The following is a 115343-nucleotide window of genomic DNA, read 5'->3' on the forward strand; positions in this document are numbered from 1 at the left end:
ATCGCGTTGAACAGATGCGTGAAGCCACGCAGACCCTGGGTCAGGGCAGCGCGGATTTCGGTGTAGCTGGCATTGCTGTGGCCGGCAGAGACGATCACGCCGGCATCCGACAGTCGGCGAATCATCTGCGGCGTGGTCATTTCAGGGGCCAGCGTGATCACCGTCTTGCCGCCGTGCAGTGACGTGAGCAGCTGCAAGCCCGTTTCGTCCAGTTCGCGCAACTTGGCCGCGTCGTGCACGCCCCTGCGTTCGGCGTTGAGGAAGGGCCCTTCGATATGAATGCCCAGTACGCCCGGCGTGCCCGCGTCGATGGCGGCCTGGACGGCTGCGATCGCGTTTTCGACCACGTGCAGATCGTCGCTGATCAACGTGGGCAGAAATCCGGTGGTGCCGAAGCGCCGGTGTGCGCGACCGATGGCGTGAATCGATTCGACGCCGGGGTTGTCGTTGAACAGCACACCGCCGCCGCCGTTTACCTGCGTATCGAGAAAGCCGGGGAGCAGCAGCTGGCCACGCAGATCGTGCTGCATCAGGCCTCGAACCCGCGGATCGTCCTGTGCGAGGACGTCGACGATGCGCGAGCCCTCGACTATGACTGCGAGTCCTGCGGTGAACCCGGCAGGTTGCAGTACGCGGCCATTGACGAATGCGAGGAGCATCAGAAGGTCTCGGTCACTTTGCGCAGGTGCGGCGGCACGTCCGGATCGAGGCCGCGCGCCAGCGCCAGCGACGCTGCCAGCCGGTAGAAACTCTGAATCATGAGCATCGGTTCGATTACCGGATGGGCGGCCACGACGGGAAGTGCGATGGCGCCGTCGGCGCGTCCGCCAGCCAGCAACAGCGTAGCGCCGCGTTCCAGGAAATTTCGCGACAGCGTTTCGATGCCGCCACGCGTTTCATCGCTCTGCGAGAAGGCGAGTACCGGGAACCCCGGACGCACGAGCGCCATCGGGCCGTGCTGCACTTCCGCCGCGCTGAAGCCTTCGGCATGCAGTCCGCAGGTTTCCTTGAGTTTCAGCGCCGCCTCCTGCGCGATGGCGAGGCCATAGCCACGGCCGACGACGAACAGATTGATCGCAGAGCGCAGATGCGCGATCGCGGCGCTCCAGTCGAGCGACCATGCCTCGCGCAGGTGTTGTGGCGCGAGGAGCAGCGCATCGAGCAGCCCGGCATTGCGCGTCCAGTTCGCGACGATGTGCACGATCGCGCTCAGCGAGGCAATGTAGGACTTGGTCGCTGCCACGCTGGTTTCCGCGCCGGCATGCAGATCCATCGAGTAATGAGCCAGTCGCGCCAGTGGCGAATCCGGCGTGTTGCTCAGGGCGATGACGAATGCGCCGGATTGCCTGGCGCGCTCCGCCGCGGCGAGCAGGTCAGGGCTTTTGCCGGACTGCGAGATGGCAATGAAGGCTGCGTCGCGCAGATCGGTGCTGGTGGCGTAGACCGAGCTCAACGAGGGCGATGCCGATGACGTCAGCACGCCGACGTGCGTTTCGATGAGATAGCGGGCGAATGTCGCTGCATGGTCGGAGCTGCCGCGCGCGCAGGTGACGACAGCGCGCGGCGCGCGGCGTTGCAGGATATCGCCCAGTTCCTGCGCGCGAATCTCGTTCGCCTGGATCTGTTTGCGTACCACCTCGGGAGCCTCGGCCGCTTCCCGGAACATGCGCGTATCGTTGTTCACGTGGTGGCGCTGAGTTCGGCGACGAAATCGTAGATATCGCCGCGGTAGTACGACTGTGAGAATTCCACGGCGCGCCCGTCCTTGAGGAAGCCAAGGCGCTCGACCAGCAGACCGGCATCGCGCTCCTGCGCCTTGAGCAGCTTGGCCTGTTCGGCCGTGAACAGCACCGCGCGCAGCCGTTGCAATGCGCGCACTGGGCGTGAGCCATTCTTCTCGAGCGCTTCGTACAAGGAGGTCTCGACGGTTTCGATCGACGGCAGGCAGGACGCCAGCACGGTCGCGTACTCGAGCGCCATCGGTGCGTCATCGGCATAGCGAATGCGGTTGAAGCGATACACCGGTGTGCCCGGGCTCGATCGCAAGGTCAGCGCTTCTTCCGGAGTGACAGTGCCGGCGGCACGATTCAGCCAGACGCTGCGCGGCTTGCGGCCGCGGGCGCGCATGTCTTCCGAGAACGAAGTGAGTTTCGCGAAATTTTTCTCGACGCGTGCGCAGACGAAGGTGCCCGCGCCCTGGCGGCGCACCAGCAATCCCTCATCGACGAGTCCATCGATCGCCTTGCGCACCGTGATGCGCGAGACCGACAGCTCATCCGCCAGGTCGCGTTCGGGAGGCAATGCATCGTCGGGCCCGACGATGCGCTTCTCGATCGCGTCGCGCAGCGAGCGCTGCAACTGCTGATAGAGGGGCAGGTCGTGCGCCTCATCGAGCTTCGGAAGGAATTGCGACAGCGTGGCCAAGAGGGGTCTCCGGTCTCTTGTTGTGTTTTCTACGGTGGAGAAGATGCCACTCAAATATTACCAATGCAATACCAATATAGACTTCGGCTACGCCGTGTTTTTATTTAACTTATTGAAAAACAATAAAAACGTACTGCAGAAAATTATTGGTATCAAACCGGCTTGGCAATTCCATTGTATTGGTACTATATTGGCCCGCAATTGGTCCGCTGACAAAACAACAGGGGTAGGGGTCGCACATGAACACCACACGTTCGACGTTGCTAGGTACGGCGATTGCGTTCGCCTTGTTCCACCACGCTGCACCGTCGCTGGCACAGACGGCCACGGCTGCTGCACCACGTGCCAACGAGTCGCTCGAGGAAATCGTCGTCACGGGCATCCGCGCAAGTATCGAACAGTCGCTCGAGGTCAAACGCGATGCCGACTCGCGTCTGGAGGTCGTGACTGCCGAGGAAGTCGGCAAGCTGCCGGCACACAACGTGGCCGACGCCTTGCGGGGCTTGCCCGGCGTGAACATCAGCTCATCCAGCGCCGATGAAGGCGGCTTTGACGAAGCCGACCGCGTCAGCCTGCGTGGCACCAGCCCGAGTCTGACCCAGACCCTCATCAACGGCCACAGCGTCGGCTCGGCTGACTGGTTCGTGCTGAGCCAGGGCAATAATGTCGGCCGCAGCGTCAGCTACACCCTGTTGCCGTCCGAACTGGTCAGCTCGGTGGAAGTCAACAAGTCCTCGCACGCGAAGTTGCAGGAAGGCGGCACCACCGGCACCGTCAACATCATCACGCGCAAGCCATTGCAATTTTCCGAGTCGCTCACCGTCGAGGCTTCCGTCGGCAGCGTGTATTCCGACCAGGCCGACTCCTACGATCCGCAGCTGTCGGGTCTCTTCAACTACAAGAACGAAGACGGCACCTTCGGCGTGCTGCTGCAGGTCTTCAAGCAGGAGCGCTCGCTGCGCCGTGATGCGCAGGAAATCCCGGGCGGGTTCTTCAAGATCACCGGCCAGAATCCCGACGGGAGCCTCACCCAAGTCGGCATCAACAATCCCGATCTGGTGGGTGTATATGCCCCCGGCCTCGTCGGCTCGACACTGTTCGAACAGGTTCGTGATCGCACGGGTGGCTTGCTGGAATTACAGTTCAGGCCTTCAGACAACCTGACCCTCGGCCTGAGCGGCTTCCTCTCCGACATGGACGCCAACAACTACAACCGCAACTTCATGCTGTGGGGCGGCAGCTTTGCCAATATCCAGTCGCCGCTGCCGGGTTACACGGTCGAGAACGGCGTACTGACCAATGCGACGTATGCGGGCGTAGCCGATAGAAACTACGCGGTGTACGACATGATCTATCGTGAAGCCACGGCCAAGAGCAACTACATCACCTTCGATGCCGACTGGCAGATCAATGACGCCCTGCGTTCCAAGGTCCAGGTGGGCACGACCGAGGGTGAAGGCTCGACGGATCGTCAGTTCATTGCCGAAGTGACCACGGGCAGCGGCGGCGGCGCCAGCTGGACCAGCCATGGCATCGGCTCGCCGCTGGACTGGAGTGTGGGTGGCAACAACACTCCGGCCGGCGTGACGAGTTTCGGTACCTGGGGTAATCAGCAGGTCACCGCCACGGACAAGGAAAACTGGATCAATCTGGACTTCAGCCAGGACGTGGACATGGGAGCTCTGACCTCGTTCGACTTCGGTGCCCGCTACGCCGACCACGAGCGTGAAACCCGTTCGCCCGAGGGCGCGAGCCCCGGTGACATCTGGTCCGACCTACAGAACGGTGAGACCGGTGCCTACCCGGGCGACTTCGGCAGCGGCATCGGCGGCTCCTTCCCGCGTGACCTGTGGTACTTCACGCCGAGCGCACTGAAGGACGCGATCATCAACAACTCCACCTGGCTGTCGGACAACGACGGTCCGACTGGCCGTCACAACTACGGTGGCGAATGGAAGGTGGCTGAGAAGAATCTCGCCGCCTACGTGCAGGCGAACTTCGCCGGCAGCGCCTGGAGCGGCAACTTCGGCTTGCGCTATGTCAACGTCGACCAGGACATCAACTCTTACCAGGCGGTCGCCAGTGCAGCGAATGCCGACGTAAGCAGTCTGTTTGGTAACTGGATCTATCAGAACACCAGCAACAAGCACAACAAGGTGCTGCCGAGCGCGAACCTGAAGTTCGACATGGGCAACGACGTGGTCTTCCGTTTCGCCGCTTCCCAGACCATGACCTTGCCGGACTATTCAGCACTGGGCGCTTCCAGCTGGGGCTCGGATCTGAACAAGACCGGCGGCGGCGGCAACCCGCACCTGAAGCCGGTGTTGTCCACGAACTTCGATGGCAACCTCGAGTGGTATTTCATGCCACGCGGCCTGCTATCCGTCGGGGCCTTTGCGATGGACCTCAAGGACTACATTGCCTTCGGTACCGAAACACGGATGCTGTACAGCGAGCTGACCAATCAGCTCGAGGCGTACAACGTCGCGGTTCCGGTCAACTCCAACGGCCAGGTGACGGGCCTGGAACTGGTCTACGAGCAGCCCATCGGCGACTGGTTCGGCTTCAATGCCAACTACACCTACGCGGATGGCAAGACCGCCCACACCTGGGCCGACGGCAGCAACAACCTGGTAGGCACTTCGAAGGACACCTACAACGCGGGTGCCTATTTCGAGAACGACAGGTTCGGTGCACGCGTGAACTACACCTATCGCACCGCGTTCCTGATCGGCCTGTCGGGCGCCAATCCGTACTACCAGGATGATTTCGGCACCCTGTCGGTGACACTGAGTTACAAGCCCACCGAGTGGCTGAACATCAGTGTGGATGCGTTGAATCTCAACGATCCAACGCTCACTTACTACCAGAGCGCATTCATACCGAGCGCGTTCTACAACAACGGGCGCCAGTACTATCTCAACGTCCGGGCCAAGTTCTGACCAGGCGGCCCCCGACCCGATCGGGCCGGGGGCCTTTTCCGGAATGATTGAGTGCGTCACGATGCGATCGCGCACGGATTTCGCGGTCGCTGCTCCCGGCTGGTTTTCGTCCATGCATCAGCAATACAGAATTCCCGCTCTTGCCTGCTGCGCACTCCTCGCACTGGCGGGCGGCTGTTCCAGGTCAGAGCCGGCAGCGGTGCAGGCCGCGCCGCAACCGGTGTCGATCATTCCGATGCCGCGGGAGATGGCTACGACGTCCGGGCAGTTCAACGTCACGCCATCGACGCGAATCCTTGTCCCGGCGGGCTCGGCCGCAGAGCCGGTAGCCCGCTACTTCGTAGAACTGCTGCAGCGAACGCGCAGCCTGTCATTACCAGTGGACGCTTCCGCTTCCGCAGATACGCAGGGAGCGATCGAATTTCAGCTCATGGCCGGCGAGAGCGTCGGGCAGGAAGACTATTCGCTCACCATCTCCCCCGAGCGGATCGTGGTTTCTGCCGGCGACTCTCGCGGCCTTTTCTATGGCGCCGTCACGTTGTGGCAGCTCATGACGCCCGGCGCTGCAGGCGACGCAATCTCGATTCCTGCGGTGACGATCAGGGACTCACCGCGGTTTCGCTGGCGCGGCCTGATGCTCGACTCGGCGCGCCACTTTCAATCACCATCGTTCGTCAAACAGTTCATCGACTGGATGGCGCTGCACAAGCTCAACGTGCTGCATTGGCATCTCGTCGACGACCAGGGCTGGCGACTGGAGATCAGGAAGTATCCGAAGCTCACGAGTGTCGGCGCATGGCGTGTGCCTGCTGGCGCTGCGGTCAACGATATCGATCCAGCCACCGGCAAACCCCGGCTCTACGGCGGGTTCTACACCCAGGATGAAGTGCGCGACATCGTGGCGTACGCAGCGGCGCGCAACATCACCATCGTTCCTGAAATAGAAATGCCCGGACATGCGAGCGCGCCAGTGGCGGCCTATCCGCAGCTGGGTGTGACGGGTACGCACCCGCCCGTGGTGCCTGCCGACTGGGGCGTCTATTCGACGCTGTTCAATGTGGACGATGCGACGTTCAGTTTCCTGGAAGACGTGCTGACCGAAGTCATGGCGCTGTTTCCGGGCGAATACATCCACGTTGGCGGCGACGAAGCCGTGAAGGACGAATGGAAAGCGTCGCCGAAAATTCAGGCGCAGATGCGCAGGCTCGGCATCAAGGACGAACACGCCCTGCAGAGCTACTTCATCCAGCGCATCGGGAAATTCCTGAATGCCCACGATCGCAAACTGATCGGCTGGGACGAAATTCTCGAAGGAGGACTCGCACCCGACGCCACCGTGATGTCATGGCGTGGGATCGATGGCGCGGTCGCTGCTGCGACGGCGGAGCATGACGCCGTGCTGGCGCCGCAGCCGGCGTTGTACTTCGACAATCGACAGAACGGCCCCAACGATCCATCCCCCGGTCGCGGTTGGGTCATCAGCCTGGAGGATGTGTACCGCTTCGATCCAGCGCCGGCGGCGCTGCAGCCGGATCAGCTGAAGCATATCCTCGGTGTGCAGGCTCCCATCTTCACCGAGCACATGCGAACCGAACAGCGGGTCGAATACATGACCTTCCCGCGCGCCGCTGCGTTGGCGGAGGTCGCCTGGTCGCCGGCCGAGCGGCGCGACTGGGCAGATTTCCAGGCCCGGTTGCCCGCGCAGTTGCGTCGCTACGATGCGCTGGGAATCCACTACGCGCCCACCGACGCGACGCTGAACGCGATCGATGCCGGCACGCAGCGTCGCAACAGTCACCAGCTCAGCATGTGCAGCGACAAGCTCGTGCTGTCGCTGACAGATGATGCGCCGGTGCACGGCGATCGAGCCGTGTTCCTGGTCGACATCCTGAATCCGTGCTGGATTTTCAAGGATGCGGACCTCTCGAGGCCCACATCCATCAGTGTGGCGGTGGGGCAGGTGCCCTTCAACTTCCAGATCGGCAACGACGTGAAGGCCATCCCGTTGCCGACGCCGCAAACACCGGAGGGAGAACTCGAAGTGCGGCTGGATAGCTGTGAAGGCGAGAAGCTGGCTACGCTGCCGCTCGCGCCTGCGGCATCGAGTCCTGCCGTGACGTCACTGCCGCCGGCGAGAATCGCACCGCGCGCCGGCGAGCACGATCTGTGTTTTATCTTCACGCGCAACACCGTCGATCCCATCTGGGTGATCGACAGCATCGAGCTGGCCGCAACCGGGGAGTGACGATGTCACGACTGACACTGCTGGCCCCGCTCGCTGGCTGGAGCGCACCGCTCGACGAAATACCCGACGCCGTGTTAGCGCAGAAGATGCTGGGCGACGGCACTGTCATCGATCCGACGGGTCACGTGCTGTTCGCGCCCTGTGACGGCGAAGTGATCTCCATTGCTCCGACCCGTCATGCGATCGCATTGCGTGCGACGAACGGAGCGGAAATCCTCATGCACGTCGGCATCGACACCGTGGGGCTCGGCGGCAAGGGGTTCGAGCTGCACGTGGTTCCCAATGCAAAAGTGCGCGCGGGAGACAAGCTGCTCAGCTTCGATCTGGAGTTCCTGGCGCGCGAGGCGAAGAGCCTGATGACGCCGCTGATCGTTACGAACGGCGAGCAGTTCGAGATCGTCGCGCGCCACGTGGATCGGGAAGTCGCGGTGGGCGACGCATTGCTGGAGATTGCTCCTGTCGCGTCAGCGGGTGCCAAGGCAATTCCCGATTCCGGCGGCAGCGAGACCGCCAGGATTCGCGTCGTCCATGAGCATGGCATCCACGCGCGGCCCGCGGCGCTCGTCGCGAGCTACGCCCGCGGGGTCAATACCGAACTGGAGATACAGGCGCACGGCCGCAACGCTAATCCGCGCAGCGCGGTCGCCCTCATGTCGCTCGGCATTCGCGGCGGCGATGAGTTCACTGTCGTTGCCACGGGAGCGGATGCTGTCAAGGCGATTGCCGGGTTGCGACAGCTGATCAATGGCCTCGAGCATCCGGCACCGGCGCAATCCGCATCTCAGCCGCCGAGACATGCCGTCGCGAACGGCCCGATCGACAGGTCGCGGCTGCGCGGTGTGATTGCCAGCCGCGGGCTCGCCATCGGCAGAGCGTTCTTCCTCCGCGAAGCGGAGATTGTCGTCGCCGAAGCTGGGTCCGGCCTCGCGCACGAGAGCGGCGAACTGGATCGCGCACGATCCGAAGTCCGCGATCGATTGCAGCAGCTGGCGAGCACATCGACCGCAACAGCGCGCGAGATCATCACGGCGCATCTTGAATTCGTGGATGACTGGGAACTGGTCGCGGCCGCGCGGCGTGCCATCGCCCGCGGCAAGAGCGCGGCCTTTGCCTGGCGTCGTGCCGTACGTGACAGTGCAGAGGTGCTGAAGGGACTCGGCGATCCCCGCATCGCCGAACGGGTCGACGATCTTCTGGACCTGGAGCGTCAGGTGCTGATCGCACTGCTCGGCCAGACACCGGCGGCGCAGGTCGAGATTCCCGATCGCGCGATCGTTCTCGCAGAGGATCTCAAGCCCTCACAGTTCGTTTCGCTGGATATTCACAAGCTCGCCGGTATCTGTCTCGCCACCGGCGGCCCGACGTCGCACGTTGCGATTCTTGCTGCCGCAGTAGGTGTGCCGACCCTCGTTGCTGCAGGTGCCGCGATTCTCGACATCGCCGATGACACGCAGCTGATTCTCGACGCGGAGCAGGGAGTCCTGCGCGTAACGCCTGAACCTGTGGAGCTGGCGACTGCCGAGCGCGCCATTGCCGCTCGCAGGCAACGACTCGCCGCCGAGCGCTCGGTGGCGCAGAGCCCGTGCAGAACCGCCGATGGTCAACGTGTCGAGGTCTTCGCGAACCTCGGCTCGCTGGCCGAAGCCCAAGCCGCTGTGGCGCAAGGCGCCGAGGGGTGCGGTCTGCTCCGCACCGAGTTTCTGTTTCTGGACAGAGAACAGGCGCCGGACGAACGCGAACAGTTGCGCCGTTATCAGGAAATCGCCGAGGCCCTGGGCGGGCGACCGCTGATCATCCGTACGCTGGACATCGGCGGCGACAAGCCGATTGCGTACTTGCCGTTGCCAGCCGAGGACAATCCCGCGCTGGGATTGCGCGGTGTGCGGACCAGCTTGTGGCAGCCGCAGTTGCTGCGGGTGCAGTTGCGAGCGCTGCTGCAGGTGCAGCCGTCAGGGCAGTGTCGTGTGCTGCTGCCCATGATCACCGACGTCGCCGAGATTCGCACGGTCAGATCTGTGATCGCGGAGGTCGCCCGCGAGCTGGGCATCGCAACGTTGCCGCAGCTCGGCGCGATGATCGAAACGCCGGCGTCGGCTGTGATCGCCGATCAGATCGCGCGGGAGGTCGACTTTCTGTCGATCGGCACCAACGATCTCACGCAATACACATTGGCCATGGACCGCGGCCACGCAGAACTTGCTGCACGCATCGATGGACTGCATCCCGCAGTGCTGCGCCTCATTGCGATGGCGGCGGAGGCGGGTTCGCGGCATGGGAAGGTCGTGGCGGTTTGCGGCGGTCTGGCATCCGATCCGGTTGCCGTGCCCGTGCTCCTGGGGCTGGGCGTGAGCGAACTGTCGGTCGTGCCTTCCATCGTTCCGAGTCTCAAACATCTCATCGGTCAGCTGACGCTGGACTCCTGCCGCGCACTCGCCCAGCGCGCGATGGCACAGGACTCCTCGGAGGCGGTGCGCTCGCTGCTGACGGAGTCGTCGCACGAACTCAAGGTGGCGCTATGAAACAGGTCGTCTCCGGATTACAGAAGATCGGTCGCGCACTGATGCTGCCGATTGCGGTTCTGCCGGTCGCGGCGCTGCTGCTGCGTCTCGGTCAGCCTGATCTGCTCGATGTGACGGCGATTGCGGCAGCGGGCGACGCGATTTTCTCGAACCTCGGGCTTCTGTTCGCGATCGGCGTCGCCGTGGGCCTCGCTCGCGAGAATCACGGCGCGGCCGGCCTCGCCAGTGTCGTGGGCTATCTGGTTGCGACCAAGGGTGCGGAAGTGTTGATTCCCGTCCCTGCGGACGTGAGCGCTCAATTGACCGGTCAGGCGGTAGCGCTCGCGGAGGCGGCGTTTCGGGCCAAGGAACTGGCCAAGCTGAGTGTGCCGGTCGGCATCATCTCGGGATTGATCGCCGGTGCGCTCTACAACCGTTACAGCGATATTCGTCTGCCGGCGTATCTCGCCTTCTTCGGCGGACGACGCTTCGTGCCCATCGCGAGCGGTTTTGCCGGGCTCGTCGTGGCGCTGTGCTTCGGTTTCGGCTGGCCGATCCTCGAGCGCGGCATGGACGCGTTGAGTCAGGCAGTGCTCGGGTCAGAGTCCATCGGTCTGTTTGCTTACGGTGTTCTCAATCGCGTCCTGATCGTCACCGGCCTGCACCACATCCTCAACAACATCGCCTGGTTCCTGCTCGGCGACTACCACGGCGTGACCGGCGATCTGAAGCGCTTCTTCGCCGGCGATCCGACCGCGGGCGCGTTCATGAGCGGCTTCTTTCCCGTGATGATGTTCGGCCTGCCGGCGGCGTGCCTGGCGATGTACCAGTCGGCACGCCCCGAACGACGCAAGGCCGTCGGCGGCCTGTTGCTGTCCATGGCGCTGACGTCGTTCCTGACCGGCGTCACCGAGCCGATCGAGTTCTCCTTCATGTTCCTGGCGCCGGCGCTGTATGCGATCCATGCGTTGCTGACGGGACTTGCGATGGTCGTGATGGATCTGTTCTCGGTGCGCCTGGGCTTCGGCTTTTCTGCGGGACTGTTCGACTACGTGCTCAACTTCTCGCGCTCGACGCGACCCTGGTGGCTGCTGCCGATCGGTGTTGCTTACTTCGCGCTGTATTACGGCCTGTTCCGGTTCGTGATCGTGCGCTTCGATCTGAAGACGCCGGGTCGCGATACGGAGGAGGCCGCCGCACCGGTCGCTGTCGCCACCGGCGCGAGCCCCGCGCACGCCTGGATCAGCGCTCTCGGCGGTGCGGCCAACCTCGTGTCGATCGATGCATGCACGACACGTCTGCGCCTGGTGATTGCAGACCAGACGGCAGTCAACGAAGCGCAGTTGAAACAACTCGGTTCACGCGGCGAGGTGCGTCCGTCTACCAATACGCTGCAAGTCGTCGTCGGCCCGATTGCCGACCAGCTGGCGGGCGACATTCGAGCCGCGCTGAACACGAAACCGCTTCCGGCCGCGCGACAGTCATTGGATGTCGCCGCTCTGGCCGCTGCGCTCGGGGGGCGCGACAACATCGACGATATCCGGGTGAGTTCGACGCGCCTCAGTCTCAAACTGAAGCAGACGTCTGCGGTGACCGCCGAGGCCATCAAGTGCGCCGGCGCCCGAGCCGCGGTTGCGGTCAACGAGCTGACGTGGCACGTCATCGTCGGGCCTCAGGCCGAGCAGACGGCGCTCGCGTTGCGTACCTCCTGATTTCATGCCCGCCTCGTATCGTGTCGCTTCCCTGGATATTCTCCGGGGACTCACCGTCATCGGCATGATCGTGGTGAATGCCGCCGCGGGTCTGCAGCGTTTTCCCATTCCAGCATCGTTGCTGCATTCGCACTGGATCGGGCTCACGTTTGCTGACCTGGTCTTTCCCGCCTTCATTTTCATGGTCGGCGTTTCCGTGGCCCTCTCGATGCCAACCGGTGCGCTGGATCGTGCAACGATGCAACGCATGGCAGTTCGTTCGCTGCGACTGATCCTGCTCGGCCTGTTCCTCACGAACATCTACTGGCTGGCGGACCCGGAGGCCAATACGTTTCGCTGGGGCGGAGTGCTGCAGCGAATCGGCATCGTGTTCCTGGTCATTGCGCCGTCGCAGCTCGTGCTCTCGACGCGCGCGCTCGTTACGGTCGCTGTCGCTTTGTTGGTCGGGTATTCGGCGCTGTGTCATCTGCCGGTTCCCGACGGCACGCCGGTCGATCTGCACGTTGCCGGCGCCAACTTCATCGCCTGGGTGGACCGCGTTGTGCTCGGCACGCATATCTATGTGCGAGGGCCGCTCGGTTACGATCCGGAAGGCTTGTTGAGTACGCTGCCCGCCATCGCGCAGGGATGTCTCGGGATCATCGCGGGGCGTCAGATTTCTGCATCGGGTACCCCGCTTCGCTTCGCGATCGGAGGCGTGTTGCTGCTCGTTGCGGGCGGGTTCGCGGCGCTCGTGATTCCCGTGAGCAAGGATCTCTGGTCAGCGAGCTTCGTACTGGTGACCAGCGGCATCACGCTCGCGGTGCTGGGTGCGTTGCACGAGTTCATCGATGTGCGTCGGTGGCGATTGCCGTTGACGCCTCTCGCTGCCGCGTTTGGCGTGAACGCCATCGCAGCGTACGTGCTCCACTACGTGACCGCAGGTGTACTGAACTGGAAGATCATGGACGTCCTGTACACGGCGGCTGCGGGAATCATCGGTTCACAGACCGCATTCATCCTGCCCATCATCGTGTTCGTCGGCAGCATCGGCTGGGCAATGCGTGCTCTGCAGCGGCGCGGGTGGATCATCAAGCTCTGATCGCAATTGCGGTCGGAGGCCCTGATGCAGCGCGCATCGATGCGGGCAACGAGCAGATCCGGCGGGGCAGCGGCTACGACCCCAACTATGCGATCAACCGCTCCTGAAGGGCGATGAAGAATCCGTCGGCTGCAAGTGAACGCCGCAGGAACATGCGGAAAACAAATCAGGATGCCGGGAACCCTGTCGACGTGTCGGGCATTGGCCGTTGACGTCGCCGCACACGTCGGCCGGGGAGAGAACCTAATGCCAGGATCCAATCATGATCATTCGAGATCGCCGGGGGGATTGCCGTCACTAGCCGTGGCAATGGTTGCGATGATGCTATCTGCGGCGTCCTTCAGCGCCGAGGCGCCACCGTCGAGCTATGCGCCCGTCGTACCGAAGGAAGACTTCGCGGCGACGATGCAGCGCATGTCCGCCACCAAGGCCGGCACGGTGGAATTCTTCAATCTGATCCTGGAAACCAGATTGACCGCCCGCGAGAAGGCCGATCTGGTGGTTTTCCTGCGGACGCTTTAGCCGCTTGGCCAACTGTCCGGTTTCAATACGGAAGAAGCCGGCCAGCCAGGGCATCATCGATCGCCTTTACTGGTGGCGAGCTTGGTGTCGACGCCATCTGGATCGCGCCATTCTTCGAGTCGCCCATGGCGGATTTCGGTTATGACGTGTCGGACTATCGCCCCGTCTGCGGGTGACGAATCCCGAGGCTCGGCCGCGAAGGTGCATCAGGCGTGAAACTCATTGGTATCGATGTGGACGGAACGTTGGTGGGCGCCTCGGGCCTGGTGCCGGAGGCGGTGTGGCAGGCTGCCGATCGCGCACGGGCGGCCGGGATTCATCTCGTCCTGTGTTCCGGCCGAGCCGCGTTCGGCGCGGCCCTGGACTATGCACGCCGACTCGATCCCGCGGGCTGGCACGCCTTCCAGAACGGCGCCAGCGTGCTCGATCTGGCATCGGGACACAGCCGCTCGGTCCACTTGCCGGACGCGTCGTTGCGCAGACTGATAACGCAGGCGCGCCGTACCGGCGAGATCCTCGAGCTCTACGGCGATCGTGAGTACGCCATCGAAAGTACGGCGCAGCGTGCGCGTGAGCACGCGGCGCTCCTGGGAGTGCCATTCAATGCGAGGCCCTTCGAGTCGTTGGGCGGCGAAATCGTGCGTGGTCAGTGGCTGGTCGAACTCAGTGGCGCCGAAAAATTTCTGCAGGATACCGATCCGGAACTCGAAGTCGCGGTGTCGTCATCGCCACTCATGCCGGACACGGCGTTCGTCGGCATGACCCGCGCCGGCGTGAGCAAGGGCAGTGCCATGCGCGCTATCGCCGCGGAGTACGGCGTCGATCTGCGCGACACCATGTATGTGGGCGATGCCGACAACGATTTGCCCGCTCTGAAAGTCGTCGGGCATCCGCTAGCGATGGGCAATGCTTCGCCAGCGGTACTGGCCGTCGCCACGACGGTGGTGGGTCATGTCGATGCAGGCGGGCTCGCGGAGGCGCTGCAGTGGGCGATCGATCGCGCGATCCCGGACTGAAGCAGCCTCAGGCATCGCGGCCTGATGCCTTTGCCATTGAGCCGGCACGTGGTCAGGATGATGCGAGCGTTCTTCGCGGGTTCGGCTAACTGGCTAACGGGCGTACTGGCTAACGGGCTAACGGCCAACCGGCCAGAGATTGAAGTACGCATTATTTTCCGGCTGGCCACATCGGGTTTGCGTGATCGACTCGAGTCTGTTGCAGTAAGTCGCCACCGGAGGAAGACGCATGCATTTCTGGCAAGGTTTCGCCGTCATTACTGTCGTTCACCTGCTTGCAGCGGCGTCGCCGGGTCCGGACTTCGCGTTCGTGACGCGTCAGTCACTGGTATACGGCAGAAGGGCGGGACTATTCGCCAGCATTGGTATTGCGCTGGGCCTCGCCATTCACATCGTCTACTCCGCGGCGGGACTGGCGGCGGTCATCGCGCACTCGGTGCAGTTGATGATGATCCTCAAGGTCGGCGGCGGCTGCTATCTCATCTATCTCGGCGTTCGCAGCTTGCTCAGCAAGGCGGGACCCGTGACCGCGCCCGAGGCAGAATCCGTGTCTGATCGCCCCTGGCGCCTGATCGCCGGAGGCTTTCTCTGCAATGCCTTCAATCCGAAAGCGCCGATCTATTTCCTGGCGCTGTTCACGATCGTGCTGTCGCCGGATCTGCCGACCGGTTGGCTCATGATCTACGGCGTGTGGCTGATGATCCTGCAGTGGTTGTGGTTCACGCTGGTGGCGACGGTGTTTACCCATCGTCTCGTGCGGGACAGGCTCATGTCCCTGCGTCACTGGATCGACCGGACGTTTGGCCTGGCGATGGTGCTGCTTGGTCTGCGAGTGCTGACTGCCGATCACGATTGACGGCGGCGATAGCGTCGTCAGTCGACCGGCTGGACGATGGGTATACCGTTGCGCGCAACAGCCATGCGGCGCCGGTGAGCGTCACTGCGATCCCAAGCATGGTCCATTCGACACGCAGCTCGGGATGCGCGAGCACACGCGGCAGATGCAGCAGCAGTACGAAGCAGGCGAACATCGCGGCGAGCAACGTCGATGCGAGTCGGGTCGCGACTCCGGCAAGGAAGGCCAGCCCAGCCGCTGCATGGCCGGCACCCGTCAAGTAGACCCAGAACAACGGTGCCGGCAGCCAGCCTGGGATCAGTCCGGCGCTGAAATCGTCGTAGACGAAGTGGCTCGTGCCGAAGACCAGCAGGCAGGTACCAAAGATCAGTCGGGCGATGTGCGCAACGCGGTTGCTTTGCGTGGTGGCTGCGTCGGCCAGTGCCCAACCCGCAGCACCGCCCGCGGTGATCGCCAGAATTTCCGCCAGCCCATTCCATTCGTACAGCTGCGAGGCATTGGCAATTGCGGCCGGCAGATGCAGCAGCACGACCCACAGTCCGTAGAAAATAGTCGCGGCCAGCAGTGTCGCCCTGGGTCGTATACCGGTGAGCATTGCCGTTCCCAGCGCGATGAGGATAAGAGCACTCAGATACGCCAGCACAGTTCGCCCCGGAATGCCGGCAGGCACGGGCTGCCATTGCATGGCGAAGTCGCCGACGCGTGCGCCGACGATCCCGAGGATCAGTGAGCCGAGTCCGTACCAGAGTTCGTTTCGACGTAACACCATATCGTCCTCCTGCTGTTGTCAGGCCGTGGAGTCGTACGCGGGCGTCCGTTGTCGTAGTTTGTCATTGCGCTCATCCGGACGAAAATGAGCCGCGGCGCTGCTGCAGGCAATGACGTCCGGCCGAACGTGCTTTTCGAATCGCCGATTCGGCGCTGCCGCGCCCGTTGACGGTGCCACAGTGAGTGGCTACGGTCGAAACATCATGCGCGTGGCGGGGGATATGCCAATGGCAATCCAGTTCAATCACACCATCGTGCCGGCGCGCGATGCGTTGAGCGCGGCGACGTTCCTGGCGGAAATTCTCGGTCGGGATCCTCCCCGGCGCTTCGGTCCTTTCTGGATGGTGTCGCTGGACAATGGCGTGACACTGGACTTCCAGGATTCGGACGAAGCCATGCCGATCGAGCACTATGCGTTCCTGGTCAGCGAGGCGGAATTCGATGCGATCTTTGCGCGAATCCAGGCGCGCAGTCTGCCGTACTGGGCGGATCCCATGCATACCCGCGAGCGGCAGATCAATCGCAACGACGGCGGGCGCGGGCTCTACTGGAACGATCCGAACGGCCACTATCTCGAGATCATCACGCGGCCTTATGGCAGCGGCTGACCGCAATGGCACTTACTAAGGATGCTTCTCCGGTTCCTCTGTGGGTCCGGCTTTCCCGCGGGGTTTCCCTTCGGCCGCAGCCGGACGTCCCGAAAAATGCAGATGTTCGACTAAAGGAAGGTCTGATTTATTCCGTTCGTGCTGGGATTGTCGAAGCACACCCAAAAATTAGTGCCCTGGTTTCAACACCGTAGCGTTCACCCTTCGATGGGTAAACCATTCCCTGCGGTCACGGTGCTCAGGGCGAACGGGGAATAAATCAGAGGTTCCTAAAGCCGAACCCACGAGATGAGCCGCGAATCGCTCAGCCGAGCCATCGACCCCTGACCGTGGTTTCGGCCCCTCGACTGGGACTAAGCTTGCAGGCCATGGATTCACACCCGCTCGATAATCCGCTGTGGCAGTCGTTGACGACAAAACACGCCGGTCTCGCGATTGCCAACGATGTCGCGGCGCGCTATCCCGCAGCGGTCGCGCCCTTTGCGGCCGTCGCGAACGCCAGCAGGGAAGCCGGCGATCGACTGCGGCAGATCATCGAGCCGGGTGAATCCGTCTACCTGGTCGGCGTCGCACCGCCGCTGGATGCAGGCTGGCAGGTGCTGTTGCAAACCTCGATTGCGCAGATGGTTTGCCACGCACGCATCGAGCCGAAGCCAGGGCCGCAGTTCCGTGCGCTCACCGATGCCGATCGCGCTGACATGATCGAGCTGACCACACGGGTTTTCCCCGGTTACTTCCGCGCCCGCACCAACGAAATGGGTCGATACATCGGCATCTACGCGGGCAACACGCTGGCAGCGATGGCCGGCGAACGCATGTGCCTCGACGGCTACGTCGAGATCAGTGCTGTATGCACCCATCCGGATTTCACCAGTCGCGGCTTCGCGGCACACCTGGTGGGGGAGCTGTGCCATGAAATTCTTTCGCGCCGACTCACGCCATTCCTGCACGTGAGCTGGGAGAACGCGCGTGCCCGCGCGCTGTACGCGAAGCTGGGTTTCGTCGATCGCGCCAGCGTTGCGTTGTGGTCGGTGCTAAGAGAAGACTGAGCCGGTACACAAAGGAGCACAAACGCTGAGGTAGTGCACCCCAGCTCCTTGGGTTCTACTTCGTGTTTGCCCCTCGTGTATCCAGTTCGCCTCTTCCGATAGGACTTTGTAGTTGGCCGTTGGATCGCGCACGTACTGATCCTGGTTTGCTGGCTGCGCGCCTTGGGCAGGCCCTTCCATCGGCTCTTCACACCTTGCGTCGTCAGCGGGCGAAGCTGACGATAGCCGCCTGCCGACGTACTGCGGAGGATGTCCATGCATGCCGCTGTATTCTTCCGACGTTTCTGCTGGGGGATGCTCATGAGCCTCGTCACTGCAACAGCGTTTGCTGCCGGTTCCTACAACGATCTGCTGTCGTTGTTCACCGAATGGCGCGGGTTCGAGCGGCCCGCTCTGCGCGAAGGTGCCCCCGACTACACGGAAACGACATTGCAGCGCAAGCAGCAGGGGCTGCGCGACATGCAGGAGCGCCTGCGCGCAATCGATCCATCGTCGTGGCCGGTGCCGCAGCAGGTCGACTACCACGTCGTGCGTGCGGAAATGAACGGGCTCGATTTCGACTTGCGAGTGCTGCGTCCCTGGCAGCGCGATCCTGCCTTCTATGTCTCTGTGTGGACGGCGCAGAGCGATACGCCGGCACACGAGGGACCGACGAATCACGCCCTGATTGAGCTGTGGATGTACCGATCCCCCTTGTCTGTCGCGGACCAGACGCGATTGGCAGCACAGCTGCGGGGCATTCCGCCCTTGCTCAAACAGGCGACAGCGAATCTCACCGGCAATGCGCGCGATCTGTGGATCGCGGGGATCGGAACGGTCCGTCAGCAGGCAAAGGATCTGGCGAATCTCGAGAAGGAGAATCCGGGCGTCAGCGCCGAACTGCGGCAGGCGATCAGTGTTGCCGAGGTCGCGACCAGCGAATTCGTGGCATGGCTCGAAGCGCAGGCGCCTTCGAAGAATGGGCCATCGGGCATCGGACGGGACAACTACACCTGGGGTCTGCGCAACGTTCACCTAGTGCCGCTGTCGTGGGAAGAGGAAGTGACGTTGCTGAAGCGCGAACTCGCACGCGCGCACACGGGTCTGCGCCTCGAAGAGCAGCGCAATCGCAATCTTCCGCCCATGCCGGTGATCTCGAGCCCGGAAGAATTCCAGCGACGCGGCAACGAGGCGGTGGCGCGCTACATGAAGTTTCTCGCGGATCGAAAGATCATGCCGATCCACGACTATATGGATCCCGCCATGCGCGCACAGATCGGTGAATTCGTGCCCGAGGCGACGCGCAACTTCTTCGCCATGGCGACGCATCGCGAACCGCTTACGCTCTACACGCATTTCTATCACTGGTGGGATCTCGCGCAGATGCGTGACGAACCGCACGCGAGTCCGATTCGGCGCGGACCGCTGTTGTTCAATATCTGGGACAGTCGCGCCGAGGGCATGGCCACCGGCATGGAAGAAATGATGCTGCACGCCGGCCTGTTCGACGATCAGCCGCGGGCACGCGAGATCGTCTGGATCATGCTGGCGCAGCGAGCCGCTCGCGGGCTGGGCTCGCTCTATGCCCACGCCAATGAATTCACCATGAAGGAAGCGGCGGACTTCCACGTGCAATGGACGCCGCGCGGCTGGATGCGCCCGGATCTCGATCTGCTCGGTTTCGAGCAGCAGTTGTACTTGCGGCAGCCCGGCTATGGCACCAGCTACATCACGGGCAAGTACCTGCTCGAGGAGCTGTTGCTGCAGCGCTCGCAACAACTCGGTGATGCGTTCTCGTTGTACGACTACTTCGCCGACATCAATGCCGCAGGCCTGATCCCGGTATCGCTGATCCGCTGGCAGGTGACCGGCAAGGACGATCAGATCCGCTCGCTGACGGCGAAGTAGGGAGGGCAGCAGAGAAGCGAGGCCGCGAAAGACCGCGACTGGAAGGGAATCCCACGGGCATAAAAGAAGGACAGATCAAGGGTCCGGAAGCCACGCTCGGTACCCTCTCTGATCAGTCAGTTTTTTTATGTGGTCTTTCGCGGCGTTCTCCCTGCTGCTTCCTCGGCTCGTAGCGTATGGGACAACGATTCACAGCCCGCGTGCCATTCGCGGATCCACTCCGGCAGCGGCGGTGAGGTCATGGACACGCCGAGTCCGGCCATCAGTTCTCCGGGTGTGAGGGAGCCCTCCGGTCCGCGAAAGACGCCGCGGATGGCGACGACGCCGATGACTCTTCCCTCGCGGATGAAACGATGTTCGAGGAAGGCCCAGCGTTCGTCCCAGCCGACCAGGCGCGTGTGAATCTCGAATGCCTGCCATGCCTTGATCTCGCGGCGGAATTTGGCGATCGCATCGCCGATGACCGGCACGGCATCGTGCCGTCGCGCGAGCTGGAAGACACCGGTACGTATGAACCAGTCGAACCGGCCAAGATCGGCGAGCGCCAGGTAACGCCCGTTGTTGACGTGCAGGTTGATGTCGAGGTCGTTCGGCCAGGCTCGCAGGCGCACGCGACTCGTTTCCAGCAATGCCATGCGCGCAGTGCCGGCGAGCCGCGCACTCACCTTGATCAGTCTCAACCAGGGGAACATTCATCGCTCCGTCGAGTGAAGGTACACAAAGGAGCACAAAAAATTCATGTCCCGGACACGCAGTTCTCTGGCGGTCATTCTCGTTGTGTTCCTTTGTGTTTTTTTCTTTGTGCTCCTTTGTGCAATTGACTTGGTTCCGTCGCGTCCTAAACCGGGGCGGCAGCGACTTCGCCAATCAGCTCCCGCAACCAGATGATCGCCGGATCCTTGTCCTGGACGCGGTGCCACTGCAGCACTTCGGTCAGCGGTGGGATGTCGATGGGCGGCGGCAACAGCTTCAAGGGCAGGAGTGCGGCGTAGTGACGCGCCAGGCGCTCGGGCATCATCGCGATACGCTGCGTGCCGACGAGGAACGGCGGTACGGCCGAGAAGCTGGTCGTCACTACTTCGATGCGTCGGGCAAATCCAAAGCGTGACAGGAACCATTCGTCGAAGGCCGGGATGCGTGTCCTGCCGGCGCGGACGATGACGTGTCCCATGCGCAGATAGTCGTCGAACGACAGGCTTTCACCGAGGTCGTGGTGGTCGCTCGACACCACACAGGCATAGCGCTCATTCAGCAGCTCCAGCGAAGGATGATCGGCGAGCGCGTGATCCCGGGGCAGCACGACGAAGTCGATGTCACCGCGATCAAGAGATTCAACGGCCGAGTCGTCCTGGGTCAGTAATTCGAAGGTGACGCCGGGGGCGAGCTGACTGGTGCGGCGCACGACGTCGGTCATGATCGTCGCAGTCACATAGTCGGAGCTCATGAGCGAGAAGCGGCGTTCGGATGTGTCGGGATCGAACGCGGATCGCTGTTCGATGGTCGACTGGATCTGCAGCAGGACGTTGCGGACCGAGGTGCGCAGCGATTCGCCCAGGGCCGTCGGTACCATTTTGCGGCCGACCTGAGCGAGCAGCTCATCGTGAAAATGCTCGCGCAGTCGCGCCAATGCGCCGCTCATCGCCGACTGGCTCAGGTGCAAGCGCTCGGCCGCACGCGTAATGCTCTGGTCCGTCAGGAGGGCATCCAGCGCGACCAGCAGATTCAAATCGAGGTGATGAAAGCGCATTGGATTCCGCGACCTTGCGGCGTGTCTTCCGACACCGTCTTGCAGCTCTGTCTTTCGCTACTTGGGCGGATCATAGCAAAGGACTATCCTCCCCCCATGTCTGACAGCGTAGTCCTCGGCCCGGCGAAAATCGGCGATGCCCCCGGCATTGCGAATATGTCGCGGCTGCTGATCGAGCCCGGCCTGCCATGGCGCTGGACGCCGCGACGCGTGGCCGCCCATATGAGGGAGCGTGAGAATCTGGTCGTCGTCGCCCGCGACGATCGCACGCTGGTCGGTTTCGCGATGGCGCAGTTCAACGCTGAGTCCGTGCACCTGACCCTCATCGGCGTCGCCGCGGATCGTAAACGCGGCGGCATTGGCCGACGCCTGATCGCATGGGTGGAAGAGAGCGCCGTGATCGCCGGCGTCTTCCGCATCAATCTCGAAGTGCGCGCCGGCAATCAGGAAGCCCGTAGTTTCTACGCACGCCTCGGCTACAAGGAAACCGGCCGCGCACCCGGGTACTACAGCGGCGTGGAAGATGCGATCAAGGTCACTCGCGACCTGCGGGTTACATCCCAGGCATGAAGCGAAGGCGGAAGAAGATCTCCACGGGGATCACGGGGATCACGGGGTTCAGAATAGACAGCCCAGACAGAATTTCTTCGCGACATGTAGAGGGTCGTGAGGCCCGAATGCGCCCGGAGAGGATGAAGTTGCGCGTCGCCTGTCTTCTTCAACCCCGTGTTTCCCCGTGCCCCCCGTGGAGATCTTTTTCCGATTCTTCTTCTTTATCAAAGCTGCACTGGCTCCATTACCGCCGCGTACACGAGATTCAGCAGCTTCTCGCGAAAGTCCGTCTGATTCGGCATCAGCTGGATCATGAGCACGATGGTCAGGTGCGCCTGGGGATCGATGCGGTACAGCGAGCCGTAGGCGCCGCCCCAGCCGAAATTTCCGGGAGCTGCCAGGCCGGAAGCGCCGAAGGTATCCACGGTGTCGAAGGCCAGGCCGAAGCCCTGCCCGGGTGTGCGATACAGCGTATCGCTCTGGTTGGTTCGCATCAGCGCGACGCTGCGCGGTGAGAGAACGCGTGTGCCGTCGAGTGCGCCGTCGTTGCGGATCATTTCCAGGAAGCGGCCGTAATCGTTCGCGGTGGAAATCAGTCCCGCACCACCCGAGAAGCTGCGACGTGGGCCGTCGATGTAATGTCCCTGGCCTGTCGGTCCTTCCGGTGCGCGTGCGGCGAGACCGTCGGCATCCGAGGCATACAGCGTTGCCAACCGGTTTGCCTGATCGCGCGGTACAAAAAATGACGTGTCCTTCATGGCCAGGGGAGCGGTGATGCGCGTGCGAATCACTTCATCGAGCGGCACGCCGGCGGCGCGTTCGACGGCACACCCGAGTACGTCGGTGCTGTAGCCATAGACCCAGGCTTCGCCGGGCTGCGAAACGAAGGGCAGGGTGGCGAGGCGCGCCATCGTGTCGCAGATCGGTTCGTCCTTGTCGGCGGTGTACCAGCCCTGCCCGGCAGCCGGGCCCAGCCCCTTCGCTTCGTACTGCGCAGCGATGATGGGCTCGCGGCCGTACGAGATGCCGGACGTATGCGTCATCAGATCGCGGATCGTGATCGGGCGCTTGGCGGGGACCGTTGCGACTGCGCCGTGGTCATCCCGCGTCGCCACCGTGGTCTGGTTGAATTCGGGGATGTAGATCCCGACGGGATCGTTCAGAGTGAGCCGGCCTTCTTCCATGAGCACGAGCGCAGCGGCACTCGTGATCGCCTTCGATTGCGAGGCGATGCGAAACAAGGTGTCGTTCGCCATGGGCCGACGCGACTCGCGATCGCTCCAGCCCGCGACCCGTTCGTAGACCGGTTGTCCATCGTGCAGAACCCTCACGACGGCACCCGCGATTTTATTGGCCGCGACGTATTGATCCAGCAATCCGTCGATGCGCCGCAGTCGTTCCTGTGAAATGGACTCCGATCCTGGCTGAGGCGTCGGCGCTGCGGCTCGAGGGGCGGAGGTCGCGCAAGCCGACAGGAATACGGTATGGCAGGTGATGGCTGCAAGAACGACGAATCGATGCATCAATCTCTCCCCTTTAGAACGCTGCCGATGGACGTGCATGATGCAGTCTGGCATGTGACGATGCCAAGCCGTAGCGCGGGACCTCGGTTTTGTACAATCAACGGCGTCCTGGTACGTCTGTCGTGCAGTGGACTGCGGTGTCCGTCGCTGTGTAGGACCAAGAATGAAAAAGATCCTGTGGGGCCTGGCAATCCTGGCGGTCGTGGCTGCGATCGGCGCGTACCAGTATCGCGATGTATTCGTGATGATTCGACGCTTCCAGGCATTGCAGCCGGCTCAGTCGTTCGCCCAGGAGTCGTTACCCCCTGCGCCCGACTATTCACTGGCCAGCAACTGGGCTGCACTGCCGGATCGTGCCGACGATGCCGACATCGTGCCGGATGCGACGGTCGTCGACCGGCAGTCGACCGCGGCGGTCGACGTATTCTTCGTTCATCCGACGACGTACTACAGCCCGGCGCACTGGAATCAGCCGCCCGGCGATACGACGACAGATCGATTCACCGATGTCTTCGCCCTGCGCAATCAGGCGTCGGCCTTCAATGGATGCTGCCGGCTCTACGTGCCGCGCTACCGGCAGGCGACCGTCTATTCGTTCGCGGATCGAGGCACGGACGGTCGCGCAGCGCTGGCGCTGGCTTACGCAGACGTCGAGCACGCCTTCGACTATTTCATCCAGCACTACAACCAGGGTCGACCCTTCATCCTTGCAGGCCACAGTCAGGGAGCGACGCACCTGCGCCGGCTGCTGGAACGCCGCATCACCGGCACTCCGCTCGTAGCAAGATTGGTTGCCGCGTATCCGATCGGATTTCCGATCAACGCAAACGAATACATGCAGGCGGTGCCCGATATCCCGATCTGTTCGACGTCGCAGCAGACAGGCTGCCTGGCCACCTGGAATGCCGTGGGTCCGAAGGTGCGGTCGTTTCAGGATACGAGTCACGATATCTGCGTGAATCCATTGTCCTGGTCCACGGATGGCGAACGTGCGGACTTCGCACTGAATCTCGGCGGCGTGACGTTCAGTCGCCAGTTCGGTATGACCGCGGAAGCGCTGCAGGAAGGGCGGGCATTCAAGCCGCAGATCGAGCCTGGTATCGCCGATGCGCAGTGCCGCGACGGCCAGCTGTGGGTCAGCGAGATCCGCTCCGGGAATTTTCCGTCACGGCCGATGGGGCGCGACAACTACCACATTTACGATCTCAGTCTGTTCCACATGAATGTGCGTCGTAACGCCGAAGAACGTGCACAGCACTTCATCGCAACGCATTCGCTGACGCCAGGGGGCGCCCAGTGAGCCGCCGATCACACGACTGTGTTGATCCAGCGCTCCAGGTTGCCCAGGTCCATCGCGCCCGACTGGCGCGCGATTTCCTTGCCGCCGCGAAAGGCGATCAGCGTGGGGATGCTGCGAATGCCGAAACGCGACGACAGCGTGGGTTCCTCATCGGAATTCACTTTGGCGAATCGCGCCTGCGCCGCATGACGCAGCGTTGCCTGCTCATAATGCGGGGCCATCATCCGGCAGGGTCCGCACCAGGGCGCCCAGAAATCGACGATCACCGGCAGGTCGTTGCGAGTCAGATGCTTGTCGAAATTCTGGGTACGCAGTTCCAGCGGATGACCGCCAAACAAGGCTTCGTGACACTTGGGACAGCGCGGCGACTCGCCGGAGCGCTCGCCCGGCACGCGTACGACGGAGTCGCATTTCCTGCAGACGACATGGATGGAGTCGCTCATAGACGCTCGAAGCATGGCCATTCCGGATTCGAGACATGGGCTCGAAGTGGCGCAAAGCAAGGGGTGTCCGAGGCATGACGACGTTCGCCGGACGCAAACCACTGGCGTTCATTTTCGTGACGCGGCTGATCGATGCCATGGGTTTCGGCATCGTCATGCCCGTGCTGCCGCAGCTGCTCCTGAGCATGGGTGCACCGGACATTGCGGCGGCCACGCGCATCGGTGGCTGGCTGCTCGTGACGTATGCGGTACTGCAGTTCTTCTGCGGACCGATCATGGGCAATCTCAGCGACCGCTTCGGGCGCCGGCCGGTGATCCTGATTTCGTTGTTTGCCTATGGCGTCGACTATGCGCTGATGGGCTTCGCGCCCTCGATCCTCTGGCTGTTCGTGGGTCGTGCGATTGCTGGCATTGCCGGTGCGGTGTACGTGCCTGCCAATGCCTTCGTCGCCGACGTGACGGAGCCTGCGCAGCGTGCGCAAGCGTTCGGGGTCGTGAGTTCGGCGTTCGGCCTGGGCTTCATCCTGGGGCCCGGCATTGGCGGATTGCTGGGGGAGATGGGACCGCGGGCGCCGTTCTTCGTGGCGGGCGCGCTGGCCGGTGCGAATTTCCTGTTCGGTTGGTTCGTGCTGCCGGAATCGCTGCCGCCGGAACGCCGCCGGGCCTTTTCCTGGAAACGCGCCAATCCCCTTGGCGTGGCAGCCCTGCTGAAGCATCACCCGGTCGTGCTGGTCTACGCGTTGGCGATGTGCGCCTTCTTCCTGGGCAACAATGTGTACCCGAGCACGTGGGCGTTCTTCATGACGGCCCGGTTCGATTGGTCGCCGGGCATGATCGGGCTGTCGCTGGTGGCGACGGGACTGTCGATGGCGATCGTGCAGGCGACGCTCACCGGTCGCCTTACGCAGGCAATGGGCGGCGAGCGAGCGGCTCTGCTGGGACTCTCGATCGCGGCCGCTTCGGCGTTCGCTTATGCGTTCATCCCCTCGGGGTGGATGGTGTTCGTCATCACGGTGCTGGGCGCGCTGCAAGCCATTACCTATCCATCGCTGAATGCGCTGATGTCAGGGCAGGCCCCTGCGGATGCGCAGGGCGAGTTGCAAGGCGGTATCGCCTCGCTGACGAGCATCGCGAATGTGGTAGGTCCGTTGCTGATGACGCAAACGCTCGGCTACTTCACATCGACGCATGCGGGCGTGCATTTTCCGGGCGCCGCGTTCGTACTCGCCGCGCTGATCAATGGACTCGGCGCGTCGCTGATTTTTTCGAAGATGAGGAAGGGGAAGTAACCGCAAAGAACGCATAGAACGCACAGAAGGAATGGAAATTTCGTCCTTCCGGTCTTTGCGCTCTATGCGTGGTTACTCCTGTTCCTTGCAAATAGAAACCCTCCCCCGCGAACGCGAGGGAGGGTAGGCGGCAACGATCAGAACTGCTGCGAGATGCCGAGGAAGGCCTGGCGGCCGAGGGTGTCGTACGTCGGATAGGTGTTCGGACCCCCCGTACCGGAGACTTCGGTCGAGATCAGCGGCGGATCCTTGTCGAAGATGTTGTTGATGCCTGCGCGGAAGGTCGTGCCGGTGCCGAGGCGCCACAGCGCCGACAGATCGAAGTAGCTGACCGATGGCAGGTGGGAATTGAACTCGTCGAAGCCCGAGGCCAGATCGGGGTCTGACTGGTTGGTATCGAGATCGGTGCCCTGGATGAAGCGCCAGTTGAGCGACAGATCGAGATCCCAGGGCGTTTCCCAGCTGATGCGCAGGTTGTGACGCCACTCCGGCGTGATCGTCTGGCAGATCGTGCCGAACAGACCCACGCAGTCGTAGCTCTGGTCGTTCTCCGGCAACGGAGTGTTTTCGGCCGCGATGATGTAGGAACCATTCAGTGCGAACGCCAGTCCGCCAAACCGGTCGCCCAGCGACAGCGTGTACGAGGCCTGGGCATCGATGCCTTTCAGTGTCACCTCGCCGATGTTGACGCCGGTCTGCAGGATGTAGCCCCCCGTCGCCACGCTGGCGCCGGTCAGGGCGCCTGCCGACGTGCGCACGATCTGGCTGCAGAATTCCGGATTGCCCGTGTCGATACATTGAGTGAACAGGAACGCTCCGGGTATCGATCCCACCGCGTCGGTGAGCTTGATGTCGTAATAGTCGAGGCTTGCGATGAGGCTGAGACCGGAAGGTGCCCAGGTCACGCCCACAGAGTAGGTATCTGCCTGTTCCGGATCCAGGTTCGGATTACCGCCGGTGACCTGGCCGCACTGGTTGGACACGCACTGCGGGATGGTATTGGTGCTGCCGCCATTGCCGTACTGAGCAGCCGTGATGCCCGTGCGCAGACAATCCTCGAGCGACCGCGTAGCCGGTGAACCGTCAGGCTGACGAGCGCAGGGATCGACGCCGAAGAAGCTCTGCTGCCCGTAGTTCTGCGGGTTGAAGAGTTCGATGATGTTCGGCGCGCGGATCGCGTGCTGATACGAACCCCGGAATCGCAGGTCGCGGACCGGTGCGTATTGCAGTTCCAGCTTGTAGGTATCGGTGCTGCCCGCGGTGGAGTAGTCGGAATAGCGATAGCCGCCGTCGACCATGAGGTCATAGATACCCGTGCGTCCCTGGATCAGCGGCACACGTATTTCCGTGAACACCTCTTTCACGTCGTAGCCATCGTCGATGGCTACGGACGCGCCGGAGAAACCCGCCAGGTTGCCTGACAGCTCGGCGGCATCCGGTTTGAAACTCAGGTCCTCCGACCGATACTCGACGCCGACGTTGATGCCGATTCCTGTCTCGGCCGTCGGCAACTGCAGGCCGTAGGCGCCCAGATCGCCCGTCACGTCGGCATGCGCGATCTTCTGCGTGACGGTGCCGTACGCCGTGCCATCCGTGTACAGGGTGGCCAGCTGGTCGGGCGTCACGCCGCCATCGCGGAAAATGTTGAACGGCACACAGGTCGCACTCCCGCTGATGCAGGTCGGGTTGTCGGCGGTGCCGGTGACCTGCAGCGCGTCCGCTATCGCAGCGAAGTTGAGATAGTTGGTGTTCGAGTTGAAGAGCGAGGTGTAGTAGTACTGGCCATAGGCGTCGTAGTTCCACGCATCACCCAGATTGCCCCGGGCGCCAATCACTGCCCGGTAGTTGTCGTGCTCGAATTCCGCGATGCGCGGACCGCCTTCGACGTTGCGGCGTCCGATGTTGATATCGACGCTGGACGAGCCCGGACTGGCGAGGTCGGCAGCGATCTGCGCCGGGGTGCACAGGATCGAACGCTGCTGGGCGCTCAGCAGCGGGTTGCTGCAATTGACTGAGTAAAAACCCGACCCGTTGTACGGATTCGAATTCTCGAACAGGCCCGACGGTGCGATATCGACCCGCGTGCGATCGTTCATGAAGCCGAACTCGGCATACGGCTCGAAGTAATCGTTCAGGCGTATGTGCGCCATGAAGCCACCCATGTAGCGCTCGTTGTCGCGGTACATGTTCACATAGGGATTGGAATTGAACTCTGGAGGTGGCGTCGTAGTGTTGTTGACGCTCCAGGGAATGAACTGATCGCCAACCACCGCGTACTGAGTCCCCGCCAGCGTGAAGCGGTTCGAGTTGGCCGATCCAGCACAGCGCGGTGTGCCATCGCTGTTCAACGACAGCTGGCAACCGGCGAAGTCGATGTCGGCGCCAGTGATCGGTTCGGCCGAACGGAAGGTCAGGTAGCCGGTCACGTTGCCGCGGTCATCGGCGATGTTGGCGCCGGCGGTCAGCGATACCGTGAACGTATCGCCGTCGGTCGTGCTGCCCTTCAGCGGGATCCCGCGTGGCTCGGCCAGGCCTCGTATGAAGCTATTGTCGTTGTCGCGCTGGTATACGCCGTACTGCGCATCGATGGCGAAGCCTTCGAAGTTCTTCTTCATGATGAAGTTGACGACGCCGGCGATGGCGTCCGAGCCGTAGACCGCCGAGGCGCCGCCAGTCACGACGTCGACCCGCTCCACGAGCGTCATCGGGATCTGGTCGAGATTGGCCGACGGATTCGGATTGCCGGTGTTGGCATCCGCACTGCCGAGGCGCCTGCCATCCACCAGAACGAGCGTGCGCTGCGGGCCGATGCCTCGCAGATTCACCGTGGTGATGCCGCCCGGCGTACTCAATGAATTGGACGTGTTGGAGAAATCCACCTGCGAGTTCTGGATCACCTGCGGCAGCGAATTCAGAATCTCGACGACGTCCGTGCGTCCCGACTGCTGGATTTCCTTCGAACTCACGACCTGCACGGGACTGGTGCTGGTGAGATTCGGCGCCGCAATGCGTGACCCCGTGACGACGACTTCCTGAATGTTCTCGGTTTGCGCAAACGCCGGTGGGGCGGCTGCTGTGGCTGCCCAGACCAGCATCGTCCAGATGCCGGCGCGCCACATGAAGTTGCTGTTCGACATGTGCTCTCTCCTGCATTTGTTGATCGGCCTGCAGGAGCACGAATGAACTCATGTTCCTGCGCGTCAGGCGAACAGGCGATTCGCATGCGCCATGAGGACGACTGGCGTGGTGTCGAACGTACAACCGCCGCCATGGCGCGGCGGCGCAAAGGTTGCTCATTCAGGAAGCGGAAGAAATTTGCGCGATGGATGCGACACGGCCTGCGCGCTATGGCTCGCAGGTTGCGAAATGTCGTGAGCCGGCGACGCCGAATCGTCCTTGTTGCAACGGCAGGAATTTGTATACCTTCGCCGCGCCGAGTTGGCGCAATACTCATGGGCGATCATGTCTGCGCGGGCCGGAGGTGAGCGGTGGTCGACAGCAGAATCGGCCCCGCCTGATGCATTGCACCTATACTGTCGGCAGTTCTCACCGGCAAGGTCGCAATGAAGCTCTACTCCTGGAACGTCAACGGCATTCGCGCCGTCCTCAAGAAAGGCACCTTTCAGAGTTTCCTGAAGGATCATCAGCCCGACATTCTGTGCCTGCAGGAAACCAAGGCGGAGCGAGGCCAGATCGAGATCGATCTGCCCGGCTATCACGAGTACTGGAATTCCGCCGTCAAGAAGGGCTACTCGGGCACGGCGATCTTCGCCAAAACCGAGCCGCTCGCGGTCATCAATGGTTTTCCGAAGGAATTCGCCAGGCGATTCAAGTTTGCGGATGAATTGCAGCGCGACAGTGCGGAGGAGGGGCGCGTCATCACCGCCGAGTTCGAGAAGTTCTTCGTCGTAACCGTTTACACGCCGAACGCGAAGGACGACCTCAGCCGTCTGCCGTTGCGTCACAAGCATTGGGATCCGGCGTTCCTCGCCTACTGCCAGCAGCTGGAGAAAAAGAAGCCCGTGATCTTCTGCGGCGATCTCAATGTTGCGCATACGGAACTGGATCTTGCGAATCCCAAACCCAACCGCGGCAAGAAGGGTTTCACAGTCGAAGAGCGCGAAGGGTTCCAGAATTTCATCGATGCGGGTTTCGTCGATACGTTTCGCATCTTCACGCAGGGCAACGGTCACTACAGCTGGTGGAGCGTGTTCTCGGGTGCGCGCGCGCGTAATGTGGGGTGGAGAATCGACTACGTGCTGGTGTCCGCGGCGCTGAAGAAATCCGTGAAGGCGGCCGAGATCCATGCCGACGTCATGGGCAGCGATCACTGCCCGGTGAGCATTACGCTGGGCAAGCTCTGACCAGCCCAGGCTCGACTCGAGGAACCTCTGATTAATCCGTCATTCCCGGCAGCGCGGGAATGACGAATCTGGAATCAATCAGACTTTCCTCAAGTCGAGGCTGCAGCGGCACCGGCCACCATCGCTTTGAGCTATGCAAGTTTGCCGATCAGCGTCATCGCCGCCGCCGGTGCCCGTTCCTTGGCGCCATTGATGAAGTAGATGAACACGTCGCGTGGCGCAGGTTTCGTCCTGTGCTGCAGTGGTTCGACGCGCGGCAGATCGTCGGGCTCCTCGCCGCGAGACCACGTGAGCGCACGCTGTGACCAGCGATCGATCTCTTCCGTGGGATAGCCGGTTGCCTCGTTCGACACGCTGCGGCGCAGGCGTGCGTAGATGAAATCGCCGGTCGCATCCGCGAAGCCCGGGTACTGCTCATCGTCTTCCAGTACGACCGTCACGTTGTGGGTTCGGGCGAGTTGCAGAAAAGCCGGATCGGCAAAGCTTGCATGGCGAACTTCCAGTGCATGACGCAGAGGGCGTGCATCGACGGTCGAGGGCAACAGTTCGAGAAATGCTTGCAGATCGTCTGCAGCGAACGTGTGCTTCGGTTCGAGCTGCCAGAGAATCGGACCGAGCTTGCTGCCCAGTTCGGTGACACCGCTAGCGAGGAAGCGGTTGATATGCGGACCGGCGTCTGCCAATACCCTGCGCTGTGCAACGAACCTCGGTGCCTTGACCGAAAAAATAAAATCGTCAGGCGTCGTGTCGCGCCATTTCGCGAACACCGCGGGCGTTTGCAGTCGATAGAAGGTGCTGTTGATCTCGATCGCGGTGACTTTGCGGCTGGCGTATTCGAGTTCGCTCTTCTTGCCGATTTCTGGCGGGTAAAAAGTCTCGCGCCAGGGCTCATAACTCCAGCCGCCGATGCCGACACGAATGCGTCCGGTGTTGCTCATGGTGCTCGGGTTCCTTGCGGTAATTCTGAACGAACCTATGTAGAAGCCGGGATTGCATGCAGTTGCCGATCGCGGCACAGAGTACCGTCACCATCCAGTTGCCGCAGCGTCCGCGCGTCAACGACGTCGTCCGACTGCTTGCGGATGTGCAATTCAGGGGGACTCTATGCTGTCACGGAATGTCCGGCTCGCGAGTGCCATTGCCGCCTCGCTGTGCGCTGCTGTTGCCACGGCTGCACCTCAGGCAACACCGGCAGCATCGCCATCGTCCACTCAATCGGAGTCGCTGTTCGGCGTCGAAGAGATCATCGTGACCGGCACGGCCGTATCGGAGCGGACCAAGTTCGATTCGAGCGTCGCGATCTCCACTTTCGACGCGGATGCCATTGCGCAGCAGGCGCCGGCGAGTTCTGCCGACCTGATTTCTTCCGTGCCGGGGTTCTGGGTCGAGTCCACCGCGGGAACGACCCAGGGAAACGTGTTTGCGCGCGGCATCATCCAGGATGGCGGCTATCGCTATGTCGGCCTGATGGAGGACGGTATTCCGATCTATCCGGTGTTCGAACTGTCGTTCTACAACCCGGATCAGTTCGTGCGCGTCGATGAAACGATCGATCACGTCGAAGCGCTGCGCGGTGGCACCGCGCCGATATTCACGCCGGGTGCGATCGGCGGCACAGTCAACTTCGTCACGCGTTCACCCGGTGAAGTGTCGGAGGGTGTCGTCAAAGCCGGTATCAGCGACTATGGCATGTATCGCGGCGATGTCGCGTGGTCCGCGCCACTCGGCGATGACTGGGGCATCGCACTGGGTGGCTACTACCGATCCTCGGACGGTATCCGCGATCCCGGCTACACCGCCGATGAAGGCGGACAGGTGCGCGCGAAGCTGCTGCGTCGGTTCGAAACCGGCGAACTGGAGTTCTTCGCGAAGTACATCAACGATAAATCGCTGTTCGCGGTTCCCATCCCCCTGCAGGGCAGTCCGTCCGATCCGGACGCCATCAATGGCCAGGATGCAGGGACGTATTCGTTGCACAGCACGGACCTGGCTCGCGCCGGTCTGCCCGCGTCAGCGGCGGAAGTCGGGCTGCAGGGGTCGAGCCTGGAGGACGGTATCCATCCCGATCTCGCCACGGGTGGATTCCGCTTCAAGTGGCAGATCAACGATACGGTGAGCTTCACCAACCTCGCGCGCTACACGGACGGCAGCGTGCGGTTCGACGGCATTTTCCCGGGCGACGCTCCGGTGACGGGCACGCAGTTCGCGACGACGGCAGGCGTGGCCCCGGTCTTCACGTATGCAGATGGCGGCGGCGCCTACGATGCAGCCCAGTTCGTGCAGAACCATGGTCACTGGGTACTCAACAAGGACTATCAGGCCCTGCAGGACGACATCCGCTTCACGTTCGAACTCGGTGCCAACAATCTTACGCTCGGCGGGTATTACGCCGATTACTCCATGGACGATCGCTGGAGTCTGGGCAATCTGATGCTCATGGACGTTCGCAGTGCGCCGCGGCGCCTGCTGTTGGCCGGTGTGACCGATCCGAATGGCTTCACCCAGTATTCGACCTTCAACCTGATCGCCGGCTATGACGCCACGGAATGGTCGCTGTACCTGTCGGACGAATGGCAGGTGACGGATGCGCTGCGTATCGATCTCGGCGTGCGCTACGACACCGAGAGCATCGACGCGTCGATCAGCAATGCCACGGCGGTGGATCTCGACGGCAATCCCGCGACGCGTTACGACAATACTGCTTCGCAGGCGGGAACGGGCCGGACGGACAGCAGCCATGACTTCGACACCACGGGATTCTCGGTCGGCTTCAACTATGAATTCGCGGAAAAGCAGGCAATCTTCGGCCACTACACCGATTCCGCCAAATTGCCGCACTTCGACGACGTGCGCAACGGCGTGCTGGAGGAAGACAACGTGAGCAACATCGAACTGGGCTACAAGGTGTCGCTCGATTCGCTGGCCTTGTTCGCCACGCTGTTTCAGACCGAGTTCGACAATGTGCCGTTCCAGGACATTCTCGCGAATGGGTCGACAGTCGTGCGCCGCGCCAAGACGCGCACGCGCGGTATCGAGCTCGAAGGGGAATGGTTGCCCATCGAGGTGCTGAACATCCGCTTCAATGTCACCTGGCAGGATCCGAAGTACGAGGACTTCAGCGGGTCGGTGCTCGACAACACGGGCAACACGATCCGGCGCATTCCGGAGATCATGGGACGTCTGACGCCGACCTGGTATTTCATGGATGACCGCGGCCGCGTTTATCTGACCTACACCTACGTGGGCAGGCGGTTTGCGAACGACGAGAACACGATCGAGCTGCCGGCGTATTCGAAGATCGACGCCGGAGTGATGTTCGATATCACCGAGCACTTCAGCGTGCAGGTGGCGGGCGACAATCTCACCGATGAAGTCGGACTCACCGAGGGCAATCCGCGCACGGACCTGGGGGCAGGCGGCATAGGCGCGGTGTACATGGCCCGGCCGTTATTCGGTCGTTCGTTCATGGGCTCGGCGACATTCAAGTTCTGATGCGGCCGTTGATCGCGACACACGGATCGCCCGAGGCAACCCGGGCGATCCGTTTTCGTGGGTCCTGCAGATCCGCTGAGGCGACCTGATGATTCCGGCAAAGTTGCTCGGTTGGCAGCGATACCGGGCGCGGACTGGCGTCGCGGCGCTGCTGTTGATGCAGTTCCTCGTCCTAGCGTGCGTTTCTACGCCGCCGCCGCGCGCGCCCGCAACACCGGCGCAGATCTACGGTGAGCTGTTTCGCGATGTGCAGCTGGGGCGGGTATTTCCGGACAGCAAGACATTCGTCGATACGGTGGCGAAACGCGACCCGCAGCAGATCGTGGCTGCCTATCAGCGCGAGAAGCAGCAGCCGGGATTCGATCTGCGCGCATTCGTCGAGCGCGAATTCCAGGTGCCGGTCGTTGCGGCGTCTGAGTACAAGAGCGTTCCCGGCGAGGACGTCCGCTCGCACATCGACAACCTGTGGACGGTACTGACCCGCGACCCGGCGCTCGAGATCGAATATTCCAGTCGTTTGCCGCTGCCGTATCGCTATGTCGTGCCGGGCGGCCGCTTCAACGAGATGTATTACTGGGATTCATATTTCACGATGCTCGGGCTGCAGGCCAGCGGCCGGCACGATCTGGTGCGGGCGATGTGCGACAACTTCGCCGTGCTGATCGAGCGTTACGGCCATATTCCGAACGGCAATCGCAGTTACTACGTGAGTCGTTCGCAACCGCCGTTCTTCGCCGCCATGGTGGAATTGCTCGTCGCCCATGAGGGTGATGGCGCGCGTGCGCACTACCGCGCGGCGCTGCAGTCGGAGTACGACTTCTGGATGGAGGGATCGGAACGCCTGACACCGGCCAGTCCGGCGCATCGCCGCGCCGTGCGCATGCAGGACGGGTCGATCCTGAACCGCTACTGGGACGATCGGGCGACACCCCGCGAAGAATCGTACCGGGAAGATGTGGAAGCGGCGCGCTCATCCGCACGGCCCGAAGAAGAGATGTATCGCAACCTGCGGGCCGCTGCCGAAAGCGGCTGGGACTTCAGTTCCCGCTGGTTCAAGGACGGCAGCACGCTCGCGAGCATACGCACCGTCGATCTCGTCGCCGTTGATCTCAACAGCCTGCTCTGGCAACTGGAAATGACTCTTGCTCGCGCCTACGACGATGAGGCGGATAAAGCGGCGCACTTTCGCGGACGTGCCGAGTCCCGCAGGTCCGCGATGCATCGTTACCTGTGGAATGAAAAAGCTGGCGCCTTTACCGACTATTCATGGGCCGACCGTCACAGCATCGAGCAGGTGACGGCTGCAACGGCGACACCGTTGTTCTTTGGTATTGCGACAGCCGATCAGGCGGAGCGGGTCGCGACGGCCATTCGTGACACTCTGCTGGGCGCGCACGGCGTCCTCACGACCTCACAGGTGACCGGGCAGCAGTGGGATGCGCCGAACGGCTGGGCGCCGTTGCAATGGATGACGATCGAAGGACTGCGACGTTACGGACACAAGGCGCTCGCCGACGACATTGCGCATCGCTGGGTGAAACAGAATCTCGCGGTCTATCGGGCAACTGGCAAGCTGGTCGAAAAGTACGATGTCGTTGCGGGGACTGCGGCAGCGGGCGGCGGCGAGTACCCCTTGCAGGATGGATTCGGCTGGACGAATGGAGTGCTGCGCGCGCTGTTGAGCAGGCATCCCGAATGGGCGCAATCGCCGCCTCATGTGCCAGACGATTGAGTTGAGGTCGACCGGTGGGTCTGCACCGCGGCCAAGTAGGGTGTCGCAGGAGTTGCTATTGGACGTGGCTGCTATGCGACGTCACGACGGCGTCATCGCGCAGGACGGCGATCGTTGGACCGCGGCGGCCGGCACAGCGGACATCCACCTCGGCTGCCGCCGGCCCCGGTTGATGCTCGTGGAGAGACGCCGTGGATCGCAGTCGCCATTTCCGGGGCAGGCGCCGCCGGTAGAGGCAGACGCACGTCCGTTGCACGCGCAACGTGGCTGCTGGATGCGCGGGACGGGGTCGATGTGTCCGTTGCGGCACTGAGCGGACAGTTGGCGGTCACCAGTCGGACGTAGGCGCGCAGACTCCGGGCCAGCACTGGAACCAACCGCTGCAGTACCTGCAGTTGCGGCGCATCGCCCTGGCACGCAGGCTGCGCGAGGACACGAAATTCACGCTCGAAACCATCGGTGAGCGGTGTGGCTACCAGGACATGTCATCGTTTCGGGAGCCGTTTGCACGCCACAAGAGCATGACCCCGCGGGAGTGTCGGTCGCGGTTCGCAGCGACGCAGCGAAATTGAAAGTGTCCGAATGTGTCCGTTATGTGTCAGGTAGTTGCAACTCGTCCTTTGGTATGCGATATCGGCCGCGGTTAGGACGGCGTTGAAGCAGGAGCGCATATGCGTAAGGTAGCGGCCCTGATAATGGTGGTCGGACTGGCAGGTTGGACTCTGGTCGATAGGCAGATGCTGGCGACGGTGGCGGATCGCCTGGATCTCGGCGCCGCGCGGTGCTCGGAGCTGACTCGGGCCGAACCTCTCTGCCCGCTCTGCTGAAAGAGCGAGCGCGGTCTGACGAATTCACCGTGTTCTTTCCTGTCCGGTGACGGGCATTCTCCTTCCTGTAACTCCTGATAGGAGTCACCCGTGAAGCTCTATTTCAATCCGCAGAGCCGGGCAGTCATCGCCAGGTGGATGCTCGATGAGTGCGGCGCCGACTACGAACTCGTCACGATCGACTTCGAGAAGAAGCAGAACAAATCGCCGGACTTCCTGGCGATCAACCCCGCCGGAAAACTGCCGGCGCTGGTCGATGGCACGACGAAAGTTTTCGAAGGCGCCGCGATCGGCCTGTACCTTGGCGACAAATTTCCGCAAGCGAAGCTGGCACCGGCTATCGGATCATCCGGCCGTGGCCGCTATCTGTCCCTGATGGTGTATTCGACGTCGCAGCTCGAGCCGGCCATGGGCGATGCATTGCTGAAGATCGACACAGTACCGTCACGCGGCTGGACCAATTTTGAAACGGTCAAGGATGTGATCGAACGTGAGCTGGGGCAGGGGCCGTATCTCTTCGGCGAGCAGTTCACGATGGCCGACATCATGAATGGCTCGATGTTTCTCTGGGCGCGCCTCTGGGGTACTCGGACCGAGCGGCCGAAACTCGAAGCCTGGCTCGATCGCCTGGCCGCCCGGCCGAAGGCGATGAAGTTCTAAAGAACAGTTCAAGTCAGTGAGAGATCAAATCGCTGAAGCCGAGCTGCCTCTCTCGTAGCCGTTGGAGGCTCTCCCCCGACATCGAGGGAGAGCCGTGCCGCAGATCCATCAGGCGAGGAACTCTGCCGGAGCGGCAGTCGCCAGCAAGTTCTGAATGATGATGTTGTCGCCGGGACCGCCGTCGAGGATGTCGACACCGTCGCCGCCCAACAGCACATCATCGCCAGCGCCACCCAGAAGGGTGTCGTTACCCGCGCCGCCCAGCAGGATGTCGTCGCCATCGCCGCCACTCAGCGTCAGTCGCATGCCGAGCGCGGTCAGTGTCGATGCCTCGATCACGTCATCGCCGCCGAGTCCGTTGATCACGAGGTTGTCCGTCACGTCGAAGTCGCTGATGACCACGCGTGAAGCGAGGCCGTCGATCATGAGATCGCCGTCCTGCAGGGTCAGCACGATCACATCGTCGCCGTTGGTCGCATTGATGGTGACGGTATCGACCTGTCCATCGCCGCCGCCGGCAGCGCCGAGATCGAGATCGACCTGCGTCAGGTCGGTGCCGGTCATATCGTTGATCACGATGTTGTCGGCGCCGCCGAGTGCGTTGAAGGTAATGCGTTCGACGTCGTTCGCATCCATCGTCACGTTGGCGATATTGCGGAAGAAGGTCACGCGACCGCCGTTGGCCGAGATGTCGATGTTCTCTGCGATATTGGCGCCGTTGAACCGCATCGTGTCGAAGCCGGCCTGGCCTTCGATCACGTCGTTGTCGTCGCCCGGATTCCAGACGAAGGTATCGTCGCCCGCGCCCATGAAGGCGACGTCGTTGCCGTCGCCGCCGTTGAACAGGTCGTCTCCGGCGCTGCCGTATAGCGTGTCGATGCCCAGGCCGCCGTTGAGCGTCAGCTGCAGGTGACCGGCGCGCATTTCGCGGGCATCGAGCACATCGTCGCCGCCCAGGCCATTGAGCGTGAGGCGGTCAGTACTCTCGGCGTGGTCGATCCACAGCACATCGGGTCCGTCCACGACCGCAATCGAATCGCCGACGCTCAGAACCGACAGGGAACCGGCATCGTTGCCGTCGCTGCGCGTGATGGCATCGATGTGTCCGTCGCCGGTATTGCCGCCGGGCGTACCTGCCAGATCGATCACAATGGACTCCATGTCCGTGCCCGTCATGTCGCCCACGGCAATGTTGTCGGCGCCGCCCAGCGCCTTGAACGTGATCTTCTCGACACCGTTCAGATCCATGACGACGTTGGCGACGTCGCGGTTGAACAGCACGCGGCCGCCGTTGGCAACGATGTCGATGTTCTCGTTGGCGTTCGAGCCGTTGAACAGCATCTCGTCGGATCCGTCCTGGCCCTCGATCGTGTCGTTGCCATCGCCCGGATCCCACTGGAACACATCGTCGCCCGCGCCGAGGAAGGCCGTGTCGTTGCCGTTGTCGCCGAAGACGAAGTCGTCGCCGTTGCCGCCCAGAATCACGTCGGCGCCCTGACTGCCGAAGATACGGTCATTGCCCGCGCCGCCGTCGATCGTCAGGCGTGCAACGCCGGCCGCCAGCGTGGTTGCGGTGATCGTGTCATTGCCGCCCAGCGCATTGACGGTCAGTGAGTCATTCGCACCTTCGCTGTTGGTGATATTGACCTGTGCCGCGAGGCCAACGACCGCTACGGAGTTGCCGGCGCCGACGATATCGATCACCTCACTGGCGTTCCTGCCGTTGGCAATCACGGTGTCAGCCTGCCCATCTCCGGCAGTACCGCCGATCGTGCCGGCCAGATCGACATTGACCCGCTTCACGTCGGTCCCGCTCAGGGTATTCACCGTCAGTGTGTCGGTACCGCCCAGCGCCCGAAGATCGATGGTCTCGACGTCATTGAGATCCATGACGATGTTGCCGAGGTTGCGTGTGAAGCGCGCCCGGCCGCCATTCGCCGAGGCTTCGAAGATCTCGTTGCCGGCGCTGCCGTTGAACAGCATCGTGTCCGTGCCGGCCTGGCCTTCGACGATGTCGCTGCCGTCGCCCGGATCCCACTGGAAGACGTCGTCCCCGGCACCGAGGAACGCGGTGTCGTTGCCCTGCTGACCATCGATGAAGTCATTGCCGGTGCCGCCAGACAGCGCATCCTGGCCGTTGCTGCCGAGGATCGTGTCGTTGCCGGCGCCGCCGTCGACGGTGACCCCGATCAATGCCGCGAGATTTCCCGTGGCCGAAAACGAATCGTCGCCGCCGTTCATGTTGACGACCAGCTTTTCCGACGTACCGATGTCGATGGAGAAAGGCGCGGGGCTGACGCGGTCGAAGCGAACGCGCGTGCCGTTGGCGGTGGCGGTGAACACCTCCGCACCATTGCCGCCGTTGACTTCGACGGTGTCGATCCCGGCGCCGCCCTCGGCCAGGTCGGTGTCATCGCCGGGATTCCAGATCATGCGATCGTCGCCGGCTTCGCCGAACATCTGATCGTCGCCATCGCCGCCGACGAGAGTGTCGTTACCCGCGCCGCCGAACAGCAGGTCATTGCCGCCCTTGCCGAGCAGCGTGTCGTTGTCGGCCTGGCCGAAGAGTTGATCGGCGCCCGAACCGCCGGTGAGGACGTCGTTGCCGGCGCCGCCGAACAGATTGGCGCGCGGCAATGCGCCATTCGCTTCGTTCAAGGTGATCGTGTCGTTGCCGCCGAGTCCGAACGCCTGGATCAGGCTGGTATTCGCAACCGTCGGCGTGCCGCCCTGCGTCGACACGGCTCCGCCGTTCACGAGGATCTTGCCCGCCGCATCGCGACTGAACGTGATGGCGTTGTCGAGCGAGTCGCCAGTGACGCTCAGGAGCCCGGCGCCAGGCGTGAATACACCCCCGACAGCCTGTGTCGAGATGCCGCCCGCCACCGTTGGGGCAGGCGCAAGCGTTTCGAAGGCGGGCTGCGTGGGCGCCGGACTCGACTCCGTCGCTACGCGGCTCGCCGTGGAAGAAAATTTCGACTGATCGAACGCGATCAGATCGGATTCTTCTGCCGCGACCGCATCGCTGTCGCGGGAGATCTGAGACTGGGACATGGAAATACTCCTGTGGTGTTCAAATCAGGAACTGGGTCGTGTGGCGGGAGTGAGCCGGGTATCCCGTGTCAGGGTTCCCGCATGGCGCGACTGGCGAAGGCGCTGAAGGGCTTCGCCAGGTACTCGAACAAGGTGCGCTCCGGTGTGGTGACGAACACGTCCGCGGGCATGCCGGCGCGCAGGCGCGTGCCGGGCAGAGTCTTCAGGCTGGCCGCGTCGACCACGACGGTTGCAACGAACCACGATTCGTTCGTTTGCGGATGACTGACGCGATCCGGCGAGACGAACGACACCCGTCCGTGCAGCGGCGGTGTCGTGCGCGCATCGAACGAGTTCAAGCGAACTTCTGCGGCCGCGTCCGCGAACACATGATTGATGTCCTGCGGCCGAACGCGTGCTTCGACCACCAGCTTCTCGTTGCTGGGCAGGATGTCGACCAGCGGTTCGCGCGGACCGATGACATCGCCCACGGCGGCGACGCGCAACGCCATGACTTCGCCATCGACCGGTGCACGCACCATCTGGCGTCCCACCTGATCCTGGGATGGACGCAGTCGTTCTTCGATCTCGCGGATGCGGGCCGACGACTCGCGCAACTCGTCGGTGGCCTGCTGCTGGAACTGGTTGCGGGTCTGGGCGGTGCGCGCCTGCAGTTCGCTCATGCGTTGACGTGCGATGGCCAGTTCACTGCGGCTCTCGCCGACGCGGCTGCGATAGTCCGCTTCCGCCCGTTGCAATTGCAGGACGCGTGCTTTCTGCACATAGCCGTCGCTGACGAGCTTCTGGTTGATCTGCAGTTCCTCTGCCGCCAGAGAGGCTGCGGATTCTGCGGAATCGATCTGCAACTGCAGTGCCGCCGATTGGGAACGCACCTCCGTGATCTGCTGCTGCAACGACGTGAGTTGCTCGTTGAACGTGCGCTGGCGCGCTCCGAACAGCGCGTGCTCGCGCAGGTAGTGTTCGCTGACTTTGCCGTCGGCGTCGAGCGTACTGGGGACATCGAAGCGTGACTGCAGCGCCGCTTCTGCCGCTGCGCGTCCGGAGCGGATCTTTTCCGCGAGCAATTGATCCTGCAGCAGGCGCAGTTCTGCATCGTTGCGCACGGAGCCGACCACGATCAGCGGATCTCCCGCCCGGACTTTCTGGCCGTCGCGGACCAGGATCTGCCGCACGATACCGCCTTCCTGGTGCTGCACGGTCTTGCGGTTCAGCTCGACCTTGAGCTGGGCGGGCGCGACGATTGCGCCCGACAGCGGCGCGGCGAAGCACCATGTGCCGATCGTCGCGCCTGCGGCAGCGATCGCAATGACCGCACGCCGGGTGAGTCGACTCAGCGCTTCGCGATCGGTGCTGTCGGGGTCCGAGTGCAGCAGTGTTTCAAACGCAGAGGGACGCGCGGTGTTCATGCGATGGCTTCCGATGCGGTCGAAGGAGCGGCGACGGGCTGCAGGCGCGGAGTTGCAATGCGCAGTCGCGGCAGCACGGCGGACGTCGGGCCGAAGGCTTCGATCGCGCCATCCCGCAACAACGCCAGCTTGTCCAGTTGCGACATCAGCGCCGGGCGATGACTGACCATGATCAGTGTCGTGCCGAGCGCCTTGAGATCGGCGAAGGTGGCGAGCAGGGCCGCCTCCCCGTCAGCGTCGAGATTGGCGTTCGGTTCATCGAGCACCACGATCGTCGGTGAACCGAACAAGGCGCGCGCGAGGGCGATACGCTGTCGTTGTCCGCCGGAGAGCACGGCGCCCGCCTCGCCGATCTGGGTGTCGTAGCCCTGCGGCAGTCGCAGGATCATTTCGTGCGCGTGCGCGAGCTGTGCCGCCTTCACGACCTGCGACGAGTCGACGTTGCCGAGCCTGGCGATGTTCTCGGCAACCGTGCCGGGAAACAATTCGACATCCTGCGGCAGGTAGCCGATGTGCACACCGAGTGCGTCGCGATCCCATTGCGCAATGTCGGCGCCATCGAGGCGGACGACGCCGGACTGTGGTTGGCGAATGCCGATCAGCAGACGGATCAGCGTCGTCTTGCCGGAGGCGCTGGGACCGACCAGTCCCAGACTCTCGCCGGCTTGCAGCGAAAAGCTGACGCCCTTGATGAGAGCAGGGCGGCCAGCGGCCACGCTGAAGACGACCCGTTCGAGATCGAGGCGGCCGCCCGGTGCAGGCAGCGCGACCCGCATCGAGGCTGCCTGCAGCGAAGCACCTTCGTCGGGCGCGCTCAGTCGCTGCCAGGCGCCGCGGGCTTCGAGCAGTCCTTTCCAGCCGCCAATGAGTTGCTCGACCGGTTGCAGCGCGCGACCGAGCAGTATGGTGGCCGCGACCATGATGCCGGCCGAGGCCTCGGCGCCGATCACCAGCCAGGCGCCCACTCCCAACATGATGACCTGCAGAGCCTGCCGCGAGATGCGCGCGACCGCGCTCAGCATCGAGGTCGAGTTGCCGAGCGCTGCCTGTGTTTCGAGCAGTGTGTCCTGACGTCGCTGCCAGCCTGCGACGGCCGAGCGTGTCATGCCCATCCCGGCGATGACCTCTGCGTTACGAGTCAGCATCTGAGTCTGCTGACTCATGGCGCGCGACCCCTGCAGTGCTGCAGTGGTGCGCTGGCGCGTGAGCTTTTCGGTCAGCAGTCCGAGCAGGACCAGGGCACCTGCGCCAACGGCGGCGAGTATGCCGAGCAGCGGATGCATCAGGCCGATGATCAGCAGGTACAACGGCAGCCACGGCGCATCGAACAAGGCCAGGATGCCGGGGCCGCTCAGGAAATTTCGCAGCACCGTGATATCGCGCAGCGATTCGGATTTCCTGGCGGCGGGCGCGACAGCGGCCTGATGCAGCGTGTGGGCCAATGCAGCCGGGGAGAGTTCGCGGTCGAGCGCCCTGCCAGCCCATGCCAGCGCGCGCGCCCGTACCGTGTCGACGACATAGCCCAGTGCCAGTGCCAGCGCTACGAGCGCCGACAGCATTCCCAGCGTCTCCATGCTGCGACTGCTGAAGACGCGATCGAAGACCTGCATCATGTACAGGGCGGGCATCAGGAGCGCGAGATTCAGAATCAGGCTGGCGCCACCGGCGAGCAGAACGAAGGGTCGCAGTCGTTGCAGGAAGAGCCAGCGCATACATCGTTCCCTGTGCTTTTGTTGCGCGCTAGTCTTTGGAAACGCAGTGATGGCGTCTGCTGACTTTCGTCAGGTCGTGTCGCTGCCCGCGGTCACTGGAACGGAATACCTAAGCGTCAGTCATGAACCTTCGGCCACTTGTCACTTACTGTCTTGGCGCTGTCGTCGCGCTGTGTGATTGTTCTGTCCAGGCGATGGCGAACGACGACGTCGTGCCGCCGGCCGCGGCGGAGGTGACGGTGACTGCGGAGCGTCCGGGGCCGCGACTCTGGCGTGTTACCAATGGCGCCAACACGCTGTGGATTCTCGGCACGCAGGCGCCGTTACCCCGGGGGATGAGGTGGCGCTCGGCGGAAGTCGAGGCGGCGATCGCGGCATCGAACGAAGTGTTCGGCGCCTACTCAGTGTCGCTGAGCATGATCGGCCTGCAGCCGGTCGAGCCGCAGCCATTGCAGCGTGTGCTGCCACGCAAGGTGTACGCGCGCTGGGTGGCGATGCGTGACAAGTACATCGATCCCGGCATCCGCACGGAAGATCTGCTGCCCGCATCGGCGGCATTGCTGTTGCAGGCGAGCGCCTATGAGCGTGCCGGGCTGACGTCGACCGACGATCTGTGGCGAAGCATCTACGGGTTGGCGCGGCTGCACGACGTGCCGGTGCGCTCGCAAGAATTCGAGATCGATCGCCAATCACGCGAGAAAGTCAGCCAGCGTCAGGCGCGCGAGGCGGGTGTTCGCTTCCTGATGCATACGATGGATCGCCTCGAAACCGAGCTGGCTGCGTCGACGCGGCGTGCCAATGCATGGGCCGATGGCGATCTGCCGACATTGATGCAACTAGCGCCGAGCGACGAGTCATACGCCGAGGCTCTTGCACGCAGCTGGCCATTTCTCGGCGCGGAGGAAGTGGATCGCATCATCGAAATCGAAGACAGTCGTCTGGCGGCTGCGTACGACCGTGCATTGCGCCGCAACCGGACGACCTTCGCAGCGCTGCCCATGCATCTGCTGACCAAACGCAGCGGTGTGTTGTCGATCCTGGCGGCGACGGGGTATCAGATCGAACAGCCGTGGGATGAGTGACCCGGCACCTACGGCGGTGCCGGGCACGACGCGTTTGTCAGTGACGCCACGGCCGCGCAGGCGTTGATCCGCCGACTGGCATCGACGCCTGTTTGACTTGCAAGCAGTTCCCGCAGTCGTGCCGCGCCCAGCGTCCGGTTCAATGACAGCAGCAGGGCCGCTGTTCCGGTCACGCTTGCAGCCGCGAGCGAGCTGCCGGACACGAAGTCGTAATGACCGTCCGGTGCGAGCGTCAGTACATCGACGCCCGGTGCGTGCAGCGCGTCGTCGCCGGCATCTGCCGTTTCGCTGGCGGCGGCTTTCAGCACTCCTTCGATGCCTGTCGGAAAGGCGTTGTCGTTGGCATTGGCGGCTGCCGCGCCCACGAATACGATGCCGCGTTGCTGTCCCCGCAGCACCAGCCGGGTGAGCAGGGAATCGGCGGGACCGGCGAGACTGAGATTCACGACCTGCACACGCGCCGAGATGGCGGCCGCGAGACCTCTGGCGAGCGTGAATGTATTGCACGACGCGCCTGCCGTAGCGTTCTGCCAGCAGGCCTTGTACACGTGCAGCCGCGACTCGGGGGCGATGCCGACGATACCGACGCGATTGTCCGAGTCCGCCGCAATCACGCCGGCAACGGCCGTGCCGTGACGATCGCGTCGGAAGGAGGCGTCATCGCTATCTACGAAGTTCTGTTGCTCCACGACGCGTCCGACGAGATCGGGATGCGAGGTGTCCACGCCGGTATCGATCACCGCGACATCGATGCCAGCGCCGCGCGACCAGCGATGCGCTGCCGTCACTTCCATGGCCGCCAGGTTGGTCTGGAGGGCGCGATAGGGATCGCCATCGGGCGACGTGAGTGCGCCAAAGGCATTGAGCGGCTGCGCCGATTCCACGCGATCGTCGTGTTGCAGCCGCGCGATCATGGCAGCAGCGGATTCGCCTGCCGGCAACGCGAAAACGACGCAATGGATACCTAGTTCTGCGATGGGCCAGCCGGAGACCTCGCTCAGTCCGTATGTCTTGCCCAACGAGCGGACGATGCTGCGCGCAAAGACGGTTGCCGAATAGCTGGTCGCATTGTCGTAACCCCGTAGCGTCGATCCGGCCCGCGACGACATGGGCACCTGATCATTGCGGACCGTCACCACGACGAAGTTCTCGGGGTGCGAGCGCACCCCGAGCGGCAGCGCCGTGTGACTGCGCGGCATCATGGTGCAGGCGACGCATGCCACCAGGAGGCCGAGGATCGTGAGGCACCGCGTCATTGACTGAGTGTGTGGGCGAGTTCGGCGAACATGACTTGCGGATGTGCACGCAGGCGGGACACGGCATCTGCGCCGTCAGTGCTCCCCAACGCAACGGTGTAGACGCCGGCATCGGTCGGGCCGGCAATGATCTGCGCATCGAGCGAATGCAGCAGAGCGGCAATGTCCTGCGAGACGGCGTTCGGGGCGAAGACGACGCGAGCGACGGCTCCAGCGTGTGTCGGCGCAGGAACGGACGAGAGGGTGCTGTAACGGGGCGCCTGACGCAATTCGTGGAACTTCCATGAAATCACGCCGGCGATTCCGACCAATGCGATCGCCTGGACGACTACGGCCGCGACCAGCCATTGCGTGCGCGACAGGTGCCGCGGTGCGGACTGGGGTGTCGCAGTCGTTCCTTCCTGTTCGATTCGAGCCATCAACTTGCGCAGCGACGCGTGCGGTGTGTCGAGCACGACTTCGCCGTTGAACAGTTGCGATCGCAGCAGGCGCTGTTCTTCGAGTTCCGCCCGACATGGCGCGCATTCCTGGAGATGCTGCTCGACCTGCAGGGTCTGCGCTGCACTGAGGCTGCCGTTGACCAGCCACGGCAGCAGGTCCCAGCTTTCGTTGTGCCGGCTCTGCCGGTGCGGCTCGATACGCTCCACCGTCATTCTCCGTTCGCCCGATCGCCATCGGCCAATTGCGCCAGCGCCGTCCTGAGCTTGCGGCGCGCATAGAACATGCGGGTCTTCACCGTGTTCACAGGACATCCCATGATCATGGCGATCTCCTCGCACGAGTGTCCGAGGAAGTAAGTGAACTCGATGACCATGCGCTGTTCGATGGGCAGCGAGATCAGTGCGTGCTTCAGCCACTCGCGGGTCTCGTCGATGGCGTAACTGTCCTCGGCGACGGCGATGCCGCGGGCCTCGCTCTCCTCGACCGTCGGATGCGCGTTGGCGCGGCGCAACGTGGTGAGCGACTGGCGATAGGCGATGCCGAGGATCCAGGTCGACACCTGCGAAGCACCGCGAAAGTCACCAGCCTTTTTCCACACGATCCACAGGGTGTCGTTGATGATCTCTTCGGCCAGGTCGCGCCGGGACGTCAGCCGCGAGATGAAGCGACTGAGGCGACGGTGATAGAGGAAGTACAGCTCGCGGAAGGCGTCGCGGTCCTGCCGTGCGATGTGACCCAGCAGGCGCAACTCGTGTTCGTTCGAGGTGGGCTGTCGCTGCTCTGGTTTGGGCCGCAGATCCATGGGACACGATCCGACTGCTGGATGACGACGTCACAGCGTGAGTGCGTGGGCGGCCGCGTTCGGTTCAATCCGGTATCAGAACCGCCAGGCCAGCGAGCCGGTCCACTGATAGGCGGCGCGGTCGTAACCGAAGGTCCGTTGCGCGTCGCGATCAGCGGCGATGTAGGCGACCGCGATCTGTGTACGGCCGAGCGAGCAGGCCAGCACCACGTTCCAGTACCAGTAGTCCGCGTTGAGTGCGGACGGAAGATCGTAGTAACCGACTCCGGCCGAGGCTGCGAGAGACCCGACGACGGGTTGAACGGCGACCACCTCGTACGCCAGGGCGGATTGCTCAATGGCCAGCGCCTCGTTGGCGTACATGGTGAGGTTCGGTGACCACGAGGCCGAGGCGAAAAATCGCGATTGATAGCCGAGCGCGACGAGCACTTCGTCGTGGCTGTAGCTGTAGGCGCGCGGATCGTCCGGATATGTGTAGTGGGTCAGCGTCGTCCGCAGCGCCCATTGATCGTCGATCATCCAGTGACGGCTCAGGTACACATCGATCTCGGCCGCCGGGCTCTCGTCGGGATCCACATCTGCACGCGAACCCCATGCGCCCGCAACCCATCCCGGTGCGAATTCGTAATGCAGGTCGGCCTGCAAAGCCGGCCGGCCCTCGCTGTGGGAGAGACCACGGAATACATAGTCACTGCTGAAAGCCAGTGAGCCGCCAACCCGGTCGGATGCTTGTGCCTGTCCGGCTGACGACCAGAAGCATGTGCAGACGCACAGCGCGGCCAGCGCGGTACGGACAGATGTCGCGGACGAAGGGCGCATGACCTTGCGATCTCCGGGCGGGATCGCGCGAGTATAGACCCGACGCCGGACGGTATTGCCCGGCGATTTTCCGCAGCAGTTCGCATCGCAGCGTGCGGCGGCGCTTAGAATGCCGCATGAGAAAAATCGTCGTCTGCCTGCTCGCACTGGGGCTCTGGCTCAACTGGGACCGGATCGACCGTTTGTTCGATGGCGCACCGGCCGTGACCGGCAGCGGCGATGTGGTTCTGTATGCGACGACCTGGTGCGGCTATTGCCGCAAGACGCGCGAGCTGCTCACCAGGCAGGGAGTGCCGTATCGGGAATTCGATATCGAGGCCTCGGACGAGGGGCGGGCACGGTACGAGGCGCTGGGTGGTAATGGTGTGCCGGTGCTCGACGTGCGCGGTACGGTCATTCACGGCTACGACGAACGCAGAATTCTCTCCGCGCTGCACTGAGTCTGTGCTGCCCGCGTTGCAGGACGACTGAGCGGACCGCCGCCTGTCGCGTTCCGGTATTCTGCGGGACGTCGCTCATTCCTTAAGGTCGTCCCATGATTTCGATCAGCACCTGGCTGGGCTTTGCCGCAGTCGCTCTGGCGATGGTCGTGACACCCGGGCCCAACATGGCGTATCTGATGTCGCGCTCCATCAGTCAGGGACGCCAGGCGGGAATGATTTCACTGGCCGGCGTCGCGAGCGGTTTCGCCGTGTATGTAATGCTGACGTCTTTCGGTATCACGGCATTGTTCATCGCCGTTCCCTTTGCGTACGACACCCTGCGACTGACCGGTGCGGCTTACCTCGCGTGGCTCGCATGGAACGCCCTGCGCCCGGGCGGCGTTTCGCTGCTGCAGCCGCGTTCGCTGGCAATCGATGCGCCGCGACGGCTGTTCGGCATGGGCCTGTTCACGAGTCTGCTCAATCCAAAAATTGCGATGCTCTACCTGTCGTTGTTCCCGCAGTTCATCGATCCCGCGCGCGGCAGCGTGCTGGCGCAGAGTCTGCAGCTGGGACTCACGCAGATCGTCGTGAGCGTCGCCGTCAACAGCGCGATCGTTTTCACGGCGGGCGGTCTCGCCGTGTTTCTGGCGTCGCGTCCGCTATGGGCGCGCTTGCAGCGCTGGTTCATGGGCACGATTCTCGGTGTGCTCGCCGTACGCATGGCGTTGGACACGCGCCGCTAGGCGCCACTGCTGATCATGAGGTTGCGCCGCGTTGCCCCCGTCGCCGTATCGCTCGTGCTGCTGCTGACCTCTTTACTGGCGTGGGCCTGGTTCACGCCCCATCCTCTCTGCGACGACCCCGCCTGTGTCCGACAGCGCTTCACGCTCGATCTCGAGCTGGATCGCTTCGAACGCGTCGACCCCATCGCGTTGCAGATCGTCACGGAGGAAGGCGAGGTCTCGGTGGCGTCGGTGATCGGTTCCGGCGGTATCGACGTGCGAATCCGACCGGAGGATCGCAGACTGCCGCTCGCGGTCAGCGAAACGCTGGATCGCGCCGACCTGTACGCCTTTGCGCAGGAGTGGCGCACGCGCACCTCGCAACCCGGTGCGGACGCCACGTTGTACGCGATGCTGGCGCCGGCCATCGTGTCGGACACTGGCGAAGAATTGTTCGGCCTGATGTTCGATGCCGAGGATCGCAGCGGTTTCGCCATGGCGCCTGCCGAGGTCGCGCGCCGGTTCGACAGGCATGAGCCCGATACCGTACCGCTGCTGCAGATGCGTACGTTCATCCACGAGATGCTGCATGCGTTGAATCGACGTCACGGCGAGGCCGCGCAGATGCCGGGCGAACGCCTGACCATCGAAGCGCCGACGCGCTGCATTTCCGACAACATCGACAAGCCACATTGGACGTTGCGCGAGCGGCCCCTGATGGCGCTCAGTCCCTCGACGATCCGGTTTTTCCAGAGCGCGCCGGCTGCGCGTGTGCTGCCGGGTCCCGCCAATTCGCCTTTCCTGGCGGGTTCGCCGTCGACGTGCAGCGATGTGCGTGAGTCGATCGCGGTGCCGACGGCAATCTCGCGCTGGGATCTCGCCACCCGGCGCCTGAAACGGGCGCTGCGCTTTCCGCAGGTGCAGGCTGCCGAGGTCGAAGAATCGGACGAAGACACAGAGGCTGTCGAAGCTGCGGAGGGTGATGAACCGGATGGCGCTGAGAAAAACGTCGCCGCACCGGATGTGGACGTTCATCTTCAGGCGATGACGGCCGCGTATCCGCTCGGCTATCCGGTCGCGATTCGTGTGGTCGCGATCAATCGCGGCGAGCGGACATTGCCGCTCGTCGGCCGCCTGTCGCCCGGATATGGACTGCTGAGGATCGAAATCCGCCGCGCACCTGACGAGGACTGGAATCCGATCGAGCCGCTGGCCTGGTACGAACCGATCGATGATGCTGCCGCGATGCTGCAGCCCGGTGCGAAAACCGAGCAGACGGTACCGATCTTTTTCGACAGGGCGCAATGGACGTTTCCCGTGGCCGGCGATTACGAAGTGCGTGCGCGATTGAACCTGGGCGACGAATTCGAACCGGTCGTCACCGATTCCCTGACAGTGCGCATGGAGGCGCCACAGGCCGGGGCCGATCGCGCCGCGCTGCAGCTCATCAGCGATGACGAGGGACGACTGCGCAATGACATCGGGCGACTGCTGCTGCTGCAGGGGCGCCTGCAGGATCCGCAGGCGACGGCGGCGATCGACGAACTGGTGAATCGTTTTACCGACACCGCATTGGGGGTGTCGGTGCAGCTGACGCGCGCTTCGCGTCTGCTGCGTCGTCCGATCGATCCCAAAACGGGTCAACGGCCCCGGCCGGACATTGCGGCCGCTCGCGAGTTGCTCGCCGACAGTTGCTCCGACAGCGGCGTCGCAGCCCTGCGCCGGCAGTTGCTCGACTTCCATGAAGACACGACCGGATCGCAACCCGCACCAGCCATGCTCGAGCCCGTCGAGGCCGCATGGGACGGCGCGGTGCCGAAAGGCAGTGCGTCAGTGGCGACGTACCTGGACTCGGGGCTCGAGGTTGCGCCACAGGTATTTCACTTCTGCGCCGATGCAGAACTGCGAGGACGCGTCGCGAGCGCCGCCACCGCATTCGCACGACAGCTGCGAACCCTCAGGGCTGAACGGATCGTCCTGGTGGGGCATTCGGATCGGGCAGGGACGTGCCGCTCCAATGATTCCATGTCGATGCGCCGCGCCGAGGCCATGCGCGCGGCGCTGATTCATGCCGGAGTGGATCGGCGCAGCATCCAGGTCGTGAGTCTGGGTAAACGTCGGCCGGTGGATTTCGCATCGTCGGCGCACGCCGACGCCTTGAACCGGCGCGTGGAGGTCCTCGTGCCTGGCAGCGTCGCTGACGGCCTGCGCGCGGATGCGCCAAGCGGGCCGATCCTGCCGGAATGCCCGGGTGAAACGGTGCAGGCTTCCGGGCAGGCGATCCCCTGAACGCTGGAATTTCGTGATCCGTCGCACGATCTGTGCGCGCACGCGCGGGCAATCTCCTGCCAGCGTCAATTCCGCGCCAGCGGTTCCTCTACCAGAGTCGTCATGGTCATCCAGCTTCCTTCCCTGATCGCCTTCTGTGGCGGCGTCGTGATTGCCATGATCCTGTCCGGCAAACTGACGCTGCGGGGTTTGCTCACCGCGCAGCAGATCGCACGCGAGGGCCATATGGCAGAAGGGCGTGTCGTCCGTGTGTGGCGCCCGCCGGTCGCGGGCAGTTTTCCGCGCATCTACTTCGAGTTTCAGCCAGCGGGGCACGACATCCTGGTTCGCTGCTGTCACAAGGATCGACGCCTTCTGTCGGGCGAGATCGCGTCGCTGCCAGCGGTCGGATCGTCCGTGACGGTTCGCTATTTGCCGAAAAATCCGCGACGTGCCGTCATCGCGAAGCTGGTTTCACGCTTTACGCATTGACGACTCAACCGGCGTGCACCCAAGCTGCCGGTCACTTCCGGAGTGATCGTTCATCCAATAACAGGAGACGCGGCTCATGGGAATCATCGTCTGGTTGATTGTCGGCGGCGTGGTGGGCTGGCTGGCCAGCATCATCATGAGAACCGACGCGCAGCAGGGCCTGCTGCTGAATATCGTCGTTGGAATCGTCGGCGCACTGCTGGCCGGCTTCATCATCTCGCCCATGCTGGGCATCGGCACGATCAACGACGGTATCAGCGTCGCAACCTTCCTGGTGTCGCTGGGCGGCGCAGTGGTCCTGCTCGCCATCGTGAATCTTTTCCGCCGGGGATCGGTGCGCTGAAACGTAACAGGGAGGATGGGCGCTGCCCGTCCTCCGCCTCAGCGAGCCGGAGGTCACGAAAGTGACGAAGGTCAGAAGGCACCTGTCGGCTCCCCTTGACCCTCGTCACCCCCGTGACCTTCGTCGCTATTTCTTTCTGTACTTCTCGAACCACGCCACGATCGCGCTTGCCTTGGCTGCTGACTGCGACGGGCGCGCGGTGAGGCCGCCATGCGATGCGCCGGGGACTTTCACCAGCGCCGTCGGCACGCCTTTCAGTTGCAGCGCCTGATAGTACTGTTCGGAGTCGCTGACCGGCGTGCGGTAGTCCTGATCACCGACCACCACGAGGGTTGGTGTCGTCACGGTGCCCACGAGCGACAGCGGCGAGCGCTTCCAATAGCTCTCCGGATCTTCCCAGGGCAGCTTGTCGAACCAGTACTTGGGCATATAGGTGGTGATGTCCGTGGTCAGCACCGTGCTCGCCCAGTTGATGACAGGCTTCTGTGTCGCTGCGGCAGTGAAGCGCGTCGTCTTGCCGACGATCCACGCCGTGAGCACGCCGCCACCCGAGCCGCCGGTGACGAACAGGTTGTCGGCGTCGACATAGCCTTCGGCAATCGCTGCGTCGACGGCACTCATCAGATCGTCGTAGTCGTGGCTCGGATAGGCATGCTGGATCAGGTTGGCGAATTCTTCGCCATACGATGTCGAACCGCGCGGGTTCGTGTACAGAACGACGTAGCCCGCGCTCGCATACAGCTGATTGTCCGTCGAGAAGGAAGGACCGTACGCCGCGTACGGTCCGCCGTGGATCTCGAGGACCAGCGGATACTTCTTCGTGCGGTCGAAGTCGGGCGGTGTTACCAGCCACGCGCCGACCGGGCGCTGGTCGAAACTCGATTTCACGGCGAGCGGCTTCACCTCGCCCAGCGTTTTGCTGCCGAGGAAGTCGTCGTTGAGGCGCGTGAGCTGGCGCACGCGACCGCGATGCTCGACAAAAATATCCGACGGGCGTTGCCCAGTGCCGCCCGTGAAGGCGACGGCGCCATTGCCGGCGACGCTGAACTGGCCTCCGGTGTAGGGCCGGTCCAGACCCGCGCCGCTCAGATTGTCGGCGAGCGGGTCGAGACGGCCATTCAGTGACAGCCGCGCCAGCCGGGTGCGACCTGCGTCGTCATACTGGATCACCAGGCTGCGGCTGTCGGCGCTCCATGAGAGCGCATCGATGCCGCGATCGAGCGAATCGGAGAGCAGTTTGGGCTCGCCGCCATCGACTGGCGCCACGTACGCGCGCGCATTGCTGTACCCCAGCAGCTTGTCGTCGAAGCCGAGGTAGGCGAGCTGCGAACCGTCCGGCGACACGCTGGGTGCACCGTCCGGACCGATGCGCGTCGTGATTGCCTCGATACGTGTGTCGGCAACGGTGATCCGGTACAGCTCCGTGTTTACAGGTTCACGGCGCCAGTTCTCGGTGCGATTGCCCGAGCAGAAGATGTGACGGTCGTCGCGTGACCAGCTCAGCGGGCCAGCCTCGTTGAATGCGCCGAAGCTGAGCTGACGCGGCACGCCACCTTCCGCCGGCACGACATACACGTGTGTATACCCTGGCTTGAGGTAGCCCGCGCCGTCCGCGCGATACACGATGTCCGTGATGACCTGCAGCGGCGCAGCCCATTGCGCGCCCTCGGGCTTGGCCGGTGCTTCGCCGAGACCGGGTTTGTCATCGGGCGCGAACATGGTGAAGGCGATCGCGTTGCCGCTGTTCGACCACGCCAGATCGCCCGGAGCGTCGGTGAGTTCAGCCAGCCGTGCCGACTGACCGGTGTCCATCCAGCGCACGAACAGCTGCGGGCGGCCTTCATCGGATGTCGATACATAAGCGAGGCGCTTGCCGTCGCGCGACCAGCGCGGCGACGAATGCGAACCGGCGCCGGCAACGACTGGCACCTGCGCGCCGGTCTCGACATCGATGAGCCAGATCGACTGCCGGCCCCGATCCGACATGATGTCGTAGGAGACGCGCGTATAAGCGATGGCGCGACCGTCCGGGCGGATCTGCGGATCGGTGGCGACCTGTAATCCGAACAGATCCCGGCCTTCGAACTTGCGTGATGGCGAGTCGGGCGGCGCCGCCAGGGTGACAGATGAAATCAGCGCAACGAGCAGCACCGTCGGAATGAATCGCATGGGGCCTCGATGGAGAAGTGAAATGCGAGCGGCATTCTCCACTGGCTGGTCTGGAATACCAAAGAACAGGGACTGCGTCCGGGTCAATGTATGCAAGATGCGGCAAGCCCGAGGGTCCGGATGTTCCGTGCCGGAGGACTGACCCTGTTCAGGGTCGGGGCACCATGAAGCTGGTCATGGATTTGCATGGCAGTAGTCGCCAAGTCGGATTGTTTCTGGTCAAATCTTTGCCAGCCGCCCCGTTTCCCCCATTTTCCGGAGTCCTTGATCGTATGAGAACTCTTTGGCTGATCGTATTGGCCGCGCTTGCCGGTTGTGCTTCGCAGCCATCTGCGGAATCGCCTGCGAAAGACGCGGTGATACTGGAAAGCGCTGCTACGCCTGCACCCACGTCTGCGCCAGCGGCCGCACCGGTTGCTACCGGTGCCGCCACGGCCAGCGTGTACAAGCCACCCGCCGGCTACAAGAAGCGCGTGGCCAATGGTCATACCATTTACTGCACCAAGATAGTGGTGCTCGGGTCGCGCTTCCCCAAGGAAGATTGCCGCTCGCAGTCTGAGCTGGAGAACATGGAAATGCTCAAGGAAGGCATGCGCAACGAAATGAGTCGCCAGCAAGCTCTCTGCGGGTCAGCCGCCGGTTGCGCCAACAACTGACGCCAGGGCGAACCGCAGCTTTCGAAGGCAAGCCGCGGACTCCGCGGCTTGTCTGTCTTACGGGCTCAGCGCATCAGTACAGCAACCACGAGCAGTATCAGGGTCAGTGCCTGGAAGCCGACCCGGGTCCACATCAACGGTGTGCTGAATTCGCGGTCGGTGCTGCCGCCGCTCGACATGGCGAGCAGGCCAAGGAACATCGTGGCCACCGTCGCGCCGATTGCAAGAACGATCACTACTGTCAGAAAGTCCATGATTCATGCCCCCCGAGCCCTGTTGTGTCGTCGCCTGCGACTATACCAATTGTGTCGCCAGGGTCGATCCTAAGGATTTGCCGCGATGGCCGGGGTTGATTCGTTGATTCATCAAGCACCAGGATCGCCAGGATAGCTGGCGCCCGCGTCGCCGGTCCGTCCGGGCGCGTCCGTCTCTTCTCATGCCAAGAAAATCCACGACCTCCCGCGCTCGCAAGGGCTCCAGCCGCCGCAAGCGCGGCTTCCGTATGCCGCGTCCATGGCCTGGCCCCGCGCTGCGCAAGAAGCTGTGGCGGAATTTCCGCGGCATGCCCGGCGCCATGCAGGTCATCGTAGGGCTGGCCGTGCTCGGGATTTTCTGGCTGGGCAGCAACTGGATCTACCAGGTCGTGCGCAAGCCCTCCGAGCTGTTCTTCCCCGTCAGTGGCACGCTGTACAAGTCGCCGCGCGAGACCTGGCAACAGTACGAGCCGATCTTTCGCAAGCACTCCACGGCGACGATCTCGCCAGAGTTCCTGGCAGCGCTGGCGCAGGTCGAAGGATCGGGCAATCCCATCGTGCGCACGTACTGGCGCTGGTCCTGGTCGCACAAGCCCTACGAGGTGTATCGGCCGGCATCGAGTGCGGTGGGCATGTACCAGATCACTGACGGGACGTTCGCAGAGGCACGGCGACTGTGCATCCACGATCACCGCGTGGTCGAGGACGACGCCAAGGGGCAGAAGTGCTGGTTCAACAGCCTCTACATGCGCGTGATTCCGAGTCACGCCGTCGAGATGACGTCGGCCTACCTGGATCATCGGGTGGCAATGGTGTTGCGGCGTAACCGCATCCGGCGCGCCACGGTCGCACAGAAGCAGGACCTAGCCGCCGTCATTCATCTGTGCGGCGCGGGCGCTGGTAATCGCTACGGGGCGCGGGGCTTGCGGCTCACGCCCGGTCAGCGCTGCGGGGATCATGACGTGCGCGCCTATATCGCCAAGGTGAATTCCACGAAGCGGGCTTTCGCCGGCCTGCGGTGATGCAGTTGCGCTTCCATGCCAGAATCCGCGCGGGGATCCAGCGGAACAACCAATAATGACCGACACGACCCGCGGCGAGCCGCGCCGCAACTCGTCGGGCCAGGTGCTCTTTGCCAGCCTGATCGGCACCACCATCGAGTTCTTCGATTTCTACATCTACGCCACGGCCGCCGTGCTGGTGTTTCCGCATCTGTTTTTTCCGATGGCCGATCCGGCCAGCGCCACGCTGCAGTCGTTTGCGACCTTCGCGCTCGCCTTCGTGGCGCGCCCGATCGGTTCGGCGCTGTTCGGTCATTTCGGCGATCGCATCGGACGTAAAGCGACGCTGGTGGCGGCGCTGCTGACGATGGGTCTGTCGACGGTGTTCATCGGATTGCTGCCGACGTACGACTCCATCGGCGTCGCCGCCCCGTTGTTGCTGGCTGTCTGTCGTCTCGGTCAGGGGCTGGGTCTGGGCGGTGAGTGGGGTGGGGCGGTGCTGCTGGCCACGGAGAATGCTCCGCCGAATCGACGGGCGTGGTACGGCATGTTTCCGCAGCTCGGGGCGCCGATCGGCTTCATCTGTTCGACCGGTGTTTTTCTGCTGTTGACTGCAGTGCTCACCGAGGCCGAGTTCTTCGCGTGGGGCTGGCGTATTCCCTTCCTCGCCAGTGCGCTCCTGGTATTCGTCGGCCTGTATGTGCGGTTGCGCCTGACCGAAACACCCGCGTTCGAACGCGCGATCGAGAACAACGAGCGCGTGCGTCTGCCGATGTGGATCGTGGTGCGCGACTATCCGCGCGAACTCGTGCTGGGTGCCTTCGCCGCGACGGCGACCTTCGTGGTGTTCTACCTGATGACCGTGTTCACGCTGAGCTGGGGCACTGCGCAGCTCGGCTACAGCCGGCAGGAATTCCTCATCATGCAGATGATCGGCATCCTGTTCTGTGCCGCGACGATTCCCTTGTCGGCCGTGTTCGCGGACCGCTTCGGCCGGCGCGTCGTGCTGATGGTTGCCGCCGTTGCGGTGATCCTGTCTGGTCTGACGTTCGAACCTGTGTTCGGTGCGGGCGGTGCAGTCAACGCGACGATGTTCCTGTCGCTCGGACTCGCCGTGATGGGACTGACGTACGGTCCGCTGGGGACGGCGCTGGGCGAGCTGTTTCCCACCGCAGTTCGTTACACAGGCGCCTCCGTGACCTTCAACCTCGCAGGGATCATCGGTGCGTCGCTGGCGCCGTACATCGCCACCTGGCTCGCGACCCATCATGGGCTGGCAGCCGTCGGGTTCTACCAGTCGGCCGCTGGACTGGTCACGCTGATCGCCTTGCTGTTGATGCGCAAAACACCGGTACATGCCGTTGTTTGAGCACCGGATGCGCCGGGCTCGGGGGGTTCCCGGAGAGGTGGGTAAGATTCTCTCTGAATCGACCTTGCCTTACATGCGCGATCTGCCCGACCTGCCGATGAATGGTCACGGGATTCGTCCGTGCCGCCGGCATGGCTATTCCTCGGAGTAAGCAATGAGAACCGCGATCGATCTTGCGAAGTGGATGGTTGCCGCCGTGTTGGCAGCGGTCCCTGTCGTGGCGTCCGCCGCCAGCGACCCGGACGCTGTGGCGAAGGCGCTGGAACAGATGAACCGGCGGCTCGACCAGCTGGAAGAGCGCAATCAGCAGCTCACGATGCGGGTCGATGAGCTGACGCGACAGAACGAGACGCTGCGTGCCGCGAACCCTGCGCCGCAGCCTCCTGTCGCTGTCCCGCCTGCGGCCGCTGCTGCGGCACCCCGCGATGAATGGGAATCGCGCATCAAGCTGGGCGGTGATTTCCGTTTCCGTCATGAGAACACCCGCAACGAACTGCTGGCCGACGATCGCACGCGCGAGAGCATTCGCGCGCGGCTCAATGCCGCCATCAAGGTCAATGACAAGATCAGGGGTGAGATCGGCATCGCCACGGGCGGCCGCGACCCGCGCAGCGCGAATGCATCTCTGGGCGAGGCGGAGGCACGCAAGGACATCGGGCTGGATCTCGGCTACATGACGTGGCAGCCCCTCGACACGCTGTCGCTGACAGCGGGCAAGATGCGCGAGCCCTACGTGCGTCCGGGCCGCAGTCAGTTCTTCGACATCGAAATCCGTCCTGAAGGGTTGGCTCTGAACTACAAGGATGGCCGCGGACTCTTCGGCACGGCATTCAATTTCTGGCTGGAAGAACGGGCAGTGCAGGCTGATTCGATGTTGCGCGGTGGACAAGTCGGCTGGGATGGCACGCTCGGCGTCGCGAAACTCAAGGCGGGAATCGGCTACTGGGACTTTCACAAGGTGCGGGGCCGGTTCCCCGGCTTTGGCAACGGCATCCTGAACGAGTTGGGTAACTCGATCGTCGGGACCGGCGCGAACGCCCGCTATCTGTACGACTACGACATCGGCCAGGTCTTCGCCGAGACGACTGTCCCGGTTGCCAGCATCCCGCTGACACTCTTCGCCGATTACGGCCACAACTACCAAGCCGGCAACGGGCTCGATACGGCTTATAGCGTCGGCTTCGTCATCGGCAAGGCGAGCAAGATCGGGCAGTGGGAAGCCGGTGTCCTGAAACAGAAGGTCGAGAAGGACGCGTTGTTCGCCCAGTGGACCGATTCGGAGTTCGCCGGCGGCGTGACCGATAACGACGGCTACGCATGGCGCGTGAGCTGGATGGCGATGCAGAGCCTGCTGGTCACCGCCAACTACTACGACACGCAGTTCAACGTCGATGTGGGCAACGAAGCCCATTTCGACCGCTGGCAGCTGGAATTCAGTTTCACGTTCTAGCGAACGGCCAGCTGGCCGGCTGGCCGAAGGCTCTGCCGGCCGGATCTGCGGACCTGTCTGGCCAGTCGCCAGCGACGCTGGCCAGTCCGCTTCTTTCCGGCATACTTCGCCCCCCAAGAAGAGTTGCGCCGGAAGAAGCCAATGAGTCAGGACGGTTCACTGCCCGCCAATACCCGCGAAGACCTGCGCCTGGCGGCGCTCGCGTATCACGAGCTGCCCACGCCCGGAAAACTGTCGGTCACACCGACCAAGCAGATCACCAACCAGCGCGATCTGGCGCTGGCGTACTCCCCCGGCGTGGCGGCTGCCTGCGAGGAAATCGTCGCCGATCCGCTCAATGCCTTCCGCTACACCGCGCGCGGCAATCTTGTCGGCGTCATCACCAATGGCACGGCGGTGCTGGGCCTGGGTGCCATCGGCCCGCTGGCCGCGAAGCCGGTGATGGAGGGCAAGGCCGTCCTGTTCAAGAAGTTCGCTGGCATCGATGTGTTCGACATCGAGATCAACGAGCGCGATCCCGACCGGCTCGTGGCGATCATCGCGGCGCTGGAGCCCACGTTCGGCGGCATCAACCTGGAAGACATCAAGGCGCCCGAATGCTTTGCGGTCGAGCGCCAGCTGCGCGACCGCATGAAGATTCCCGTGTTTCACGACGACCAGCACGGCACTGCCATCATCGTTTCCGCCGCGGTGCTCAACGGACTGGCCGTCGTCGGCAAGCCGATCGACCAGGTCAAGCTCGTCGTCAGCGGTGCCGGTGCGGCGGCGCTGGCGTGCGTCGACCTGCTCGTCGATGTGGGACTGCCCATCCGCAATATCTGGCTTACCGATCTGGCCGGTGTCGTGTACGAGGGGCGGACCGAATTGATGGATCCGGACAAGGCGCGGTTTGCCCAACCGACCTCGCTGCGAACGCTGGCCGAGGTCATCGAGGATGCGGATGTGTTTCTCGGTCTGTCGGCCGGCGGCGTGTTGAAGCCGCACATGCTGGCGCACATGAAGCCGCGACCGCTGATTCTCGCGCTCGCGAATCCGACGCCGGAGATTCTTCCGGAGGAGGTCAAGGCGGCGCGTGACGATGCGATCATCGCCACCGGTCGCAGCGACTATCCGAATCAGGTCAACAATGTCCTGTGCTTTCCGTACATTTTTCGCGGTGCGCTCGATGTTGGCGCCACCACGATCACGCGGGCGATGGAGATCGCGACCGTGCACGCCATCGCCGATCTGGCGCGGCAGGAACAGAGCGATATCGTGGCGAGCGCCTATGACACGGAGACCCTGTCTTTCGGTCCCGAATATCTGATTCCGAAGCCCTTCGATCCGCGGCTCATCGTCAAGATCGCGCCGGCCGTGGCGCGCGCCGCGATGGAAAGCGGCGTCGCCACCCGACCCATCACCGACATGGACGCCTACGCGCAGCGGCTGCAGCAGTTCGTCTATCACAGCGGCACGTTCATGAAGCCGGTGTTCGCCGCCGCACGCAAGGTCACCGCAGACCGCTCACGCATCATTTTTTCGGAGGGCGAAGAGGAACGCGTGCTGCGCGCCGCACAGATCATCGTCGATGAAGGCATCGCGCGTCCGATATTGATCGGTCGTCCGGCAATCATCGAAAGTCGCCTGCAGCGTTTTGGTCTGCGGCTGCAGCCGGGCCGGGATCTGAGCATCGTCAACCCGGAGCACGATGAACGCTATCGGGAGTACTGGCAGGAATATCGCAGCATCATGGCGCGCCGGGGTATCACCGCGCAGTACGCCAAGCTCGAGATGCGTCGGCGCACGACCCTGATTGCCTCGATGCTGCTGCGCAAGGGCGAAGGTGACGGCATGATCTGCGGCACGATCAGCACCACCGCGCGGCACCTGCGTTACATCGACGATGTGATCGGACGCGCGCCCGGAGCAACCGTGTACGCGGCGATGAATGCACTGCTGCTGCCGGGCCGGCAGGTCTTCCTGACGGATACGCATGTCAATCTCGATCCGACGGCAGAACAGATCGCCGAGATCACGTTCCGTGCCGCCGCGGCGGTGCGCCGTTTCGGCATCGAACCGAAAGTCGCGCTGCTGTCGCATTCGAACTTCGGCACCAGTGATGCGCCGTCGGCGCTCAAGATGCGTCGCGCACGCGAGCTGCTCGAAGCGCAGTCGCCGGATTTCGAGTTCGATGGTGAGATGCACGGCGACTGCGCACTGAACGAGACGCTGCGCAAGGGTGCCTTGCCCGAATCGACGCTGACCGGCTCGGCGAATCTGCTGGTGCTGCCGAATCTCGATTCCGCGAATATCGCCTACAACCTCCTCAAGACCGCCGCCGGCAACAACGTTGCGATCGGCCCGATCCTGCTCGGATGCGCTGCACCCGTGAACATCCTCACGGCGTCCGCCACCGTGCGCCGCATCGTCAACATGACGGCATTGACCGTCGCGTCGGCGAATGCACCGGAGACTCGTCGATAAGCTGCGAGGATCGATGCGATGACAGATTCCGCCATCAATGAGCTCGTCGACCGGGGCCTGGAGGCGCATCGCTCCGGGCGAATGTCCGAGGCCATAGCGGCCTATCGCAGTGCCTTGGCGATCAAGCCGGATGACGCGGAAGTTCTGAGCCTCATGGGCCTGGCGCTGTCGCAAGGCGGACGGCCGGATGAAGCACTGTTGCTGCTCGGCCGCGCCGTGGATATCGAGCCGAAGGCCGTCGGTTTCCGGCTCAATCTGGCGGAGGGTTTCGCCACGGCGGGTCAGTTGCGCCGTGCGTTGCAGGAATTTCAGGCTGTCGCTTCCCTGCAGCCGACGAATGTTCGTGCCTGGGATCGTGCTGGCGATATGGCGCTTGCGTTGAGTGACGCTGCAGCGGCTATTGATGGTTGGGGACGCTCCTACCTCGTCGACTATCAGAATATCGATGCGGCGTTGAAGATCGCGCGTTTCGAGATTGGCAGGGACCGTGTCGATGTGGCAATGAATCTGCTGGATTCCGTGCTGTCTCGCACACCGATGGAACCGCGCACACTTGCTCTGAAGTGCAATGTCCTCGAACAGCGCCGCGACTGGCTGTCGTTGATGCGCGTCAGCAGCGAGTGGTGCCGGGCACGCCCCGGCGATGTCGATGCGTGGCGAATCGTGGCGCGTGCCGCATTCGAGCAGGGGCGTCATGTCGATGCGATCGACGCCTTTCGTCGAGTGCTCCAACTGACCACCCCGACCGCCGAAGACTGGTCCTCGTACGCGGGCCTGTGTCTGCACGCGCTCGATTTCGGAACGGCGGCAGACGCGTTGAACAAGTCGGAGCAGCTCGATCCGAACGCCGTACAGATGCTCGCCAATCGCGCGCTGTTGCTGATGTATCAGGGACAGTTCGCGAAAGCCGAGGAATACTGTCGTCGCTGTCTGGCTGTCGATCCGACGCATGTTCCAACGTATACGACCCTGAGCCGGCTGCGCAGCGGGCGGCTCACTGATCCCGAACTGCAGGCGGTGACTGCTCTGTCGCGTCGAGAGGATCTGGGTCCGGACCGCCGCATCCCATCGGCCTTTGCAGTGGCGCATGCGCTTGATGCGCGAAAGGAGGTCGACGCCGCCTTCCGCGAGTATGAATATGCACATGGTCTGGCGCGGGAACGTGATCGGAGCGAAGGGCAGGCCTACGATCGGGCGCAACGCGAGCAGCAAACGCAACGCCTCATCGAACTATCGCGGGTTGAGTTCCCGGTTCCCGCGCCATCGACCGGCGCCATGCGGCCGATCTTCATCGTCGGGATGCCAAGGTCGGGGACGACGCTCGTCGAGAGCGTGCTGTCGGCGCATTCGCGCGTGCTGGCCATGGGCGAACGGCCGGCGATGCAGCAGATTCTCAGGGCGTTCCTCGAAGGCGATAAGCAGGGTCTGCAACCTGATGCAGCTACGATGACGTCGTGGTCGCGTGCCTGCCTGGCTGGTTGTGTCGTCGCCGATGGCAAGGACCATCTGACGGACAAGCACCCGCTCAACTTCGATGCCGTCGGGCTGATCGCCCGGCTCTTTCCCTATGCAGCGATCATCCACGTGCGGCGCGATCCGATCGAGACCGGCTTGTCGATCTTCCGGCAGGAGTTCAACAAGCACTGGCGGTTTGCGCATCGGCTCGAGGACATCGGTCACTTCTACGGAACCTACGCGCGCCTCGCGCATCACTGGCAGGAATTGCTGCCGGAGCGCTTCGTGACGATCCAGTACGAAGAGTTCGTCACCGACTTCGAGGTGCAGGCAGAGTCGCTCGTTCGAAGCTGCGGACTGGATTGGGAGCCGGAGTGTCTGGACTTCCAGGACACCGTGTCGCGTGCCATTGCGACTTTCAGCACCGTGCAGGCGCGCGAGCCGGTGCGATCGAATAACGGCAGGGCGGCCCGTTACGCGGCACACCTGCAACCGCTCGTGACGGAACTCGAGCGTGCGGGCGTCGATCTGCGCACTGGCGCGCTGCAAGCCTGAAGAATGTGATCGAGTGGCTGAAGGTAACGACTCTCCTCAGGATTCCGTATCCGCTGAAGCATCCAGGGTCGTGCCGGGCACGGTGAGGGCAACCCTGGGGTTCGAGAATTCCATGACACCGTCGTTCACGGCGCCGGTTCGCAACGAGAAGAGATCGAGCACGTAGTTCTGATGCACTCGCCATGGCGCCTTGGCTACCTGGCGCGGCATTCTGTCGATCACCCGCTGTACGTAGCCCGACGAGAAACTCATCCACGGCAGTTCTGCAATGGCAGGATCGGGGCGGCGTGGGGAGCATCGGCGGAAGCCGTGACGATCCATGTAGTTGAGCAGGCGGCAGACGTATTCGCAGGTCAGGTCGGCCTTCAGCGTCCAGGACGCGTTGGTGTAGCCGAGGGCCGATGCGAGGTTGGGAATGTCGCTGTACATCATTCCCTTGTAGCCGATCGTTTTCGACAGATCGACCCGCTGTCCGTCCACCGACAGTCTCAATCCACCCACGGCCGCCAGGTTCAGGCCGGTCGCCGTCACGATGATATCGGCGTCGAGTTCCTGTCCTGACTGCAGTCTCACACCGGTTTCGGTGAACGTGTCGATGTGATCAGTGACAACGGAGGCGCTGCCCTTCCGCAGTGTCTCGAACAGGTCGCCGTCGGGAGTGAGGCACAGGCGCTGGTCCCAGGGGTTGTAGCGCGGATTGAAGTGCGTGGCGACGTCGTAGCCTGGTCCCAGTTCCTTCTCGACGCCTTTCAGGATCAGCTTCTTCATCGCATCGGGCGCGCGACGCGAGAGCTTGTAGAAGAGCATACCCAGCAGCACGTTCTTCCAGCGGACGAGGCCGTAGGCAGTCTTTGCCGACAGGTGTCGGCGCAGCCAGATCGCCAATGCGTCTTCGGCAGGGCGCGTGACGATGTATGTGGGCGAGCGTTGCAGCATCGTGACATGCGCGGCGGTCTTCGCCAGTTCCGGAACCAGTGTTACGGCCGTGGCGCCACTGCCAATCACGACCACGCGCTTGCCGGCATAGTCGATGTCGCCCGGCCAGTGTTGCGGATGCACGGTGCGTCCACGGAATCGCTCGGTGCCGGGGAATCGCGGCGCGTAACCGCCCTCATAGTTGAAGTAACCGCTGCACAGGAACAGGAAGTTGCAGGTAAAGCGGACGGTTTCGCGCGCCGGCCCGCGTTGTGCTTCCACCGTCCAGTGCGCGTCGGCGGTCGACCACGTTGCGGCAGTCGCCCGGTGGCTGAAGCGAATCTTCGGATCGATGCCGTGCTCATGCGCGGTCTCGCGTATGTAGTCGAGGATCGATGCTCCGTCCGCGATGGCCTGCCGCTGCGTCCACGGTTTGAACGAATAACCCAGCGTGTACATATCGGAATCGGAGCGGACGCCCGGATACCGGAACAGATCCCAGGTGCCGCCGATGCAATCACGCCCCTCGAGAATCGCGTAGCTTTTGCGGGGGCAATGCGTTTGCAGGTGATAGGCCGCGCCGATGCCCGACAGGCCGGCGCCGACGATGAGTACGTCGAAGTGCTCAATCGACATGAGCTGCGCTCCCAGGCATTCCGGGAGTATGAAAGTGTGGTGATCTGCCGGTGGCCGATCGATGGAAAATCCGGCAGTCTGGTCCGATGAAATTAGCTGATTTACGCATCATTGCTGTCATGTCGGGGGCTGTCATGTCGGGGCTGCTGTCGGTCGCCACGTCCTGGGGTCATCCCGGCAACGTCGACGCCAACGGGTGTCATCGCGAGGGTGGAACGCAGCAGCGCCATTGTCATCCGGAACGGGCACGGAACCGCGCGGCGACCAACGTGCCCACGCGACCACCGCAGCCGGGTGACGAAGGAGTGTTCCATGGTCCGCTCGTGGCAGTCACCGATGGCGACTCGCTGCGTGCCAGGATCCAGGGCGTGGTGATGGAGTTTCGCCTCGCCGACATCGATGCGCCGGAGAGCGATCAGCCTTACGGTGCACGTTCGCTCGCCGAGCTGCGGGAGCTTACACGAGACAAATCGCTGACCATCGTCTTCCGCGACATCGATCGTTATGGGCGTGTGATCAGCGACGTCTGGGTCGACTCCTTGCATGTCAACCGGGAACTCGTGACGCGTGGCGCCGCCTGGTTCTATCCGCAGTACGCGCGCGATGACTCGCTGTTCCAGGTGGAGCAGGCGGCGCGCGATGCGAAGCGGGGGCTGTGGGAGCTGCGTCGCGCCGATCGGGTCGAGCCCTGGGTCTGGCGTGAGCGCAAGCGCAGCGCCGCGAAATCCGGTGCCGGCAAGTAGGAGTTTCGACCGATGCCCCTCAAGCGGCCGCAGCGCTACCTGCTCATGATTCTGAGTTCCGCGGCAGTGACGTGGACCGTCCTGCGCCTCATGCCTCTGACCACCGCGTTGTGGCTGGGGTTGGTGTTCGTGATCGGCGCGTTGATCCTCGCGGTGTGGGCGCGCCATCTCCTGATGGGGCGAGTGCGTGCACGCCGCCGTCGCTGGGCGCTGGCGATCGAGAGCTATCAGCGCTTCGAGAAAATGCTGTTGACGCAGCGGCTGTCGCGATGGCTCACGCCGGTTCATATCGGTATCTACACGCTGGACGGCGTGGCGCGCACTCGCAACCTCATCGGCGAGGCGCTCATGGAATTGCGCCGGCCGGAGGAGGCGGAAGGCTGGTTCCGTGCCGCTCTGCAACGCGATCCACTGTACCCGGTGCCTTACACCAATCTCGGCACCATCGTTGCCCTGCGAGGGCAGGATGCGGAAGCGCGTCGACATTTTCAGAAGGCGGTGGCTCTGGGGTTCAGTCCTGTCGCGGCGGAGCGCCTGTTTCAGCGGGCGCGTCAGCGCGCCCACACCGAGCGATCGCTGGATTGAACATCCTCAGGCCGACAGTTCCAAACACGCGAAGCAGGCGTGGCGTGCGACGGTGTTGGCGAGCGCGAGCCGGGGAGCAGTTCCGACTGGCAGGTTGATTGTCCAGGGCACCTGCTTTCTCTATGCTCGGCCAGACCCGGAATGCGCCGACGCTCGCGAGCGCATCGTCCTCACAATCGAAGAACCGACACCAGGGGAAACGCTTGGCAACAACGACGGCACCGATCGCCGGCAGCGTGACCGACGCACGCAGCTACGGCACGCCTGGGTATCGGCTCTACGTGCTGGTGATGCTGACGCTGGTCTACACGCTGAATTTCATCGATCGCAATCTGGTGAATGTGATCGCGCAGCCGATCATCCAGGAGTTCCAGCTCTCCGACAGCCAGTACGGATTTCTCAACGGTCCGCCGTTCGCCATCTTCTATGCGCTGATGGGTATTCCCATCGCCATGGCCGCGGACCGCTACAACCGCGTCGTCATCGTCGCCATCTGTATTTCCATCTGGTCGCTCATGACCGCACTGTGCGGCCTGGCAAGCTCGTTCGCCTTCCTGCTCATCGCCCGCATCGGCGTGGCGATCGGCGAAGCCGGCAGCACGCCGCCGTCGAACTCCATCCTCGCGGATTACTACACCCCGAAGAATCGCGCGGCGGCCCTGGCTGTGTTCGCGATGGGCGTGACCATCGGGTCCGCGCTCGCCAACTATTTCGGCGGACCGATCGCCCGCCATCTCAACGGACCCGCACTGCAGCGCCTGTTCGATGGCTGGGGCTGGGACTGGATGGTGGGGATCACCGACTGGTCGCAGATCGCAGGCTGGCGGGCGGCGTTCGTCGTCATTGGTGCGCCCGGATTGATCATCGGCCTCATCACGCTCCTGACGGTCAAAGAACCACCGCGCGGCTACTCGGATCCGCCCGGCACGGTCAGACCAGAGCGTGCCGGCATACGCGAGACGTTGCGCGAACTCTCCGGCAAGTCAACGTTCTGGACGATGGCCCTGGGGGCCTCGATCATTTCCCTCGCCGGCTACGGTCTGGTCGGCTTTCAGGCGCCGATGGTGCAGCGGCTTCATGGTGTAGAGCACGGCGCCTTCGCGATTCAATTCGGTGGACCGCTGGCCATCGTCGCGGCGTTCGGCACGTTTGCCGGCGGCATGATCGTGCATCGGCTGACGCCGCGAATCCCGACCGCGGTGGCGCTCGTGCCGGCGATCGGCGCCTTGCTCGCCGTGCCGATCTACATCTTCACCTTCACGCGGCCGACGGACGAAGTGTTCAGCGTGATGCGCAGCGCCTGGTGTGTCGGCGCCTTCTGCCACTACATGTATCTCGGTTCGCAATACACGATTGGCCAGGGCGTGGTGAGTCAGCGCTCGCGCGCCTCCGCGGTGGCGATCCTGCTGTTGATGATCGCGCTCATCGGCAATGGTATCGGGCCGCTGTTCGTCGGCTGGCTGAGCGACCTGTTCATGAATATGGAGATGGCCAACGCTGGAACCAGCGCCGAGCTGACGAGCCAGCTTTGCCGCAACGCCGTCGAGGTCGCGAAGCTCGCGGCCGATCAGCAGAGCATCTGTCGCGGTGCTTACGGCGAGGGACTCAAGCTGTCGATGATCACGACGACGCTGTTCTTCATCCCGGCAGCACTGTGCTTCTACCTGTCATCGCGGACCCTGCTTCGTGACATGGTCGCCAGGCAGGTGTGAGGAGAAGGGAGTGGGAGTAACCGCAAAGAACGCATAGAACGCATAGAGAGAGGAATAGCCGTAAAAAGCGCAAAGGCGCAAGGCGAGAGCAATTTTTTTGCGTCCTTGCGTTTTTTGCGGCTACTGCCTCTGTCTTCTTTTTCCGGCCCTTTGCGATCTATGCGTTCTTTGCGGTTACTCTTAGCCCGCGCGCCGCAGCTTGCGGTGCTTGAAATCCGCGATGATTTCGCGTGCCGCGTTGTGGCCCGGGGCGCCGGTGACACCGCCGCCCGGGTGCGTGCCCGAGCCGCACATGTACAAGCCGGGCAGAGGGCCGCGATAGTTGCCGTGTCCGAGCGTTGGTCGCGCGGAGAACATCTGGTCCAGGCTCAGCGCGCCGTGAAAAATATCGCCGCCGATCAGGCCGAAGGTCCGCTCCAGGTCGAGCGGACTGTTGATCTGGCGGCCCAGCACTGCCGCCTTGAAGTTCGGCGCGTGTCGATTGACAGTCTCGATCATCAGGTCGGCAACTGTTTCGCGATGCGTGTCCCAGGATTCGCCATTGGGTAGCTGCGGTGCGACGTGCTGGCAGAAGAGACTGGCCACGTGCTGGCCCGGCGGTGCGAGGCTGTCGTCCAGCGTCGATGGAATCAGCACCTCGACGATCGGCGCTTGCGACCAGCCGTGCAGGCGTGCATCGAAGTACGCCTGCTCCATGTATCGCAATGTCGGCGCGATGATGATTCCGGCCGTGTGGTGCTGCGCGCGTTGCTTGCCCGGCAGACAGGTGAAGTCCGGCAGTTCGGACAGCGCGACGTTCATGCGGAACGTGCCGGAGCCGCAGCGATAGCGGTCCATCGCTTCGCGGAATGGTGCGGGCAACACGGCACCATCGATGAGCTGCTGGTACAGCAGTTTCGGATTCAGGTTCGAAATCACGGCGCTCGCGCGGAATGTTTCGCCGTTCGTGGTGACTGCACCCACGGCGCGTCCGTTCTCGACGATGATTTCTTTCACGCCCGCATTCACGCGAATATCGACGCCGCGCGACGCCGCGCATTTCGCCATCGCCTGCGTGATGGCGCCCATGCCGCCGATGGCATGACCCCACGCACCTTTCTTGCCATTCACCTCGCCGAAAACGTGATGCAGCAGAACGTAAGCAGAGCCGGCGGCGTAGGGGCTCGCGAAATTGCCGACGATGCCATCGAAGCCGTACAGCGCCTTGATCGGATCGCTTTCGAACCAGCCATCCAGATAGTCGCCGGCGGAGCCTGAAAACAGACTCAGCAGCAACTGCCGCATGGGCAGATCGAGTTTCTTGAGCCGTGCGGCGAGGTGTCCACCGCGCACGATTTCCGGCAGGGCCTGGCGCCAGCTGCCTTGAACCATGTTGGGCGGGGTTTCCAGCACCACGTCGCGCAGCACATCGGCGATCACGTCGAGTCGTTCGCCGTACGCATCGAGGCGCTCGGCGTCGCGCTGGGAAAACTTCGCGACTTCCTGCTGCGTGCGGCCGCCGCCGCTGCACAGATAGCGTCCATCCTCCGTCGGCAGGAAGTTGGAGAGTTCGCGTTCGACGACGCGCAGGCCGTGGCGCGGCAGCTCCAGGTCGCGAATGACTTTCGGATTGAGCAGCGAGACCGTGTAGGAGGCCACCGAATTGCGGAAGCCGGGATGAAACTCCTCGGTGACCGCAGCACCGCCGACGACATGGCGTCGCTCCAGTACGGTGACTTTGAGCTCGGTAGCGGCGAGGTAGGCGGCGCAGACCAGGCCGTTGTGGCCGCCGCCGACGATCAGTGCATCACTGGAATGAGTCATTCGGCTTCCGGCGTTCGCGGCTCTGCGGCAGGAATTGATGCATGCGCCGCGTGAAGCTGCGCAGGCAGACCTCGGACTCGCTCAGCGGTCCGACCGTGTAGCTGCTCGAACGCATGCCTGCCTGCACGCGTTCGATCAGCGTTTTGTCTTCGATGTTGACCCGGCGGTTGATGCGCCAGTTCAGATAACGCGCCGCGCGCATTTCGCGCCGCGTGTCGGGATGAACATAGGCAATCTCGCGAATCATCGTCTCGGTCGGCGAGACCGGCACGAACTGCATGAAGTCGATCTGATCCGGATAGATGTCGAGGGCGACATTCGGCCACAGCTTGAAATAGGTCCACAGCCGCTGCCGCTCGGGCGGCAGGAAATCAACGGCCGGCAGGACCCGTTGGTACAGACGCTCGGACCAGTTGCGCGAGGGCTCCGCGCGCAGCACGCCCCACATCTTGTCGGCCCAATCCTGGGCATCGATGCCATAACTCTGGCCGAACAACCGCGTCAGCCCGGGATGCGCCACGTTGATATGCATGGCATCGGAATAGTTGTCGGCCACGTTCTTCCAGTTGACCGGGCGCGGACGGAGCGTCACGCGACCCTGCGGTACCAGATCTTCCATGCGGTACGCCGCCAATTCGTCGACGTAGGGGCCGAACATCTCGCGCACGCCGGGTAATCCGGACTCGAAGCGCACGAAAATGAATCCCATGAAAATGTCCTGCTCGAGTTCCACCAGCCCGTGGCGGGACGTATCGAAGTTGCGGAACGTGTCGCGATGCGGGACGCCGATCAGTCGGCCATCCATCGCATAGGTCCACGCGTGATAGGGGCAGGTGATGCGGCCACCGCAGTTGCCTTTCGGGCCGTCCAGCAGGCGTGAGGCGCGATGGCGGCAGACATTGTGGAAACTGCGAATCCCGCTGGCGCTGCTGCGCACCACGACGACCGACTCGCCGAGCAGGTCGAAACAGTGATAGTCGCCGAGCTTGGGAATGTCGCTGAGATGACAGACGAGCTGCCAGCTGGTGCGGAAGATCGTGCGTTTCTCGAGGTCGAAGAAGTCCGCGTCGGAATAGATCCAGGCGGGCAGGCCGACCGAATCGTCTGTCCGGGGATCGGCGACTTGTGCGGGGCGAGCAGCGGCATTCATGTCGTTCCCCTATCCGGAGGCGGCGGTTGCCGCGATGGACTCGAGTGCTGCGACTCTAACGGGCCGGGGCCTGCCACAACAACTCGATTTCCTGAGATGAAGATTTCCTCGAGGGCACGGGGCTCACGGGGGCCGGAAATTCCCGGTTACTCCTTACCCCATGTTCCCGGTCCCGGGATTGGCCAGGGGCGTCACTGGAGCTGCGGCGGCGCTGCTTTGAGACAGCGCTTCAACAGCTTCTCGTTTTCCGACTGCATCGCCCAGCCGGAGAACTCATCCGTCGGACCGCGCCATTGGAGCTCGTCGACGTTGCCGAACAGCCGGGCATCGGTGCGCAACGTGGCGAGTTTCTTGAACAGGAGCGCCAGGTCGCGACGCTCGCCGAGCACATGCGCCGGGAAATCTTCGATGCGGCCATGCGTATTGAGCATTCGCGCCGCGCCGACGCGGCCGATACCTTCGAGACCGGGATAACCGTCAGCCGAGTCGCCCACCAGCGCGAGGAAATCAGGAATCAGCGCCGGCTCGACGCCGAGTTTTTCCTTCACCGCCGCCGCATCGCGAATGGCCTTGGCCTTGCGATCCACCTGCACGATGCGGGTGCCGCTCACGCATTGGCCCAGGTCCTTGTCGACGGTCCAGATGGAGATTTTTTCCACGCGGCTATCCGCAGCGGCCAGATGTGCAGCGGACGCGAGCGCGTCGTCCGCTTCCAGTTCGATCATCGGCCAGACGGCGATCCCCATGAGCCGGATCGCCTCTTCCAGCGGATGAAACTGCGCCCACAAGGCCGGATCGATGCCGTCGCCGGTCTTGTATCCCGGCCACAGCTCATTGCGGAACGATTCGATGACATGGTCGGTCGCGACGCCCAGATGCGTCGCGCCGCCTTCGATCATCTCCAGCAGCGTATTGAGTACACCAGTGACTGCACCCAACGGAGCATCCTTGCCCTTGTTGAACCGGCGCAGACCATAGAAATGCCGGAACAGTTCGTAAGTGCCGTCGAAGAGATGAACGATCATGAGTGCGCGACTAACGCCCGCCCGCGTACAGCTTCGTCAGCCGGTGCAGGAATTCGCGCCCCTCGAGCAGCGACTGCACGCGGATCCGTTCGTTGAGTCCGTGCGCATTCGTGGTCGCGCCGTCCGAGAACAGTCCCGAGACCCCGTAGGTTGGAATTCCGGCGGGCGTCAGGAAACGGCCATCGGTGCCGCCGGAGGCCTGCGCTGGCAGGACGGGAACACCGGGAAACATTTCCTGCGTGAGTTTTTCGATCGGTCCGAGAATGGCGGGTGTCAGCGGCGGCGGCGGTCCTGCCTGTTCGGGCTCGGATTGAAATGCCACGCTCACACCCGTGTCGTCGATGACCTTGATGAGTTGCTGACGAATCTCCTCGGCCGGATGTCCGGGGAAAATGCGGCAGTTGACGTTGACGGTCACAGTCTGCGGCAGGGCATTCAGCGCGTGACCGCCGTCGATCATCGTTGCCACACAGGTCGTATGCAGCATGCCGTTCATGCTCGGGTCCTGCTTGATGCGTGCGATGGCGGCGGCGTCGCCGGTGGCCACGGCTTTCATGTCCGCGCCGCGTTCACCGCCGACGATTCCGCCGTAGCGATCGAAATAGCCGCGCGTCGCATCGTTGAACTCGATGGGAAATTCGTACGCCTGGATCTTCGCCAGCGCCTGCGACATCTGATAGATCGCGTTGTCCGGCGTGGGCCGTGACGAATGGCCGCCCTGGTTGACGGTTTCGAGCGTGTAGTCCTGGTACAGCTTTTCTCCCGCCTGCACACCGTTGTATTGATAGATGCCGGTCTTGCCGTCGTAGCGTCCGCCGCCGCCTTCGTTCAGCGCAAATTCCGCATCGATCAGATCACGGTGTTTCTCGACGAGATAGCGGACGCCGTTGAACGTGTTGGGCGATTCCTCGCCGCAGGTCAGCGCAAGTTTGATCGTGCGCTTCGGCTTGTAGCCTTCCGTGCGATAACGAACCATCGAGTCGGTGAAGATGGCTGCCATCGCCTTGTCGTCCGACGCACCGCGTGCATAGAAGAAGCCGTCTTCTTCGGTCAGCTTGAACGGATCGCGCACCCAGTCCTCGCGCCTGGCTTCGACGACGTCGATGTGGGCCAGCAGCAGAATTGGCTTCAGCTTGGAATCCGTGCCGGGAAGGATGGCGATCAGGTTACCGTCCTGCGGCCGTTCCGGCGGCACGATCAGATGCAGATCGGACTGCGGATACCCGGCCTTTTCGAGCCGCGCCTTCATTGCACTCGCCGCCTGGGTGCAGGAGCCGACCGAGAGCGTCGTGTTGATCTCCACCAGTTCCTTGTAGAGGTCGCGAAACTCCGCTTCTCCAGCGCGCGCCGCTTTCGATGCGGCCGTCTGTTTGCTGGCCGTTATGGCAGCGTCGGCGGCGCCGAACGAACATAGAAGAACCAAGCCAGTCGTCAGGGAATTGCTGAATCGCATGGATCACCAGTCGAGAGGGGGACCGGTGGAGGATAGACGCCGGCCGACCGGCGGCGCCAGCGATACTGCGATCTGATGATAGAGCGGGGAATTTCACACGGAGGTCACGGAGGCCACGGAGGCCACGGAGATGGATACAAAATCGTCCGGGCGCCGTCCCATGGGATTTGCTTCGGTCATGGTCTCCGTGATCTCCGTGACCTCCGTGTGAAACTCTGAATCTCGGTCCTGGTCTCAGTGCCGTCGCGGGATTCGCACCGGCAGCGTCCGGTAGCCACGCACGAACGTGGAGTACACGCGATCGGGCTCGCCCGTCACTTCGATGACCGGGAAGCGCTTGAGGATTTCTTCCCAGATGATCTGCAGCTGCAGTTCGGCAAGCCGGTTGCCGACGCAGCGATGAATGCCGTACCCGAATGAAATGTGCTGACGTGGTCGGGCACGATCGATGAGGTAGTGATCGGGATTCTCGATCATGTCGGCATCGCGGTTGCCGGAGATGTACCACATGATCACTTTCTCGCCTTTGCGGATGAGCTTGCCGCGGAACTCGACGTCTTCAGCGGCGGTGCGGCGCATGTGCGCCAGCGGTGTCTGCCAGCGAATCGTCTCCGACACCATGCCCGGAATCAGTTCCGGATGCGCGCGCAGCTTGTCGTACTGATCCGGGTTCTGATTCAGCGCGAGGAGGCTGCCGCTGATCGTATTGCGCGTCGTGTCGTTGCCGCCGACGATCAGCAGGATGACGTTTCCCTGGAATTCGAACGGCGGCATGGTGCGGGTGTCGGCGCCATGCGCGAGCATGGAAATGAGATCGTTGCCTGGTTCGCGGGCGGCGCGTTCGTGCCAGAGCTTCTGGAAGGTCCCGAAACACTCGCCCATCTCTTCGACCCATTGCTCGGGCCGATCGATGACGCCGCCGCCGGGAACGGCTGTCGCGACGTCCGACCAGCGTGTCAGTTTGCGTCGCTGCTCCTGCGGGAAATCGAACAATGTGGCGAGCGTCATTGCCGTCAGTTCCATCGAGACCTTGTCGACCCAGTCGAACTCCACGCCGATGGGCAACGCATCGAGAATCGCCGCGGCCCGTTCGCGGATCAGGGGTTCGAGGTTTCTGAGATTGCCCGGCGACACCATCGGCTGCACGGTGCGGCGTTGCACGTCGTGCTTCGGCGGATCCATGGCGATGAACATGGGCAGCGGCGCCCGATCCTGACCGTTGCCGAACAGCGTGATGCCGCCGAGGGAGGCCTCGGAGGAAAACTGCCGATGATTGGTGTCGATCGCCATGATGTCGGCGTAGCGCGTGATCGACCAGTAGCGGCCGTACATCGGACTGTCGAACACATGCACCGGATCCTCCCGTCGCAGGCGTTCGAAGTAGGGACCGATGACATCGTGATGAAAGAGCTTGGGATTGGCGACGTCGACGTCCTCGATGCGTTTCGAATACGCATCGCGCCGGGCTTCCTCCACCGTATGCGGGACGTCGGGGAAGTAGCTGAGGTTGTAGCCGGCCGGAGGACCTGCGGCGGTTGCGAGTGTGTCGCTCATGAATCCCCCTTGATCTCGTCTCTAGTGTTGAGATTCGGGCAGGTGGACGACCAGTCCGTCCAGGTCCGGTCGCATCCGGATCTGGCAGGAGAGCCGTGAATCCGCCGCGACTCCGTCCGCGAACTGCAGCATGTCCTTCTCGGCGTCCGTGACGGGTCCGACCGCTGCGAGCCAGGCGGGGTCGATGTGTACATGGCACGTGCCGCAGGCTGCGCATCCGCCACAATCGCCATCGATGCCGGGAACGGCGTTCGACGTGGCGCCGATCATCAGCGTTTCGCCCTCGGCGAGTTCGATCGTGTGACGAACGCCATCGTGAGCGATATAGGTGACCTGTCCCATGGACCCCGCCGCTGATTGGTTACTTTCCGGGCAAATTAGCGAATGGCCTGGCCGATGACAAGTTAACCGACAGGACAGGCGGAGCGGGATGGAACTTAAGATGGCCGTGCGCATTTGGTTCCGACGAAAAGCGCAATCTCCGGCAGACTAGCAATCTGCGGCAGACTAGTAGAACACTCAAGAGATTTCCGGATTGCGGGTCCGGCCCAGACAGACATTACCGATGGCATTCACCCTACACACATCAGGCGTTGTAACCGGCCCTTTCCGATCCGATCCTCCGCTGCCGGAGATCGCATGAGTCTGTCGTTGCCGACGGAGACCCCGGTCGGCGTCGAACTGGCGCAAGCCCGAGCTGAGATCGAAGAGCAGGCGCGCGCCATCGCAGCGCTGAACAAGGTCGCCATCACGATCGCCTCGCGGCTCGATATCCAGTCGATAGTGCAGTCCGTCACGGACGCGGCGACAGAGCTGGTGCGCGCGCAGTATGGTGCTTTTTTCTACAACGTGACCGATGAGCGTGGGGAGTCCTTCTCGCTGTCCGCGCTCAGCGGCGCCTCTCGCGAGGCATTCGAGAAGTTGCCACTGCCGCGCAGCACCGCACTCTTCAGCAAGACCTTTCGCGGCGAAGGGATCGTGCGGTTGGACGACGTGCGGCAGCACGCGCTCTATGGCGAGGAGGCGCCGTACTTCGGCATGCCGGCAGGGCATTATCTTCCCGTGCGCAGCTATCTCGCCGTGCCCGTGGTCGCCCGTTCGGGGAAGGTACACGGCGGCCTGTTCTTCGGTCACGAAGTGCCGGGTCTGTTCACGGAGCGTCAGGCGTCGCTGCTGCAGGCCATTGCAGTTCAGGCCGGCATTGCGATCGACAGTGCGCAGTTGCTGGAATCACAGCAGCGGGCGCAGGAGCAGTTGCGGTATCTGAACGAGACGCTCGAAGAACAGGTTCTCGAACGCACGCGCGCGCTTCAGCGCAGCGAACTGCAGTTTCACCAGCTGGTGGCGGGCGTGGCGGACTGCGCCATCTACATGCTCGATGCCACTGGTCACATTGCGAGCTGGAATCCCGGTGCGGAGCGCATCAAGGGCCACTCGGCGACGGAGATCATCGGTCGTCACTTTTCCGAGTTCTACACCCCGGAAGATCGGGCGATCGGCAAGCCGGCGCTGGCGCTCGCCACCGCAGCGAGTCAGGGGAAGTATGAAGCCGAGGCCTGGCGCCTGCGCAAGGACGGTACGCGCTTCTGGGCGAGCGTACTCATCGACGCCATCCGCAATGACGAAGGTCGGATCGTCGGTTTCGCCAAGATCACTCGCGACATGACCGAGAAACGCGCGATGCAGGAGCAACTGCATCAGTCGCAGAAGATGGAGGCTATCGGCCAGCTGACCGGCGGCGTGGCGCATGACTTCAACAATCTGTTGACGGTCATTCTTGGCAATCTCGAAAGCATCGGGCGCAGGATTCCGCAGGACAACGATCGGCTGTTGCGTGCCGTACAGCACGCAACCGAAGGCGCCGAGCGCGCCGCGACCTTGACGCAGCAGTTGCTCGCGTTTGCACGCCGCCAGCCGCTGAACCCGAAGCCGACCGATCTGAATCGGTTGATTGCCCGCCTGGATGGCCTGCTGCGGCAAACCCTGCGTGAGAACATTGCGCTCGACTGCGTGTTCAGCCCGGACACCTGCCATGTCGAGATCGATGCGCACCAGCTCGAGAGCACGCTGCTCAATCTCGCCGTCAATGCGCGAGATGCAATGCCGCAAGGCGGACGCATCACCATCGAGACGACCACCGTGCGTATCGATGAACACTCGAAAGAGTTCATCAGCGCGCTCCCCGGTGACTATGTGCAGATCTCAGTCACGGATACAGGTCGCGGCATGAGCGCTGACGTTCTGGCGCGCGCATTCGATCCGTTCTTCACGACCAAGCCGTTCGGCGAGGGTACGGGACTGGGGCTCAGCCAGGTCTTTGGTTTCGTGACGCAGTCCGGCGGTCACGTCCGGCTGCAGAGCGAACCCGGTCGCGGCACGACGGCGAAGATCTACCTGCCGCGCGTCAGTGGTGTGATACCCGTTGAGGACGCGACAAAACACGAGGCGCCGGTGCGGGGGCGCGCGGGTGAAGCCATCCTGGTGGTGGAGGACGATGACGATGTCCGCGTCTACAGCACGGAAGCGCTGCGAGAGCTGGGGTTCACTGTGCTGGAAGCCCAGGATGGCGTGTCGGCGCTGCGCATGCTCGAGCGCCATCCCGAGATACGTCTGCTCTTCACGGACGTCGGCCTCCCCGGGATCAACGGCCGTGAGCTGGTCGAAGCGGCGCGCAGTCGTCGCGCCGATCTGCCGGTGCTGTTCACCAGCGGCTACGAGCGCAATGCTCTGATGCACGACGGCAGGCTCGATCCGGGCGTCGATCTGCTCTCCAAACCGTTTACGCGGGCGCAGCTGGCGAGTCGTATTCGCGCCAGCCTGGATGCGTCGCGGGAGTAGCGAGCGGCCTCAGTTCGAGGGTTGCGTCGCCGTGATCACGGCAGCCTCAGCGTTTTGGAACCTGCCGACCTTCCTCAGGAAGCGATTCGATCCTTCGTCCAGGTGCGCGGTTGCCATTCACGGCGCTGCGCCAGTCGTGGCGCTTCGGAACCGGTCGGAGGGCATGCGGGTGGCCAGGTGAGCGGCTTGCGAAACAATGCTCCGACGCTGGGTGATGATTTCCGGGACGTCATGATGTGCTCTCTCCTTCGTTGTTGGTGAGAGCGATTGCAGCGCCACAAAGCGTTCAGGGCGCGGCGAAGAATGGCGCGCTGCGGATTCCTGGTGGCAGATCGTGGCGTGTCCGTCAGGTCAGGACGCCGAGCAGCAACAGGATCACCGAGAACAGCGCAATCACGATGCTGATGGAGATCGTCAGCAGGAACAGTCGTACGAAAGCGCCGATGCGCGACAGTCCATAGGCCCCGCGCATCTGTTTGTAGAGGTGCACGGGAGGGATGATGCCAAGCACCAGGACCCAGAGTCCGGCGCCCGCTCCGAGCGCTGAGGCGATCGACAGAAGGACCAGCAGCTGCATCATGAAGCTGATCGAGTAGGTGACGAAGATGGCGTGGTCGTACAGGTGAATGTCACGCCGCCAGAAGAACAGCAGCCACATGAAGGGCAGGCTCAGCGGAATCAATGCCCAGGAATATTTGTAGCCATTGGTCTTGAGCTTGTAGAGCAGCAGCCGCGGATTGTCGTTGATCTCCTGGAGGCTCTGGCCCATGCGGCTGTCCAGCGCCGCCCAGCCCGTGTCCACCTTGTTGTTGGAGCCCGCGGCCTTCTTCTCGCGCTGTTCCTGCTCGAAGTCGGTGAGTCCCTTCCAGTCTCCCCGACCGAGTGCGTTCATCACCTTGAGCGCATCCTGCGTGTCGGCAATCTGGCGCTCGATGGTCGCGCGGCGCTCGGCGGTCAGGTCGGGTTGCTGCCGCGCTGCCTGCAACTTGGCGAGCTCGGCCAGCGTGTTGTCCATGGCGGCCTTGTTGCCCGCCTTGAAGTTGCCGATGATCGTATCCGGCGCCTGGGCGGCATCGTTCAGAAAGGTCGTGCTCGTGAACGGCACGACCGCGAAGGTGAGAAAAACGGTGAACAGGTACAACGCCATCGGCGAGACGAACTTGGCCCGCTCGCCATCGATATAGCGACGCGTCAGTCGTCCCGGGCGCAGGTACAGCTCGGGAATCGTGCGCCAGACCTTGCCTTCGAAATGAAAGACGCCATGCAGTATGTCGTGGCCGAGCGATGTCAGTGCGCGGTGGATATGCGCCGGCTGACCGCAGGAGGCACAGTACTTGCCATTCAGATCGGCGCCGCAATTCCGGCACTGGCCATGAGGTACGTCGCGCGCGCCCGCAGCACCGACCTTGCCTTCGACTGTCGCTGCGACGACAACACCCGTCAGTACGTCGCCCGCTGCTTCGCCTTCGATGCTCATGACCAAAGAATACCGCAGGCCTGCATGTCTTTTGCTCAAATGACGGCCGACTGTTGTCGGCAGGTAAGCCTTCGGCAGGTAGGCCTTCGGCAAGGTGGCCTGCGGCAGGGAAGAGCTATGAGTTTCTTCCCTGCTGACAAACGTCAGCCTCCATGCCGAAGGCCTTCATGCGAACGGCCCCCTTGTGACCGAAAGGAAATCCCGCGGGACCGACGGCAGTCGGCCGTCATTTCATTGCATCTCCTACAGCCGCTCGCCGATGAACTTATGCAGCTTGCGCAGATCCGCAGCGAACAGCCGGATGCCTTCACTGAGCTTTTCGGTCGCCATCGCGTCCTCGTTCATGTGCCAGCGGAAGCTGCGTTCATCGACATCGGGAATGGGTGGTGCGACGCCAGGATTTTCGGGCGACAGCCGGCGGACCAGCGTCCCCTGGTCCTTGCTCAGCTCGTCGAGCAGCGCGGGGGAGATTGTCAGGCGATCACAACCGGCGAGCGCTTCAACCTCACCCGCTGATCGGAACGACGCTCCCATCACGATGGTTTTCACGCCGCCCGTCTTGAAGGCTGCGTAGATACCGCGGACCGACTGAACGCCCGGATCTTCTTCCGGCGCAAAGGTCCGACCCGCGCTTTTCACGTGCCAGTCGAGGATGCGGCCGACGAAGGGCGAGATCAGGAAGGCCCCGGCGTCCGCGCAAGCCATGGCCTGGGCCAGACAGAAGAGCAGGGTGAGGTTGCAGTCGATCCCTTCCTTCTGCAGTACGCGTGCCGCCTGGATGCCTTCCCAGGTGGACGCGATCTTGATGAGGATGCGCTGGCGGGAAACGTCGCGCGATTCGTAGGCGGCAATGAGGGCGCGTGCTTTGTCGACGGTCGCGGCGGTATCGAACGATAGCGTCGCGTCGACTTCGGTCGACACGCGTCCCGGCACCAGTTTCGTGAGTTCGGTGCCGACCGAAACGGCCAAGCGATCGGCGACGGCGCTGGCGATCGATTCACGGGCGCCGCTCTGCTTGCGGCCCCAGGCGAGCGTTTCCTCGACCACGGAGCTCAGCGCGGGCAGCGCGACTGCCTTCAGCAGCAGTGTCGGGTTGGTCGTGCAGTCGACCGGGCGCAATGCACGGATGGCTTCGATATCGCCAGTGTCCGCGACGACGACGGTCATGTCGCGCAATTGATCGAGCTTCGAGGTCATGGTCACTCCGAAATGTGCGCTGGCAGCGCGATCGACGGGGGATGGCATGACCATACACCCAACGGCGGGCGCGGGCATCGGGGGAGTATGAACGCGGCGGCGCCAACGCCATTGCGTTAATCGTAAGGTAACCTTACAGTACGTATTCCATACATCTGGCCTGGGCTGTACCGCATGAGCAATCCGCATCCCGTCCTTGTCGTAGGCGCAGGCCCGGTCGGCCTCACGACCGCGCTGGCGTTGCGGGCAGAGGGATTGCCCGTCACGGTGCTGGAGGCGGACGGCGAGAACCGCCAGCGACCGGGCAGTCGCGCGATTTTCTATCACCGTCAGACGCTGCAGCTCTGGGAGCAGATGCGCTCCGGGTTGGGCTGGGAGATTGCACGGGCGGGGCTCGTCTGGTCGACGAAGCGCACGTTCTGGGGTGAAACGCAGGTCTATGAGCGGACGTATCCGCTGCCGCGTCCGGATGTGCTGCCCAGTTCCACCAACCTCGGCCAGGTCGATGCCGAGGCCATCCTGTTCCGTCACTGTCGGGAAGCGGGTATCGAGTTCGCCTGGAATCAGCAGGTGTCGGCGGTCAGCTCGACCCCTGAAGGCGTCGTGCTGCAAACGGCGGCGGGACGCGAATGGCAGGCGCGCTACATCGTGGGCACCGATGGCGGCCGTTCGGTCGTGCGCAAGAGTGTGGGCATCGAGCTGGAGGGCCCGCGCATCGAGGATGCCTTCGTCATCGTCGACGTGGCCGAGGATCCCGACGATCCGATTCGTCCGGAGCGCCTGTACTACTACGAGCATCCGGCGGTGGAGAAGCGCAATGTCCTGCTGGTGCCGTTCCGCAATGGCATCCGCGCGGATATTCAATTGCGGCGCGGCGACAACCCTGATCACTTCAATCAGCCGGACAGCGTGAAGCACTGGCTCGGCCGGGTGCTGCCGCCGAAGTACGCGGACCGCGTCACGTGGGTGTCGACCTATCAATTCATGCAGGTCGTCGCCCGATCGTTCACCGATCAGCACCGTCGCGTGCTGCTGGCCGGTGAGGCCGCGCATCTGTTTGCTCCGTTTGGCGCGCGGGGGTTGAATTCCGGGGTGCCGGATGCGGTGGCGGCTGCCACTTCCATTGCCCAGGCATTGAACGCATCGAATCCTGCCCAGGCCGCGGATGCGATCCAGCAGGCGGCGGAACGACGTCGTGAAGCCGCGCTCTACAATCGCAATGCCTCGAATCTCGCGCTGGAACACATGCGCGCCGATGGCCTCGGCACTCGCCTCAAGCGCAAGGCGAGCGCACTGCTGGCCAGGTACGGTACGCGCGCCGGCTCGTATCTGGATTCAGCGCCGTTTGGTCCGCGCGCGTCTGCACGGAAGTCGAGCGACGGCATCTACTGACGTCCCTGTTTCGATGCGGCCGGGTCGGGCGCGGCTCCTGACGTGGCTCGCGCTCCGCTCACGCTGAAGGAACCTCGCGCGGTCAGGATCGTTGCGGTTGCAAAGGCAACTCGAGGGATCCGGCGATGATTCGCAAGCTCGTCAGCGGTGGATATCGGCTCTATTCCCGGAGGAAGAATCCGCGCACGGGTCGCCGGCGCAATCTCGGGACATTCCGTACCCGAGCGGCCGCGCAGAGACACGAGCGCGCCGTGCAATATTTCAAGCGGCGCGCGTGATGTAGTCGCCCGGCGCCGAAGTCACGAAATGCTGCATGACACTTTCATCCATTCTCGCCTGGCGGTCGCGCGCTAACTACACAAGTCGTGGCATGCGTGCTTTCCCCGGTAATTTTCCAGTTTGTGCATCCTGTCCCGTGTGTCGCAGAACCCACGAGCGACGCGCGGAGCTGAGTCGCGCACGTGCAGTGAACGCTGCTCCGCACGCTATACGTATGGTTGTGCGCAAAGTGCGGCAGGAGAATCGCTCGCGGTTTATGTCGAGGTGGAGATCGCGAGCTGGCTCGGTTGTTGCTTGCTGGTGATCGGGTGCAGAACGTTCGAGGCCTGCGCACGTAGGTCGATTGCCGGAGTTGAGTGCTGGCGCTCATTCACGGTGACGGGCAGGGACGCATATTGTTGGCTCGCAGGCGCGTTCCGCTGTTGGCTTCTGTCGGAGGCATGTCATTACAGGGGAGGCTGCCGCACGGAGCTCGATGTATCGTGGAGTAATCGGCGATGCGAAGACCGTGGATTGTGTTGGTCGGGTTGCTGCTGCTATGCCCCGTGGTCGCCGGTGCCTGCGAATCGGCGAGTCGACAGCGATGCAAGCAACTGATCGGCCAGCTGATCAGTTATCGCAGCGAAGCCATCGAGTACGCCTTCGGTAGCGTCTTCGACGTGTTGCCCGACAACGTCGAAGTGAAATTCGTCGCCTCCAGCGATCCGCAGTACGCGAAGTTCTCGGGTCGCGTCGCCTACGATCAGGCGGAACGCGTCATGGTCGTGCCGCGTCGCTTTCTGGATGCGCAGACTCCGAACCCCCTGCGCTGGGCCGCCGCGTACTGGCCGTACTATCGCAATCCGCAGTACCAGACCGCTTTCCCGCTCATTGCCGCGATCGACAGCGCATTGTGGGGCGCGGTGTTGCAGGAAAATGCGCATGAACAAGGGCTCTCCTGGCCCCATGCCGAATGCAGTTCGGTCGATGTCAGCAAGCGGTTGCCGTGCGAAATGCTGATCGCAGGCATCGGGATACTGCTGACCGAGAATCGGGACGCGATCTTCAATACCAATCGTATCGACCGGATCTGGCCCGACGATTTCACATCCTTCCAGCAGCGCTCCTGGCGCACCGAGCGGGAATACGTCGATGTGCAGCGCTTCGGCGGCGTGTTGCTGTTGCGGCCACTCTTCAGCGAGTTCGGTATTCCGAACGCACTTGCCTACGTTGCGCAGACACCCTTCCGGATCGAGGAGGGCAACATGCGCCTGTCGGCGCTGCGCTACCAGGAGCGCGCTCGCGAAGTGCTGCAGGGCCGACCAGTCATACTGGCCAGCGGCGAAGGGCACGGTTACGAAAACCCACCGCCCGCTGACCGCAATCGGCATTTCGTGTCCTTCGGGCCGCGCGACGGCGCCTGATCGGATCCGTAGTGACCGGAGGGTGCCACCGCGCGATCATGCGTTCATGCATGTTGCAGATCTCAGTGCCTGGTTGACTGCGCGCTTCGCCGGGCAATGGTCTGCGCGCGAACTGAACTCCAGCGGGTTCTGTGCTACCTGGCGTGCCGAAAGCGGCGACCAACGGCTGTTCATCAAGGCCGTTCCCGTGGACGAGTCCGACGTCCTCAGTGCGGAGGTTGAGGGGCTGCGTGCTCTGGCGGAATCGCAGACCATTCGTGTGCCTGCAGTGGTGGACTGTTGGCTGGAGCCGGATGGTGGTACTGCGCTGCTGGCGATGGAGTGGCTGGAACTTGCGGTTCCCGATGCCGGCTTCGCTGAAAAGTTCGGTCGCGCGCTGGCGTTGCTGCATCGAGCCACACCGCAACAGGGTGCGGGTCGATTCGGGTGGCTGAGGCAGAACAGGCTTGGCGGCTCGCGACAAAGCAATCGCTGGAGCCAGTGCGGTGGACGCGCAGGCTGGATTGAATTCTTTCGCGAGCAACGCTTACGGCAGATGCACGATGCCGCGCTTCGCAAATCAGCCTCGCGCGAACTGCTTGATGCGGTCGACGATGTCATCGAATGCATGCCCGCGCTGTTCGATGCGGATGGCCACGTGCCGCGCCCCAGTCTGATTCACGGCGATCTCTGGTCCGGAAACTGGGGAATGCTTGCCGATGGCACACCCGTCATCTATGACCCGGCCGTCTCGTGCTCGGATGCCGAGGCGGAACTGGCGATGATGGAATTGTTCGGCTCGCCACCACCCGGCTTCTGGCCCGCCTATCGCGACGTAACGGGGATGGCAGCGGGATACGCGAGCCGCCGGGCGCTGTACCAGCTGTATCACCTGCTCAATCACGTGGTGCTGTTCGGCGCCGGCTATGAGGCGCAGGCACTCGACCGCGCGCAGGCGATTCTGCGCTCGCGAACGCTGAGGCTCAGTTGGTGAAGTTGTAAGTGATGGCGTCGCCGTCGACGCTGACGTTCACCGCGCGCTGGAACTGGATATCGTCGCCGGCGGCGGGCGTATCGTCGTTGCCGTTGCAGGTCAGCGCGATCGTGTAGTCACCGGGCGGCAGTGCGCGCAGGGCATAGGTGAGTGGTCCCCCGAAGCTCGACAACATTGCAGTCGTTGCATACGGCTCCGTGTCTATCCCGTCGATTTCTACCGGTTCGATGTCTTCGCCGGCGAATGCGTAAACGGCACCGCCGGTCTGCGGCGACGTGCCGGCCGGACAGGTGATGTCGACGTTGCCGCGGATCTGTCCGGCATCGGCCGCATCGACCGCGCGCAGCGTCGGTGTGAGCGCGTATTCCCGACCGTCTTCGTTGAAGCTGAGCGACTTGCGCAGGTCGAGTGTCAGTACCAGACTGCGATTGCTCGACCGATCTTCGTCTACCGTGAAGTCCACGGCTGCGTACGAGCCTTCGGTCAGCCGCAGCGGGAATTCTGTGCCGTCGGTCAGGACGACGGAGGCATCGTCATTGTCTTCCAGAAGCAGCCGCACGCCGGTGTACGAGCCCTCGGTCAGTTCCTCATCCGTGAACAGGCGAAATGAGTTGTCTTCGAGCAGAGTGATCAGATCCGCAGGCTCGGCGGTCGTGAATTCGATCTTTGCCGCGGTTGCATCGGAGCGCTGGAACTCGACACCCAGTACGCCCACATTGATGCCAACAATCTGCGGATTGGCTGGTGCATCTGCGGACAGGTCCGTGCTGACCGAGCCGCGGCAGCCCCCGAGCCCGAGGCCCGCGAGAACCAGCAAAACGAAAGCAGAAGCAGCGCCTGGCTTGGAATGTGTCACGTCGAATCCTCCGGCGGCACGGTGCATCCTTCCTGGCCGGCATTTTGAGCGATCCGGCCCGCCCCTGGCTAGCCGCGTCCGACGAAGGGCATCCTCGTTGCCGTGACCGTCATGGACAGCACATTGGCATCGAGCGGCAGATTGGCGATGTACAGGACCGCATCGGCGACATGCTGGACATCGAACGTCGGTTCGACCTTCACGCTCATGTCGGCCTGCAATGTGCCTGTCACCATTGCCGCCGCCATATCCGTCGCGGTGTTGCCGATATCGATCTGCCCGCAGGCGATGTTGTAGCGCCGACCCTCCAGCGACGTGGCCTTCGTCAGGCCGCTGACGGCATGCTTCGATGCCGTGTAAGCAATCATCAATGGGCGCGGTACGGACGCCGAAATCGATCCGTTGTTGATGATCCGGCCGCCTTGCGGGGTCTGATCCTTCATCAAGCGGAATGCGCCCTGGATGCACAGGAACGCACCTGTCAGGTTCGTATCGATGACCTGGCGCCATTGCTGGATCGACAGCTCTTCCAGCGGCTGCGGCGGTGCGCCTGTCCCGGCATTGTTGAAGAGCACATCCAGCCGACCGAATTCCATGGCGATCCGTGCAAAGAGTGCAGTCACGGAGTGGGGATCAGCGACGTCTGCGGGTAATGCATGGCACAACGAGCCACCTTCACGGGCTACGGCTTCGAGCCGGTCCCGCCGGCGGCCCGCGAGCAGCACGCGATAGCCGCTACGGGCGAGCGTCAGGGATACGGCGCGTCCGATGCCGGATCCGGCGCCGGTGACGAGGGCGATTTTCGCTGGCATGTCGGATGTGGCTTCCATGGTGGTCAGTCCAGTGGCTGTTGAGATGCGCCGGGAGTCTGCATCGTTTGAATCGATCGTTGACGACGGTCGCCGGGGCGCTTAGCGAGAGCGCCGGACGCTGCCGCCATGACATCACTCGTCCGCAACGATTGCCGTATCAACCGCGCCGTTCCTGCTGCACGGTTTGCGGGTGCGCCTCCCGGCGCGCCACCGCCGCCCTGACTCCGGGGCAGGTTTATTCTTCGCTGATCCATTCATTCCAGCAGTCCCCTTAACTGCCGGGAAGCGAAGCGTGCCACGGCTCGACGACGTTGTTCGTCCTTCTCTGGAGCAGCGGCGCCATTTTTTCCCGGTGGGGACTGAATGATGCGGCGGCGTTCTCGTTTCTCACACTGCGTTTTGCGCTTGCGCTGGTGGTGCTGCTGCTTGCCGGTTCATGGCTGGGCGCATGCCTCCCGGGGAACACGGCGGCAGGTCGCGATGGCCGCTTGTTGCTCATCGGCGGTTACTCGGTGTGCTACTTCCTCGCGCTCGAGCATGGCATTACGCCGGGTGTGCTCGCGACGGTGCTGGGCGTGCAGCCTGTCCTGACATTGCTTCTGGTCGAGCGACGTTTCCCGCTGCAGCGGCTTGCGGGTCTGGCGCTCGCGCTCGGCGGCCTGATCGTGATCGTCTTGCAGGGAATTTCGCTCGCCCGGTTTTCCGTTGCCGGCGTGGTCTTTGCGATCGGCTCGCTCGCCTGCGCGACGTTGGGAGCGATCCTGCAGAAGAAGCTCCATCAGGCGCCGCTGCGCCTGCTGGCGTTGCAGTACGCCGTCACATTGCTGCTGTGTGTGTGCTTCCTGCCCTCGCAGGGATTCGATGTGAACTTCACGCCGCGATTCTTTGGCGCATGGCTATGGCTGGCCCTCGTGATCTCCGTCGTCGCGCAGTTGTTGCTGTACAGACTGTTGCAGGCCGGTAACCTCGTGAACGTCACGAGCCTGTTCTACCTGGTGCCGCCGGTGACGGCACTCATGGACTATCTGCTGCTGGGTAACCGGTTGCCGACGGTCGCGCTCGTGGGCATGACTGCGATCGTTTGCGGGGCTGCTGCTGGTGTTCCGGTATCGGCCGACGGTCGGCACGTAATGCGGAGGGCTGTCGTTCTCCCGCTTATGACAGATTGGCACTCGGGCGCGTCCGACATCGCTTGCAATCGCGCCCGGGCAAACCAGAATTACCGCATGCCCCAGCCTTCGGCCACCCAGATCGCTTTCCTGTTCGTGGCGATCGTTCAGGCGGTCTTTGCGATCGTCTGGTCGATCGCAGCCTATGCGCTGACCACTGCGCGCAATGCCACTCTGTACTGGGTGGCGTGGGCAACCCTCAGCGCGTTCACCTGGGTGATTCTGTCGATGAATATCGAGGAGCCGTCGCTCCTCGCCATGCTGGCCGGAAGCATTGCCGTCATATCGCTGCAGCGAGGCATTCGTGCCTTCATCGGCAGGCCGCCGCCGGATCGCGCTCACATTGCGTTTCTGCTCGTATCCGTTGCCGTCGGGGCATCCAGCCTGTCGTCCGGGGAAACGCCGTTACATGCAGCGGCCAACTTTGGCGTGCTTGCCTCGCTCTATCTGTACATCGCGTTCGATCTGTACCGATACGCCCGCGATCAATTGCGATTCGATTGGCCCATCGTGCTCGCATTGCCAGTCGCCTTGGGCAGTCTGGTCTTCGGCATGCGTATGGTTCGGGCGCTCGTCGAGCCCGAGTCGGTCGCGTCTCAGATGGCCGCGGACAGTTTCATGAATGTGCGGGCCGCAATGATCTACGTGGCGCTCGTCCTGTCCCTGCACACAACGCTGATGGTTCTGGTCGTGGCCCGACTGGTGGGAGAGCTGCGGCGATTGTCGAGGCACGATGGGTTGACGGGTCTGCTGAACCGGCGGGCGATGGAAGAACTCCTCGAAGCGCAAGTCCGGGGCAGTCGCGGCGACAAGGAATCCTTCGCGCTGATGATGATCGATCTGGATCATTTCAAGCGCATCAACGATCAGCATGGACACCCGGTCGGTGATCTTGCCTTGAAGCATGTGGCCGCATTGCTGAGTGCTGCGATGCCGGGATCGGCAGCGCTGGCGCGCTTCGGTGGTGAGGAGTTCATGGTCTTGTTATCCGAAGCCATGCCAACGCAGGCCGGTCAACTGGCTGAGCGACTGCGCGATCAACTGACATCGAATCCGCTGCTGCAGGGATCGACGTCCATTCCACTCTCCATGAGTATCGGCGTCTCGCACTGGCGCGGTGGCACCGACGATATCGCGCAACTTCTGCTGCGTGCGGATGCAGCACTGTTCCAGGCGAAGGTGCAGGGGCGCAATCGTGTGGTGATTTCTCCCGAGAGTCGCTCCGTGCAACCGCTGCCCGCGGGTATCGGTGGCGTGCTGCAGTAGCGGATAAGGGCTGCTCTGGGTACTGGGCTCTGGGCAGGGCAGGTGCCGTCAGCTTTCTTGCCAGCAGCCCAGCAGCCCAGCAGCCCTACTGATGCGCTGCGCTGACCATCAGCCAGCCAATGCCCGCCGTGACGGCAACGCCAACCGCGCGTTGCGTCATCGACCATTGTCCAATGGTGCCGTCCATGATGGCGATGCCTACCACCGTCATCCCGAACCAGAAAATGGTCTGCATCGTTGCGGACTCGACGCCGAGCCGCTGCTGAAAGCCGATCGATCCGATATAGAGCGCAATGCCGCCGATGAAGTTGATCAGCGCCAGGAACACCGTGCCGGGGACCAGTGCTCCATCGCGCCACGTTTGTGCCGCATAGACGAAGCCACGCGCGTCGAAATAGGCCGAAAGCGCGGTGACGAGCACCAGCGCGCCAATCACCAGGGCGGATTTCATGATGTCCCTCTCGGATGAACCACTGCAATGAACCGATCTTACGGCGGCGGTCCGGCTTTGCCCCGTCACAACTGTGTTTCCTGAATCTGTGTGCACGTAGCGTGTACACACAATGGACCACGGCGCTGCCACGAGATATCGGCAATTGGGTCCCGGGGACAAAAGAAGTTCACACGGAGTTCAAGGCAGGCAGAGAGTTCTGTTTCTCTGCTCATGCCCTCCGTATGAAATAAATCTTCACTCCGGAAAAGAAAAACCCCCCGCAGCTTGCGCCGCGGAGGGTTTGTTCTGACAACGCTACCCGCGAGTCTTTAGGCGACGGCGGCCTTGGCCTTCGCCACTTCGGCGATGACGGCGTCGGCAACCATCTTCGGCACTGGGTCGTAGTGCGAGAACTCCATCGTGTACGACGCACGACCGCTGGACATGCCTCGCAGGTGGCCGATGTAGCCGAACATTTCCGACAGCGGCACGGTGGCCACGACGGCAATGTTGGTGCCACGCTCGAGCTGTTCCTGGATCATGCCGCGGCGGCGGTTGATGTCGCCGATCACGTCGCCCAGGTAGTCGGCCGGAGTCACCGTTTCCACGCGCATCACCGGTTCGAGCAGGATCGGGCCCGCCTTGCGGATGGCTTCACGGAAGCAGGCCTTCGCCGCGATTTCGAACGTCAGTGCGTTCGAGTCGACGTCGTGGTAGCTGCCGTCCGTGAGGCGCGCCTTGAAGTCCACCGTCGGATAGTGGGCGAGCACGCCGTCTTCCTTCTGCATCTTGAGGCCCTTCTCGACCGAGGGCACGTATTCGCGCGGCACCGAGCCGCCGACGGTTTCGTCTTCGAATACGAAGCCCGCACCGCGCTCGAGCGGTTCGAACGTGATCCACACTTCGGCGAACTGACCGGAGCCGCCAGTCTGTTTCTTGTGGACGTACTGCTCGGAGATCGGCTTGGTGAAGGTTTCGCGATACGCCACCTGCGGCTGGCCCATCGTGCCTTCGACGTTGAATTCCGTGCGCATGCGATCGAGCGTTACTTCGAGGTGCAACTCGCCCATGCCGCGCAGAATCGTCTGGCCGGTTTCACGATCGGTTTCGAGATGGAGCGATGGATCGGCGCGAACCATCTTGCCGAGCGCTGCGCCGAACTTCTCCTGGTCGGCCTTGTTCTTCGGCTTCACCGACACGCTGATGACAGGGTCCGGGAAGCGCATGCGCTCCAGGATCACCGGGTTCGCAGCGTCGCACAGCGTGTCGCCCGTGTCGGTTTCGGCGAGCGAGACCAACGCAATGATGTCGCCGGCGCGCGCTTCTTCGATCGGATTGGCGTCCTTGGCGAACATTTCCACCATGCGGCCGATCTTCTCGCGCTTGCCGCGCGTGGAGTTCTGCACCGACATGCCCTTGGTCAGCACGCCGGAGTAGACGCGCACGAAGGTGAGGGCGCCATAGGCGTCGTTGATCACCTTGAATGCCAGGGCCGAGAACGGCTCGTCATCCGAGCAGATGCGCTCGCCGATCGGGTTGCCATCTTCGTCCATGGTCTTGATCGCCTCGACGTCCGTCGGGGCGGGCAGGTAATCGACCACCGCGTCGAGCACCTGGGTCACACCCTTGTTCTTGTACGACGAACCGCACAGCACCGGATTGAACGCACCGGCGAGCGTGCCCTTGCGCAGGCACTTGCGCAGCAGATCGGCGGACGGCACGGTGCCGTCGGTCAGGAAGGCTTCCATCGCTGCGTCATCCTGCTCGAGGCAGGTATCGACCAGTTCCGTACGGTACTTTTCGATGTCCGCGAGGATCTTGCGGTCGCTCGGGACGGTGACGCCGAGCTTGTCGGCGAGGTCCGGAGTGATGTCGTGCTGCACCGGCACGGCGTCGCGCTCGTCCGATTCCCACACCAGCGCCTTCATCTCGACCAGGTCGACCATGCCCTTGAAGTTGTCTTCCGAGCCGATGGGCAGCTGTACGGGCAGAGGACGCGAGCCGAGGCGCTTCTTGATCATGTCCACACAGCGCAGGAAGCCGGCGCCGCTGCGATCCATCTTGTTGACGTAGCACAGGCGGGGCACGCCGTAGTTGTCGGCCAGTCGCCAGTTCGTTTCCGACTGCGGTTCCACGCCGGCCACGCCATCGAACACGACGACCGCGCCGTCGAGCACGCGCAGCGAGCGGTTCACTTCGATCGTGAAGTCGACGTGTCCCGGGGTGTCGATGACGTTGATCTTCTTCTTGCGCCAGAACGTCGACACGGCAGCGGACTGAATCGTGATGCCGCGCTTCTGTTCCTGCTCCATGTAGTCCGTCGTGGTCGACGTCTTCAGGTCCTTCGTGTCGTGCACGTCGACGATCGTGTGCTTGCGACCGGTGTAATAGAGGATGCGCTCCGTGGTCGTCGTCTTACCGGCATCGACGTGCGCGATGATGCCGATATTGCGTATGTCAGAAAGCGGTGTAGTACGAGGCATGACAGATTTCCGTGCTGGTTCCTAAAGCAAAACGAAGCCATCGCCGGTCCGGTTAGTCGGACAAAGGGCGCGAATAATAGGGACGATCCCTGCGACTACCAATGAGGTTATTGCTGGATTTCCCGCAAAAAGCGGCCAGTGGACACCCGGGCCGCCTCGTCAAGGCGGCGCATTCTATCGAAATCCATGGAATTTGCCGCGGGAAACGTACGCCGGTGGCGGCCGGCGGCGCATCCCCCGGCCAGAGGGGCTATTTCACGTAAGCGCGGACGATGCCTTCGAGGAATTCCCGGCCCTCGTACAATGACCTAACGCGCTGTTTTTCATTGAGACCGTGGGCATTCGACTCGTCGGGGGCGGCGAACATGCCGCTCATGCCGTAGGTCGGAATCCCCGCATTCATGAGGAAGCGGCCGTCGGTCGCGCCGACGGTCATGACCGGCGCGACAGGCACGCCGGGCCATTGCTTCGCCGCCTGAGCCTGGACCGGCTTCATGATTTCGTCGGTCAGGGGTGGGGGCGACGATCCGTCGCGACGGCGGACGATACTGACCTGGACCCGGGGATCGCCAATGGCCTGATCGAGGGTGTCCTTGACTTGTTCCGGGGTCGTTCCCTGCATGACCCGGCAGGACAGGGTGACCGCAGCCCGTTGCGGCAGGGCATTGGGGGCATGCCCGCCTTCGAGCTGGGTCGCGGCGCAGGTGGTGTGCAGCATCGCGTTGTAGCTTGGGTCGGCCACCAGGGTGCTGAGTGCTGCGGTGTCCGCCGGGTCGCGGGCCAGGGCGCTCATGGCCTCGCCGATTTCGTCCCCGAGCAGCGGGCCCGTCACCCGGAAGTACTCGCGCACCACGGGCGTGAACTGGATGGGGAACGAGAGTCCGGCGACCTTCCGGGTGGCCTCGGCCAGGTGATAAATCGCGTTGTCAGGGGTCGGCCGCGACGAGTGCCCGCCCGGATTCGTCACTTCCAGCAGGTAGACCTGATGAATCTTTTCGCCGGCCTGGACCTGCAATGCCAATGGCTTGTCGTCCTCGGACAGCAGGCCGCCCGCGCCCTCGTTGATGGCGAAGGCGGCATCGATCAGGTCGCGACGGTTCTTGAGCAGGTAGTCGACGCCGTTCACGCGGTTGGACGTCTCCTCGCCGCAGGTCAGCGCCATGATGAGGTCACGCTTTGGCTTGAAGCCGCGCTCCTGCTTCAGCCGGATCATGAGATCGAGGAACACCGCCCCCATTGCCTTGTCGTCGGCCGAGCCGCGTCCATAAAAGAAGCCGTTCTCTTCGATGAGCGTGAATGGATCGCGCTCCCAGTCTTCGCGGCGCGCATCGACCACGTCGATATGGGCCAGCAGCAGCACGCCTTTCTTTTTGGCCTGATCTGCGCGAATGCGCGCCACCAGGTTGCCATCATCAGGCCTGCCCTCCGGAATCACTATCTGCACGTCGGCGCCTGAATAGCCCGCGGCGAGCAGTCGCGCTTCGGCCGCTCGAACCACCTTCGTGCACGAGCCCGTGGTGGGCGAGGAGTCGATCTCCACCATCTCTTTATAAATCTCGCGAAAGGCGTCGCGGCCCGGATCCGCGTAGACAGGCGCAACGATGAGTGCGACGGACAGCGAGGCGAGCAATTTCTTCATGCGTCGAGGATACAGGTTCACGAGCGCCGCAATCCACCAGGACAAGGACCTCGGTGCGAAAACCGCCGATTGCTGTGTCGACGCCGGCTCAACCACAATGCTGTATGACACGGCAAATTTCCGCTTCGACTGTTGTTCGCCTGGCTGGCGCCCAGGGCCTCAGCATCACGATCGATGATTCGGGATGCATACGACGGATCGACTGCAACGACACGCTGGTCAATCTGTTCGTCGGCAATGCGGTGGAAAACGGGCCCGCCAATCTCTATCTGCGATTGCATACGGGGCGCAGCGTCGGCGTTACGCCGCTGCTGGGGCCGGGAAGCCCGACGCGAGGTTCATCCGTCGCAGTCGATCGCTGGGTCGGTTCCGGCACATGGGAAGGAATGCGTTATACGGTCAGCCTGACGCTGGCGCGAAACGAGCCTGCATGGTTCTGGCATGTCCACGTGGTCAATCGCGGCACGGCTGCGCTGTCCGTCGATTTGATCTACACGCAGGACATCGGACTCGCGCCTTACGCGATGGCGCGTCTCAACGAGTACTACCTCAGCCAGTATGTCGATCACACGCCGCTGCGGCACCCTGTGCGCGGGTGGGTAATTGCGTCCCGGCAGAATCTGGGTTTCGGCGGTCGCACTCCGTGGAGCCTGATCGGCTCACTGCGACGCTCGGTGGGATTTGCGACCGATGCCCTGCAGCTGGCGACCCGTGGCGATGGCAACGCGCCCTTGCAACGTGATCTGCCGTCGCGCCGACGGCAGCATGAACATTCCATGGCTGCGGTTCAGGACGAGCGCACCGATGTTCCCGCCGGTGGCCATGCGACCTTCGGATTCTTCGGACTGTTCCGCGACGATCATCCGGCAGCGACCTCGACCGCCGATCTGGCGCTCGTCGATGCGATCCTGGCTCAGCCGGAAGCATCGCAGGCCGGCTCCTCGAATGCGTCAGTCGTTCGCAGACTCGCATCGACGTCGACGCTGTTCAGCGCCGCACCGCGCTTTCAGCCGCTGCTCCTCGAAGCATCGACGTTGCGATCGCTGTTTCCGGGACGCTGGCGGCACAAGGAATCGAGCGACGACGGCACGTTGCTGTCGTTCTTTTACGGCGACAGTCGGCACGTCGTGCTGCGAGACAAGGAATGGCGTGTGCTGCGGCCGCATGGCCACTTGCTGCGGACGGGCCGACGCGCGACACCGGATGAAAGCGCGCTGACCTCCACGGTGTGGATGGCGGGTGTCTTTCACTCGATGCTCACGCAGGGGCACGTCAGCTTCAATCGGCTGCTGTCCACCGTTCACAGTTACGTGGGGCTGTTCCGCTCGCATGGCCAGCGTGTATTCGTCGACACGGGCAGCGGCTGGCAACTGCTCGACGTTCCATCCGCGTTCGAAATGACACCGACGGTCTGTCGCTGGATCTACCAGCACCAGCCCGGCTTGATCGAGGTTCGCAGCGAAGCGTGCAGCGATCCGCACGAGATGCAGCTCGAGATCGTCGTGCGGTCCGGTCCGCCGGTGCGCTGCCTGATCACGCATCATCTTGCACTGAATGGCGACGACGGCAGCGAGTCCCGACCCGCGCGCTGGTCGATGGACAACGACGTCATCACTCTGAGCGCGGCACCCGGAACAGAGCTGCACCAGCGCTTTCCCGAGGGGAGTTTCCGGATCACCGTGGACGCATCGCTCGAGAAAGTGGGCGGCGATGAGATCCTGTTCAGCGATGGCCGGTCGCGTCAGCTGCCGTTCCTCTGCATCGTCACCGAACGCGCCGGGCAGCATCGGCTGCGAATCGAAGGATGCCTCGTCGTGCAGGAAGCCGCACCCGCTGCGCACAGCGCCATCGACGCGACCTCGCTACCGATCATCGAACTGCCTGAGGCCGACGGGCCTGCGAATGCCGTGGCACCACTGGTGGAGATCCTGCCGTGGTTCGCGCATAACGCGCTGATTCACTATCTGTCGCCGCGCGGGCTCGAACAGTATTCCGGCGGCGGTTGGGGCACGCGCGATGTGACGCAGGGCCCCGTGGAGATGCTCCTCGCGCTGGGCAAGACGCTGCCGGTGCGCGATCTGTTGTTGCGGGTCATGGCAGCGCAGAAGAGCGACGGCGACTGGCCGCAATGGTTCATGTTCTTCGAGCGCGATCGCGCCATTCGCGCCGGTGATTCACATGGCGATATCGTGTTCTGGCCGGTGCTTGCCCTGGCGCAATATCTGATCGCGTCGGGCGATCACGGCGTACTGGAGGAACGCGTTGCCTTCTTCGAAGGCGACGAGCAGTTCACGGTCTGGCAGCACGTCGAGAAGGCGCTGGCGGTGATCGCGGCCAGGATCATTCCCGGTACGTCACTGGCGGCGTACGGCCATGGCGACTGGAACGATTCGCTGCAGCCGGCCGATCCGGCGATGCGCGAACGGTTGTGCAGTGCCTGGACCGTCACGTTGCACCACCAGACGCTGACGACGCTGGCCCGGGCGTTACGGCCGGTGGTGGGAAAGCAGTCGATCGCGGAGCGATTGGACGCCGATGCTGCCGGAGTGGCGCGCGACTTTCAGCGCCTGTTACTCATCGACGATGTTCTCACTGGCTACGCGATGTTCGATGGCGAAACGCCGCGCTACCTGTTGCATCCCCGCGATGAGACCACCGGCGTGCACTACAGCGCACTCGCGATGATCCATGCGATTCTGGAGGGACTGTTGACGCCCGCGCAGGTCGAAGCGCATTTGCAGGTGATCCGCTCGCACCTCACGGGCCCGGATGGCGTTCGCCTGTTCGATCGGCCGATGCCCTATCACGGTGGTCCGCAACGCTTCTTCCAGCGCGCTGAAAGTGCCACGTTCTTCGGGCGCGAAATCGGTCTCATGTACATGCACGCGCATCTGCGCTACGCGCAGGCCCTGGCGCATGTCGGCGACGCCGAGGGCTTCTTCCATGCGCTTTGCCAGGCCAATCCCGTGGGTCTTGCCTCGATCGTGCCCACGGCGTCTTTGCGCCAGGCCAATTGTTACTACTCCAGTTCCGATGCAGCGTTTGCCGATCGCTACGAGGCAAGCACCGGCTATGAGAGGGTGGCCGCGGGCATGATTGCGCTCGATGGCGGCTGGCGTGTGTATTCGAGCGGCGCCGGTATCGCGCTCGGACTGATCGTGCGTCGTTTCCTCGGATTGAATCGCGAGTGTGAGTCGCTGTGCATCGATCCCGTCATGTCACCGCGGCTTTCCGGACTCAAGGTGCGTACGCGTCTGTGCGATCACGATGTTGAAGTGACGTATCTCGTGGGACCCGCTGGCTGCGGCGTTTCCTCGGTGGTCGCCAACGGCAAGGTGTTGCCGATGACGCGTGACGCGCATCCTTATCGGTCCGGGGCGGCACGGATCGCCGTGACGGATCTGGCCGCCGAACTGCAAACCGGATTGAATGCAGTCGTCGTCCACGTCGACTGAGTTGCAAAGCACCCGACGATCGGCCAGGGCGGCCGGTGCTTCATGACAATTCTTTTGGACACTGCCCGAAGCGGAGCGGTAAGTCGCGTCGCACTCGTCGTCAGGCACCTGCGAATCGTTGGCGCCATGCCGATCCGGAAAATTATCTGTTCTTCGTGAGGCTGATTCAAAGACGCCTGGATGCAGGTACGACCGCGCTGCGTACGGAATCGACCCGGGTCGTGTACGAGGCACTCGATAAATAAAGTCGTTTCTCTAAATAAAGTCGTTTCTCCCGCGGTGCGCTGAAAGGGACCGATGGCCCCGTAGTCTGGATCTATGGATTGCCGATAGGGGTTCCCTATCGATTGATAAGGAAGCATCGACTGGCCCTTATGAGGGGATACCTGTAGCTTACGCACATCGCCAGGAGAATGGTTCTCCGAGCATCGCCAGTCCCTCTAGGAGTTCAATCGATGAGTTCAGTGATCAATACGACCATCAAGCCTTTCAAGACTACTGCCTACCACAACGGCAAGTTCGTGCCGGTGTCGGATGCCGACCTGAAGGGCAAGTGGTCGGTGTTCTTTTTCTATCCGGCCGATTTCACGTTCGTCTGCCCGACCGAGTTGGGTGACGTGGCGGATGTCTACCCGGAATTCAAGAAGCTCGGCGTCGAAGTCTACAGCGTGTCGACCGATACCCACTTCACCCACAAGGCATGGCATGACGCATCGGAAACGATCAAGAAGATCCAGTACCCGATGCTCGGGGATCCGACCCACGCCATCAGCCGCAACTTCGGCGTGCTGATCGAGGAAGAAGGTCTGGCGCTGCGCGGTACGTTCGTCGTGAATCCGGAAGGCGTCATCAAGGTCGCCGAGATCAACGACCTGGGCATTGGCCGCGATGCCAAGGAACTGCTCCGCAAGGTGCAGGCCGCTCAGTACGTTGCTGCTCATCCGGGTGAAGTCTGCCCGGCCAAGTGGACGCCTGGTCAGAAGACCCTCGCGCCCTCGCTGGATCTGGTCGGCAAGATCTGATCCTGCTTCCAGTCCGCAAGTAAGGACCAGGGCGGCGTTCGCGCCGCCCTGGGTCCGGATCCCTTTGGCTACCGTTCTGTCGGAGACATCATGCTCGATGCAACTCTTCGCCAACAGCTTCAGACCTACCTCGAGCGGCTCACACGGCCGGTCGAGCTCGTGGCGTCGCTGGATGACAGCGACGCGTCGCTCGAGATGCGCGATCTCCTGCGGGACATCGTGACGCTGTCACCCCTGCTGTCCCTGAGCGAGAACGGTAGTGACGAGCGCAAACCTGCGTTCAGCGTGGGCAGCCCGGGTCACGACATCAAGATCCGTTTCGCCGGCATTCCCATGGGCCATGAGTTCACGTCGCTCGTGCTCGCGCTGTTGCAGGCCGGCGGTTACCCGCCGAAGGTCGATGCGAGTGTCATCGAGCAGATCAAGTCGCTCAGGGGCGAGTTCAAATTCGAGATTTTCATTTCGTTGAGCTGCCACAACTGCCCCGATGTCGTGCAGGCGCTCAATCTGATGGCCGTGCTCAATCCGAATGTGTCCAGCACCATGATCGATGGCGCGCTGTTCCAGGCGGAAGTCGAGGCACGCCAGGTGCTGGCTGTGCCGATGGTGTTCCTGAATGGGCAGGTGTTCGGCCAGGGTCGTATGACGATCGAGGAGATCCTCGCGAAGGTCGATACGAATGCCGATGCACGCCAGGCGGAGCAGTTGAATGCGAAAGACGCGTTCGATGTGCTGATCGTCGGCGGCGGTCCCGCTGGTGCGGCGGCCGCAATCTATGCAGCGCGCAAGGGCGTGAAGACGGGGGTGGTGGCCGAGCGCTTCGGCGGCCAGGTACTGGACACACTGGGCATCGAGAACTTCATTTCGGTGAAAGAGACCGAGGGCCCGAAGATGGCCGCGGCGCTCGAGGATCACGTGCGCAGCTACGAAGTCGACATCATGAATCTGCAGCGCGCCGAGGGCCTCGTGCCCGCTGACGCCAATGGATTGATTGCGGTGAAGCTCGCGAGCGGTGCCACGCTGCGCAGCCGCTCCATCGTGCTGGCGACGGGTGCTCGCTGGCGCGAAATGAATGTGCCGGGCGAGCGCGAGTATCGCGGCCGCGGCGTAGCCTATTGCCCGCACTGCGACGGCCCGTTGTTCAAGGGCAAGCGCGTTGCGGTGGTCGGCGGCGGCAACTCCGGCGTCGAAGCCGCGATCGACCTGGCCGGCATCGTGAGTCATGTGACCCTGATCGAATTCGACAGCAAGTTGCGTGCGGACGAAGTCCTGCAGCGCAAGCTGCGCAGTCTGCCGAACGTGCGGGTGATCCTGTCCGCGCAGACCACAGAGGTGCACGGCGCAGCTGGCAAAGTGAATGCACTGAGCTACCGCGATCGCGCGTCTGGCGACTCGCACCGTATCGAGCTGGAAGGTGTGTTCGTGCAGATCGGATTGCTGCCGAACACGGATTGGCTCAAGGGTACGGTGGGATTGAGCAATCGCGGCGAGATCGAAGTGGATGCGCGTGGCCAGACATCGCTGCCGGGCGTGTTCGGGGCCGGCGATGCCACGACGACGCCGTACAAGCAGATCGTGATCGCGATGGGCGAGGGCTCAAAGGCGGCGCTCAGTGCCTTCGATCATCTGATTCGCAGCAGCGCGCCGGTGTCGCAGGCAAACGCTGCCTGATGCAAATCCGGGCGGGGCGTCCTTGCGACGCCTCGTCCGCATTCCTTCAGCGCGGGTGCGCGAGGCGCCAGCGGATCAATCCGCTGACCAGCAGCAACGAAGCCGCCAGTCCCCACAGGCTGCCGATGGCAGCACTCGAGAGCATCCACATGGGCGGTGCCTGCAGCGGCCGCCCGTCGGTGAGTACCAGCAAACTGCCGATCGATACGATGACCGCCGTGGCGACGTAGATCGCAAACCAGCGGTGGCGTTGCTGCGCCGTCAGGCGGCGGGTGAGGGGAGCGTCGTGATACTGCGCACGATGCACGTCGCGCCACACGAAGCCGATCACGAACAACAATCCGACGGCCGAACTCACGTGCTGTGCGACGCCGACCCACGCATGCGAATTTCCCGCAGCGGTCAGCCCCAGGTCATCGAATACGGAGAGCATTCGCACGCCGCGTGCGCCTTCATGGGTGAATGCATCCCACACGAGGTGTGTGAACGCACCCAGCAGGACGCCCAGCGCCGCAAATGCCCACTGCCGCAGGCTCAGCAGTGACGGCGACGGGGCATCCTTGCTCCAGGCCAGGTACAGCCGATCCGGCATCAGTTCATAGGTCGCCGGCTTGATGTGCAGCTGAAAGATCCAGTACCAGACCAGGCCGACGGGCAGGCAGAACGTGAAGAGCCCGACCTTGCTGTGAGTCATGTCCCGCGACAGCACATGGAACAGGAATACGGTGGAGTCCGGCACCATGGCGCCGATGACGGCGGCGCTCAGCAATCGCCAGCGACGCAGGAAGTGCGCGAACGGCAGGACCGCTGCGGTGTGTGAAATCGTAAATGGCATGAACGTTCGGCAGAATGGACTGCTGCCGATTCTGCCATCGATCGACGCAGTGAGCGGCTACTGTGTCACAGGCTCACGATCAGGCGCGAAATGGGCATGCCGAGGCAATGCGCTGACGCGAGAGGGTGTTCCCGTCCGTGTCAGGCGACGGCGGTACGGAAGGTTTCAGCCGCCTTCCGCCTGCTCCGCTTCGGTCGATCCGGTCCATCCGCCACCCAGGGTCTTGTACAGCGCAACGAGTTGCACGCCGATCTGCGTATTGCTCTCACTGTAGGCGCGCTCCGCCTGCAGCAGTGTGCGATGCGCATCGAGATCGACGAGGTAGTTCACCAGGCCATGCTGGTAGCGTACGTGCGCAATGTCGTAGGCCTCGCGGCTGGCGCTGACGACGGCGGCGAGTTCCTGATGGCGGCGCCGTTCCGCGGCGTACGCATCGAGTGCATTCTCGATTTCATGCCATGCATTCAGCACGGTGCGCTGATAGTTCACCGCCGCTTCCTGCTGTTGCAGCTTGCGCAGTTCCACGACGGCACGCAGGCGCCCGCCCTGGAAGACGGGCAGGCTGATGCTGGGTCCCACGACCCACTGGCGTGCGCCCCATTCGGCGAAGTCGGAGGCATCGAGCGACTGCTGTGTGAAGCTGCCGGTGAGGGAAATGCGCGGATACAGGTCAGCGACGGCGACGCCGATCTCAGCCGTCGCCGCGTGCAACTCGGCTTCTGCGCGGCGGATATCCGGCCGGCGTCGGGCCAGTTCCGAAGGTACGCCCGCTGCGGCAATCGCCGGCAGGGCCGGCGACGCAGGCCTGGTCGCCAACTCCGACCGCAGTGCGTTGGGATCTGCACCGACGAGCAGCGCCAGCGCATTCTGCAGCGCCGCTTCCCGATGCTCGAGGTCGGGAATCTGTGCGCGCACCGTCGACACCTGTGCCTTCTGCACGCTGAGATCCAACTCGCTGACCAGTCCGCCTTTGACGCGATATTCCGTGATCTCCAGTTCATCGGTGCCCGACGCGACATCGTCACGTGCGATGCGCAGCTGATCGCGTACCCCCATCAATTCGAGATACGCGCGCGTGACTTCGGCGACGAGCGTCAGTTCCGCGTCACGAAAACCTTCCGTGCCTGCTGACACACCCGCATCGGCTGACTCGATCGCTCGACGCACGCGGCCCCACAGATCGATCTCCCACGCGGCGTCGAATCCGGCTTCGTACACGTCGTACGGCTGCGACACCGCTGCGATGATCTGATCGCGACTGTTTCCGGGCGGGACGAGAATATCGATCAGACGTGTCGTCACGCCATGCTCGCTTTCCCGGCGGCGCTGATATCCGGCACTCACCTGGACTGCGGGCCAGCGTTCGCCGGTGGCAATGCTGCGTTGAGCACGACTCTGCGCCACGCGCAGCGCCGCGATCTTCAGGTCGAGATTGCCGGCGCGTGCCCGATCGATCAGTTCATTCAGTGTCGCATCGCCAAACTGCGTCCACCAATCGGCGTCGATTTGCGTGGCTTCGGATGCGTTCTGCCATTGCTCCGGCAGCCTGGCTTGTGGGCGCTCGAAGTTCGGACCCACGGAGCAGGCGGTGAAACATGTCAGTCCAATCGCGAGCAGGAATGATCGAGTCAACATAGGCACCTGCCTTTCTTTAGGAGCCGAACGAGGCTGCTGGGCGCTGGGCTGCCGGCCAGACAGAGAACACGACGGTTCTGTTCCGATTCTGGCCAGCAGCCCAGTACCCAGCGCCCAGCAGCCCATTTCCTCTACACCAGCCGATGACGGAACAGCCACGCCGCCGCGGGGAGCGTCAGGGCAGCAATGACGATGAGCGGCCACATGTCGTTGTAGAGCAGTTGGAAACCGGCGCCCTCGAGATAGATGCGCTGCACCATCTCGATCGCGTACCGCAGCGGATTCAGTAGTGTCAGGTATTGCATGGCCGTCGGCATGTTGCTGATCGCAGAGGTCAGGCCGGACAGCAGCATCATCGGCATCAGCATCACGAACGTGTAGAGCATCGCCTGCTGCATGGTTGCGGAATACGCAGAGAGCGCGAGGCCAATGCCCACCGACGCGGTGGTGAACAGCAGCAAGCCGACATACAGCGTGAGTAGCGACCCCTGAAAGGGAATGCCAAACCACAAGCGTGCCACCAGCAGGATGATCGTGGACTGCGTCAGTCCGATCAGGATCGATGGCACGGCCTTGCCCACCATGATTTCGCGCGGGCGCAGCGGCGTGACCAGCAGCTGGTCGAACGTCCCTTGCTCGCGTTCGCGCGCCACGGACAATGCGGTGAGCATGAGTGTCTGCAGAAAACTGAGCGCTGCGATCAGGCTCGGGATCATGTTCCAGCGCGTTTCCAGATTGGGGTTGTACCAGGCCCGCATTTCCACGCGCAGCGGCGGACCGGCGCGTCCGTGCCTGGCATTCCACGTCGCATTGAAGCTGTCGACAACGGCCAGGACATAGGCGGTGGAAATGCCCGCGGTATTCGAGTTGCGTCCGTCCGTGATCGCCTGCACCACAGCGCCCTGGCCCGATTGGATGCGCCGCTCGAAATCATCCGGAATCTGGATCACCAGGATCGCCTTCTTGCGGCCGATTACGTCGCTGATGTCGCGGGCACTGGTCAGGTCCGCGACGCGCTGGAAGACCGTCGTGCCATCCAGCTTCGAGACGAAGTCGCGCGACGCGTGGCTGCGATCGCGGTCGAGCAGCGCGTAGGGCACTTCGTTCAGATCGAAGGTTGCCGCGTAGCCGAACAGGAGCGATTGCATGACGATCGGCATGAACAGCACCAGGCGGCTGCGCGGATCCTTGAGGATGGCGATGAGTTCTTTGCGGATGAGCGTGCGGATGCGATAGAGCGTCGCGTTCATTGCAGCTCCTTGCGCGTATTCACGCGTGCGAGGACCAGCAGCACGGCCGCAGCCAGCGCGAGGACCGCGCAATCGCGGATCAGCAGACTGGGGACATTGCCTGCCAGGAACAGGGTCTGCAGTGCTTCGACGTAGTAGGTGGCCGGCAGCACGCTGCTGATGCCGCGAACGACGGCGGGCACGCTGCGCAGGTCGAAGATGAATCCGGACAGCATCAGTGCGGGCAGGAAGCCGACGATGAGCGCAATCTGGCTGGCGAGAAACTGATTCTTGGTGGCCGCGGAGATCAGCAGTCCGGTCGCCAGCGAGACCAGCAGGTACAGCATGGACGTGAAAATGATCAGCGCCAGCGAGCCGCGGATCGGCACGAAGAACAGGAACTTCGCCGACAGCAGGCACATGAGGAGTCCGGCCAGTCCCACCACGAAATAGGGAATCAATTTCGAGATGACGATCTCGGTGGCATGCACCGGCGTCACGAAGAGCGATTCGAGCGTGCCGCGCTCCCATTCGCGGGCGACGACGAGCGAGGTCAGCAGCGCGCCGTTCAACGTCATGATCAGCACGATCAGGCCCGGCACCAGGAAGTACCGGCTGTTGTTGGCTTCGTTGAACCAGAGGCGCGATTCCACGGAGATGGCCGGCGCCGATAGCGCGGCTGCTTCGCCGGAGGCGGCGCGCTTCGTGGCCCATTGTCCGATAGCCCCACGCGCATATGCATCGATGACGCGGGCGCGATTGGCATCGACGCCATTGACGAGCACCTGGATGGTCGCATCGCCGCGTGCGAGATTTCGCGAGAAATCTCCGCGGACGTAGACGATGGCGTCGACCTGGCGTTCGCGCAGCAACTGCCGGGCGGCGTTCATGGAGACGAGCGGCACCGGCGAGAAGTAGGGCGACAGGTAGAACCCTGCCAGTACGTCTTGTGCGGCAGGCGAGGTGTCTTCGGTGACGATGGCCAGCGGCGCGTTCTTCACGTCGAATGACAGGCCGTAGCCGAAGATCAGGATGAGCATCAGGGGCAGGAACAGGCCCACCATCAGATTGCTCTTGTCGCGGATGAGCTGGCGTGTCTCCTTGTGTGTCAGTGCAAGAAGGCGGCGCCACGAGAGACTGCCGGCCGGGCGTGACAGGGGTTGGGTCATGCCGCGGCATCCTTCTCATTGGTCTGCCTGCGCGACTCCGCAACGATCGCGATGAACGCGTCCTCCATGCCGTGGGTGGTGACGCCATCCCCGGACGCGTGCGCGCGGACTTCTTCCGGCGTGCCTATCGCGAGCATCTTGCCCGCATCCTGGATCATGATGCGGTCGCAGTATTCCGCTTCTTCCATGAAGTGTGTGGTCACGACAATGGTCGTGCCGTGATCCGCCAGTGCAGTGATGCGATGCCAGAACTCCCGCCGTGCCAGCGGATCGGCGCCGCTGGTGGGCTCGTCGAGAAAGACGATCTGCGGTTCGTGCAGCAATGCCGCAGCCATTGCCAGGCGTCGCTGGAAGCCGCCGGGCAACAAGCCGGCGGCGGATGATTCACGTTCGCGCAGGTCGAAGTTCTCCAGCGCCCAGTCGATGCGCTCCTGCATGCGCGCGTTGCGCAGGCCGTAGGCGCCGGCGAAGAACTCGAGGTTCTCGCGGATGCTGAGGTCGCCGTAGAGCGAAAATTTCTGGGCAACATAGCCGACGTTCTGTCGTGCTTCCGCTCGCGCTTTGCGCAGGTCGGCGCCGGCAACGCGCAGCGTTCCGCTCGTTGCCGGCAGCAAGCCGCAGAGCATGCGGAACGTCGTGGTCTTGCCGGCGCCGTTCGGGCCGAGCAGGCCGAAGACTTCGCCGCGGCGGACATCGAAGCTGGTGCGATTCACGGCAATGAAATCGCCGAACTTCCGCACCACATCGTGTACTTCGATGACGATCTCGGAATCGCCGGCAGGCTTGATGGGTGTCAGGTCGATGGCGGCAGCCGCGGCCGGCCGCACATCGCTTTGTCTGCGCAGCAACATCATCAGGCCGTCTTCGAGATCGGGTGCGACCGGCTCGAACTTCACATCCGGCACCGCGGCGGCATGTTCTTCCCGCATCACGGTGCGTACGTGGCCGCCCTGGGGCACGGCGTCGATGATGTCCGGCATATCCATGAGCCGCGCCTGTAGTTTGCGCGCCGACTCCTGGGTCGAGGAGCGTGCGATGAAGGAATGATCGCGCGCCAGGTCGCTGATCGATTGCGGCGGACCGCGCGCAATGACCTTGCCTTCGTGCAGCACGACGACATTGGCGCAGCGCTCCGCTTCATCCATATAAGAAGTGGATACCAGTACCGACAAGCCTTCCTGCTCGACGAGGCTCGATACGATCGACCAGAGTTCACGACGCGACAGCGGATCGACACCGACCGTTGGCTCATCCAGCAGCAACAGTTCGGGCGAGCGCACCAGCGTGCAGGCCAGTCCGAGTTTCTGTTTCATGCCGCCGGACAGCTTGCCCGCGAGGCGCTCGCGAAAGGGCGCGAGGTTCGTCATCTCCATCAGTCGCGGATAGCGTCCTTCACGCTCCTGCGGGGTGACGCCGTGCAGGTCGGCATACAGATCGAGATTCTCCTGCACGCTCAGGTCCTCGTAGAGACCGAAGCGTTGCGGCATGTAGCTGATGCGATTCTGGATTTCCTGCGGCTGCGTTGCCGCATCGAGTCCCAGTATCGTCAGCGACCCTGCGTCGGCGCGCAGCAGTCCGGTCGCGAGCCGCAGCAGCGTGGTCTTGCCTGCGCCATCGGGTCCGACGAGCGCGGTGAGCGAGCCATGTCGGGCTTCGAACGAAACGTTATCCAGCGCGGTGATGGACTCCGTCTTGCTGCGCGCAAAGCGTTTCGACAGATCACGCGCCTCGATGGCGACGCCATGACGGGCCGCTGCCATGGCATTCAACCGGCGGCGTCGCCGTTGGAGGAGACCGGCGCCGCCGTCGTATCGATGTTCACCGTGGCTGGCATGCCCAGGCGCAAACGGTCCCTGGGATCCTGCACGAGCACCCGCACTTCGTAGACGAGGCTGGTACGCAGCTCTTCGGTCTGGACCGTCTTGGGAGTGAACTCCGCGGTGGATGAAATGAATCCAACCTTGCCTTCGATGGCCTCCTGCGGTGCGCCGTCGACGGTGATCGTCGCAGGCATGCCGACGTTCACGCGGGGCAGGTCCGGTTCGCTGATATAGGCGCGCACCCACTTCGGGTTGGCGATGGCGATGGAAAAGACGGGTCGTTGCGGCGTCGCCAGTTCGCCGGGTTCCATCAGGCGATTGCGGATCACGCCGTCGGTGGGGGACACGAGATCGGCATCCTTCAGCTGCTGCCGCAGCAGGGCGAGATCGGCTTCTGCCGCGTCGAGCTGCGCCTGCGCCTGGTCGATGTCTTCCTGGCGCGATCCGGCCAGCAACAGCCCGAGTCCCTCGCGGCTGTTCCTCGCATTCGCTTCGCTCATGCGTGCCTGTGCCGTTGCGGCCTCCAGATCCGTGGCACTGACGGCGCGACCTTTCGAGGCGTCGCTGATCGATTGCAGGCGGTCGATCTGACTCCTGGCATTCGCTGCTTCGGCCTCCGCGGCCGCGACAGCGGCGCGTGCCTGCGCGATCTCTTCGCGGCGCGCGCCATTGCGGAGTTTTCGCAGCATCTCCGCTTGGGCGGTCATCTTCGCTTCGGCCTGGCGCACCCGCGGCTCGAGCCGGCTGGTGTCCAGGCGGGCAAGTACGTCACCCGTCTTCACGACGGTGCCTTCCTCGACCAATACCGCGGCGATGCGCTCGCTGTCCTTGAAGGGCAGATCTACTTGCCGCAGGTCCACATTGCCGTGCAGCACGATGACCCCGGACTGTCGATCGCGGTGGCTGATCCAGTAGAACGCGACGGCGACCAGTGCGAGCACCGCCACGGCGATCGCAACGACTTTCTTGTTCACAGCGGCTGACTCACGTACGACTTGCGGACGGCCGGCAGTCTATTCAAAATCAAATTTGAATTACAGAGTCTCCTGATATGCGGAAAACCGAAACCTCTCCAGCTCGTGCAGTCAGGCGCCACAAGGTGAAAGCGCCGGTGCGCGAAGATGGCGCGCAGACCCGGCGTCAATTGCTGGAAGTGGCCGGCCAGGTGTTTGCCGCGCAGGGCTACGAGCGCGCTACCAGCAAGGAGATCTGCCGGCGGGCCGGGGCGAACATTGCTGCGGTCAACTATCACTTCGGCGGCAAGGATGGTTTGTACGCCGCGGTACTGGAGGAGGCGCATGCCCGTCTCATCAGCATCGACGTGGTCGCTTCTGCGACGGGCGGCAAGGCGGATCCGGCCACCAAACTGCGCACGCTGCTATCCAGAATCGTGGGAGAAATCGCCAGCCGGGATGGCGGTGCCTGGGAGTTGCGGATACTCAGCCGCGAGATTCTGTCGCCGACGCCGCTGATGGGGCCGATGCTGTCGAATCAGGTGGCGCCCAAGGCGAAGCTCGTGCGCGCCATGATCGGTGATGTGCTGGAGTTGCCGAGCACTCACCCGGCGGTGAGTCGCACTGTCATCAGTCTGATGGGGCCGTGCGTCATGTTGCTGATGGTGAGCAAGGATGTGCTGGGCAAGGTGCTGCCGGCGCTCGATCTCGATGCGCCATCCCTCGTCGAGCATCTCGTGACGTTCGCAGTGGGCGGCATGAAGGCCGTCGCCGCGAAAGCGAAGAAGCGTTGATCCGCCGTTCAGTTCACCGTGAACTGCAGGCGCTTCAGTAACTGGCCCTGCGGCGTGCGTACATCGACCAGCCAGCGTCCCCGCGCGTCCTGCGGAAACGATTGCTTGCGCGAATACGTGCGCCAGCCGCTGTCGTTGCCGCCATGGATCGTCGAGGTGATGCGTTCGCTCGATCCGCGGTGACGCCAGTCGAATACGATCGATTGCGCCACGCCGCTCGGCGCACGAATGGCGACGAACGCGATCACGCCGTTGCCGAGCTGTGCTGCCGTGAACGTTCTGGCTGGCGTGCCGGGTGTCAGGTTGTCGATGGACTGCGTGATGACCGCCTGGGTCACTGCAAGCCCGGCGGGCGGAATGTGAGCCCGCAACAGCCACAGAGCCAGCGGCGCAACCAGCGAGCAGGCGATCCAAGCGGCCTTGAGCCGGACCGAGCGCAATGACTGCAATGACATCGGCGCCGTCAGCAGCAGCCACACGCCCACCGCGCCCAGCGCGAACGGCACCGCCTGCTCGAGCGACAGATGTACGACCATCGGCAGGACGACCACCGCGGCAATGAGACTGCAATAGGCATGGAACAGCAGACGCGTTGCAGCCCGGGCTGCGATCCAGCGCTCGTAGAGCGGATCGATCGAGGTGAGCAGGGCGGCAACGGCGGCGATGACGAGGAAGACGATCTGTCCTGTGTCGCGCTGCGTGGCGCCAAACACGAAGGGCAACGCGAAGAACAGCATTTCCTGCTGCAGCGACTGGGTCAGGAAATTGGCGACGAATTTGCCGATGCCGGCGCGGCGACGTTCCAGGGCGCGTCGCACCAGTGGTTCGATGAGCAACCAGACCCATCCGGTCAGCGCGACCATCGCGACGATCCAGGCGAGGTCCGCGCCGCGCTTCACCATCGCGAAGCCAATGACGCCGGAGACGAAACTGATGAGGGGAATCAGCCAGGGAACACGCTCGAAGAATCGCGCGATTCGAGCCAGCGGCTGCGGGGACATCTGCTCGACGGTCGACATCGCTGCATTCTCGGCGATGCCGGACCGAGGCTCCACCGGATTCTGCGCGTCGATGTCAGCGCGCGATCGCGGCCCCGGTCCGTTCGATCACGTAGGGATAAGCGGGTTGCTCGATGCTGTCTGCGCTTTGCGCTTTCGCGGAGCCTCACTTTTTCAGCGGCGCGGGTCGTGGCGCCCGGCGCCGTCGCACAATCGGTCAAGTGTCATCTGCCAGCGTCGCGGTCTGGTCCGCATCGGCAGATGAATTAACGGAAGTGGGGTCAGGCGGCGGCGCCGAACGGGCCGGCGATCTTTTCCATTTCGTACCCGATCGTCTCCATCGTCTTCGGGTCGACGATGGGATTGCCGCGGCGAAACGAACCGGTCTGGATCGCAACGTGACCGAACGAACTATCCGGCTGCAGCGAGATCTCGCCGTTGTTCTCGCGGATCATGACCTGGCCGCGAGTGCCTTCGTCCAACAGCCAGCCAATGACTTCACAGGTTGAGTCCACGATCGTCACCTTTGTTTGGAGTTTTACCGAAAACAAAGCAACACTCGTGCCAACGAAATGATTCATTTAAATCAATAAGTTAGGTGGCGTAGCTGCGGCGGAGGGTGACAATCCGCGTCACCATCTGCGCCGGACGCGCGACTTGTCAGAATGCGACGCCGAATACAGACAGTGGTAATGCACTGCAGCATCGTCTGTAACTGGCTGTGCCACTGACGAAAGCCAGAGATCAGCCATGGCCGGCGGCAATGGTTGACGGGCAGGCATCCAACCACACTTCGACAGGCAATCAACGAGCGTCAGTCGGGAGCGACGAGTTGCATCGCATCGCCCGCCGGGAGCTGCGACGCAGTGCCGGATTGACGCTGAGCGCAACCACCTCGCTTCCTTCCTGGAAGCGCTGTGAGTCCGATTATTTTCAACCCGAGGATGACTGTCATGAAATCGCTGTTTCCTGTTCTTGCCGCGCTTCTGGCCACGGCTGCGATGACCAGCGCTCACGCGAATGACTCCCGCGCTGTCGAGCAGCGTGAAGTCAGGTATGACGATCTGGACCTCATGCAGCCCGGTGATGTCGCCAGGCTGTATGGCCGCATCGACCAGGCTGCCCAGGCGGTCTGCTGGACATCGGGAGTGCTGGAGGTGACGGCGCGTCCGAGAATGAAGCGTTGTACGGCTCAGGCGCTGGCGCGTGCAGTCGCCGATGTCGACGCGCCGCTGCTCAGTGATTACTACCTCGCGCGCAAACGAGGTTCGCAGCTCCCGAAGCGCACGGCGAAGACCGACGCAAGCCGGCGTCAGGCACGAACCGTGGTCATTGCCGATCGGGTCGCCATAATGGTTCGGGCGTAATGACAGTCCGCCGTCCTGTTGCCATCGGGCCGCAGGACGGCGGCGAATGTCCCTGTCATGCGGGGCTGATCGGTAACCCTGTTTCGATCCGTGATGGCAGGTGGCTGTCTCCGTTCGCCGCGCCTCTGTTGTCACTGGATGCGATTCTGCGTGCTTTACGGATTGCCACGCCGCCGCATGTTCACGGTACTGGCGCAGTTTGTGTGCCGGATGCGGCGGGGTCCTCTGGTCGAAACCGCGGGCGGGCACGCTCCTGTATACAGGCACGGTCCGCCTGCGAGTCCAACGGTGAGTGAAGACAGCAAAAATCGTTTCGTGAGGGTGGTGACCCTGATGGCATTGCTTGCCGTGCCCGTTGCGGTTTCGGCCGATCCTCCTGTCACGCCTCACGGGAATGGGATGAAGCAGACCACCATCGAAGTCTGGCTGGTTCTCAGCGAACCCGCACTCGCCACATTACCGCGCGACGCCACCGAACAGCGCACTGCGCTACGCGAGCGCATCGTTGCGGAGCAGAACCGCGTGATGGACCAGGTGCGTGCTCTCGGTGCCGTCGAGTCTGGCCGTATACAGCAGGTTGAGAACGCAATCGCCGTGCGATTACCTACGGCCTCACTCGACGCTGTAAAGAAGATCGACGGCGTGCGCAGCGTGCGGATGGTGAGCGATCGAAATCGCCTGCAGGACTAGTGCTGTCCACTGTTGACTAATTAACGACACGCCGCGCAGTATCGGTCGCATGAGTTGCGCAGCAGCCCGCTGCGTGCTCTTCACAACCAGAACAGGGAGCCAGCAATGCGTCGAGCCTATCGACTGCGACCTCTATCGGTCGCAATCGCTGCCGTCATCGTTACTGCGTGCGGCAGCGGAAATTCCCCCGATCCCATGAGTCAGGCTGCATCGAAGGGGCAACCGTCTGTTACTTCGGCCGGCAAGCCACTGCGCGCCACGCCCGCGCCGGCAGGCATCACTGCAACCAGGGTTGATTCGCGACTGCAGCGCGCCAGTGGCCCGGTCGATGTCTGGGTGACGCTGGAAAACCCGTCGATTGCGGCGCAGGTCGCGATGGTTGCTGCGACTGAAGGCGTCGGCAAATCCAAGGAGTTGTCGGCATCGAGCAAGGCCTCGTTTGCTCCGGTGCTCGAGAAAGGGCGCAATGATCTTTTCGCCCAGCAGTCCAAGGTGGCGCTCGGCCTCGCCAGTGTCGGTGCGGAAGAGCTCGCTCGCGTTCACGTCGCTCATAACGCCATCGCAGTCCGCGTCGATGCTTCGCAGATCGAACACATCGCTTCGCTGCCCGGCGTGTCGCAGGTGCGGCCGGTGGTGAACTACGAGATGACGCTCGATGAAACCGTTCCTTACGTCGGCGGCACAGCGGTGCAGGCGACGGGCAAGGACGGCAGAGGCGTCACCGTCGCGGTGCTCGACTCGGGCATCGACTACACGCATCGCAATCTCGGTGGTGCCGGTACGCTCGAAGCTTACGCTGCCGCGTACGGCGCAGGCCCTGGCGATCCTCTGCAAACCACGACCGACGGTCTGTTCCCGACCAGCAAGGTCGTCGGCGGTTTCGACTTTGTCGGTGAAACCTGGCCGAATGGCGCGCTCACGGAAGACCCCGACCCCATCGATTTCGGCGGTCACGGCACCCACGTGGCCGACATCATTGGTGGCAAGAGTCAGGACGGCACTCACGTCGGCATGGCTCCGGGTTCGAAACTGCTCGCCGTTAAAGTCTGTTCGGCGGTGGCAACTTCCTGTAGCGGCGTTGCCTTGCTCAAGGCGGTCGACTATTCGCTGGACCCGAACGGTGACGGCAGCACTGCCGACGCCGCGGACATCATTCACCTGTCGCTCGGCTCGGACTACGGCCAGATCGAAGACGACCTGACCGCCGCCCTCGAAGATGCAGTGCGCATGGGTGTCGTGGTCGTGGCCTCAGCCGGCAATGGTTCCAACAAGCCATACGTCGTGGGGTCGCCTTCCATCGGTCCGGGCGTCCTGAGCGTTGCCCAGACACAGGTCCCCAGCGCAAAGGCAATTCCGTTGGTGGTGAATGCCCCGGCATCCATCGCGGGTACCTACGGCAATACGGCGACGGTGGAATGGTCGCCGGTCGGTTCCGGCGTCACCGGCGATGTCGTCTATGTGGGCACTGCTTGCCCGGGTGAAACACTGCGGGCCAGTCCTGCGGGCAAGATCGCGCTGATCGACCGTGGGACATGCTCGATCAGTCTCAAGGTCGATGTGGCGGTGGACGCTGGAGCGACGGGGACACTGATTGGGCTTGTCGCACCGGGCGACGCCGTCAGCTTCTCGTTCGGCGGCGGCGATAGTTTCGCTCCCACGCTCGTGATCCAGCAAAGCCTCTCGAATGCCATCAAGTCCCAGTTGAACGCCAGCGCGACGGTGAACGTGTCGATTTCTCCAGCGGCAGCACTCCCGCTGGTCGGCAGCATGGCCAGCACATCCTCGCGCGGACCGTCGCATCTGCAGGACATCAAGCCTGAGATCGGCGCGCCCGGTGCTTCGATATCCGCGGAAGTTGGAACGGGCGATGTCGCGACCGCGTTCGGCGGTACGTCGGGTGCGGCACCAATGGTGTCCGGTGCGGCCGCGCTGCTGCTGCAGGCTTATCCGACCCGCACGCCGATGCAGATCAAGGCGATGCTGATGAACAGCGCCAATACGACGGTCTACACCAATCCGGCACTGCTGCCTGGCGGCCTCGCGCCGATCACGCGCATCGGTGCGGGTGAGCTGCGTGTCGACAAAGCGATCGCGCTGAATGCCATCGCGTGGAATCCGGAATCGAAGTCCGCGGCACTGAGCTTCGGCGCGGTCGACGTGCCGATCGACGGCGTCATCCTGATCAAGAAAGTGAAGGTGCAGAACTTCAGCAATGCCCGTCGCACCTATACCGTGGCACGCAGCTTCCGGTATGCCGACGACCAGGCGTCCGGTGCAGTGACGGTGAGCGCCCCGAGTTCGGTCGCCGTGGCGGCGAAAGGTCAGACGGAGTTTGCCGTCACACTGTTGATCAAGGGCAGCAAGCTGCCAGCCTGGACATTGAACGGCGGTGCATTGGGCGGCGACGGCGCAGCACTCAACAAGCCGGAATACGACGGCTACATCACGCTGACGAGCGGCAGCGAAAAACTGTCGCTGCCCTGGCATGTGTTGCCGCGCAAGGCCTCGGCAACCGTGGCCGGTCCGGTGGTGAAACTGAAGAGGAGCGATTCGATCAACCTGCTCAACCTCGGTGTCGCGCAGGGTGACTTCGACGTGTTCTCGCTGGTGGGTACGAGCCCGCGTTCGCCGCGTTCCGAACAGCCGAAGCCGGGCGACAGCTTCGCGTTGATCGACCTGCAGTCGGTCGGCGTGCGGCATCTGCCGGCGGCGGTGTATGGCGCCGACTATCTCGAGTTTGCAATTGCGACGTACGGGCGTCGTGTGCATCCGAACTACCCGGCAGAGTTCGATATCTACATCGATACGAACCGCGACGGCGTGGACGACTTCGTGGTGTACAACGGGGAGAGCGGTGGGTTCTCAGTGACAGGTCAGAACGTCGTGAACGTCGTCAATCTGGCGACCGGCTCCGGTGGCGCCTACTTCTACACGGATGCGGACCTGAACTCGGGCAATGCCATCTTCACGGTGCCGATGGCGGCGATGGGTCTCGCGGCGGGCAAGACGATCGGCCTGTCGATCTATGCGTTCGACAACTACTTCACCGGCAACCTCACCGATTCCATCGCAGGCATGCGCTTTACCCCGGGCAGCCCGCGGTACTCGGTCGAAGGAGAGCCATGGGGCACGGTCAAGCCGCGTTCGCTTTCAAGCGTGACAGTGTCCAAGGCCCAGGTTCCAGATGCCAGTACGACGGAGTCGGCCATCCTGCTGATGTTCCGCCGCAATACGCTGCTGGAGTCGGAGGTTGTGAAGGTGCGTTGAGCAGCCCTGACAACCTTGTGAGGATCGAACGGGCCGCCGCAAGCGGCCCGTTCTTTTTCCGGACAGTCGCTACCGGGCGTGGAGAGTATGATCGCGGCCCCCTGTTCGTCCGGAGCATCCATGAAAACGCGCGCCGCTGTCGCATTCGCCGCTAATCAACCGCTCGAAATCGTCGAGCTGGACCTCGAGGGGCCGAAGGCCGGCGAAGTTCTGGTGGAAATCATGGCCACCGGCATCTGCCACACCGATGCCTATACGCTCGAAGGCAAGGACTCCGAAGGGATTTTTCCGTCAATCCTCGGGCATGAAGGCGCCGGCATCGTGCGGGAAGTCGGCGCTGGCGTGACCTCGGTCAAGCCGGGCGATCACGTCATCCCGCTGTACACGCCGGAATGTCGCCAGTGCAAAACCTGCACGTCCCGCAAATCGAATCTGTGCACGGCCATCCGCGCCACCCAGGGCAAGGGCGTCATGCCCGACGGCACCAGCCGGTTCTCGTACAAGGGCAAGCCGATCTATCACTACATGGGCTGCTCGACGTTCTCGAATTTCACGGTCATGCCGGAAATCGCGGTGGCGAAAGTCCGCGACGATGCGCCCTTCGACAAGATCTGCTACATCGGCTGCGGCGTGACCACCGGTGTCGGCGCCGTGATCTACACGGCGAATGTCGAGGCCGGGGCCAACGTGGCGGTATTCGGATTGGGCGGTATCGGCCTCAATGTAATCCAGGGGGCGAAACTCGTCGGCGCCGACAAGATCATCGGTATCGACGTCAATCCGGCCAAGCGTGCGATGGCCGAGAGCTTCGGCATGACGGACTTCGTCAATCCGAAGGAGGTCGGCGCCCAGAACGTCGTCGCGAAGATCGTCGAGATCACCGGCGGCGGCGCGGACTACTCATTCGACTGCAC

Annotated in this window: 88 protein-coding genes and 3 pseudogenes (2 of these 91 cut by a window edge); 49 read left to right on the top strand and 42 right to left on the bottom strand. The window is 63.1% G+C overall.

What is annotated here, in order from left to right:
- The 3 genes in view from nagA to VIZ63_RS01170 are tightly spaced (at most 14 nt apart) and all read right to left on the bottom strand, a layout consistent with a single transcriptional unit that may run on beyond the window.
- Positions 1-659, bottom strand: the 5' portion of a protein-coding gene (gene nagA / locus VIZ63_RS01160; protein WP_331607640.1) for an N-acetylglucosamine-6-phosphate deacetylase. Its footprint begins 493 nt before the window's first position; the window shows 659 of its 1152 coding nt (coding positions 1-659); the start codon lies at positions 657-659; the stop codon falls past the left edge of the window.
- The gene (locus VIZ63_RS01165) at positions 659-1666 is read right to left on the bottom strand and encodes an SIS domain-containing protein (RefSeq protein ID WP_349261097.1); all 1008 of its coding nucleotides are present in this window, start codon (positions 1664-1666) and stop codon (positions 659-661) included. Before VIZ63_RS01165 ends, nagA begins: the two co-directional genes overlap by 1 nt.
- Positions 1667-1680: 14 nt before the next feature.
- The gene (locus tag VIZ63_RS01170; protein WP_414703736.1) at positions 1681-2415 is read right to left on the bottom strand and encodes a GntR family transcriptional regulator; all 735 of its coding nucleotides are present in this window, start codon (positions 2413-2415) and stop codon (positions 1681-1683) included.
- Positions 2416-2663: 248 nt separating this feature from the next.
- On the opposite strand from VIZ63_RS01170, the gene VIZ63_RS01175 reads away from it, so the two are divergent.
- The 9 genes and pseudogenes from VIZ63_RS01175 (at position 2664) to VIZ63_RS01215 (ending at position 15296) form a co-directional block, all read left to right on the top strand.
- A complete protein-coding gene (locus tag VIZ63_RS01175; protein WP_331607643.1) occupies positions 2664-5366 on the top strand; it encodes a TonB-dependent receptor in 2703 nt (900 codons plus the stop codon).
- A 61-nt stretch (positions 5367-5427) separates the two neighbouring features.
- A complete protein-coding gene (locus tag VIZ63_RS01180; RefSeq protein WP_331607644.1) occupies positions 5428-7611 on the top strand; it encodes a family 20 glycosylhydrolase in 2184 nt (727 codons plus the stop codon).
- A gap of 2 nt (positions 7612-7613) precedes the next feature.
- Positions 7614-10130, top strand: a complete 2517-nt coding sequence (gene ptsP, locus VIZ63_RS01185; protein ID WP_331607645.1) for a phosphoenolpyruvate--protein phosphotransferase — start codon at positions 7614-7616, stop codon at positions 10128-10130.
- Positions 10127-11821: an N-acetylglucosamine-specific PTS transporter subunit IIBC gene (gene nagE, locus VIZ63_RS01190; RefSeq protein WP_331607646.1), complete on the top strand. Its 1695-nt coding sequence runs from the start codon at positions 10127-10129 to the stop codon at positions 11819-11821. Before ptsP ends, nagE begins: the two co-directional genes overlap by 4 nt.
- Before the next feature lie 4 nt (positions 11822-11825).
- Positions 11826-12902: an acyltransferase family protein gene (locus tag VIZ63_RS01195; RefSeq protein ID WP_331607647.1), complete on the top strand. Its 1077-nt coding sequence runs from the start codon at positions 11826-11828 to the stop codon at positions 12900-12902.
- A gap of 423 nt (positions 12903-13325) precedes the next feature.
- Positions 13326-13424 (top strand): annotated as a pseudogene (locus tag VIZ63_RS25305) (hypothetical protein); the annotation flags it as partial.
- 80 nt (positions 13425-13504) lie between these two features.
- Positions 13505-13591: pseudogene (locus tag VIZ63_RS01205) on the top strand (alpha-amylase family glycosyl hydrolase); the annotation flags it as partial.
- Positions 13592-13636: 45 nt separating this feature from the next.
- On the top strand, positions 13637-14440 hold the full coding sequence (locus tag VIZ63_RS01210) for an HAD-IIB family hydrolase (protein WP_331607649.1): 804 nt from the start codon (positions 13637-13639) through the stop codon (positions 14438-14440).
- Positions 14441-14669: 229 nt separating this feature from the next.
- Entirely contained in the window at positions 14670-15296 is a 627-nt protein-coding gene (locus VIZ63_RS01215; RefSeq protein WP_331607650.1) for a LysE family translocator, read from the top strand.
- On the opposite strand, the gene VIZ63_RS01220 is transcribed toward VIZ63_RS01215, so the two are convergent.
- Positions 15208-16065: a DoxX family membrane protein gene (locus VIZ63_RS01220; protein ID WP_331607651.1), complete on the bottom strand. Its 858-nt coding sequence runs from the start codon at positions 16063-16065 to the stop codon at positions 15208-15210. The two genes, VIZ63_RS01215 and VIZ63_RS01220, sit on opposite strands and share 89 nt — an antisense overlap.
- Positions 16066-16291: 226 nt before the next feature.
- Here VIZ63_RS01220 and VIZ63_RS01225 point away from each other — a divergent pair, with 226 nt between their 5' ends.
- The 3 genes from VIZ63_RS01225 to VIZ63_RS01235 all read left to right on the top strand — a co-directional run bounded on the left by VIZ63_RS01225 (position 16292) and on the right by VIZ63_RS01235 (position 19608).
- Positions 16292-16672, top strand: a complete 381-nt coding sequence (locus VIZ63_RS01225) for a VOC family protein (protein WP_331607652.1) — start codon at positions 16292-16294, stop codon at positions 16670-16672.
- Positions 16673-17040: 368 nt separating this feature from the next.
- Positions 17041-17721 (top strand): GNAT family N-acetyltransferase, encoded by a 681-nt coding sequence (locus VIZ63_RS01230; protein WP_331607653.1) that lies wholly within the window; start codon positions 17041-17043, stop codon positions 17719-17721.
- 300 nt (positions 17722-18021) lie between these two features.
- A complete protein-coding gene (locus tag VIZ63_RS01235; RefSeq protein WP_331607654.1) occupies positions 18022-19608 on the top strand; it encodes a DUF885 family protein in 1587 nt (528 codons plus the stop codon).
- Between the two features lie 125 nt (positions 19609-19733).
- Here VIZ63_RS01235 and VIZ63_RS01240 read toward each other — a convergent pair whose 3' ends face one another.
- Together VIZ63_RS01240 and VIZ63_RS01245 are read right to left on the bottom strand one after the other, a co-directional pair.
- The gene (locus tag VIZ63_RS01240) at positions 19734-20300 is read right to left on the bottom strand and encodes a thioesterase family protein (protein ID WP_331607655.1); all 567 of its coding nucleotides are present in this window, start codon (positions 20298-20300) and stop codon (positions 19734-19736) included.
- 146 nt (positions 20301-20446) lie between these two features.
- Entirely contained in the window at positions 20447-21355 is a 909-nt protein-coding gene (locus VIZ63_RS01245; RefSeq protein ID WP_331607656.1) for a LysR family transcriptional regulator, read from the bottom strand.
- 96 nt (positions 21356-21451) lie between these two features.
- Between VIZ63_RS01245 and VIZ63_RS01250 the strand changes: the two genes are divergently transcribed.
- Positions 21452-21925, top strand: a complete 474-nt coding sequence (locus tag VIZ63_RS01250; protein WP_331607657.1) for a GNAT family N-acetyltransferase — start codon at positions 21452-21454, stop codon at positions 21923-21925.
- 206 nt (positions 21926-22131) lie between these two features.
- Here the strand turns inward: VIZ63_RS01250 and VIZ63_RS01255 are convergent, their stop codons facing one another.
- Complete coding sequence (locus tag VIZ63_RS01255) at positions 22132-23430, bottom strand: serine hydrolase domain-containing protein (protein WP_331607658.1); 1299 nt, start codon at positions 23428-23430, stop codon at positions 22132-22134.
- A 163-nt stretch (positions 23431-23593) separates the two neighbouring features.
- On the opposite strand from VIZ63_RS01255, the gene VIZ63_RS01260 reads away from it, so the two are divergent.
- The gene (locus VIZ63_RS01260; RefSeq protein ID WP_331607659.1) at positions 23594-24730 is read left to right on the top strand and encodes a DUF3089 domain-containing protein; all 1137 of its coding nucleotides are present in this window, start codon (positions 23594-23596) and stop codon (positions 24728-24730) included.
- An 8-nt stretch (positions 24731-24738) separates the two neighbouring features.
- On the opposite strand, the gene trxC is transcribed toward VIZ63_RS01260, so the two are convergent.
- The gene (gene trxC, locus VIZ63_RS01265; protein WP_331607785.1) at positions 24739-25173 is read right to left on the bottom strand and encodes a thioredoxin TrxC; all 435 of its coding nucleotides are present in this window, start codon (positions 25171-25173) and stop codon (positions 24739-24741) included.
- Between the two features lie 74 nt (positions 25174-25247).
- Here trxC and VIZ63_RS01270 point away from each other — a divergent pair, with 74 nt between their 5' ends.
- Positions 25248-26462: a TCR/Tet family MFS transporter gene (locus tag VIZ63_RS01270; protein WP_331607660.1), complete on the top strand. Its 1215-nt coding sequence runs from the start codon at positions 25248-25250 to the stop codon at positions 26460-26462.
- Between the two features lie 137 nt (positions 26463-26599).
- Here VIZ63_RS01270 and VIZ63_RS01275 read toward each other — a convergent pair whose 3' ends face one another.
- Positions 26600-29599, bottom strand: coding sequence for a TonB-dependent receptor domain-containing protein (locus VIZ63_RS01275; RefSeq protein ID WP_331607661.1), 3000 nt, complete (start codon positions 29597-29599; stop codon positions 26600-26602).
- A 426-nt stretch (positions 29600-30025) separates the two neighbouring features.
- Between VIZ63_RS01275 and VIZ63_RS01280 the strand changes: the two genes are divergently transcribed.
- A complete protein-coding gene (locus VIZ63_RS01280; RefSeq protein WP_331607662.1) occupies positions 30026-30826 on the top strand; it encodes an exodeoxyribonuclease III in 801 nt (266 codons plus the stop codon).
- Positions 30827-30957: 131 nt separating this feature from the next.
- Here VIZ63_RS01280 and VIZ63_RS01285 read toward each other — a convergent pair whose 3' ends face one another.
- Positions 30958-31764, bottom strand: a complete 807-nt coding sequence (locus VIZ63_RS01285; protein WP_331607663.1) for a DUF72 domain-containing protein — start codon at positions 31762-31764, stop codon at positions 30958-30960.
- A gap of 166 nt (positions 31765-31930) precedes the next feature.
- Between VIZ63_RS01285 and VIZ63_RS01290 the strand changes: the two genes are divergently transcribed.
- From VIZ63_RS01290 to VIZ63_RS01300, 4 genes are all read left to right on the top strand, one after another.
- Complete coding sequence (locus tag VIZ63_RS01290) at positions 31931-34318, top strand: TonB-dependent receptor (RefSeq protein WP_331607664.1); 2388 nt, start codon at positions 31931-31933, stop codon at positions 34316-34318.
- An 88-nt stretch (positions 34319-34406) separates the two neighbouring features.
- Complete coding sequence (gene treF / locus VIZ63_RS01295) at positions 34407-36050, top strand: alpha,alpha-trehalase TreF (RefSeq protein WP_331607665.1); 1644 nt, start codon at positions 34407-34409, stop codon at positions 36048-36050.
- Between the two features lie 263 nt (positions 36051-36313).
- Positions 36314-36622, top strand: a complete 309-nt coding sequence (locus VIZ63_RS25555) for a helix-turn-helix domain-containing protein (protein ID WP_414703734.1) — start codon at positions 36314-36316, stop codon at positions 36620-36622.
- A 345-nt stretch (positions 36623-36967) separates the two neighbouring features.
- Positions 36968-37537, top strand: a complete 570-nt coding sequence (locus VIZ63_RS01300) for a glutathione S-transferase family protein (RefSeq protein ID WP_331607666.1) — start codon at positions 36968-36970, stop codon at positions 37535-37537.
- A 108-nt stretch (positions 37538-37645) separates the two neighbouring features.
- On the opposite strand, the gene VIZ63_RS01305 is transcribed toward VIZ63_RS01300, so the two are convergent.
- The 3 genes from VIZ63_RS01305 to VIZ63_RS01315 form a co-directional block, all read right to left on the bottom strand.
- The gene (locus tag VIZ63_RS01305) at positions 37646-40591 is read right to left on the bottom strand and encodes a hypothetical protein (RefSeq protein ID WP_331607667.1); all 2946 of its coding nucleotides are present in this window, start codon (positions 40589-40591) and stop codon (positions 37646-37648) included.
- Between the two features lie 68 nt (positions 40592-40659).
- On the bottom strand, positions 40660-41997 hold the full coding sequence (locus VIZ63_RS01310) for an HlyD family type I secretion periplasmic adaptor subunit (protein ID WP_331607668.1): 1338 nt from the start codon (positions 41995-41997) through the stop codon (positions 40660-40662).
- Positions 41994-43709 (bottom strand): type I secretion system permease/ATPase, encoded by a 1716-nt coding sequence (locus VIZ63_RS01315; RefSeq protein ID WP_331607669.1) that lies wholly within the window; start codon positions 43707-43709, stop codon positions 41994-41996. The genes VIZ63_RS01310 and VIZ63_RS01315 overlap by 4 nt, the downstream gene beginning before the upstream one ends.
- Positions 43710-43831: 122 nt before the next feature.
- Between VIZ63_RS01315 and VIZ63_RS01320 the strand changes: the two genes are divergently transcribed.
- On the top strand, positions 43832-44791 hold the full coding sequence (locus VIZ63_RS01320) for a TraB/GumN family protein (RefSeq protein WP_331607670.1): 960 nt from the start codon (positions 43832-43834) through the stop codon (positions 44789-44791).
- An 8-nt stretch (positions 44792-44799) separates the two neighbouring features.
- Here the strand turns inward: VIZ63_RS01320 and VIZ63_RS01325 are convergent, their stop codons facing one another.
- The 4 genes from VIZ63_RS01325 to VIZ63_RS01340 all read right to left on the bottom strand — a co-directional run bounded on the left by VIZ63_RS01325 (position 44800) and on the right by VIZ63_RS01340 (position 48109).
- A complete protein-coding gene (locus tag VIZ63_RS01325) occupies positions 44800-46047 on the bottom strand; it encodes a S8 family peptidase (protein WP_331607671.1) in 1248 nt (415 codons plus the stop codon).
- Positions 46044-46694 carry a zf-HC2 domain-containing protein gene (locus VIZ63_RS01330; protein WP_331607672.1) on the bottom strand — a complete coding sequence of 217 codons (651 nt, stop codon included), beginning with the start codon at positions 46692-46694 and terminating at the stop codon, positions 46044-46046. Before VIZ63_RS01330 ends, VIZ63_RS01325 begins: the two co-directional genes overlap by 4 nt.
- A 2-nt stretch (positions 46695-46696) precedes the next feature.
- The gene (locus tag VIZ63_RS01335) at positions 46697-47290 is read right to left on the bottom strand and encodes an RNA polymerase sigma factor (RefSeq protein ID WP_331607673.1); all 594 of its coding nucleotides are present in this window, start codon (positions 47288-47290) and stop codon (positions 46697-46699) included.
- A gap of 75 nt (positions 47291-47365) precedes the next feature.
- Positions 47366-48109, bottom strand: a complete 744-nt coding sequence (locus VIZ63_RS01340; protein ID WP_331607674.1) for a TorF family putative porin — start codon at positions 48107-48109, stop codon at positions 47366-47368.
- A gap of 116 nt (positions 48110-48225) precedes the next feature.
- Here VIZ63_RS01340 and VIZ63_RS01345 point away from each other — a divergent pair, with 116 nt between their 5' ends.
- The 5 genes from VIZ63_RS01345 to VIZ63_RS01365 all read left to right on the top strand — a co-directional run bounded on the left by VIZ63_RS01345 (position 48226) and on the right by VIZ63_RS01365 (position 52359).
- On the top strand, positions 48226-48549 hold the full coding sequence (locus VIZ63_RS01345) for a glutaredoxin family protein (protein ID WP_331607675.1): 324 nt from the start codon (positions 48226-48228) through the stop codon (positions 48547-48549).
- Between the two features lie 95 nt (positions 48550-48644).
- Positions 48645-49277 carry a LysE family translocator gene (locus VIZ63_RS01350; RefSeq protein WP_331607676.1) on the top strand — a complete coding sequence of 211 codons (633 nt, stop codon included), beginning with the start codon at positions 48645-48647 and terminating at the stop codon, positions 49275-49277.
- 15 nt (positions 49278-49292) lie between these two features.
- Complete coding sequence (locus tag VIZ63_RS01355; protein WP_331607677.1) at positions 49293-51545, top strand: OmpA family protein; 2253 nt, start codon at positions 49293-49295, stop codon at positions 51543-51545.
- Positions 51546-51647: 102 nt separating this feature from the next.
- On the top strand, positions 51648-52016 hold the full coding sequence (locus VIZ63_RS01360; RefSeq protein ID WP_331607678.1) for a DUF3592 domain-containing protein: 369 nt from the start codon (positions 51648-51650) through the stop codon (positions 52014-52016).
- Between the two features lie 76 nt (positions 52017-52092).
- On the top strand, positions 52093-52359 hold the full coding sequence (locus VIZ63_RS01365; RefSeq protein ID WP_331607679.1) for a GlsB/YeaQ/YmgE family stress response membrane protein: 267 nt from the start codon (positions 52093-52095) through the stop codon (positions 52357-52359).
- A gap of 126 nt (positions 52360-52485) precedes the next feature.
- Here VIZ63_RS01365 and VIZ63_RS01370 read toward each other — a convergent pair whose 3' ends face one another.
- On the bottom strand, positions 52486-54528 hold the full coding sequence (locus tag VIZ63_RS01370; protein ID WP_331607680.1) for a S9 family peptidase: 2043 nt from the start codon (positions 54526-54528) through the stop codon (positions 52486-52488).
- A 164-nt stretch (positions 54529-54692) separates the two neighbouring features.
- Between VIZ63_RS01370 and VIZ63_RS01375 the strand changes: the two genes are divergently transcribed.
- Positions 54693-55184, top strand: a complete 492-nt coding sequence (locus VIZ63_RS01375; RefSeq protein WP_331607681.1) for a hypothetical protein — start codon at positions 54693-54695, stop codon at positions 55182-55184.
- A gap of 65 nt (positions 55185-55249) precedes the next feature.
- On the opposite strand, the gene VIZ63_RS01380 is transcribed toward VIZ63_RS01375, so the two are convergent.
- Complete coding sequence (locus VIZ63_RS01380) at positions 55250-55438, bottom strand: twin transmembrane helix small protein (protein WP_331607682.1); 189 nt, start codon at positions 55436-55438, stop codon at positions 55250-55252.
- A 182-nt stretch (positions 55439-55620) separates the two neighbouring features.
- Here VIZ63_RS01380 and VIZ63_RS01385 point away from each other — a divergent pair, with 182 nt between their 5' ends.
- The 5 genes from VIZ63_RS01385 (at position 55621) to VIZ63_RS01405 (ending at position 63731) form a co-directional block, all read left to right on the top strand.
- Complete coding sequence (locus VIZ63_RS01385) at positions 55621-56460, top strand: hypothetical protein (RefSeq protein WP_331607683.1); 840 nt, start codon at positions 55621-55623, stop codon at positions 56458-56460.
- Between the two features lie 55 nt (positions 56461-56515).
- Positions 56516-57808 (top strand): MFS transporter, encoded by a 1293-nt coding sequence (locus VIZ63_RS01390; protein WP_331607684.1) that lies wholly within the window; start codon positions 56516-56518, stop codon positions 57806-57808.
- Positions 57809-57962: 154 nt separating this feature from the next.
- Positions 57963-59258, top strand: coding sequence for a putative porin (locus VIZ63_RS01395; RefSeq protein WP_331607685.1), 1296 nt, complete (start codon positions 57963-57965; stop codon positions 59256-59258).
- A gap of 141 nt (positions 59259-59399) precedes the next feature.
- Positions 59400-61721 carry an NADP-dependent malic enzyme gene (locus VIZ63_RS01400; RefSeq protein WP_331607686.1) on the top strand — a complete coding sequence of 774 codons (2322 nt, stop codon included), beginning with the start codon at positions 59400-59402 and terminating at the stop codon, positions 61719-61721.
- Between the two features lie 18 nt (positions 61722-61739).
- Entirely contained in the window at positions 61740-63731 is a 1992-nt protein-coding gene (locus tag VIZ63_RS01405; RefSeq protein WP_331607687.1) for a sulfotransferase, read from the top strand.
- A 36-nt stretch (positions 63732-63767) separates the two neighbouring features.
- On the opposite strand, the gene VIZ63_RS01410 is transcribed toward VIZ63_RS01405, so the two are convergent.
- Positions 63768-65282 (bottom strand): NAD(P)/FAD-dependent oxidoreductase, encoded by a 1515-nt coding sequence (locus tag VIZ63_RS01410; RefSeq protein ID WP_331607688.1) that lies wholly within the window; start codon positions 65280-65282, stop codon positions 63768-63770.
- Between the two features lie 86 nt (positions 65283-65368).
- Between VIZ63_RS01410 and VIZ63_RS01415 the strand changes: the two genes are divergently transcribed.
- The 3 genes from VIZ63_RS01415 to VIZ63_RS01425 all read left to right on the top strand — a co-directional run bounded on the left by VIZ63_RS01415 (position 65369) and on the right by VIZ63_RS01425 (position 68322).
- Positions 65369-66025, top strand: coding sequence for a thermonuclease family protein (locus VIZ63_RS01415; RefSeq protein ID WP_331607689.1), 657 nt, complete (start codon positions 65369-65371; stop codon positions 66023-66025).
- A 12-nt stretch (positions 66026-66037) separates the two neighbouring features.
- Entirely contained in the window at positions 66038-66610 is a 573-nt protein-coding gene (locus VIZ63_RS01420) for a tetratricopeptide repeat protein (RefSeq protein WP_331607690.1), read from the top strand.
- A 203-nt stretch (positions 66611-66813) separates the two neighbouring features.
- On the top strand, positions 66814-68322 hold the full coding sequence (locus VIZ63_RS01425; protein WP_331607691.1) for an MFS transporter: 1509 nt from the start codon (positions 66814-66816) through the stop codon (positions 68320-68322).
- Positions 68323-68502: 180 nt separating this feature from the next.
- Here the strand turns inward: VIZ63_RS01425 and VIZ63_RS01430 are convergent, their stop codons facing one another.
- The 6 genes from VIZ63_RS01430 to VIZ63_RS01455 all read right to left on the bottom strand — a co-directional run bounded on the left by VIZ63_RS01430 (position 68503) and on the right by VIZ63_RS01455 (position 75649).
- Positions 68503-70125 (bottom strand): NAD(P)/FAD-dependent oxidoreductase, encoded by a 1623-nt coding sequence (locus tag VIZ63_RS01430; protein WP_331607692.1) that lies wholly within the window; start codon positions 70123-70125, stop codon positions 68503-68505.
- On the bottom strand, positions 70109-71275 hold the full coding sequence (locus VIZ63_RS01435; protein ID WP_331607693.1) for an aromatic ring-hydroxylating dioxygenase subunit alpha: 1167 nt from the start codon (positions 71273-71275) through the stop codon (positions 70109-70111). The genes VIZ63_RS01430 and VIZ63_RS01435 overlap by 17 nt, the downstream gene beginning before the upstream one ends.
- A gap of 191 nt (positions 71276-71466) precedes the next feature.
- Positions 71467-72300 carry a 5'-3' exonuclease gene (locus tag VIZ63_RS01440; protein WP_331607694.1) on the bottom strand — a complete coding sequence of 278 codons (834 nt, stop codon included), beginning with the start codon at positions 72298-72300 and terminating at the stop codon, positions 71467-71469.
- Positions 72301-72310: 10 nt separating this feature from the next.
- Complete coding sequence (locus tag VIZ63_RS01445; protein WP_331607695.1) at positions 72311-73753, bottom strand: M20/M25/M40 family metallo-hydrolase; 1443 nt, start codon at positions 73751-73753, stop codon at positions 72311-72313.
- A gap of 234 nt (positions 73754-73987) precedes the next feature.
- Positions 73988-75307, bottom strand: a complete 1320-nt coding sequence (locus VIZ63_RS01450) for a cytochrome P450 (protein ID WP_331607696.1) — start codon at positions 75305-75307, stop codon at positions 73988-73990.
- Positions 75308-75328: 21 nt separating this feature from the next.
- Entirely contained in the window at positions 75329-75649 is a 321-nt protein-coding gene (locus VIZ63_RS01455) for a 2Fe-2S iron-sulfur cluster-binding protein (RefSeq protein WP_331607697.1), read from the bottom strand.
- 297 nt (positions 75650-75946) lie between these two features.
- Between VIZ63_RS01455 and VIZ63_RS01460 the strand changes: the two genes are divergently transcribed.
- Positions 75947-78145 (top strand): ATP-binding protein, encoded by a 2199-nt coding sequence (locus tag VIZ63_RS01460; RefSeq protein ID WP_331607698.1) that lies wholly within the window; start codon positions 75947-75949, stop codon positions 78143-78145.
- 74 nt (positions 78146-78219) lie between these two features.
- On the opposite strand, the gene VIZ63_RS01465 is transcribed toward VIZ63_RS01460, so the two are convergent.
- The 3 genes from VIZ63_RS01465 to tal all read right to left on the bottom strand — a co-directional run bounded on the left by VIZ63_RS01465 (position 78220) and on the right by tal (position 80819).
- Positions 78220-78378, bottom strand: coding sequence for a hypothetical protein (locus VIZ63_RS01465; RefSeq protein WP_331607699.1), 159 nt, complete (start codon positions 78376-78378; stop codon positions 78220-78222).
- 113 nt (positions 78379-78491) lie between these two features.
- The gene (locus VIZ63_RS01470) at positions 78492-79622 is read right to left on the bottom strand and encodes a DUF3667 domain-containing protein (RefSeq protein WP_331607700.1); all 1131 of its coding nucleotides are present in this window, start codon (positions 79620-79622) and stop codon (positions 78492-78494) included.
- Positions 79623-79865: 243 nt separating this feature from the next.
- On the bottom strand, positions 79866-80819 hold the full coding sequence (gene tal, locus VIZ63_RS01475) for a transaldolase (RefSeq protein WP_331607701.1): 954 nt from the start codon (positions 80817-80819) through the stop codon (positions 79866-79868).
- A gap of 174 nt (positions 80820-80993) precedes the next feature.
- On the opposite strand from tal, the gene VIZ63_RS01480 reads away from it, so the two are divergent.
- The 3 genes from VIZ63_RS01480 (at position 80994) to VIZ63_RS01490 (ending at position 84866) form a co-directional block, all read left to right on the top strand.
- Positions 80994-82211 (top strand): FAD-dependent monooxygenase, encoded by a 1218-nt coding sequence (locus tag VIZ63_RS01480; RefSeq protein WP_331607702.1) that lies wholly within the window; start codon positions 80994-80996, stop codon positions 82209-82211.
- 776 nt (positions 82212-82987) lie between these two features.
- Positions 82988-83893 carry a hypothetical protein gene (locus tag VIZ63_RS01485; RefSeq protein WP_331607703.1) on the top strand — a complete coding sequence of 302 codons (906 nt, stop codon included), beginning with the start codon at positions 82988-82990 and terminating at the stop codon, positions 83891-83893.
- Between the two features lie 46 nt (positions 83894-83939).
- Positions 83940-84866 carry a fructosamine kinase family protein gene (locus VIZ63_RS01490; RefSeq protein WP_331607704.1) on the top strand — a complete coding sequence of 309 codons (927 nt, stop codon included), beginning with the start codon at positions 83940-83942 and terminating at the stop codon, positions 84864-84866.
- Here the strand turns inward: VIZ63_RS01490 and VIZ63_RS01495 are convergent.
- Both VIZ63_RS01495 and VIZ63_RS01500 read right to left on the bottom strand, forming a co-directional pair.
- Positions 84856-85722 (bottom strand): DUF4382 domain-containing protein, encoded by an 867-nt coding sequence (locus VIZ63_RS01495; RefSeq protein WP_331607705.1) that lies wholly within the window; start codon positions 85720-85722, stop codon positions 84856-84858. The two genes, VIZ63_RS01490 and VIZ63_RS01495, sit on opposite strands and share 11 nt — an antisense overlap.
- A 68-nt stretch (positions 85723-85790) precedes the next feature.
- Positions 85791-86552: an SDR family oxidoreductase gene (locus VIZ63_RS01500; protein WP_331607706.1), complete on the bottom strand. Its 762-nt coding sequence runs from the start codon at positions 86550-86552 to the stop codon at positions 85791-85793.
- Between the two features lie 257 nt (positions 86553-86809).
- Here VIZ63_RS01500 and VIZ63_RS25310 point away from each other — a divergent pair.
- Together VIZ63_RS25310 and VIZ63_RS25315 are read left to right on the top strand one after the other, a co-directional pair.
- Positions 86810-87622, top strand: a pseudogene (locus VIZ63_RS25310) (DMT family transporter); the annotation flags it as partial.
- A 138-nt stretch (positions 87623-87760) separates the two neighbouring features.
- Positions 87761-88969, top strand: coding sequence for a GGDEF domain-containing protein (locus VIZ63_RS25315; protein WP_349261098.1), 1209 nt, complete (start codon positions 87761-87763; stop codon positions 88967-88969).
- A gap of 85 nt (positions 88970-89054) precedes the next feature.
- Here the strand turns inward: VIZ63_RS25315 and VIZ63_RS01510 are convergent, their stop codons facing one another.
- The 3 genes from VIZ63_RS01510 to VIZ63_RS01520 all read right to left on the bottom strand — a co-directional run bounded on the left by VIZ63_RS01510 (position 89055) and on the right by VIZ63_RS01520 (position 93524).
- The gene (locus VIZ63_RS01510; protein ID WP_331607708.1) at positions 89055-89420 is read right to left on the bottom strand and encodes a hypothetical protein; all 366 of its coding nucleotides are present in this window, start codon (positions 89418-89420) and stop codon (positions 89055-89057) included.
- A gap of 311 nt (positions 89421-89731) precedes the next feature.
- Positions 89732-91885 carry an elongation factor G gene (gene fusA / locus VIZ63_RS01515; RefSeq protein WP_331607709.1) on the bottom strand — a complete coding sequence of 718 codons (2154 nt, stop codon included), beginning with the start codon at positions 91883-91885 and terminating at the stop codon, positions 89732-89734.
- Between the two features lie 250 nt (positions 91886-92135).
- Positions 92136-93524, bottom strand: coding sequence for a M20/M25/M40 family metallo-hydrolase (locus VIZ63_RS01520; RefSeq protein ID WP_349261093.1), 1389 nt, complete (start codon positions 93522-93524; stop codon positions 92136-92138).
- Between the two features lie 104 nt (positions 93525-93628).
- On the opposite strand from VIZ63_RS01520, the gene VIZ63_RS01525 reads away from it, so the two are divergent.
- The 3 genes from VIZ63_RS01525 to ahpF all read left to right on the top strand — a co-directional run bounded on the left by VIZ63_RS01525 (position 93629) and on the right by ahpF (position 99672).
- Positions 93629-96979, top strand: coding sequence for a GH36-type glycosyl hydrolase domain-containing protein (locus tag VIZ63_RS01525; RefSeq protein WP_331607711.1), 3351 nt, complete (start codon positions 93629-93631; stop codon positions 96977-96979).
- A 455-nt stretch (positions 96980-97434) separates the two neighbouring features.
- A complete protein-coding gene (gene ahpC, locus VIZ63_RS01530; RefSeq protein WP_331607712.1) occupies positions 97435-98001 on the top strand; it encodes an alkyl hydroperoxide reductase subunit C in 567 nt (188 codons plus the stop codon).
- A 90-nt stretch (positions 98002-98091) separates the two neighbouring features.
- A complete protein-coding gene (gene ahpF, locus VIZ63_RS01535; protein ID WP_331607713.1) occupies positions 98092-99672 on the top strand; it encodes an alkyl hydroperoxide reductase subunit F in 1581 nt (526 codons plus the stop codon).
- Between the two features lie 46 nt (positions 99673-99718).
- Here the strand turns inward: ahpF and VIZ63_RS01540 are convergent, their stop codons facing one another.
- The 6 genes from VIZ63_RS01540 to VIZ63_RS01565 form a co-directional block, all read right to left on the bottom strand.
- Complete coding sequence (locus VIZ63_RS01540) at positions 99719-100507, bottom strand: DUF4184 family protein (RefSeq protein WP_331607714.1); 789 nt, start codon at positions 100505-100507, stop codon at positions 99719-99721.
- 165 nt (positions 100508-100672) lie between these two features.
- Positions 100673-102142: an efflux transporter outer membrane subunit gene (locus VIZ63_RS01545; protein WP_331607715.1), complete on the bottom strand. Its 1470-nt coding sequence runs from the start codon at positions 102140-102142 to the stop codon at positions 100673-100675.
- 131 nt (positions 102143-102273) lie between these two features.
- Entirely contained in the window at positions 102274-103392 is a 1119-nt protein-coding gene (locus VIZ63_RS01550; RefSeq protein WP_331607716.1) for an ABC transporter permease, read from the bottom strand.
- Positions 103389-104540 (bottom strand): ABC transporter permease, encoded by a 1152-nt coding sequence (locus tag VIZ63_RS01555; RefSeq protein WP_331607717.1) that lies wholly within the window; start codon positions 104538-104540, stop codon positions 103389-103391. The genes VIZ63_RS01550 and VIZ63_RS01555 overlap by 4 nt, the downstream gene beginning before the upstream one ends.
- Positions 104537-106300 carry an ATP-binding cassette domain-containing protein gene (locus VIZ63_RS01560; RefSeq protein WP_331607718.1) on the bottom strand — a complete coding sequence of 588 codons (1764 nt, stop codon included), beginning with the start codon at positions 106298-106300 and terminating at the stop codon, positions 104537-104539. Before VIZ63_RS01560 ends, VIZ63_RS01555 begins: the two co-directional genes overlap by 4 nt.
- A gap of 5 nt (positions 106301-106305) precedes the next feature.
- Positions 106306-107334 carry an HlyD family efflux transporter periplasmic adaptor subunit gene (locus VIZ63_RS01565; protein WP_331607719.1) on the bottom strand — a complete coding sequence of 343 codons (1029 nt, stop codon included), beginning with the start codon at positions 107332-107334 and terminating at the stop codon, positions 106306-106308.
- Positions 107335-107411: 77 nt separating this feature from the next.
- On the opposite strand from VIZ63_RS01565, the gene VIZ63_RS01570 reads away from it, so the two are divergent.
- Complete coding sequence (locus tag VIZ63_RS01570) at positions 107412-108107, top strand: TetR/AcrR family transcriptional regulator (RefSeq protein ID WP_331607720.1); 696 nt, start codon at positions 107412-107414, stop codon at positions 108105-108107.
- An 8-nt stretch (positions 108108-108115) separates the two neighbouring features.
- Here the strand turns inward: VIZ63_RS01570 and VIZ63_RS01575 are convergent, their stop codons facing one another.
- Positions 108116-109162 carry a DUF5924 family protein gene (locus VIZ63_RS01575; protein ID WP_331607721.1) on the bottom strand — a complete coding sequence of 349 codons (1047 nt, stop codon included), beginning with the start codon at positions 109160-109162 and terminating at the stop codon, positions 108116-108118.
- Positions 109163-109386: 224 nt separating this feature from the next.
- Positions 109387-109620, bottom strand: a complete 234-nt coding sequence (locus VIZ63_RS01580; RefSeq protein WP_331607723.1) for a hypothetical protein — start codon at positions 109618-109620, stop codon at positions 109387-109389.
- A gap of 438 nt (positions 109621-110058) precedes the next feature.
- Between VIZ63_RS01580 and VIZ63_RS01585 the strand changes: the two genes are divergently transcribed.
- The 4 genes from VIZ63_RS01585 to VIZ63_RS01600 all read left to right on the top strand — a co-directional run.
- Positions 110059-110472: a UrcA family protein gene (locus VIZ63_RS01585; protein ID WP_331607724.1), complete on the top strand. Its 414-nt coding sequence runs from the start codon at positions 110059-110061 to the stop codon at positions 110470-110472.
- Between the two features lie 288 nt (positions 110473-110760).
- A complete protein-coding gene (locus tag VIZ63_RS01590) occupies positions 110761-111162 on the top strand; it encodes a hypothetical protein (RefSeq protein WP_331607725.1) in 402 nt (133 codons plus the stop codon).
- Positions 111163-111267: 105 nt separating this feature from the next.
- The gene (locus tag VIZ63_RS01595) at positions 111268-114429 is read left to right on the top strand and encodes a S8 family peptidase (protein WP_331607726.1); all 3162 of its coding nucleotides are present in this window, start codon (positions 111268-111270) and stop codon (positions 114427-114429) included.
- A 120-nt stretch (positions 114430-114549) separates the two neighbouring features.
- A protein-coding gene (locus VIZ63_RS01600; protein ID WP_331607727.1) for an S-(hydroxymethyl)glutathione dehydrogenase/class III alcohol dehydrogenase crosses the window boundary here: on the top strand, positions 114550-115343 show its 5' portion. 319 nt of this gene lie beyond the right edge of the window; the window shows 794 of its 1113 coding nt (coding positions 1-794); its start codon is at positions 114550-114552; its stop codon lies off the right edge, out of view.

The organism is Povalibacter sp. (assembly GCF_036520495.1).
GTDB lineage: Bacteria > Pseudomonadota > Gammaproteobacteria > Steroidobacterales > Steroidobacteraceae > Steroidobacter.

Coding starts and splice junctions, on each gene's coding strand:
- VIZ63_RS01165 (WP_349261097.1), bottom strand. CDS start 1,666: ATGTTCCGGGAAGCGGCCGAGGCTCCCGAGGTGGTACGCAAACAGATC.
- VIZ63_RS01175 (WP_331607643.1), top strand. CDS start 2,664: ATGAACACCACACGTTCGACGTTGCTAGGTACGGCGATTGCGTTCGCC.
- VIZ63_RS01180 (WP_331607644.1), top strand. CDS start 5,428: ATGCGATCGCGCACGGATTTCGCGGTCGCTGCTCCCGGCTGGTTTTCG.
- ptsP (WP_331607645.1), top strand. CDS start 7,614: ATGTCACGACTGACACTGCTGGCCCCGCTCGCTGGCTGGAGCGCACCG.
- nagE (WP_331607646.1), top strand. CDS start 10,127: ATGAAACAGGTCGTCTCCGGATTACAGAAGATCGGTCGCGCACTGATG.
- VIZ63_RS01195 (WP_331607647.1), top strand. CDS start 11,826: ATGCCCGCCTCGTATCGTGTCGCTTCCCTGGATATTCTCCGGGGACTC.
- VIZ63_RS01215 (WP_331607650.1), top strand. CDS start 14,670: ATGCATTTCTGGCAAGGTTTCGCCGTCATTACTGTCGTTCACCTGCTT.
- VIZ63_RS01220 (WP_331607651.1), bottom strand. CDS start 16,065: ATGGTGTTACGTCGAAACGAACTCTGGTACGGACTCGGCTCACTGATC.
- VIZ63_RS01225 (WP_331607652.1), top strand. CDS start 16,292: ATGGCAATCCAGTTCAATCACACCATCGTGCCGGCGCGCGATGCGTTG.
- VIZ63_RS01230 (WP_331607653.1), top strand. CDS start 17,041: ATGGATTCACACCCGCTCGATAATCCGCTGTGGCAGTCGTTGACGACA.
- VIZ63_RS01235 (WP_331607654.1), top strand. CDS start 18,022: ATGAGCCTCGTCACTGCAACAGCGTTTGCTGCCGGTTCCTACAACGAT.
- VIZ63_RS01240 (WP_331607655.1), bottom strand. CDS start 20,300: ATGTTCCCCTGGTTGAGACTGATCAAGGTGAGTGCGCGGCTCGCCGGC.
- VIZ63_RS01245 (WP_331607656.1), bottom strand. CDS start 21,355: ATGCGCTTTCATCACCTCGATTTGAATCTGCTGGTCGCGCTGGATGCC.
- VIZ63_RS01250 (WP_331607657.1), top strand. CDS start 21,452: ATGTCTGACAGCGTAGTCCTCGGCCCGGCGAAAATCGGCGATGCCCCC.
- VIZ63_RS01255 (WP_331607658.1), bottom strand. CDS start 23,430: ATGCATCGATTCGTCGTTCTTGCAGCCATCACCTGCCATACCGTATTC.
- VIZ63_RS01260 (WP_331607659.1), top strand. CDS start 23,594: ATGAAAAAGATCCTGTGGGGCCTGGCAATCCTGGCGGTCGTGGCTGCG.
- trxC (WP_331607785.1), bottom strand. CDS start 25,173: ATGAGCGACTCCATCCATGTCGTCTGCAGGAAATGCGACTCCGTCGTA.
- VIZ63_RS01270 (WP_331607660.1), top strand. CDS start 25,248: ATGACGACGTTCGCCGGACGCAAACCACTGGCGTTCATTTTCGTGACG.
- VIZ63_RS01275 (WP_331607661.1), bottom strand. CDS start 29,599: ATGTCGAACAGCAACTTCATGTGGCGCGCCGGCATCTGGACGATGCTG.
- VIZ63_RS01280 (WP_331607662.1), top strand. CDS start 30,026: ATGAAGCTCTACTCCTGGAACGTCAACGGCATTCGCGCCGTCCTCAAG.
- VIZ63_RS01285 (WP_331607663.1), bottom strand. CDS start 31,764: ATGAGCAACACCGGACGCATTCGTGTCGGCATCGGCGGCTGGAGTTAT.
- VIZ63_RS01290 (WP_331607664.1), top strand. CDS start 31,931: ATGCTGTCACGGAATGTCCGGCTCGCGAGTGCCATTGCCGCCTCGCTG.
- treF (WP_331607665.1), top strand. CDS start 34,407: ATGATTCCGGCAAAGTTGCTCGGTTGGCAGCGATACCGGGCGCGGACT.
- VIZ63_RS01305 (WP_331607667.1), bottom strand. CDS start 40,591: ATGTCCCAGTCTCAGATCTCCCGCGACAGCGATGCGGTCGCGGCAGAA.
- VIZ63_RS01310 (WP_331607668.1), bottom strand. CDS start 41,997: ATGAACACCGCGCGTCCCTCTGCGTTTGAAACACTGCTGCACTCGGAC.
- VIZ63_RS01315 (WP_331607669.1), bottom strand. CDS start 43,709: ATGCGCTGGCTCTTCCTGCAACGACTGCGACCCTTCGTTCTGCTCGCC.
- VIZ63_RS01320 (WP_331607670.1), top strand. CDS start 43,832: ATGAACCTTCGGCCACTTGTCACTTACTGTCTTGGCGCTGTCGTCGCG.
- VIZ63_RS01325 (WP_331607671.1), bottom strand. CDS start 46,047: ATGACGCGGTGCCTCACGATCCTCGGCCTCCTGGTGGCATGCGTCGCC.
- VIZ63_RS01335 (WP_331607673.1), bottom strand. CDS start 47,290: ATGGATCTGCGGCCCAAACCAGAGCAGCGACAGCCCACCTCGAACGAA.
- VIZ63_RS01340 (WP_331607674.1), bottom strand. CDS start 48,109: ATGCGCCCTTCGTCCGCGACATCTGTCCGTACCGCGCTGGCCGCGCTG.
- VIZ63_RS01345 (WP_331607675.1), top strand. CDS start 48,226: ATGAGAAAAATCGTCGTCTGCCTGCTCGCACTGGGGCTCTGGCTCAAC.
- VIZ63_RS01350 (WP_331607676.1), top strand. CDS start 48,645: ATGATTTCGATCAGCACCTGGCTGGGCTTTGCCGCAGTCGCTCTGGCG.
- VIZ63_RS01355 (WP_331607677.1), top strand. CDS start 49,293: ATGAGGTTGCGCCGCGTTGCCCCCGTCGCCGTATCGCTCGTGCTGCTG.
- VIZ63_RS01360 (WP_331607678.1), top strand. CDS start 51,648: ATGGTCATCCAGCTTCCTTCCCTGATCGCCTTCTGTGGCGGCGTCGTG.
- VIZ63_RS01365 (WP_331607679.1), top strand. CDS start 52,093: ATGGGAATCATCGTCTGGTTGATTGTCGGCGGCGTGGTGGGCTGGCTG.
- VIZ63_RS01370 (WP_331607680.1), bottom strand. CDS start 54,528: ATGCGATTCATTCCGACGGTGCTGCTCGTTGCGCTGATTTCATCTGTC.
- VIZ63_RS01375 (WP_331607681.1), top strand. CDS start 54,693: ATGAAGCTGGTCATGGATTTGCATGGCAGTAGTCGCCAAGTCGGATTG.
- VIZ63_RS01380 (WP_331607682.1), bottom strand. CDS start 55,438: ATGGACTTTCTGACAGTAGTGATCGTTCTTGCAATCGGCGCGACGGTG.
- VIZ63_RS01385 (WP_331607683.1), top strand. CDS start 55,621: ATGCCAAGAAAATCCACGACCTCCCGCGCTCGCAAGGGCTCCAGCCGC.
- VIZ63_RS01390 (WP_331607684.1), top strand. CDS start 56,516: ATGACCGACACGACCCGCGGCGAGCCGCGCCGCAACTCGTCGGGCCAG.
- VIZ63_RS01395 (WP_331607685.1), top strand. CDS start 57,963: ATGAGAACCGCGATCGATCTTGCGAAGTGGATGGTTGCCGCCGTGTTG.
- VIZ63_RS01400 (WP_331607686.1), top strand. CDS start 59,400: ATGAGTCAGGACGGTTCACTGCCCGCCAATACCCGCGAAGACCTGCGC.
- VIZ63_RS01405 (WP_331607687.1), top strand. CDS start 61,740: ATGACAGATTCCGCCATCAATGAGCTCGTCGACCGGGGCCTGGAGGCG.
- VIZ63_RS01410 (WP_331607688.1), bottom strand. CDS start 65,282: ATGTCGATTGAGCACTTCGACGTACTCATCGTCGGCGCCGGCCTGTCG.
- VIZ63_RS01415 (WP_331607689.1), top strand. CDS start 65,369: ATGAAATTAGCTGATTTACGCATCATTGCTGTCATGTCGGGGGCTGTC.
- VIZ63_RS01420 (WP_331607690.1), top strand. CDS start 66,038: ATGCCCCTCAAGCGGCCGCAGCGCTACCTGCTCATGATTCTGAGTTCC.
- VIZ63_RS01430 (WP_331607692.1), bottom strand. CDS start 70,125: ATGACTCATTCCAGTGATGCACTGATCGTCGGCGGCGGCCACAACGGC.
- VIZ63_RS01435 (WP_331607693.1), bottom strand. CDS start 71,275: ATGAATGCCGCTGCTCGCCCCGCACAAGTCGCCGATCCCCGGACAGAC.
- VIZ63_RS01440 (WP_331607694.1), bottom strand. CDS start 72,300: ATGATCGTTCATCTCTTCGACGGCACTTACGAACTGTTCCGGCATTTC.
- VIZ63_RS01445 (WP_331607695.1), bottom strand. CDS start 73,753: ATGCGATTCAGCAATTCCCTGACGACTGGCTTGGTTCTTCTATGTTCG.
- VIZ63_RS01450 (WP_331607696.1), bottom strand. CDS start 75,307: ATGAGCGACACACTCGCAACCGCCGCAGGTCCTCCGGCCGGCTACAAC.
- VIZ63_RS01455 (WP_331607697.1), bottom strand. CDS start 75,649: ATGGGACAGGTCACCTATATCGCTCACGATGGCGTTCGTCACACGATC.
- VIZ63_RS01460 (WP_331607698.1), top strand. CDS start 75,947: ATGAGTCTGTCGTTGCCGACGGAGACCCCGGTCGGCGTCGAACTGGCG.
- VIZ63_RS01465 (WP_331607699.1), bottom strand. CDS start 78,378: ATGACGTCCCGGAAATCATCACCCAGCGTCGGAGCATTGTTTCGCAAG.
- VIZ63_RS01470 (WP_331607700.1), bottom strand. CDS start 79,622: ATGAGCATCGAAGGCGAAGCAGCGGGCGACGTACTGACGGGTGTTGTC.
- tal (WP_331607701.1), bottom strand. CDS start 80,819: ATGACCTCGAAGCTCGATCAATTGCGCGACATGACCGTCGTCGTCGCG.
- VIZ63_RS01480 (WP_331607702.1), top strand. CDS start 80,994: ATGAGCAATCCGCATCCCGTCCTTGTCGTAGGCGCAGGCCCGGTCGGC.
- VIZ63_RS01485 (WP_331607703.1), top strand. CDS start 82,988: ATGCGAAGACCGTGGATTGTGTTGGTCGGGTTGCTGCTGCTATGCCCC.
- VIZ63_RS01490 (WP_331607704.1), top strand. CDS start 83,940: ATGCATGTTGCAGATCTCAGTGCCTGGTTGACTGCGCGCTTCGCCGGG.
- VIZ63_RS01500 (WP_331607706.1), bottom strand. CDS start 86,552: ATGGAAGCCACATCCGACATGCCAGCGAAAATCGCCCTCGTCACCGGC.
- VIZ63_RS25315 (WP_349261098.1), top strand. CDS start 87,761: ATGCCCCAGCCTTCGGCCACCCAGATCGCTTTCCTGTTCGTGGCGATC.
- VIZ63_RS01510 (WP_331607708.1), bottom strand. CDS start 89,420: ATGAAATCCGCCCTGGTGATTGGCGCGCTGGTGCTCGTCACCGCGCTT.
- fusA (WP_331607709.1), bottom strand. CDS start 91,885: ATGCCTCGTACTACACCGCTTTCTGACATACGCAATATCGGCATCATC.
- VIZ63_RS01520 (WP_349261093.1), bottom strand. CDS start 93,524: ATGAAGAAATTGCTCGCCTCGCTGTCCGTCGCACTCATCGTTGCGCCT.
- VIZ63_RS01525 (WP_331607711.1), top strand. CDS start 93,629: ATGACACGGCAAATTTCCGCTTCGACTGTTGTTCGCCTGGCTGGCGCC.
- ahpC (WP_331607712.1), top strand. CDS start 97,435: ATGAGTTCAGTGATCAATACGACCATCAAGCCTTTCAAGACTACTGCC.
- ahpF (WP_331607713.1), top strand. CDS start 98,092: ATGCTCGATGCAACTCTTCGCCAACAGCTTCAGACCTACCTCGAGCGG.
- VIZ63_RS01540 (WP_331607714.1), bottom strand. CDS start 100,507: ATGCCATTTACGATTTCACACACCGCAGCGGTCCTGCCGTTCGCGCAC.
- VIZ63_RS01545 (WP_331607715.1), bottom strand. CDS start 102,142: ATGTTGACTCGATCATTCCTGCTCGCGATTGGACTGACATGTTTCACC.
- VIZ63_RS01550 (WP_331607716.1), bottom strand. CDS start 103,392: ATGAACGCGACGCTCTATCGCATCCGCACGCTCATCCGCAAAGAACTC.
- VIZ63_RS01555 (WP_331607717.1), bottom strand. CDS start 104,540: ATGACCCAACCCCTGTCACGCCCGGCCGGCAGTCTCTCGTGGCGCCGC.
- VIZ63_RS01560 (WP_331607718.1), bottom strand. CDS start 106,300: ATGGCAGCGGCCCGTCATGGCGTCGCCATCGAGGCGCGTGATCTGTCG.
- VIZ63_RS01570 (WP_331607720.1), top strand. CDS start 107,412: ATGCGGAAAACCGAAACCTCTCCAGCTCGTGCAGTCAGGCGCCACAAG.
- VIZ63_RS01585 (WP_331607724.1), top strand. CDS start 110,059: ATGAAATCGCTGTTTCCTGTTCTTGCCGCGCTTCTGGCCACGGCTGCG.
- VIZ63_RS01595 (WP_331607726.1), top strand. CDS start 111,268: ATGCGTCGAGCCTATCGACTGCGACCTCTATCGGTCGCAATCGCTGCC.